This is a genomic window from Planococcus sp. TJ-307 (assembly GCF_058268435.1).
The window spans coordinates 919607-1034949 of sequence record NZ_JBZDOJ010000002.1 but is presented as its reverse complement, the minus strand read 5'-3'; the positions used below and the strand labels follow the sequence as shown (position 1 = coordinate 1034949).

Below are 115343 nucleotides of genomic sequence, written 5' to 3'. Positions count from 1 at the left end.
CAGTTTTGAGCGGTTGATGGCATTTGACGAAATTGGTTTTGCGCTAATTGAACAACCTTTTGGCGAACGGCAATGGGCATTGCATGCACAGGCAAAAAAAGAACTCCAGACGAAAATCTGTTTGGACGAAAGCATTGCTTGTCTGGAAGATGTTCAGCAAATGATCGATCAGCGAGCAGGCGACATTGTGGTATTGAAAATGAGCCGGCTTGGCGGCTGGACTGAAACCTTGAAAGTGGTTCGCTTATGCCAGGCAAATTCCATTGAGATGTGGGTCGGGGGCATGATAGAGTTTGGTGTATCAAAAGCCCATAACCTGGCATTGGCTTCTTTGCCAGGAATAGTCTATCCAGGCGATTTTTCAGCTTCCCGGCATTTCTGGGAAAAAGATATTATCGAACCGGAAATTACGGTAGAAAACGGTGAAATTCGTTTAAGCGATCAGCCAGGCTTGGGATACCAAGTAGTCTGAATCGATTACATTCAGGCTTTTATATAAAAGGAAATAAAATCAGAACAGTGGTTTTCACTGGGAATAAAGTATGGGATAATGAATAAAAATTATAATTTTTGAATAAGTATTAGTTTTATTTTGCAGGCAAAGAATAGAAGCAGCGCGCAAGGAGCTGGGCAAATGTTTTTAAATCGGATCAGTTTGATAAAAGAGAACATTGAAGATTTTGAACAATACCCGTTTGATATTCCGTCGATTAGCAGTTTGGACCAATTGGATTTGAGCAGTGCGGTTACATTTTTTGTGGGAGAAAACGGATCTGGCAAATCTACGCTTCTTGAAGGAGTCGCTGATAAATGTGGATTCCATACAGCGGGTGGAGGACGCAATAATTCATATGATGTCCATGCATCGGAATCTGTACTGGGCGATTATATCCGTCTTTCCTGGATGCCAAAAGTAACAAATGGATTTTTTATGCGGGCAGAATCCTTTTATCATTTTGCCACTCATCTTGAAGAAGTTGACGGGGGTGGATTTCAGTCTTATGGCGGCCGTTCGTTGCACGAACAATCCCACGGTGAATCGTTCCTGTCATTATTTTTAAACCGCTTTAACGGCCGTGCTTTGTACCTGTTGGATGAGCCGGAAGCAGCATTGTCTCCGCAGCGCCAGTTGACGTTTCTGCGGATTTTAAAAGACTTGACCGAAGAAGACGATTGCCAATTTATCATCGCCACTCATTCACCTATTTTGCTTGGGTATCCGGATGCTGAAATTTTCAGTTTTGACGGAGGATCGATTGAGAAGATCGAATACGAAGAGACCGATCACTATCGAATTACGAAATACTTTCTGGATCATCGAGAAAAATTTTTAAAAGAAATATTGGACGATTGATAATTTATTGCAGATAGAGAAAAGTAGATCTGATTGATAAAGGTGGGGTGGCATATGAGAGGTTTTGGGAAGGCAGTTATAACAAGCTTTGCTGTCGGATTGCCCGAAAAAATGATTTACGAAAATGGCAAGGAAGTAGAAACTGCAATTCGTAAGGAGCAAGTAGAGGAAGTATTTCTAAGCAAAGACGGTTTTCATGGTGATGGCGTAGCTGATGTGAAGCACCATGGAGGACCGGAGCGTGCTGTCTGCATTTATCCACATGAGCATTATGATCTTTGGAACAGCCATTTTGAAACGGAGTTGCCCCGCGCTGCTTTTGGAGAAAACTTGACCATAACGAATATGCTGGAGCAGGATATTTGCATCGGTGATATTTTCCAAATTGGTGAGGCGGTCATCCAAGTAACGCAAGGGCGTGTTCCCTGCAATACCATTGACAGGCGCCTTGACATGAAACCTTTGCTGAAAGAAATGGTGAGGACCGGATATACCGGTTATTTATGCCGGGTACTGGAAGAGGGCCTAATCAGAGCTGACTCGCCTGTCCGTCTAGTGGCGAAAGATCCTCAGCGAGTATCTGTCCTTTATGCCAATGAAATCAATTTCCACCGAACAAAAGATATCGATGGGATTGTCAAAGTGCTTGAAGCAGAAGAACTGGCGGATGAATGGCGTCAGTTCCTGACCAAGCGATTAATCAAGTTGACAGCGGGAAGCTGACTTAGCTATAAAGATAATAGAAAAAAGCACCGCTGCAAAATTTTGCAGCGGTGCTTTTTTTGTCTTTAATTATTTAAGAATCGTTTCAAGAACTTGCAGGTTTTTTTCCATCAATGTGAAATAAGTTTCTTCATTGTCGATGTTTTCCTGTGTCAACACACCGAGATTGTGCATTTCAATCGCTTCTGCACCTACTTCATTTTGAATGACTTCAGTCAGGTTGGACGAAACATTTTGTTCAAAGACAATGTACTCTATATTTTCTGCTTTTGCTTGATCAACAATTTCCGTCAACTCTTTTTGCGAAGGTTCATCCTGGCTATTCAAGCCGGCAATCGCCACTTGCTCAAAACCATACGGCTCTGACAAATAACTGAAAGCGGCATGAGACACGAAGAAAGTGTCTTTAGTAACGCGTTCGCCCAAAGCCTCGAACGAGCGATCCAAGGTCTCCAGTTCCACGACCAGTTCAGTGTAGTTGCTTTCATAAGTAGCTGCATTTTCTGGATCTGCTTCTGTTAATGAATTTTTAATCGATTCTGCCAGTTTTTCGCTTAGTGATGGAGACATCCACACATGCGGATCGGTCGAACCGTGGTCATGGCCGTCGTGGCTTCCAGTTTCTTCTGAGTGTGCTTCATCATCATGCGCTTCGTCACTATGAGCTTCTTCATCGTGTGCGTCTTCACTGTGAGCTTCTTCGTCATGCGCTTCGTCACTGTTAGCCTCTTCATCGTGTGCTTCTTCGTCATGAGCTTCATCACTATGGCCTAAAGCTGCTTCCAGTTCTTCGTCTGAAATAGCGTCAGCAGTCGCGACAAATTCAACATTTTCGTTCTGCAAAGTGTCTTGGGCGCTGTCAATAAATCCTTCCAGGCCAAGTCCAATAGAGAACATCAAGTCTGCATCTGCCAGCCCGATCATTTCTTGCTGTGTCGGCTCGAAGGTGTGTTCATTTGAACCTGCCGGATAAATTGATTGCACATTCACCAAGTCGCCAGCAATGCGTTCTGTAAAATAAGTGAGGGGATAGACTGTTGTATAGACTTCGAGCTTTTCAGGGTTTTCATCCACACTCTGAGCTTCTTCACTTGTATCTCCACAAGCGGCTAATAATAGTGGCAAGGTTGCCAGTAATAGGATCTTTTTCATGTTCTACCTCCAAAATGTAATCGTTACGTTTTAATGACTAGTTGAATATTACAGGATGATTCCAAAAAACACAAGAAAAACCACCAATTATTTTTTTGGTGGCCATTCTTCCGGGACAAAATCGATTCCGCCTTTGTGGAAAGGGTGACAGCTTAAGATGCGTTTGGCTGCCAAATATCCACCTTTTAAGGCGCCATGTTTTTCTACAGCCTCAATGCCATAATGCGAACACGTTGGATAGAAGCGGCAGCTTGGGGGCGACAGAGGAGAGATAAACCGCTGATAAAAGCGAAAAGTCTTCAGTAGCATTGTCTTCATAGTTCTTCAGCTCTTTTCGGATAGATTACATCGTATGTTTATTGTAGGGGGATTAGAGGTAATAATAAAGTATAAGTACTTATCAAAACTAATTGGAGTGTGATTGGAAATGTCTACAGAATTAAACCAAGAATTAAACGTACAAGTGGCGACATGGTCAGTTGCCTACACAAAATTACATAATTTTCATTGGTATGTAAAAGGGCCTTCGTTCTTTACATTGCATGTGAAATTCGAGGAATTGTATAACGAAGCAACTCTTCATATGGACGAAATCGCGGAGCGTTTGCTGGCACTGGGTGGGAAACCTGTGGCTACAATGAAAGAGCAGCTCAAGCTGTCCGTAATTGAAGAGGCTAATAGCAAAGAGTCAGCTGAAGATATGGTCGATACAGTGGTTAGTGACTACGACAAAATCATGAAATCATTGAAAAAAGGCATGGAGTTGGCAGCGGCAGATGGGGATGACATGACAGAAGACATGTTTAATGCCATCCATCAGAACCTTGAAAAACATTCATGGATGTTATCAGCATTCCTTGGCGAAAAGAAGTAAAATAGAAGTATACAAGCGTACACTGAAAGTTAGTGTACGTTTTTCTTATGGCATCGAGGTGGAAAAATGCAGTATCAGGATCTAAATGGTTATCAATGTGAACTATCATTTGAAAAAAATAGCTTTTCTTTAGAAAGCAGGCATGTACTGGTCATTTGCCAATACGAGGGCAAGTGGGTGCTGACCCAACATAACGAGCGGGGCCTGGAGTTTCCAGGAGGGAAAGTAGAAGCTGGGGAACGTTTACAAGGAGCTGCAAAACGGGAAGTATACGAAGAGACCGGCGCTCAAGTAAAAGAGCTGGAATGGTTTGCAGAGTATGTGGTGCATTCGGCGAAACCATTCTGCAAGACTGTTTTTATAGCTGAAGTTGAAAAAGTGGATAAAATTCCGCTACTTGAAACAAAAGGAATTGTTTTAATGGGAGAATTAAAGCTGGACGATGAGTTCAGTTTTCTAATGAAAGATGCTGGAATGAGGACAATTATAGAGAAGGTGAAGCAGCTTGGAAAATGGGAAGATTAAATCAAAAAAACACTTTCCTTCACCAAATCCCAATGTACGCTTAACGGAAATTGTTTATTGGTCAGAAGGATTGAAGGTCAAAGGAATGCTTGCAGAACCAAAAGAACCGGGAAACTATAGCGGCATTTTGTATTTACGAGGCGGCATCCAGTCGATTGGAATGGTTCGCCCTGCGCGTATTGCCCAGTTCGCTGCACAAGGCTTTGTGGTATTTGCTCCGTACTATAGAGGCAATCGAGGCGGCGAAGGCCGAGACGAATTTGCCGGTGCGGATCGTTGGGATGCCGTTCACGCTGTGGATGTCTTAAAAAAATACAGCAACGGGTACGTGCACTTGCTGGCATTTTCCCGCGGCGGCATTATGGCGTTATGGACCGCCGTTTTGCGTTCGGACATTACCTCGCTTGTCACATGGGCCGGAGTTACAGATACGGTGTTGACCTATAAAGAGCGGCCAGACATGCGGCGCATGATGAAACGGCTTTACGGCGGCACACCCAATACGGCGCTTGCCGCATACGAAGAACGCAATCCGTTGATGCGGATTGAAGAAAGCTGTGCGCCCATGCTCATTATCCATGGCCTTCAGGATGAAAACGTCTATCCTGCCCAAGCCTATCTGCTAGAAGAAACTCTAGCGCTCAACAATCAGCCATACGAAACTTGGTATTTCAAAGATTATACGCATTTCTTTCCACCGGCTGCCAATCGCAAAACAGTTCGGGCAATTTGCCAATGGATGAGAGATAAAGAGCAATAGGAAAGTAAAAAAAGCCCGTTCGGATTTTACTCCGAACGGGCTTTAAGGGATGCTTATTTTTGAAGTGGTCCGCCAAGTGTTGTGATTTCAGGTGCGACAGTACCGAACTTCTGGAAGTTTTCCTGGAATTTTTGTGCCAATTCCACAGCTTTTGAATCGTATGCTTCTTTATCTGCCCAAGCATGGCGTGGGTTTAACACATCGGCTGGTACGCCAGGTACTTGTACTGGAATTTCAAGGCCGAAGATAGCTTCTTTTTCAGTCGGCACATCATTCAATTCGCCTTTGATGGCAGCGCGAACCATTGTCCGAGTGTAAGAAAGCTTCATGCGGCTGCCGACTCCATAGACTCCACCCGTCCAGCCGGTGTTGACAAGAAAGACTTGAACATCGTGCTCATCAATTTTGCTGCCGAGCATTTCAGCGTATACCGTTGCGTGCAGCGGCAAGAATGGCGAACCAAAGCAAGTTGAGAACGTTGCTTCAGGTATAGTGATGCCACGCTCTGTACCAGCTAATTTTGATGTGTAGCCACTAAGGAAATGATACATAGCCTGTTCTTTTGTCAGCTTGCTGATTGGAGGCAATACGCCGAAAGCGTCTGCAGTCAAGAAAACAATCGTTTTTGGGTGACCCGCAACTGAAGGATCTACAATATTGTCAATTGCCTGCATTGGGTAGGCGGCACGTGTGTTTTCAGTTAATGAACCGTCGTCATAATCCGGGATGCGTGTATCCGGATCAACAACCACATTTTCCAAAACCGAACCGAAACGGATCGCGTCGTAGATTTGCGGTTCGTTTTCACGCGACAGGTTGATGGTTTTTGCATAGCAGCCGCCTTCGATGTTGAAGACGCCATTATCAGACCAGCCATGCTCGTCATCACCGATCAGCTTGCGGTCTCCATCTGCTGACAAGGTCGTTTTGCCGGTACCGGACAAGCCGAAAAATAAAGTTACATCGCCATCTTGTCCTACGTTTGCTGAACAGTGCATTGGAAGAATGCCTCTTTCTGGCAACAAGTAGTTCATAATAGAAAAGATCGATTTTTTCATTTCGCCGGCGTATTCAGTTCCACCGATTAAAATGATGCGCTGTTCCATGGAGACGATGATGAATGTTTCTGAAGCCGTACCGTCAACTGCAGGGTCTGCCATGAATGTAGGGGCATAAACCACCGTGAATTCAGCTTCATGCGCTTGCAGCTCTTCAGCTGACGGACGGATGAACAGTTGGTGGGCAAACAAGTTGTGCCACGCGTATTCATTGATGGTTTGAATTGGCACACGTGATTCGTGGTCCGCTCCGGCAAATCCTTTGAAAACGAAAAGAGCATCTTTTTCTTTTAAGTGCTTAATCACCTTAGCGTATAATTTTTCAAACACTTCGCTAGAAATTGGACGGTTCACATTGCCCCAGTCGACTTTGTCTTTAGAGCTTTCTTCTTCCACCATGTATTTGTCTTTCGGTGAGCGGCCCGTGTATTTTCCTGTCTCCGCTTTTACAGCGCCTTCCCGAGTCAATACGGCTTCCCCGCGAGATGTTGCTGCTTCCACTAGTTGTGGCACTGATAATTGAACATGTACATTTTGGCCAGTTAAAAGATCCTTTAAATCATTTGCAAAGTTCACTGAAGTCATATATATGTACCTTCCTTTTCTGTTATTCCCATGGCGATGGGGAGGATGTATATTCGTTCATTAGTATAACACATTAGGTTTATTAGTCTATACTAATCCCCTTCGGAAATCAAAAATTATTGGATAGACTCTATATGAGGCAGGAATCTGCAAGTAAATAAACTGTACAAGACATACAAATGGGTTTGCCTATATAACGAGTTGTAGAGAGCGGGAGGAATGAGCGGAACGAGCAGCAGGCAATTTACTATCTCATTTTAATTCGAAAAAATCATTGACATCCCAGTACTATTTCCGTATGATGAAAAATTGAACGGATACTCTTATTCCGAGCTGGTGGAGGGGACAGGCCCTATGAAACCCGGCAACCTGCTGCATACGCAGTGATGGTGCCAAACCTGAAGCAAGGCGCACAGGCCTTGGATGATAAGAGTGAAAGGTGCTTATGATGATTCTCCTTTCCTCATGATGAATGAGTGAAGGGATTTTTTTATGGAATGCCCTTAATCCTCGTGTGAAAGGCCACAAACGGCTTGAAGTTCAATCTGGATTTTGTCTGGAACGGACTTGACATGGGAAACGAGTACCGTATCAATTTCGAGAGCAATCTCGCAGGATATAAGGAGGAACATTTTTTGAAAAACCGTCGATTATTTACATCAGAATCAGTAACAGAAGGACATCCGGATAAAATTTGTGACCAAATCTCAGATGCTATTTTGGATGCAATCTTGACCGAAGATCCAAACGCACGTGTTGCATGCGAGACCACTGTAACGACAGGGCTGGTTTTAGTAGCCGGAGAAATTACCACTTCTACTTATGTGGACATTCCGAAAGTCGTTAGACAAACGGTAAGAGAAATTGGATACACACGAGCTAAATACGGTTTCGATTCAGAAACAAGTGCAGTGCTAACAGCAATCGATGAGCAATCACCGGATATCGCTGCTGGAGTCAATGTGGCGCTTGAGTCACGCGAAGGCCAAATGACTGATAAAGAATTGGATGATATCGGAGCAGGCGACCAAGGGTTGATGTTCGGGTATGCCAACAACGAAACAGAAGAATTGATGCCATTGCCGATTTCATTGGCACATAAATTGGCGCGCCGTTTGGCTGAAGTGCGCAAAGAAGAAATTCTTCCCTACTTGCGTCCCGATGGCAAAACACAGGTAACTGTTGAGTACGACGAAAATAATAAGCCGCTTCGTGTGGACACAATTGTTATCTCGACGCAGCATCACCCAGAAGTAACACTTGAGCAAATTCAACGCAACATCAAAGAGTACGTCATCAAAGAAGTCGTTCCGGCAAAATGGATTGACGAAGAGACCAAATACTTCATTAACCCAACGGGGCGCTTTGTTATTGGCGGACCTCAGGGAGATGCAGGCTTAACTGGCCGCAAAATCATCGTAGATACTTACGGTGGCTATGCTCGCCACGGCGGCGGTGCATTTTCCGGTAAAGACGCAACAAAAGTTGACCGTTCAGCAGCTTATGCTGCACGTTATGTAGCGAAAAACATTGTAGCGGCTGGTCTGGCAGATAAATGTGAAGTGCAATTGGCATATGCAATCGGTGTAGCACATCCAGTATCGATCGCTTTTGATACATTTGGCACCGGCATTGTGGACGAAGACAAATTGGATGATTTGGTACGCGCGAACTTTGATTTGCGTCCTGCTGGAATCATCAAAATGCTTGATCTTCGCCGCCCAATCTACAAGCAGACAGCAGCTTACGGACATTTTGGCCGTACAGATGTTGATCTTCCTTGGGAGCGTACGGACAAAGCAGCACTTTTGAAAGAACAAGCTGGCGTTGAAGCTGGTATCTAAAACTGTATAAAAATAAAGGACGATCCGGCATCCCTGCCGGATCGTCCTTTTTTGTGCTAGCCCTATTGAAGAGACTTGTAGTAAGCGCCTTTTTCAGCGTATTCGCGGACAATTCGTTCCATGTCCACTTTGTCGTCTTCGCGCAGTTCACGGACAACTTTTGCTGGGCGTCCGAGAGCGAGCATGCCTGGTGGAATGATTTTTCCGGGGGGCACGAGGCTGCCGGCACCAATAAATGCGCCTTCTCCAACTTCTGCTCCGTCTAAAATAATCGAACCCATCCCAACTAATGCTCTTTTTCGAATGGTGCAGCTGTGCAAGGTCACTTGATGGCCAATCGTTACCTCGTCTTCTAGCACCAATGGTTTGCCAGGACTTTGGTGCAGCATGCAAAGATCTTGGATATTCACTTTATTGCCAATAACAGTGGGGGATACGTCACCGCGAATCACAGTATTAAACCAAACTGATGAATCGGCGCCAATCGTCACATCACCAGAAATGGTGGTGTAGTCTGCGATGAAAACGGATGGATCGATTTGGGGGAATTTGTCTTTAAATGGATAAATCATGGCAAAGCTCCTTTAAAAAAGATAAGATATTCTATATCGTAACAAATCAAATCAAAACGTCAAATTGGAGCTTGGAATGGAAAGGAAGTTGGACTATGTGGAAATGGCAGGCTGAAGGAACGGCTAAGGCAACAGTTGTGCTGATCCATAGTGCATATGAGCAGCATTTGCGCTATGCATGGCAAATTGAAAAATGGCGAGCGGCAGGATTCGATGTTTATATGGCAGACTTGCCGGGTCATGGCAAAAATGCTGGAGCCGACAAGGTTCACCGCGAATCGTTTGATGTCTACGAACAGGCGGTACATGATATGCTGAAGCTATCATCGGAAAATGATCTGCCGGTGTTTGTCATTGCCCACGGCCTCGGTGCCACCATCACAATGAATGTTCTTGGCAATCGTAAATTTAACGTGGCGGGAGCTATTTTTACATCTCCTTGGCTGCAGTTAAAAAAGTTGCCGCCAAAAGCACCCAATTCATTTCCAGGTGTTGCTCAGCTGACAGGACGCAGAAAAATGGACCACGAGATTGCATTGCGTGACCTGACAAGAAGCCAATTCAGCCTCGAACAGGGAGCTGAAAACAACTTGTATCATACTGTTGTAACTGCAGCCTGGTTTAAAGAATTGCAGAGCTATATGAAAGAAACCGCAGCAGCTGTTGAGGTGTATCCACAGATTCCAACTTATCTGCACACAGCAGAACGGGACGCAATCACCGAAAAGGAAGTTGCGCGACAATGGCTATTAAAACAGCAGCTGACTGAGTTTAGCTACAAAGAATGGAAATACTGTTACCACGACATCTTTCAAGAACCGGAAAAAGAGGAAGTCTTTTTGGCGACGCAAGGATTTATTCATACCGTTTTGCGATCGGTCGGGTACTTGATCCACGAATAAAGGAGAGAATGACAATGGCATTTAGCTATAGCGTGCTGGACCAATCACCCATTTCAGAAGGCAGCTCGCCTCAGGAAGCGTTAAAACAGACAGCGATCCTGGCACAAAAAGCCGAAAAATGGGGTTACACCCGATTTTGGGTTTCCGAACATCACGATGCAGTCACATTGGCCGGCTCTTCCCCAGAAGTGTTGATTGGACACCTGGGTGCTGTGACAAAAAGCATTCGCCTCGGTTCTGGCGGTGTTATGCTGCCGCATTATGCGGCTTTTAAAGTCGCTGAAAATTTTAAACTGCTGGAAGCTTTATATCCAAATAGAATCGATGCGGGAGTTGGCAGGGCTCCAGGTGGTATGCCGCGTGCTTCTTATGCATTGAACGAAGGAAAAAAGCGGGACACCAGCCAATTTCCTGCACAAATCGATGATCTTCGCATGTACTTGACGGACTCCATTCCTGAAGAACATCCGTATTACGGGATGAAAGCCACACCGCTTACAAAGCACAGTCCGCCAATCTGGATGCTCGGCTCAAGCGAAAACTCGGCAAAGCTGGCAGCAGAAAAAGGCCTTCCCTATATGTTTGCGCATTTCATCAACGGTGAAGGCGGACAGCAGTTTGCGAAAGAATACCGTGAATACTTCAACTCTTATAAAGGCAGCACGCCGCATGTCGGATTTGCAATTTTTGTGGTCTGCCAGGAAACACCCGAGCTGGCAGAACGGGTTGCTTCTTCAATGGATCTTTCGCTGTGTATGGGCGCACAAGGGATGCCATCAAAAGGCACACCGCCGCCCGAGACAGCTTTGGCTTATCCCTATTCCAAATTCGAAAAATTGCTGGTGGCCGAAAACCGCCGGCGTATGGTTGTCGGAACCCCGGGTCAAGTCGTGGACCGGTTGGAAGTTTTGGCGGCTGAGTACGGAGCAGACGAAGTGATGTTGGTTTCCTCTGCTTATAATTTTAAGGACAAACTGAAAACCTTCGAGTTAGTAGCGGAAGAAATAAAAAAACGCCAATAGGAAATTTCCTGTTGGCTTTTTTTGCAAAGTCCTCCGTTTTGAGGTTTTGGATGCTGACTAGTAAGTTACACCAAAGGAAGATTACTAAAAGAAAATGAATGCGAAAGGGATGGATCCAAGTGAAAACCAAACCAACATTTCCGAATACAATCGAGACAGTGGAAGAACTTCGAGAAATTACCGGGAATCCAAGTGAATTGGTAAACAATAAAGTCATCTCCTACATAGATGAGCACTGCAAAGAATTTATTGCGAAATCACCGTTTCTGACAATATCAACTTCGGACGTCTCCGGATTTTGTGACGTCTCTCCTCGGGGAGACGGAGCGGGTTTTGTTTACGTGCTAAATGAAAGTCAACTAGTCATTCCTGAAAGACCTGGCAACAAACGGATGGACTCCATGCGGAATATTTTATCAAACCCCAATATCGGTTTGCTGTTTCTCATTCCAGGACTGGGCGAGACCTTGCGCATTAACGGCAAAGCCAGTGTGGTCCGAGACGAGGAATTGTTAGAAAAAATGGCAGTCAACGGGAAGCGTCCTCTTCTTGGAATTGGCGTGGACGTAGAAGAATGCTTTATCCATTGCGCCAAAGCGTTCCGGCGTTCCGGACTTTGGAGCCCTGAAGCATGGGCAAATGATGAGGATCTTCCAAAAGGCGCAAAAATCTTAGCAGCCCATGCCAAATTACCAAATGTAGATGAAGAGGCAATGGGAAAAATTCTGCAAAAGAGCTATCGGGACAATTTGTATTAAGAGTAAATAAGATGTTCTTATTTCGATTTATTTAGCTGTTTATAAATAGGTAAATAAATCAAATTCCCATATGCCAATAACCCGAAATTACTTCACAATAAATAGTTAGTTTGACAGTTATCTTGTGATGAAATATAACTATTACTGAGAGTGTTTACAAATGTTTACTTTAACTTTGCACCTGTATTTTATTCAGGAAACCAGATCTGTCTGATAACCACATTTTGTATGCTTAGAGAGCAGCTATTCAAAAAATTCAACGGATGTAACACCTTGTAAATTAAGGTGAAAGATGTCCTGCATATATAAATCACGTGTTGCAGATAAGAGGAGCTGATTGTATGTTAGGTGAGAAAGACGATGACGAGTTCATGAAAAAAACGGTAGAAAAGCGCAGACTTGGTGAACCAACGGGAGCATTTAAAGGTGCAGCTTGGGGGGCTCTACTGATTGGGGTATCGACCTATTTAATTGGTTTATACAATGCAGTAATGGAGTTAAACGAAAAAGGCTATTATATTACGTTATTAATTTTAGGGCTTTACGCCGCAGTATCGCTTCAAAAAGCAGTGCGAGACCGAGACGAAGGAATTCGCGTCACAAACTTGTATTTTGGCATCAGCTGGTTTGCGCTGATTGCAGCATTAGCACTCATGGCAATTGGCCTGTTTAACGCAGGAAGCATAACTTTGAGCGAAAAAGGCTTTTATGGCATTTCGTTTGTTCTCAGCTTGTTCGCGGTGGTCACGGTACAGAAGAATGTCCGGGACACCGAAGAAGCAAACCAAGATACGTAAAAATCAAAAAGGAACGTCTACCTGGTCTTCAGGTCAGACGTTTTTTTGTGTGATTTTGAGAAGACAGGTATAAGTTGTATGGTCATTCTTAGTAAAAAACGACAATTCATAGTGAAAGAATATTCTATTAATATTAGATTTAAATGGGTTTATTTGGTATTATTTAGACTAAGACTAAAGAGGTTTCTCGTATAAGGAGATGGACAAAGGTGAAAAAGTTCGTTTTGTTACTAATTTTGCTTGCTATCTTAAGCGGGTGCGGCGTTAGCAGTGAACGATACGACTTTTCAGGCAGCAGTGAAAACTGGGATGTGTTTTATGCTGTCAATATTTCCAATGGAGATAGAGAAGATAAAAGTGGAACCGTTAAGTTTACCGGAAGCGGAGAAGCACCCGACACAATCGATTATAAAATTGAAACGGATTTGGGAGGATCTGAAGGGACCGGAATCACAATCAGCGAGAAAACTGGAAGCATGGGGAGCAGCTTTTGTGATGGGTGCGCGGTGATGCAAGGCGATGAAGAGATAAGAGTAGAAATTACTTGGAATGGCCAGACTGAAAGTATGGCTTTAAGTGTTGGAAATTAATCTTATGGTTTTGTCACGTTAAGAAAATGAAGTACATGAACAAATATAGCTATATAAGTTGAACTACTAATCTTTCATTGTCGATATTCCGCAAAACCGCGGGCTCGCGTCCAAAGTTCGACTTATATAGTTTCATTTTAAAAGCAATCAAAACCGCTGAAAACACGTTGTCGCAACAAGTAATTATAAGTTTGAATTACTTAACATGAAAGGAGTCCTTTACGTGGAATTAGCAATTGACATTTTTCTTATCGTACTGCCTATTATGCTGGTGGGGGCGATTTCACTATTCGTGATTAAAAAATTGAAGACGAAACAAAAACAAGGTACTTTAGGCAGGAAAAAAACACAAGAGGCGCAAATTTTATTGGATAGTTCAGTTCCATTAGGTATGCTTCTGGGAACCTTGGCAGGACTTGTAGTCGGTATGATTTTTCCTATCCCCACAGGAACCGCCCTTGCTTTAGGATCAGCCGCTGGTTTATTGGGAGGCTATTTCGTTTATACAGCATCTAGCAAAAAAGAGGAACATGAACAATAAAGAAAACACAAATTTGGATTGCCTTGCTCAAATGCTCGGCAAATAAATTCATAAAAACTGCAGAAGAGCTCTTCTGCAGCCTGAAAGCTCCTTAGCTAAGGAGCTTTTTTTAATAGATATGAAATTTGAAGTTTGTTCTCTATTAATGCTGATGTTCATGCGCCACCGCATTTTTTGCAGTACACAGAATAGAGTTGCTGTGTTTATGTGCACCTGTTTCCATTTGAATGGTCACATGAGAAATCCCTTTATGTTCGAGACTGTGTTCAAGGTTGTGGAGAATTTGTTCACTTTCTGCGACCGTTAAGTGGTGATCGACTACTGCGTGACAGGATAGGGCATTCATGCCGCTGGTGATGGACCAGATGTGAAGATCATGAACACCTTGGACGCCTTGTGTTTTGCTGATGGTCTCCAAAATGTCATCGACATCAATGTTTTGGGGAGTTCCTTCCATCAAAACATGAACCGCAGCTTTAGTAACAAAATAGCCGCTTCTGAGAACAAGCACTGCAACAATTACACTTGCTGCAGGATCTGCCCATCCCCATCCAAAGAAAATCATTAGCAATGCAGCTGTTATGGCACCAACAGAACCCAGCATATCACTTAAAACATGTAGATAAGCACCACGCATGTTCAAATTGTCATGCGTATCTCCGCCCCGCATCATAATCCAGGCAACAAGAATATTCACTGCCAGACCGACCACACTAATAATGAGCATGCCGGTCGTGGCGACTTCGGGAGGATGTGCAAAACGCTTGCTGGCTTCGTAAAAAATGTAAACGGCAATCGCTATTAAGGTCACGCCATTTATGACGGAAGCCAGGATTTCGAACCGTTTGTAGCCATAAGTTTTGCTGCGATCAGCCGCTTTTTCGGCCAACTTAAAGGCAATCAGGGCGATTGCCAATGAAATGGAATCGCTCAGCATATGGCCAGCATCAGATAAAAGGGCCAAACTATTTGTTAAGAAACCGCCGATGGCTTCAATGATCATGTAACTGGTGATAATTAGAAAAGAAATCATCAATACTTTTTTGTTGGCTCCGTGAGTGTGGTCATGATTATGATCATGTGCCATCTTGAATTCTCCTTCCAATCTCTTGAAAAAAATTAAACTGCGGTGTTGAACGTTATCAAGCCATATTTAGTTATGAGCCGCGTGCTCAATGGCTTGATTCAAGAGATTCATAATGTGGTCGTCGTCTTTTGAATAGTAGAGAGTTGTTCCGGCTCTTCTGAATTTGACTAAGCGCAATTGCTTTAAAAAACGTAATTGATGGGATACGGTAGACTGTCCCAAATCTAATTTTTCAGCGAGTTCATTAACAGAGTGTTCAGCAATACAAAGCAAATTCAAAATGCGAATTCGTGTTGGGTCGCTCAGTGCTTTGAATGTTTGAGAAACGACAAACAAGGTTTCCTCATCTAACGGATGTTCATTTTCAAAAAATTCCTTATCATCTTTTAAACGCTCGTTCATGGCCATCGACCCCCAATTAGAATGCACACAATTAAAACTTATATATGAGCATATGTTCATATATTGATTATAGAACTGACTGGCTTTGAAAGTCAAGGCAGCGGCTGCAGGTTTTGTCTTTATAGATTTGAAGAGATTATCTCACCTGAATAAAATGAATCCGATAAATCTCTGCTAATAATTAATCAGCATCATATTTTTAAAAAAGCTTCTCGCTTTCTTTTTAAAAACTTTATTTTTCATTCCTATACTAAAAACATGAGCTCAAAAAAGGGGTAGGGGCTTATTGAATCTTTAGAGGAGAGTGATCGATGAGTACTTTTAAAAAAGCAAATAGGATTTTAATTTAGTTTTTCAGAAAAAATAAAAAAGAGCTATGTAATGCAGTAAATTTTAAGGAGGAAGACAAATGACGGATTCAATCATGTTTACAATCAACTCCTGGTACATCCTGGTGCCAATATATTTCGCGTTTTTTTTCGTTGCGATAGGGAAGCTGCTGAAAGGAAGATACACTTTAGGCCAATTCCTATTAGTATCATCTTTTGTGTTTTATTCTTTATGTGTAGTTCATTTAGTTTTATTCCCCATTCATGTAAATATCGGACAGTACGCCAATTTAACTCCATGGTATAATTCAATTAATTTTATACCGGTGTTAACAATCGATTTAACAACGTTTCTATTGAATGTGGCTATGCTGGTGCCCCTCGGAATGTACCTGCCATTGCTGCTGCAAAAGTGCAATTCATGGAAAAAAGCAACTTATGCAGGCTTCTTAGTGAGCCTATCATTTGAAGCGATGCAATTGTTGATTCGGGTGGCACTTGGAAGTGGAAGAAGCTCTGATATCAATGATTTGCTAGCCAATGCTTTAGGAACGGCAGTAGGGTTTTGGCTAGTCCAACTCATTACAGAAGTACCAAGCTTGAATAATATCTTAAATAAGTTCCGATTAAGAAAAGCAGTATAAAAAATTTTTATGTGTTTAGGAGGAATACCAGTGAACAGTACGGTGCTGGTTGTTGATGACGATGCGGAAATTGCTAAACTTGTGAGCGTGTACTTGAAAAACGAAGGATATGAGATCCTCCTGGCACAGGATGGAGTGGAAGCGTTAAAAGTCATCGAACAGAATTCGATAGATCTCATCGTGTTGGATGTGATGATGCCGAATATGGATGGGCTGGAATTTTGCAAAAAAATTCGCGCAAACAGCCAGGTGCCAATTCTGATGCTCAGTGCCAAAGTACAGGATATGGATAAGATTTTGGGGTTAATGACAGGTGCGGATGATTACATGATCAAACCTTTTAATCCGCTTGAGCTAACGGTCCGGGTCAAATCGTTGTTGCGAAGAGCCAATTACCAACCAAACAGCAAAGAGGACGGCATTATTCAAATCAACACGCTGTCGGTCAACAAGCAAAGCCATCAAGCTATGGCAAACGGCAAAGAAATTAAATGCACTTCGATTGAGTTTGATATTTTGTATTTGTTAGCCAAAAACCAAGGGAAGGTTTTCAGTTCAGAACAAATATTCGAGAAAGTATGGAAGGAAAGCAGCATGGGCTCAAATAAAACAGTAATGGTACACATTAAAAACCTTCGCGACAAGATTGAGTCAGTGGTGCCGGGAGAAGCCATTATTCAAACAGTATGGGGAGTTGGGTACAAAATTGAATAAAGTCATCGCGTTTGTTCCCAAATGGAAATTGCTAATGTACTTCATTCTCTCAGCTATTTTCACGAATCTGGTATTTATTGTAACAGCAACGATCATCAGCGCATTGAAAAGCCAATCTTCCAGGCTGGCTGACTTGGCAGAACTAGTAGGGTCATTTGGGATTGCTGCATTGATTATTTTCGTTGTTCTGATTTGGGGGGGCTTTCTTTATCTGTTCTATTGTTATGAACGAGGAAGATATGTTAAAAGCTCAAGAAAAGACATGCTTGAAGAAATCAAGCACATCTCAAAAGGGCATTTTGGAGAAAGGGTTGCAAACGTGGATGATCCCCAATTAAACGAGTGGGCAAGCACGATAAACACAATCATTGCCCAAGCAGAGAACGCGATCAACGATCAACAAGAGTCCGCAAAACTGAAAAACGACTTGATCACCAATGTGGCCCACGACCTTCGTTCACCTCTGACGTCCATTGTCGGTTATTTGGATCTTGTAAATGGGGACCAGTACAAAGACGAAGTCGAGATGCGCCATTACGTTCAAATTGTGCACAATAAAGCACAAGGGCTTCATCAAGTCATTAATGATTTATTTGAATACACCTTAGTCCAAAACAAAGAGTCTCTTTCTCATAGAGTGCCCATCAACCCAGTAGAAATGCTGAACCAGTTGGCTATGCAGTATCAGCAACAGGTGCAGGAAGCAGGAATGGAAATAAGGAATTTTGTATCAACAGGAGCAGATCCGTATGTTTTGGGAGATGGCAACAAACTGGTAAGGGTATTTGAAAACCTTATTCAAAATGCCATTCGGTACGGAAAAGATGGAAAATACATTGATATAAGCGTAATGGATTCAGATAGACTGATTATAATTGAAATGAGCAATTACGGTCCCAAGATTCTGGCTGCTGAGCTTCCTTATCTTTTTGATCGCTTTTACCGGGTTGAGAAATCACGGTCAAAAGAATCTGGTGGCTCTGGTCTAGGATTGGCGATTGTAAAAAGCATCGTCGAGTTGCACGGGGGACAAGTTCAAGCAGTAAGTACACATGAGAAAACAACTTTTGTCGTGACGTTTCCAACATACAACAGTAATGTGAATGAAATACTGTAATCGAAAAAAAGAAACTTCAGATGAAGTTTCTTTTTTATAGGTTCAAATGAATTGTCACTAGACCAGAAGTTTACTGAAGATCTGCCAGAAAAAATTTCATTTTTAACAAGAGAAGGTTTTAAAACAGTCTATAATGTGAGATCTTTTCGATTAAATACACTAATGCCGAGTACATAAAAAACAAATGAGATGACAGCCAGAATAAAGAACTGAACTCCGTAACTGCCGCTTTGAATAATGGCGGTGGAATCAACCAGCGTGATGAGCGTCAAATTTTCAAAAAAAGTCAAACTGTCATTCATTCCAGAAAGTATATTCGCAGCAAAGAAAAATACAGTCAGTCCGGCACCCAATGCAAGAGAGTTGCTGGAACGGTTGAATAAACAGGAGGCAAAAAAAGTTATGCTGCTGATTGCCAGGTGCAATAATAGCGAACCCAGCGTGAGCGCAAAAAAGGTTCCAATGGGCAATTCACCAGGTTGAACAAGCTCTGCCATTCCATAACCTATAACAAATACCAGTATGAAAATAGCTGTAAGGGAAGAAACGAAGTAAACAAAACTCGTAAAGGTATATTGTGTTCTCGTGATAGGCATTGAAAGGTGAAAAGCCATGCTGCCTTTATCCACTTGCTCTGCTACTAGTTTATTCCCAACAATAACGGCATAAATCATAGCGAAAATCAGGGCGAAGTTTCCAAAGTATTGATTGGCAATAAAAGCGATGAGTGTTGAAATATCTCCTAATGGATTTACGGGGCCTTCTGCGCTTGCTTGTGCAATCTCATTCATGGTTTCGGGAGTGAAAATAGCCATAATAATCCCGATCAATAAAGACAAAGCACCTGCAATGATAAAGAAAACTTTGAAGTTTGTTTTCACCAAATGGGTGAACAGGATTTTGTTAAACATGGTCATCTTCTCCTCCTTTATAGAAACGCATGAACGATTCTTCCAGTGAGCTCTTTATTTCGTGAAAAGAAGAGACTTCCCTTTCAGAAAGAGCACGCAGCAGTTGATTGATTTCTTGATTTTTCACTTCAAGGACAATGTGAAAATCTTCTTTAGAAGCTTCCCGAATTTTAAAGCTTTCTTTCTGAATGGATTGGAAGTCCTGGAAGTTCCGGAAGTTTATTTTAAATGCAGTTCTGTCAAACTGCTTAAAGTCTTGAGTAGCGATCGCTGAAAGTAATCGTCCTTCCTTAATCATGGCAATCCGGTCACAGGTCTCTTCCACTTCTTCAAAGAGGTGGGAAGACATCAGAATGCTTTTTCCTTGCTGTTTTTCCTGATGGATCAGTTTGACAAAAACCGATTGCATGAGAGGATCCAAACCTGTTGTGGGTTCATCCAAAATTAAGACTTGAGGGTCATGCATAAATGCACAGACAATCCCTACTTTTTGTTTCATTCCTTTAGACATCCGCTTTATTGGAGGGGATGGATCTAAATCAAACATTTCCACTAAACGTTGTGCTTTGGCGGTATCCGATAGGTCGCGCATTTTCGCGGTATGCTGAATAAGCTGTGTGCCGGTCATGTTTTCAGGAAATGCAATTTCTGCAGGCAAATAACCGAGATGCTGTTGTATTTTTTGGGGGTTGCTCCAGCAATCCCAATTTAAGATAGTGGACTTTCCGCTTTGAGGTCGGATAAATCCCAACAAGTGGCGAATAGTCGTCGTTTTTCCTGCTCCATTGGGACCTAAAAAGCCAACTGCTTCACCTTGTTCGATTTGAAGAGAAACATCGAAAATCCCTTTGTTATTTCCAAAGTCTTTTGTAAGATGCTGAATATTTATTGCTGTCATATGAATCCACCTCATCTTTATACGTTTATTTGTCCGACAACCTGTCGTATGATTTAAGTGTAAGTTGGGCTAGTTGCGCTAGCAACCAACAGTTTAACGGGAATGTCGGATTTTAGAACTAGAAGGTGAGGGCAAAAAGATGAAAAAAATTGGATCTGTTACTGCTCAAACAAAACAAAACTTAATCGATGCCTTTTGGGGAATTTATTGCGGAAAGCGAATAGAAAAAATAACCGTCAAAGAGATTACCACGAAAGCCGGATACAATCGATCAACATTCTACGAGTATTTTACAGATGTTTACGCTATTCTGGAGCAGATCGAAAATGCGTTGATTGTCAAATTGCAGGAACTCCCAATAAATCAATTGTCTTCAGTAGACGATCCATTCCCATTCGAAATATTGGTGAATGTCTATTCACAACACAGCAAATATCTTGGCGTGCTTTTAGGAGAGCGCGGTGATCCTGCCTTTCAAGCAAAAATCAAAGGCAGCATGAAGCCATTGATGAAACGAGCCCTGATTGGCAAAGGAGCCAAAGAGGGCTTTGAATTGGAGTATACGTTGGAATATGCATTATCAGCGATGATCGGCGTACTCAGCTATTGGTTTAATGATGAGGAAGCGCCATCGCTGGAGAAGCTGATGGAGCTGCTGGCGGGACTATCAAGTGAGGGAGTCATGAAACAATTAAATGGTTGAAATAAACTCATCAATACTTGGAATTTATTCAAAATTGAAAGGGTGGGAGAAAACGAAATGATTCGATTTGAAAATGACTATGCAGAAGGTGCACATAGGCGAATTTTGGAACGGCTGCTGGAAACCAACGAAGAACAAAGCGCTGGGTATGGAACGGATGAATACAGTGAACGAGCCAAATTGTTAATCAAGGATGCTTGCGAGACACCCTCAGCAGATGTGCATTTTCTAGTAGGGGGTACGCAAACCAATACGACCGTAATAGCTTCAGTTTTGCGGCCGCACCAAGGTGTGATTTCTGCACATTCGGGCCACATTGCTGTTCATGAAACCGGCGCCATTGAAGCGACAGGCCATAAAGTGCTCGTTTTGCCGAGTGAAGACGGAAAAATTCGTGCAGAACAGATTAGGCGAGTTCATGAAGAACATTGGAGCGACCCTACTCACGAACACATTGTCCAACCGGCTTTGGTCTACATATCGAATCCAACAGAATTGGGCACTACCTATAGCAAAACAGAGCTGGAAGAACTTCGGAAGGCATGTCTTGATTGCGAGTTGCTCTTAATGATGGATGGTGCAAGGCTGGGATACGGATTGGCTTCAGAAGGAAACGACTTGTCCTTGGCAGATGTCGCCAGACTGTGTGATGTGTTTTATATAGGTGGAACCAAGATAGGTGCTTTGTTTGGAGAAGCTGTAGTAATCATAAACCCAGCGTTGAAAAAAGATTTCCGCTATATGATCAAACAACGAGGCGGACTTTTGGCGAAAGGCCGCATACTGGGCATTCAGTTTGAGACGCTTTTTCAAGATGGTTTGTACATGGAATTGGCCAAGCACGCGGTAAATGCCGCGATGATCCTTCGATCAGCTTTTGAAAACAATGGAATTAGATTGAGGTATGATTCGACTACCAATCAGCAATTTCCACTCCTTAAAAATGAGGAAATAGAAGAGTTGAGCAAAAAATACGCATTCCATACTTGGGAAAAAATAAATGAAACCGAGAGTGTTGTCAGGTTCTGCACCAGCTGGTCGACTAAGGCGGAACATGTCAGTGCATTAGTAAAGGATATTAATTCTTTGAAGCCGCGAAAATAAGGTATATGAATCTATTGAAAAAGGGTACAGAAACTGAGGTTCAGTTTCTGTACCCTTTTTAGTATGATTTATAGGTGAGGTAAGTTTCTCCAATTAAGAAACCAGTTTCAACCCTACTGCCGACCCCAGTACCATGGCAATAAAAAGAATTCGTTTCCAGTCTTTTTCTTCATTGTAAAAAAGCATGCCAAGTATGGCTCCACCTGAGGCGCCAATCCCCGTCCAAATGGCGTAAGCTGTTCCCATTGCCAAAGTTTCCATGGCATAAGCCAAAAACACAAAGCTGGCTCCAAAACCGCTTATCAGCAGTAAAAGCGATTGCCAGTTGCGGTCTTTATGCAGCTTGTTGATCATTGCCACACCGAACATTTCAAATACGCCTGCCAAAACCAATGCAGTCCATGCCATTATGCTTCTCCTCCTTCAGAAATTGGATCTTTCGTTACTAATTTCAAGCCGATGACGCCTGCCAACAAAACGCCGACCAGCAGAAGTTTGGCTGCACTGAACGGCTCGTTGAAGATGACGATTTCAGAAAGGACTGTCCCAGCTGTTCCAAGCCCAACAAAAACCGCATAAACCGTTCCGACTGGCAGCTTACGTCCTGCCATGATCATGACCGTAAAACTGATGGCAATTGCGATGACTGTAATTGTCCAATCCCAAAAGCCATCCGCATGTTTTAAGCCAATAACCCAAATCACTTCAAAACCTGCAGCAATTATTACTTTTAGCCAATTTGAATTCATTTTAACTTCCTCCTTAATTGTTGTGATAAAAATAAAAAAGCCTGGGAGAACTGTAAAAACAGTTTCTCCCAGGCTTTTGTCCTTCCGTGACACAGCAAAGCTGTGAGTTTTCTCTCGGACCAGACCAGCGTAAATGCTGCGGAACCCTAGAAAACATTTCAGATATGCAATTACCTTGTATTGTACATGCTTGGGTAAAGTACTTCAATTAACTTGATCGATTGAACATTCAAAAGGATTACCGAAGTGTCTTGGCCATGAGCAAATCCGTTTGCTCGTCATCTCCCATGTAAAAAGAATGCGATCCTGTCTGGACAAATCCTTTTTTTCGATAAAATGCGAGCGCATTGTCGTTGTTTTCCCAGACACCAAGCCAAATGGTTTGTTTGTTTTGTTGACGCGCCATTTCAATTGCTTTGTTTAATAGTTCCTTGCCAATCCCTAACTTTTGAAATGCTTTCCTTACATAAATTCGTTCAACTTCCAGTGCATCCTCACCCATGGGTTCTGTCTGAGCGTCATAGGTGTTGAGCTTCAGGTATCCAGCAAGATGCTGGTCCGAATAAATGAAAAAGAAATACGAAAAAGGTACACGCAATTCGCGTTCGAGTTTGTCCAATGGATATGCTTGTTCCAAATAGGCAGCAAGATTTTCAGGCGTGTTGTGTTCTTTAAACGTCTCGGTATATGTTTCGATGCTAATCGTTTGAAGTTCGTACAGGTCTTCAAGTGTACATTCTTTGATCATAGTTGGCATCTGGATTGTCGCTCCTTTACAGCATTAATACTTCCTCTATAGAATATTCTTTTACCAAACTTAATTGCAAATGCAATAAAAATGAATAAAGAAAATATATTATTAATTAGTTGAACATGCAACTAAAACCGCAAATGATTGCTTAATAAATCCTAATAAGGCTAAGGGAATATTTGCTGCTGAGTATTTACAAATTGGTTTAGAAGAGTGAATTCTTTTAAAACTGATAATTCAGTATATAATAAAGGGAAATAGAATTATGCGCTAATCATACAATAAAATAAATTGGGAGGGAACAAACTTGAAGTGGCTGAAAAAAGTTTTTGTTAAACTGAAACGTGCAGCAGTACTGGCATTTTCTTTGTTGCAGCCTGTGTCCGTTTGGATTGCACAAAGAGGGGACAATCGCTTGTTTGAAGGAGAAGGCGCAAATCCTTTGATCACTCCCGCAGGTTATGCTTTTTCCATCTGGTCTGTCATTGTCCTTGGAACGATTGCCTACGCTATTTATCAGCTTCTGCCGGCTACTTATTCTCGAGTTGTCTACGATAAGATCGCTTTAAGGTCCATGGTGGTTTTTGCAGGCTTTGCATTTTGGATTTGGTGTGCTTCAAACGAGTGGCTTTGGGGAACTGTTGCTGTGTTTGCCGGAATGGGAATAGTCCTTCGCTCAATCTTTTTGGAAATCGAGGGTTCAGTATTCAATTCGGCAGAACGCGTTATCGTTTCTGGTAGCTTTGCCATGTACTATGGGTGGACAACTGTTGCAGTGTTCGCAAATCTGGCTTCTGCGCTTGCTTATTATGGATGGCCGGTCACTGGTGCAGCGGGTACGGTTTGGCAAGCAAGCATACTAGCGGCAGCCTTACTGACATCTTTGCTTTTATTGAAAGAAACTGGCTATCAGAAAGTTTATTATGCAACAATACTGTGGGCGTTTAGCGCAATCGTCGTTGGTTTAGTTTTAGTCGGCAAGGAAGCATTTCCGCTCACGATTTTGTCCTTTGCAGCGACTGGTTATATTCTTAGTAGAGGATGGTTTCCAGAGAAGAACTACAAAAACAACTGGCGTCCGGAGATCATCATGACTTGAAGTCAAAAATTAGCTGCAATAGTAAAAGAACAGATCATATAAATCTGTTCTTTTTGTATTGGGGCTTTGATTATTAAAATAATGCCCTTGAACATATAAGTATATGCTGATATGATATTGTAAGTTTCAATAACAGCAATAACAGAAATTCCAAAGCTTTAAAAATCCAATGAATGAGGTGACAGAAAAGATGGAAGTAAAAGCGAAGGAAATTGAAATCGAACAGGCGAGTACCGTGTTAAAGCTTCTGGGAGACAAAACCCGGCTTTCGATGATGAAGTTGTTGGAAAAAAATGAGTGCTGCGTGTGTGAATTTGTAGAAATTTTTAATATTACACAGCCGGCCATCAGCCAGCATTTGCGGAAATTGCGCGATGTTGGATTGGTGAAGGAAAACCGAAAAGGGCAGTGGATTTTTTATTCATTGAACGCAGACAGTGCAATGTACGAAATGGTCCTGCACATTCTGGCATTCATACCAAGTCAGGACGAACGGATCCAGGAATTAGAAAAACAAGGTTTGCGCATTAGTTGCAGATAATGGAGGGAATTATATGTTACAAGTTGTTTTAGCATCGGTGATTTTCCTCCTCACGCTTGTACTGGTCATTTGGCAGCCACGCAATCTATCGATTGGGTGGTCAGCCATTGGCGGTGCAATACTTGCCTTATTGGTTGGGGTAGTCGATTTTCAAGATGTAGGGGATGTAGTAGGAATTGTATGGAACGCAACACTTGCTTTTATTGCCATCATCATCATTTCATTAATTTTGGATGAAATCGGATTTTTCGAGTGGGCAGCTTTACATATGGCGAGAATCGCCAAAGGAAACGGATTGCGCATGTTTGTCTTTGTCAGCATTCTGGGTGCGTTTGTAGCCGCCTTGTTTGCGAATGACGGAGCCGCGTTGATTTTAACACCGATTGTCCTGGCAATGGTCCGAAACTTGAACTTCTCAGAAAAAATGATTTTTCCATTTATTATCGCCAGCGGGTTTATTGCAGATACCACGTCGCTGCCGTTGGTTGTCAGTAACTTAGTCAACATCGTGTCAGCCGACTTTTTCGGCATTGGATTTGTCGAGTATGCTTCACGCATGGTTGTTCCAAATCTTTTTGCTTTAGTATCCAGCATCTTGGTACTGTATTTGTTCTTCCGCAAAGATATTCCGAAAAACTACGATGCAACAAACTTGAAAAAACCAGTAGACGCCATCAAAGATCACAAAATGTTCCGCCTGTCATGGGTAGTTCTCGCCTTATTGCTGATCGGTTATTTCTCAAGTGAATTTATCGGTGTACCGGTTTCAATCGTGGCGGGCGTCATTGCCATTTTCTTCTTGCTGATGGCACAGAAGAGCGCAGCTGTGCGCACACGCATCATTTTGCGCGGTGCACCGTGGGCCATTGTCTTTTTCTCACTCGGCATGTACGTCGTGGTTTACGGACTTCGAAATGTCGGGTTGACCAGCATTTTAGCAGACGTTATTCAAACCGCTGCAGATCAAGGATTGTTTGTAGCGACGATGTCAATGGGCTTTATCGCAGCTATTCTGTCATCAATCATGAATAACATGCCAACTGTCATGATCAATGCGTTGGCTATTTCTGAGACCCAAACAACGGGAACTATTCGCGAAGCCTTGATTTATGCGAACATCATTGGATCAGATTTAGGGCCTAAGATTACGCCAATTGGTTCACTCGCTACGTTGCTTTGGCTTCATGTGTTATCGCAAAAAGGGGTGAAAATCTCATGGGGGACGTATTTCAAGGTCGGCATCATTTTAACGATTCCAACGCTGATTGCAACCCTTGCCGGACTTTACTTATGGCTGCTGATTATCTAATCTATTATTCGACTTGGAAAAGGAGCTTACTTTTATGACGAAAAAAACCTTGTATTTTCTGTGCACAGGCAACTCCTGCCGCAGCCAAATGGCAGAAGGCTGGGGAAAACAAATTCTTGGGGATGATTGGCAAGTCTTGAGTGCCGGCATTGAAGCACATGGACTGAACCCAAACGCCGTAAAAGCCATGAACGAAGTAGATATCGATATTTCTGACCAAACTTCCGATATCATTGACTTGGAAATTTTGAACAATGCCGATTTTGTCGTAACGCTGTGCGGCGACGCTTCCGACAAATGCCCGATGACACCGCCTCACGTGAAACGCGATCATTGGGGGTTCACCGACCCAGCGAAAGCAGAAGGCACCGATGATGAAAAATGGACGGTCTTCCAAACCGTCCGTGATGAAATTGGAGAGCGGATTCGTCAATTTGCGGAAACCGGCAAATAAACAAACGAAAGAGATTTGTAAAAAAAGCTTAGGTACTGTGTCTCGGCTAGTTTTTCATCAAGATATTCTAAAGCAGAGAAAGTAGATAGGTAACTTAGTTTGGCAGGAGGAATTCATATGACGAAAGAATATCAAGAATTGATTCAAGGCCGTATTTATATTGGTGGAGCGGCCGACGCTGCGAATGCTGCAAGAGATGAAAAAATTGATGTGGTCGTGGATTTACGCGCAGAAGCGACAGAAGGCGACTACGATTACCTAAGAGTTCATAGCCCAATTGTGGACGATTCCGATGAACAGCAGGATGAATCCGTTAAAAATGCGATTGATCAAGTAGTAGATGCTTTTAACGATGGCAAGAAAATCTACTTCCATTGTGCTGGAGGAAGCAATCGGACGGGCACTGTTGCCATTGGCACGCTGCTTGCACTTGGCCAAGCCGATACGATTGAGGAAGCAGAGGCCCAAGCGACTGCAGTTCGTTCGAAAATTAGCGTCAAACCGCAGTTGAAAGAGTCACTCGAACGAATTTTTCATAAAGACTAATCTTTTAAGTGACAATCAATGGGAATTGTAAATTTGTTGATACTCCTTGAATAGTTAATTTAATAGATAGACATAAAAAGCTCAGTTATGAGCTTTTTTTATTTTGACTTTGATTAAGTAAAGCACACGGTATTCTTTCCAAATGAGTATAATGTATCGGCTGCTATTGCCAAGTTTAGCAGGACTGACTAGCACTATAGATTTGGGGTATAAGATGGAAAAGGCTTTTCTATAAAGCAAAGCGCTAAAGGAGGGTATTAATGGAACCATCTATAAAAGCATTCGTATTTGATGTATATGGAACATTGTTCGATGTAACAGCAATCAAAAAAGAGTGCGAGGATCTTTATCCGGGATACGGCGAGAAGATCAGCCAAACGTGGAGAACCAAACAAGTTGAATATTTTATGCTGCGCCAGCTGATGGAGAACTATGCCACACTGTACACCATTACAAAGCAGGCATTAAAGTACACTCTGAAAGAAAATAGACTCCAAAGCAGTGAACAGAACGAGCAGCAGTTGCTAGAAGCCTATTTACATTTGCCGCTTTATGAGGAAGTGGAGAAAGTTCTCACTCAACTTAAAGAACAAAACCTGGTCGTTTTTTCCAACGGTTCGCACGACATGCTTGATCCTTTGGTTAAAAATGCTGGATTGAGCGAATTATTTTCACATATAATTAGCGTCGATGAAATCAAACAGTTCAAGCCCGCACCTGCAGCGTATGAGTATGCGTGGGAAAAACTTGGCGTCAAAAAAAATGAAATTCTGTTCATGTCTTCTAACGGCTGGGACATTTCAGGGGCTAAAAACTTTGGGTTTCAAACAGCTTGGATCAATCGCAAAAACTCGCCGGCAGAAGAACTCGAATTGGCTCCAGACCATGTCTTTTCAGATTTAAATGGCTTATTGGACTGGAAATAAAGGAACGTTTGATGGAAGGTTAGAGCTATTCTATTAAAGAATGAAATAATTAACAATTTCGACAAAAAATATGTATGCAAAAAAGCAAGCTTGTGCTATTCTGTTTATACAACGAAATATACTTTTGACTTCACGTCAAAGGGGAGTAGCTTTAGGGAAACCTATTTCACAATCGTCATTACATGGTTCATAGCCATCGGTTGTGATAGCAGAAATTTGCTTAGCGAGACCTTTGCCTTTAATTAGGCAAGGGTCTTTTTTGTTGGCAAAAATTAGGGGGATGATGAAAAATGGAAGCAATTTTATTGGAGTACTTGTGGGTGTTGTTAGTACTGGTGGCATTAGAAGGGTTACTCGCTGCAGACAATGCAGTAGTAATGGCGGTCATGGTGAAGCACTTGCCAAAAGAGCAGCAGAAGAAAGCTTTGTTTTATGGATTGGTTGGAGCGTTTGTTTTCCGTTTTGCCGCTTTGTTCATGATTACCCTGCTGGTTGACGTTTGGCAGATTCAGGCTTTAGGAGCCGCTTATTTATTATTCATCGCGTTCAAGCACATTTACGATCAGCGAAAAGGGAAAGAACATACATTAGAACCAGAAGAAACAAAAGGCGCAGGGTTTTGGATGACGGTATTGAAAGTCGAGTTGGCGGATATCGCTTTTGCTGTCGATTCTATGCTGGCTGCAGTTGCTCTGGCGATGACATTACCGCACCTTGGAAACATGGAAATTGGCGGAATCAATGGCGGGCAATTCGGTGTTATGCTTGCTGGTGGTTTAGTCGGTATTATCATTATGCGTTTTGCAGCTCATAGATTCGTCAAGCTGTTGGCAGATTATCCACAATTGGAAACAACTGCGTTTATTATTGTCGGATGGGTAGGCGTTAAACTGACTGTCCTGACCTTGTCACACGAAAAGCTCGGAATTTTGCCGTATGACTTTGCTCATTCAACCGAATGGAAACTGATTTTCTGGGCAGTGTTGTTAGGAATTGTGTTGGTTGGCGCTTTAGTCAGTATCAAGAAGAAAAGAGAGCTGGAAGCTTAACGGTTTGTGTAACTAATGCATTTCATAAAAAAGGAAGATCGAATGCCCGAGAGCATTCGATCTTCCTTTTTTCTTATTGATCTGTGTTGATTAATTGGCCCGTTTCTTCATCGTAAAATCGGAGCAAGTCACCATTAATCACTGTTTCTGAATAATTCAGTTCTGTTAAAGCCTGTTCAATAAACGGAGCGCATAGTTCGCGGTCAATAGGCTGGCCAGAACCATTTTCGTAACAAGTATTTCCAGCATAAACATAGTCTTCCGTCACAAAGCGACCATCGCGGAAAATCGCGAACTCTTCATGTTCTTCGGAAAATAAGTCACTGCCAAACTGCATATCAGTATTCGATTCGATGCCCATCAAATTGAGGATAGTCGGTCGCATATCTACTTGACCGCCAATCTCTTCATTTACATGGCCTTTTCCTGAACCAGGGATATGAACGAAAAATGGAACACGTTGAAGTTGTGCCGATTCATAAGGCGTTACTTCTTTTCCAAGATACTGCGCCATGGCTTCGTTATGGTTTTCTGAAATGCCATAATGATCTCCATACATAACAATGATCGAATTTTCGTAAAGTCCTTGTTCTTTCAAATCGTCAAACAATTCTTTTACAGCTTCGTCCAAGTAACGGCTTGTCTGGAAAAAGCGGTTAAGTGTACCAGAGTTTGAATCAAACTCATCAATCAGCTTGTCTTCTTCATCCAAAGTGAAGGGATGGTGATTGGTTAGGGTGATTAAGCGGCTGTAAAATGGCTGCGGCATTTCTGCCATATAGGCAACCGATTGTTCAAAGAATGGGATATCTTTCATTCCCCAATTGACTGCCTGGCCTTCTTCAACTGTAAAGCTTTGAATATCTAGGAATTCATCAATTCCTAATGATTCATACATCATATCGCGATTCCAAAAACTTTTATTGTTGGCGTGTTGGACGTTGGTCGCATATCCTTGGTTGCCAAGTTTTTCAGCCATTGAATTATAAGTGTTGCCCCCATGTGTGAAGAAAACAGCTCCACCGCTTAGCGGATAGAGGGAGTTTTCAAGCAAAAATTCAGAATCGGAAGTCTTGCCGAGCCCTGTTTGATGGTAGAAGTTCGGGAAATAAACCGTATCTTCATCTTCTGTCAGTTCGTTAAGAAATGGGGTGATGGTCTGTCCGTTCATTTGCTCATTGATTGTAAAGCTCTGCATCGATTCCAGTGTGACGACAATCAAATTTTTGCCTTCTGCAATTCCGAACATTTCTTCTGATGGCTCAACTTGATTTGCCCGAACATAGTTGTGAACTTCTGTCAGTTCGGATCCATCTGCAAATGCCCGCTGAGCTTGGGATTTGGATTGAACGTAGATATCATACAAATGATAGTTGTACATGCCTAAGTTCTTTACAAGCATTTCGCGGTCGAAACTGCGTGTCAGTAGTTGGGGGCGTTCCGCCTCAGCCAACCCAAGATTTAGAAACAACACTGCGCCAGAAAGTACAAAATATGCTCTCCGGTGGCTGCTCCGTGAATCTTTGTTTTCTTCCTTAACATTAAGGAATTTGACAGCTATCAACAATAGGATGAAATCACTGAAATAGAGGATATCCATTGGATAGATGCTTGCGGCAGCACTTGAACCGAGATCTCCAAAATTATCGGTTTGAAATAGCACTGGCAATGTAATAAAGTCGCTGAAAAATCGGTAAAAAGCCACGTTGCCGTAAAGAATAATGGAGGTTACCAGGGTCATCAACAGCAAGTAACGATTTTTGTTCTTTTGCTGCTTGAAAAACAATGATAATCCATATAAGAAGAGAAGCAGACTTAGCGGACTGAGAAAAAGAATCGCTTCCTGCATAACGTTATCAATCGTAATGGAAAAGCCTGTTTGATAGGCAATATACGTTTTTAGCCAAGTGGCGATAATAGCGATTGCCAGTATTGTGTGTTTGGGCCATTTTTTATTTAACATGTAAAATCTCCTTTTGGAGGAATGCCAAGCATTAATATTCCAAATAGCGGTATAAAGTGGATTTGCTGATGCCGGTCTTTTCCTTAATTTCAGCTAAACTATAGCGTTTGCTGTCGTACATTTCAATTGCTTTTTTTACATTTTCATCCGGTTTTCTTGGACGGCCTGAGACTGCACCTTTTTCTTTCGCAACAGACAGGCCAGCTTTGGTTTTTTCGCTGATGGCATCACGTTGAAAATCAGCGAGACAGTGAAGAATTTTAGAAAACGGATATTCCTTGCCTAAATCTGTTTCAATATTTTCATGGATGGAAAGGAACGTTATGCCTTTCGATTCGAGTTTATCCAATAGTTCAACTAGATGTCGGGTAGAGTCTGCAAATGTATACAGTTTAGAAACAACAATTTGATCGCCAGACACTGCCGTTTCCAATAGCTTATGAAGCTGCTCTCGATTTTTAGGTGAAGCATGTTCTTCGGAAAAAAAATCAGTACAACCTGCATTTTTCAATAAATTTAATTGGTTTTGACAATCTGTATCTTCAACACTCGGTCTTGCATATCCTAGTAACACTATAAAAATCCCCTTACGTAATCAATTGTAACTATCATAACACATAACGAATAAAAAAAGTTCCAAAAAGGTTCTATTTTGGGGAAGATGGTGATACACTAATGCCATTGTAAAAAAGACACGGCTTTTATGAGAGTTAAAAGCCATAAAAATATAGAGTGTGAGGAGCAAGGTACTGTGTGGAAAAAAATTAAATCTCAATGGTTCGGGAATATTAGAGGAGATGTCCTTGCAGGGATTGTCGTTGCTTTGGCATTAATTCCTGAAGCCATCGCATTTTCCATCATCGCGGGTGTAAACCCAATGGTTGGATTGTATGCATCGTTCAGCATCGCTGTAATCATCGCATTTGTGGGTGGGCGCCCGGGAATGATCTCTGCTGCAACTGGAGCTATGGCTCTATTAATGGTTCCGCTTGTACGGGATCATGGCTTGGAATATTTACTAGCAGCCACCATTTTAACAGGGATTATCCAAATTATTTTTGGCGTTTTTAAAGTCGCTAAAGTAATGAAATTTATCCCCCGAGCTGTCATGATTGGTTTTGTCAATGCACTGGCCATCTTGATTTTTATGGCTCAAGTGCCGCATTTTGTAGGAATCAATAATTTAACGTATGTTTTTGTCGCCATTACACTGGCGATTGTCTACATCGTTCCCCGATTTTTCAAAGCAATTCCAGCTCCACTGATTGCGCTAGTTGTTTTAACGGCAGCTGCTATTTACGCTGGATTCGACTTGCGGACAGTAGGGGATTTAGGGACAATCAGCCAGACATTGCCGACATTCCTGTTGCCGGATGTGCCTGCAAACTTGGAAACATTAATGATTATTTTGCCTTATTCATTGGCTTTGGCAGTAGTTGGATTGCTGGAATCGTTACTGACAGCTAATATTGTTGATGATATGACCGGTACGCCGAGTGATAAAAACAAAGAGTCTAGAGGACAAGGAATTGCCAATTTTGTTACTGGATTTTTCGGTGGCATGGCAGGTTGTGCCATGATTGGCCAGTCTATAATTAACGTTAAATCAGGTGGACGGGGAAGGTTATCTGCATTGGTTGCTGGAGCCTTTCTGATGTTCCTTATCATCGTACTAGGAAATGTCGTCATACAAATTCCGATGCCAGTTTTGGTAGGAATCATGATTATGGTCTCCATCGGTACCTTTGATTGGTCGTCATTCACGTACTTGAAAAAAGCGCCAAAAGCTGATTCGATTGTTATGCTCGTTACAGTCGCAATTGTTGTTTACACCCATGACCTTTCTATTGGTGTATTAGCAGGAGTTCTATTGAGTGCTGTATTCTTTGTTGCGAAAATATCAAAAATTAAAGTTAAGAAAAAATTACTTGAAGCAACCCATTACGAAGTAGTTGGACAGTTGTTCTTTGCATCTGTGGAAGATTTTCTCGAGAAATTCGACTATGAAGTGGAAGGACAAAAGATTGTCATTGATTTTACTGAGGCACATATATGGGATGATTCTGGCGTAGGTGCCGTTGACCGGGTTGTCTTGAAGTTCAGAGAAAATCGCAACATTGTAGAAATTATCGGCTTGGATACGGGAAGCCAAAAGCTGATTGATCAGCTGGCAATCTTCAAGAGCGATAATGCCAAATTGCCGACCCATTAAACAGGAAAAAGGAGTGTTGGAACATGTACAATCAAATATTGCTAGCAGTAGACGGCTCAGATCATTCGGAACGTGCGGCAAATGAGGCGGTAAAGTTAGCTTCAGGCTCATCACAATCCCAGGTAACAATCGTTTTTGTGGCAGACTATGACAATGCAAAAAATGAAATACTGCACAGCGGCAGTTCAATTGACCTTGATCTGAAACGCAGAAAAAAACTTCAGCCAGTTGAAGAAGCATTGGCGGCAAGTGATGTGAAGTACAAGGTAGAAATTCTTCACGGCACACCAGGTCCAGCAATTGTCGAATACGCCAACAAAGAAAAATTCGATATACTGGTCATTGGCAGCCGCGGGTTAAACGGCTTGCAGGAAATGGTTTTGGGCAGTGTCAGCCACAAAGTAGTAAAACGTGCAAATTGCCCAGTATTAATTGTAAAATAATAGCAGTGTGAAAAAAGAGCTCTAAATGAGCTCTTTTTTCTTTGGAGGAGGGCAGCAATGAATAAGGCAACTGAAAAACAAAAAATGATCAATAAAGAAGGCGTCATTCACACACCATTTTATTATGGTTGGGTGATTGTCGTACTTGCAGGTTTGTCTCACTTTTTCTCAGGACCAGGGCAAACTTATTCCAATGCAATATTTATCGATTACTATATCGAAGAATTTGGTTGGAGCCGCTCGGCGGTTTCCGGCATCTATTCTTCAGCAACGCTGTTTGCTGGATTTTTGCTGTTTATGGTGGGCAGGATGATTGATCGGATTGGTGCTCGCAAAATGGCAATCATTGTGTCAATCCTATTGGCTGCAGCCAGTATGTTTAACAGCATGGTAGTCAATTCAGTGATGTTGTTCATTGGTTTTTTTGCGATCCGGTTGTTTGGGCAAGGATCGATGTCGCTTGTTCCAAATGCGCTGGTGCCGCAATGGTTTATTGAAAAGCGCGGCCGTGCACTTAGCCTGGCTGCACTTGGCGGCATGATCGGATCTGCTGCTTTTCCACTGATCAATGTCTGGCTTATTGAAGCCTATGGCTGGAGAACCACTTGGCAAATTCTTGGTGCGTCTATTTTGATCATTTTTACACCATTGGCATTTCTATTTATCCGAAACCGTCCAGAAGATATCGGGTTGCGGCCAGATAATGGACCCGCTTTAAGCAAGCAGGAGCATCAAAAGCAATTGTCTTCAGATATCAGCTGGACAGTCAAAGAAGCGAAGAAAACCCGTTCTTTCTGGCTGCTGTTATTTTGTGTCGCGATACCGGCTTTGGTCAATACCGGCATGACCTTCCATTTAGTGTCGATTTTTTCCATTCAGTCTTTGGCTCCAGAAACAGCAGCGACAGTTTTAAGCCTGATGGCCATCATCGGGTTCCCCGTAACATTTCTGGCAGGTTATTTGCTTGATAAAATTCAGGTGCAATGGATGCTGGCAGCGGTATTTGTTGGGGAAATTGCATCCATTTTCCTGTTGATGACAGCAGACATTTGGTCAGGAGCGATTCTTTTTGCGGTCGTATGGGGCTTTATGCTGGGGATTGAACGCGTAACACTCAGCGTTATCTGGCCCAATTATTTTGGACGCCAATACCTTGGCAGCATTACAGGGATTTCCATGGCCGTGATGGTAGTGGGATCTGCACTGGGGCCGCTGCCATTTGGCTTGTTTTTCGACATTTTTGGCGGTTACGAAGAAGTACTGTGGGCAATTATGATTTTCCCGTTTCTCGGTATATTTGCCGCACTGCTGGCGAAGCCACCGAAAAAAGTGCATGCAGAGGAAGTGTAACCGATTATTGGCAGTAGAACTTAACTAAGTAAAAGAAGAAACTCAGTCTAGAGTTTCTTCTTTTCAGCTTGTTGAAAAAGGCATCACCCATTCATTTCGCTTCAGTCGGACGCGTTCCACGGGCACGGCTTCTGCCGCTTCCCTCGCTCTGCTCAGTCCAGTGGCTCCAGCTCGCGTCGCTCTGTCGCTTTGCTCCATCACTGTTCCCGTTGGAGTCGCCGCCTTCAGCTGCATTCAAAAATGTTGGCCTTCACTAAGTGGGTTGGAGAAGCGTCCGTTCGTAAACCCTTCTGCTCCCACAGCGTTTCACGCTGCGTCGCAAAGACATGGGCAGCAGGAGTCGCGACGTCCTGTCGCACCTGCTGCATGACCCACATCCTGTGGGCCCGAAAGCGAACGGTAAGCTTCGGAAACCCACGACTTGTTAGTAGTTTCTCGACAGCTTGAAAAGAAGAAACTCAGTCTAGAGTTTCTTTTTTTTATATAAACATTTCGTGATAAAAGCGTATAAAAAATGGTATTTGAAGGCTTCGAGGCAAGTGGCAAAGAAGCTTTGACAGCAATAGACTTTCGCTTATTGTTTTATTTATTCAGCAAGTAATAAAAGGGATTTTTTTAACAGTCTGGTTTATCATATGAAGTAAAAAGGAGAGATCCTATGAAAAAAACCAAAATCTGTTTTATCGGAGCCGGTTTGCACTCAACAACGAATATTTACCCAGCGGCACTTGAAGCGGGAGCTGAAATCCAAGCGATTGCGACGCGCAGTTTTGAACATTCTCGAAATGCGCTTCAGCGAATGGGGAGCGAAGGCCATGCCTATGATAATTACCGGCATATGCTGGATGTCGAGGAATGTGAAGGCATTGTCGTCGTTGCCCAGCCTGAAGACCATGCTTCACTCGTCCTCGACTGCGTTAAAGCTGGAAAAAATGTCTTTGTGGAAAAACCGCTTGGCATGTCCAAGGCAGAAGCGGAGGAAATTGCAAAAGCAGCTGAGAGGGCTGAGGTACAAGTGATGGTTGGCTTTATGAAGCGGTACGCACCTATTTATCAAAAACTTAAAGAAGTGATTGATAGCGAAAAGCTGGGTACAGCGCGTTCTTTCCAGGCACGTTTTGCTGTTGACAGCACGCTTTTTTGTGAAAATGACGAGCAGTTTCTGAAATTTGCAGCTCTTCATATGGTGGATCTGGTGCGGTTCTTATTCGGTGAGGCAGTGGAAGTGAAAGGGGTTAAAAACAGCAGTGAAGGGTTTATTTCTCACAGCCTATCGTTAAAGTTTGAAACTGGAGTGGTCGGAAGCTTGTACTTTAGCGGCATGACCGCCTGGACGCGCGAAAGTGAGAATATCACCGTAACATTTGATGAGGGATTCGCTTTTGCAGATGAAATCAACGCATTGACCATCCACAAATCTCAGCATCACGAAGAACAGCCCTGGCAATCGATCGAGGAAGCGGACATCCATTACAAGCCATCCGCAACACCAATGTCTGGAGCTTACCGAGATTTGTATCTGCGTGGCTTTGTTGGGGAAATGTCTCATTTCTTTGAATGTTGCACTACGGGGAAGAAACCTTTATCCGATGCACGAGACAACGTCCAAACCATGGCGCTATGCGAACGGATTCTAGACAGCCTTTCGTAGAATGTAGCCATAAGAACTACCTGCTTATTTTACCTATAGTTGTTTGACTGTAGAAAAGCGTACTGAGATATTAACAAGATTTTCAAATAGATTCACATATGAATGACCAATAAACAGTTTGTCATCGCAATACAAAAAACGGAAAGAAACGACTGTTTCTTTCCGTTTTATTATTTTTTCTCGATCGCCAATAGGAAAGGCGGGGAATGCTGTTGATTGATAAATTCATATTTTAAGACATCAAAGGATTTTTGGGGAAGTGCTGAAACAAATTCTAAGACGGCATCCCGTTCTTCGCTGCCACCGTCATGGCCGCTATATACGACAACAAGCAACAGACCTTTAACTTGTAGAAGCTCCAAACATTGATCAAGTGCTGCCAATGTGCTCTGTGCTTTGGTGATAATGCTGTGGTCGCCTTTTGGCAAATATCCCAAATTGAAGACTGCCGCTGAAATGGGCTGGGTCACGTATTCTTTTATTTTAACATGGCTGTCGTGGACGAGTTCGACGTGCTGAAGTGGCTGGACCCGTTCAGCTGTTGCTCGGATCGCTTCTGCCTGAATATCAAAGGCAAAAACTTTGCCGGAAGCTCCAGTCAAGTCCGCAAGAAAAAGCGTGTCATGGCCATTTCCTGCCGTCCCATCAACTACCCAGTCTCCTGGGGAAACGGCTTGTTCGAGTAACAATTTTGTATAAGGCAAAACGCGCTGCAAGGTCATCGAGCCACGCTCCCGGCCGTCAATTTCCCTTGCCAGCTTCCGCGGCGTTCCAGTTCAGCATCAATGCCATTTAGGACGTCCCATTTATTGGCGCTCCACATCGGCCCAATCATCAAGTCAATGGGACCGTCGCCAGTGATGCGCTGAACAACCATTTCGGGTGGCAGCACTTCCAGCTGGTCTGCTACCAAATTGATGTATTCCTGCTTTTCCAGAAATTCGACCATGCCTTTTTCATATTGCTTGACCATCGGTGTGCCTTTCAACAAATGAAGCAGGTGAATCTTGATGCCCTGCACATCGAGTTTGGCCACTTCACGTGCAGTTTCCATCATCATGTCCCGGTCTTCCAGCGGCAAGCCGTTGATAATATGGGTACAGACCCGAATGCCGCGCTTGCGCAATTTCGTGACGCCTTCAACATAGCTTTCAAAATCATGGGCACGGTTGACCAGCAAAGCCGTGCGCTCATGAACAGTCTGAAGCCCCAATTCTACCCACAGGTACGTCCGTTCGTTCAGTTCCGCGAGGTAATCAACCACATCGTCCGGTAGGCAGTCGGGGCGAGTGGCAATGCTCAAGCCAATGACATTGTCCTGCTCCAGTGCCGCTTCAAACTTTTCTTTAATGACCGGCAAGGGTGCATGTGTATTCGTATAAGCCTGGAAGTAAGCCATGTATTTCGCATCTTTCCATTTGCGATGCATTTTTTCTTTGATCTTGTCGAATTGTTCTGGAATTGAATCGACACGGTCCCCTGCAAAATCACCGGAACCTGCAACGCTGCAGAAGGTGCAGCCGCCATGAGCAACCGTACCATCGCGATTCGGGCAATCAAAGCCTGCATCCAGAGCGATTTTCATAACTTTAAAACCGAAATGATCGCGCAAGTGGCGATTCCATGTGTAGTAGCGTTTTCCATCAGATGAGAAAGGAAATTCTGTATTCACTTTAAAACAACTCCTCTATTAATAGTGTAGCACGCAGACAAAACTGCCCACAATCTTAGGCTATACAGACTCTATTTTTTAAGAATATTGCGTTTACATCGATAGTTTGTTTAAATTGAAATGGAAGCGTTTTATTAATCAATTTTCAGTTGATAAGGCAGAGGGGGCATAATGGAATGAAACCGATTTACAGTTCTGCAAAAGAGGCAGTTGAACAGATCCAGGACGGCGCTACGATTATGGTAGGCGGGTTCGGATTAGTGGGAATACCTGAACAATTGATTTTAGCACTAGTGGACAAAGGGGTTACCGACCTAACCGTCATTTCCAATAACTGTGGAGTCGACGAGTGGGGATTGGGCCTATTATTGAAAAATAAACAAATCAAAAAAATGATTGGTTCATACGTAGGTGAAAACAAAGAGTTCGAGCGCCAAGTATTGTCGGGCGAAATCGAAGTGGAATTGACGCCGCAAGGAACACTTGCTGAAAAAATGCGTGCAGGCGGAGCGGGAATTCCGGCATTCTTTACACCAGCCGGCGTTGGCACAACTGTAGCTGAAGGAAAAGAAATCCGTGAATTCGATGGCAAAGAGCATGTACTTGAGCATGCTTTAAAAGCTGACTTTGCGCTCGTTCGCGCGCACAAGGCTGATAAAATGGGCAACTTGGTTTACAACAAGACGGCCCAAAACTTTAATCCGCTGGCAGCCGCAGCTGGTAAAATCACCATTGCGGAAGTAGAAGAAATTGTGGAGATCGGCGCTATTGATCCGAACCATGTTCAAACGCCAAGCATCTACGTTCAAGGTTTGCTTCAGGCAACGCAGGAAAAACGCATTGAACGTCTAACGACGCGCACTGTTTAGGGAAGGGTGGAGAAAATCGTGGACAAACAATTAGTGAGAGAACGAATTGCAAAGCGAGCCGAAAAAGAAATCAAAGATGGCGATTACGTCAACCTGGGAATCGGCATGCCAACTTTGGTAGCCAATTTCATTTCTGACAACAAAAGCGTTGTGCTTCAATCAGAAAACGGACTTTTGGGAATTGGGCCCTATCCGACTGAAGACCAAGTCGATCCAGACTTGATCAATGCCGGAAAAGAAACGGTTACCACCATTCCAGGATCTGCGTTCTTTACAAGTGCAGAATCCTTCGCGATGATCCGCGGTGGACATATCGATGTGGCGATTCTTGGTGGCATGGAAGTGGCAGAAAACGGCGACTTGGCCAACTGGATGATCCCTGGAAAAATGATCAAGGGCATGGGCGGTGCGATGGATTTGGTCCATGGTGCGAAAAAAGTTATCGTTATTATGGATCATGTTTCCAAAGACGGTTCCGCCAAAATCAAAAAGCAATGCGACTTGCCGCTGACGGGCAAAGCCGTGGTCAATAAAATCATCACAGAACGTGCCGTCATCGAAGTGACTGAAGCGGGACTTGTGTTGTCAGAAGTATTTGAAGGCTTTACGGTCCAGGACATCATTGATTCGACAGATGCACCATTAAATACCGACAATGTCAAAGTCTCTTAAGCTATTGCCAAAAAACGGCGGCTCGTCTAAAATAGAGTGTATAACCAATGACAGTGAAGAGGACTAGTAGGTTGTGTGTTTTCCACAGAGAGCCGGCGTGTGGTGCAAGCCGGCAAAACACATGATTGAACTCGCCTTGGAGTCCGTGTATGTGAAACCAAGTAAGATACACCGTTTTCCGCGTTAAGGAATCAAGTTGAGCGAGCGATCGCTAATTTGGGTGGTACCGCGGGAAAAACTCCCGTCCCTTATGTATAAGGGACGGGAGTTTTTATTTTGAGGAGGAACAGGAAATGACATTCAAGCACAAGACAGTGGAGAAGAAATGGCAGAAATACTGGCAAGACAATAAAACATTCAAAATGGTGGATGATCCATCAAAACCGAAATTTTACGCATTGGATATGTTCCCGTATCCATCGGGCGCAGGACTTCATGTGGGTCACCCGGAAGGCTATACCGCAACAGACATTTTAAGCCGTGTGAAGCGTATGCAAGGCTATAATGTTCTTCATCCGATGGGCTGGGATGCATTTGGACTTCCGGCAGAGCAATACGCATTGGATACTGGAAACGATCCGGCAGAATTTACAGCTAAAAACATCGCGACGTTCAAGCGCCAAATTCAAGAACTTGGATTTTCTTATGACTGGGACCGTGAAATCAATACAACGGATCCTTCTTATTACAAATGGACGCAATGGATTTTTATCCAGTTGTACAATAAAGGCTTGGCATATGTGGACGAAGTGGCCGTTAACTGGTGTCCGGCACTGGGTACAGTTTTAGCCAATGAGGAAGTAATCGACGGCAAATCAGAACGCGGCGGCCATCCGGTCGAACGCCGTCCGATGCGCCAATGGGTGCTCCGCATCACGGAGTACGCAGACCGTTTGCTTGAAGATTTGGATGAATTGGATTGGCCGGAAAGCCTGAAAGACATGCAGCGCAACTGGATCGGCAAATCGGAAGGGGCGGAACTGGAATTCCAAGTAGCTGATACGGAACATTCCTTCCGTGCATTTACGACACGTCCGGATACAATCTTCGGTGCAACTTATGCAGTCCTTGCTCCTGAACACAAATTGGTGGCTAGCATTACAACAGCTGATCAAAAACAAGCTGTTGAAAAATACATTGATGATGTCAAGACGAAAAGTGATTTGGAACGCACCGATTTGGCAAAAGATAAGTCGGGTGTTTTCACAGGTGCTTATGCGACCAATCCAGCAAGCGGCGAAAAAATGCCGATTTGGATTGCCGACTATGTCTTGGCAACTTACGGAACAGGTGCAATTATGGCAGTTCCGGCTCATGACGAGCGCGACTACGAATTTGCCAAGCAATTTGATTTGCCAATTGTGGAAGTTGTTTCAGGCGGCAAGATTGATGAAGAAGCCTATGCAGGGGACGGCGAATTAATCAATTCCGATTTCTTGAACGGTTTGAACAAGAAAGAAGCCATTGCAAAAGCCATCGACTGGTTGGTTGAAAAACAAGTCGGTGAAAAGAAAATCACATATCGTCTACGCGACTGGTTATTTAGCCGCCAGCGCTACTGGGGTGAACCGATTCCGATTATCCACTGGGAAGATGGTACGATGACTCCGGTAGAAGACAAAGACTTGCCGTTGATGCTGCCGGTAACGACAGACATCAAACCGAGCGGCACAGGCGAATCACCGCTTGCCAATATCGACGAATGGGTTAATATCGTCCATCCGGAAACCGGCATGAAAGGGCGCCGAGAAACCAATACGATGCCGCAATGGGCAGGCAGCTGCTGGTATTACTTGCGCTTTATCGATCCGACCAATGACGAAATGCTGGCAGATCCGGAACTCTTGAAACGCTGGCTGCCGGTTGACGTCTATATCGGCGGTGCCGAACACGCTGTGCTTCATTTATTGTATGCGCGTTTCTGGCATAAAGTGCTTTACGACATCGGTGTGGTCTCGACCAAAGAACCGTTCCAGAAGTTGTTCAACCAAGGCATGATTTTAGGAGAAGGCAACGAAAAAATGTCGAAATCAAAAGGCAATGTTGTCAACCCGGACCAAATTATCGAAAGCCACGGGGCAGATACATTGCGCATGTATGAAATGTTCATGGGTCCTTTGGAAGCTTCCATTGCCTGGTCGACAAACGGCTTGGACGGCTCCCGTCGATTCCTGGACCGCGTATGGCGTTTGTTGATGGACGAAGAACAACTAAGTGCGAAAGTTACTGAAGCGAATGATGGCAAGCTGGAGAAAATTTATCACCAGACTGTTAAAAAAGTGACGGATGATTTCGAAGGATTGCGTTTCAATACAGCGATTTCGCAAATGATGGTCTTCATTAACGAAGGCTACAAAGTCGATTCGATTCCAAAAGAATATGTAGAAGGTTTTGTCAAACTCTTGTCGCCAATCGCACCTCACGTAGCAGAAGAACTGTGGGAGAAATTGGGCCATGAAGGATCAGTTTCATATGAAAACTGGCCGCTATACGACGAGTCGAAACTTGTGGACGATGTCGTAGAAGTCGTCGTGCAAGTGAACGGCAAAGTGAAAACCAAGTTGACGATCGCCAAAGACAGCACCAAAGAAGAACTGGAAACAGCAGCGCTGGCAGACGAACATGTCCAAAAAGCTGCAGACGGCAAACAAGTACGCAAAGTCATCGTCATTCCAGGGAAATTGGTCAATATAGTTGTAGGGTAAAAGAAAAGCGAAGTCTTCCGGTAGCCCCGACAGGCTTAAGGCGGATCGGCGAAGCGGCGCATTTTGCCGCACAGCCGGTCTGACTTAAGACCCCGAGGGGCTGGAAGACGGAGTCTGGACAAAGAAAAGCGAAGTCTTCCGGTAGCCCCGACAGGCTTAAGACGGACCGATGTAAATAATAAAAAAGAGTCAGACTGGAACTTCTTCAGTCTGACTCTTTTTGGGTTATCGATGTTATAGTCCTTAAACGCCGTTTTCAACCAGGCTTTCTTTCGCAAACTGCGCAGCGCTTCGGCCGGCGACATTGCCAGTCACCAGTGCTGAGGTGATGTTATAGCCGCCTGTATAACCGTGGATATCCAAAATTTCACCGCAGAAATACAATCCGGGTTTCTTTTTGGAAGCCATCGTTTTTGGTACGATTTCTTTAATGGAGACGCCGCCGCCAGTGACAAACGCTTTTTCAATCGACTGTGTGCCGTTTACGAACATTGTGAAAGCCGTCAGTTGCTGGGCAAATGTTCGCACTTTGTCGCTGGACAATTCTGTGCCGGTCATTTGTGGATCGATGCCTGCGCGTCCCAAAAGAAACAGCAGCCACCGCTCCTGAGCCAGGCTTTTCCAAACATTTTTCACCGATTTTTTCGGTTCGTCTTTCATCATCTTAACGAGCAGCTGAAAAGCAGATTCTGCATTTTCGTCAGGCATCGAGTTGATGCTCATTTCAACAGGCTCTCCGCCATTTTTTTTCATTTCCTTGACAACGTACTGGCTGCAGCGCAAAACAGCGGGACCGCTCAAGCCGAAATGCGTAAACAGCATGTCCATCTGGTGGGTCACCAGCACTTTGCCTTTTTTGTTCAAGACCGTTACAGCTGCGTCGCGCAGCGCAAGGCCTTGAAGCTCGCGGCTGACGATAAATGATTCTTTTGACAACAAAGGCACTTCGGTTGGGTATAGATCGGTTACGGTATGTCCCGCTTTTTCAGCCCATGGGTAGCCATCACCCGTAGAACCGGTTTGTGGTACAGCTTTGCCGCCAACTGCCACGACAATTGCTTTGGCTGTGTATTCTTCGCCGGTATGGAGGCGTGCGCCTGTAATTCGATCGTCCGTCATTAATAGTTTCTTGACGGGTGAGTCGAGCAGCACTGTAACGTTGAGCCGGTCCATTTCCTTAAACATGGCCTCCGCCACATCTTGTGCCCGGTTGGAGACCGGAAACATCCGGCCGTGGTCTTCTTCTTTTAACGCAACACCAAGACCTTCAAAAAAGGAAATGATGTCTTCGTTATTGAATACGGAGAACGGACTGTGCAGAAAACGCCCGTTCCCTGGAATATGTTTCACAATTTCGTCAAGCGGTAGGCGATTGGTTACGTTGCAGCGGCCGCCGCCGGAAATAATTAATTTTTTTCCAAGTTTTTTTCCTTTTTCAATCAATAAAACCTTTTGGTTGTTGGAAGCTGCGGCAATTGATGCCATTAAACCGGAGGGACCCCCGCCGATGATTATAACGTCATACATAAATAAGAACTCGCTTTCGTTTTTCTCTCAGTATACACGATGAGGCGAAACACGTTGAGTAATTTCATCTATAGGTGTAAACTATCGTGTAGATTGCTTTTATCATGAACAAGTCAGGAAGTGCAAAATGTCATCATTAATCAAAGGTACAGCCATTTTAACATTAGGTTTATTGTTATCGAAAATCCTTGGCGTTATTTATATTATCCCGTTTTACAGCATGGTGGGAGAAGACAATATCGGTCTTTATCAATACGCCTACATTCCGTATAACTTGATGCTGGCTTTGGCTATTTCAGGTGCTCCAATCGCATTTTCGAAATTTACCGCCAAATATAATTCTCTTGGGGATTATGAAACAGGTAGGCGATTATTAAAGTCAGGCTTGCTGACAATGATGATTACCGGCTTTGTTTCTTTTCTATTGCTTTATCTTTTTGCGGAACCGCTTGCTCGTCTCACGATCTCTGAAGACGAACGCATTTATTCGGTTGGAGACGTTACCGATGCGATTCGCTGGGTCAGCTTTGCGCTGATAGTCGTACCGTTTATGAGTCTTTGGAGAGGCTTTTTCCAAGGTTATAATTACATGATGCCAACCGCTGTTTCACAGCTGGTCGAGCAGATCGTCCGCATTATTTTCTTATTGGGCGGGGCTTTTGTTGTCATTTATCTATTTGACGGCACACCCAAAACAGCGATTCAGTTTGCTGTCTTGTCTGCGGCAATCGGGGCGCTTGGCGGAATTGTCACTCTGGGCTATTTCTGGAAAAAGAAAAAGCCGGAGTACAATCGTCTGCTGGCAACTTCGGTTGAATCATATGATGTTAAGTTGCGGGATATGTATAAGGAAATATTGGTTTATGCAGTCCCGGTTATTTTCCTCGGCATTGCCAATCCGCTGTTCCAGTTCGTCGACTTAATGACCTTTAACCGGGCGATGAGCTCCGGGGGCAACTTCTCGGAAATTGACTTGCTCGGAATTCTGAACTTGACTGCCCACAAATTGGTCATGATTCCGGTTATGCTGGCCACTGGTTTTTCCATGGCCTTGATTCCATTAATTACGAAACATTTTACGCGAAATGAACATCTTCAAGTGTCACGGACATTGGACCAATCGATCCAGCTTATGTTATTCCTGACGTTGCCTGCAGTTATCGGCATGACAATGCTGTCGGATGAGTTGTACCATGTGTTCTATGAAGTCAGTGACGTAGGCTCTGAAATTCTGGCACATTATTTGCCGGTTGCCATCCTGTTTTCGGCATTTCCGGTAACGGCGTCAATCTTGCAGGGAATCAATAAACAAAAATGGATTATCATCAACTTGTCTACTGGACTTCTGCTGAAAGCAATTTTGAATACACCACTGATCGAGCGTTTTGAAACAGACGGTGCAATAGCAGCAACCATCATTGGATATTTGGTAGCCATCGGCATGAACATGTTGGTTATTGTCAAAACCATGAACTACCGCTCGCAGATGGTGGGAAGACGCGTTATCCTGATCGTCATCTTAAACTTAATCATGGCGGGAGCAGTTTACCTGGCATTGTCAGGATTGGATCTGTTTATCGGCATGGATAGTAAATTGCAATCATTGCTGCGCATCATTCTGGTTGGAGGCGTTGGCGCAATCGTCTATGGTTATCTTGGATTGAAGACCGGGTTGGCGCAAAAGTTGTTGGGCTCAAAAATAACAAGAATTACCCGGAAATTCGGCTTTTAGGAGTGACACAATGCGTTTAGACAAATTCCTTTCCAATATGGGCTACGGCTCTAGAAAAGAAGTTAAGATCCTGCTGAAGACAAAAGCGGTGGAAGTAAATGGAGAAGTTGTTCGTGATCCGAAAGTGCATGTCGATGAACATGCCGACATCGTGCTAGTAGGCGGAGAGGCTGTTGTTTACACCAAGTTTATTTACTTGCTGATGAACAAGCCGCAGGACATCATATCGGCGACAGAAGATAAATACGATCAGACGGTCATCGATTTGCTGGACGAACAAGAACAGCATTTTGAGCCATTCCCGGTAGGACGTCTGGATAAGGATACCGAAGGGTTTCTGCTATTGACAAATGACGGGAAACTGGCACATGAATTATTGTCTCCTAAAAAACATGTGGACAAAACTTATTATGCGTTGATTGAAGGGCGGGTTACGGAAGAGGATGTAGAGGCATTCGAGAAGGGTGTGGCGCTTGACGATGGCTATGTAACAAAGCCAGCCACCCTGAACATTCTGGAAAGCGGTCCAATTTCCAAAATTGAATTGACCATTACGGAAGGCAAGTTCCATCAGGTGAAGCGGATGTTCGAAAGCGTTGGCAAACGTGTAGTCTACTTAAAGCGCTTATCGATGGGGCCATTGAGCCTGGATCCCGATCTGGAGCTTGGGGAATACCGCCATTTGACGGAAGAGGAAGTTACGAGTTTAAAACAAAGAAAATGACCGCATAGCTGCGGTCATTTTCTTTGTTTAGGAAATCTTTTTAGGACGTCATTTTCACTTTTCGTTGCGTCGTTGTCCATTTGCCCCGAGTTGGACTGATCACCAAGTCGTTAAAGGCTAACACATTCAAATCTCTTTGAATGGTGCGAGGAGTGATGCCGAATTCGTCGACAAGATCTTGCGTCGTTACAGTCCCATTTTCGAGAATGTACTTATACATATCTTTTATTCGAATGAGCATGCGGTCGGTTGTAGGTTTCATATTAATAGAACCACTCCTTCATCTTTTTTCCCATTGGCAAAGACAAGCGGACGATATGCTGATGCTTATACAGCAAGTTTATGATGGATGCCAAAGACAGCCCCTTTTCCTAAAAGATGTGTCAATCTTACTAATCTGACAATTTGATTATAGCGGAAAAACATTTTGGATTCTATCATTTTCCATTATTTTTACTTAAAAATTACAATTGAAAGACAGAATTTTTTGTGTAAATTACCGGCAAATTCTTTAATTTCCTGAAAAAAGGTGTACAATAGCGATAACAAAAAGGAGTGTGAAACATGGATTGGCTGTTAGAAGCAAAAAAGCGCGAGAAAATTATGCTGAGTGAATTGCAGGAGTTGATCGCGATTCCCAGTGTATTGAGTGAAGAAACAACGCCAACAGCTCCTTTTGGTAAAGAAGTCAAAGAGGCATTGGATTGGTTTTTAGAAAAAGGTAAAGCTCACGGATATTCCGTGAAAAATGTGGCGGACGTTGCCGGTCATCTTGAAATTGGGCAAGGCGAAGAGCTGCTTGGAATTTTAGGGCATGTTGACGTGGTGCCGGCAGGCGAAGGATGGACAAAAAATCCGTTTGGCGGGGAAATTCAAGGGGGCCGTCTTTACGGACGTGGAGCCATTGATGACAAAGGTCCTACGATCGCGGCATGGACGGCATTGAACATGCTGAAAGAGTTGGACGTAGAATTTACAAAGCGTGTGCGTTTAATTATCGGCACAGATGAAGAAAGCGGCTTCCGCTGTATGGACCGCTATTTTGAAACAGAGGAAATGCCTGGTTCAGCTTTTGCACCGGATGCGGATTTCCCCATCATTAATGCTGAAAAAGGCATCGCCAGTTTGAATTTTTCAACTTTCTCTATACATGAAGATGCCATTTTGAAATCATTTATTGCCGGACATCGGACCAATATGGTGCCGGATAAGGCAGTTGCGATTTTAGATGGGCAATTGGCAGAATGGCAGGAAGACTTTAAAGAATTTTGTTTAAAGCATGAAGTAACAGGCATTGTAGAGCAGCATAACGCGTCAACCGAATTGACTTTAAATGGCAAGTCGGCCCATGCGATGGAACCGGAAAATGGCATCAATGCGGGAGTTCTTCTAGCCTTGTTTTTGAAAGACCGATTGGAAGGCGACGGCCAAAAATTTGTTGAGTTTGTTGCGGATACCTTTTACAAAGATTCACGTGGCCGCAAGCTCGGCCTTGATTTTTCGGACGAACAATCTGGAGAAACGACGTTTAATGCGGGAATTATTCGGTTTGAGAAAAAGAAAACGGCCGTGATCACGGTCAGCATGCGCTATTCTGTCAGTTACCCGTTTGAAGAAAAGATGGCTGCTTACCAATTGAAGGATTTTGTATTGGACATTGCGTCTAATTCTCCTCCTCATTATGTGGACGAAAACGATCCGTTCATCAAGACGCTGCAAAGCGCATATGAAATACAGACAGGCAACAAAGCAGATCTCCTGACAATTGGAGGAGGCACCTATGCACGCGTACTGGATAAAGGTGTAGCATTCGGCATGCTGTTTCCTGGGGAACCAGATGTTGCACATCAAGCGGATGAATTTGTCGACATCGACAATTTAATTAAAGCAACTGCGATTTATGCAGAAGCGATTTATCAATTAGCTTGCAAAAAATGAGGAAAGAGGGAATGGATATGGATTTGATTTTGCACAATGGAGAGTTTATTCGTGAAGAGGAATTGGTGATTTCGAAGGAAGACCGGGGCTATCAGTTTGGAGACGGAATTTATGAAGTAATTCGCGTGTACGACGGAAATTTGTTTACAGCAGAAGAACATATTGACCGTTTCTATGAAAGTGCGGATAAAATAAAAATCGTCATTCCTCACACAAAAGATGTGTTTCACAAGATGATGTATGACTTTGTTGAAGTGAATAATATTACTAATGGCCAAGTATATGTACAAATTACGCGTGGGGCTGCAGAGCGCCAGCACCAGTTCCCGACCCAGTCAGAGCCTGTCATTACCGGCAATACTAAATCAGTAGAGCGTCCAGTTGCAAGCATGAAATCCGGTGTAAAAGCCAAGTTTATCGAAGATATCCGCTGGCTGCGCTGCGATATCAAGAGCTTGAATTTGCTCGGCAATGTATTGGCAAAACAGGAAGCTACTGAAGAAGGGTTTTTCGAAGCCATTCTGCACCGTGGTGAAACAGTAACAGAAGGCTGTTCATCAAACATGTACGGCATTAAAAACGGCACTCTTTATACGCATCCGGCTAATAACCTGATCTTAAACGGTATTACAAGAAGGGTCATTCTTGAGCTATGCAATGAATTGGATATACCGGTAGAGGAAACGGCATTCACCAAAACCCAAGCACTTGAGATGGATGAATTTTTCATGTCTTCTACGACAACTGAAGTGATGCCGGTTGTTGAAATCGGCAGCCAAAAAATCGGACAGGGCGTACCTGGAGACTTGACCCGCAAACTGCAAACCGCATTTGAAGCTCGCATTGCAGTAGGCGTAAAATCTTAAACGCAAGATATAGAGAAAAAACGTGATTGGCTCCGGCCAGTCACTATTTTTTTGTGTCTGGGCACATGGTAAACTGAAAGCAGGTGATGACAATCAAACCTCATTATTTTATTGGAATAAAAATTCCATTGGAAATCGCGGGAAAGTTGGACAAAGAACGGCATTCATGGAATTTGCAAAGCCACAAAAGGCAGACGCCTCCAGAGGATATGCACATGACCCTGTTGTTCATTGGGGAGGATGTATACGGTGACATTGATCAAATTGAGAAGTTGCTGTCTAGTATCCGACGGTCGCCGTTTCATGTGACCATTGATGGCATCAAAACCTTCGGCAATCCTTCCACTCCGCGGATCATTTATGCTTCGCTGGAGCACAGTGAAGAGCTGGAAGCCCTGCAGCGGCAAGTACTGGAGTCTCTTGAACGGCTTCAAATTCAGTTTGATCCAAAAGCGTTTGTCCCGCATATCACTTTGGCCAGCAAATGGGCTGGGGGTACTCCTGGGGAACCGCAACTTTCAATCAACAAGATGCCGTTTGAAGTAACGGAGTTTTCATTGTTTCAAATTGCGCCAAAAGGAAATCCCCGTTATCAAAAAGTAGCGAATTATCTGTTAAGGTAGGCTCTTCAAATAGAGAGTCCTTGTGAAGTAACTTTGCGAGTGGTCAAAACCGGAGTGCAATTTCAATCGTTTCTAATACGTCTAAAGGCGAGTGCTTATGAAAACAGTCTTTATTATTAATCCCGCAGCGGGCAATGGCAGAGCCTTAAAAAAATGGCAAGGTTTTGAACGGACAATTGGCTTTCCATTTGAGCAAGTCATTACGCGCTTCCCGGGGCATGCTACTGAAATAGCTGCTGGCTACCGGGGACTGCAGGAACCTGTCTTAGTGATTGGGTTTGGCGGCGACGGCACTTTGCGTGAAATCATCGTAGGCGCTGCCGGCAGCAAAAATTTGATTGTGGGTTCCGTGGCAGCAGGATCCGGCAATGATTTCACCAGAGCTTATGGTGCATTTAAGGACGCATCAGCGATTGAAAAATTTCTCGAAAAGCCTTCCTTCCGCAGAGAAGATCTTGGCCAATTCACCAATGGGGCAAGAAGTCAGTTCGTCAGCAGCTCAGGTATTGGGTTTGACGCAGAGATCAGCATTGCCGTCAATCGATCCGCTATCAAGAAAAAACTAAACCAATTGGGCATTGGAAAACTGGCGTATGTCCTTTATGTGGTCAAGACCTTTCTGAAATTCGAAAAGTTCACCTTGTCCGTAGAAGTCGATGGCCGCATGATTACCTATAAGGATGTCTGGCTGGCAACCGTCAATAATCAGCCGTATTTCGGGGGAGGGATGAAGATTTCTCCTGCATCAAAAACGGACGATGGATTGCTTGAATTGACAGTCGTCCACCACATTTCGCGTTTGAAACTATTGCTGGTTTTTGGTACGGTATTTAGCGGAGCACATACACGTTTTAAAGAGGTCAGTCAGATGAGCAGCAAGGAATTCCGGCTGTCGACTGATAAGCCCGTTTGCCGGCACGTTGATGGTGATGATGCCGGCCTGAGCCCTCCAAACGAAATGGTCATTTATTCGATCAGTCCGTATGATTGGAAATCAATAAATTAATCGAATAGAAAGAGGATGAAACATGAGATCACGTTTTAAACCATGGGCAGCAGATTTAATCGATACGCATCCGGAGATTGTCATTCCGGACCCAGAACAGCAAAAAGGAAAATGGCAAGAGGTTTTCGGCAATAAAAATCCGCTCCACATCGAAGCTGGAACCGGCAAAGGCCGCTTTATTATTGGCATGGCAAAAGCTAATCCAACTATCAATTACATTGGCATCGAACTGTTCGACAGTGTGATTGTCACAGCTTTGGAAACTGTTTTGGAAGAAGAACACGGCATCCCCAACTTGCGGCTTTTGAAAGTAAATGCCAAAAAAATCGCCGAGTATTTCGAAAAAGGGGAAGTGGACAGGCTGTACTTGAACTTCTCGGATCCTTGGCCGAAAAAACGCCACGCCAAACGCCGTTTGACGCACGAATCTTTCTTGGAACTTTATGAAGCTGTATTGCCGAAAAATGGAGAAATCCACTTTAAGACGGATAACCGGAAACTCTTTGAATATTCGCTTACGAGCATTTCTGATTATGGTATGTTATTAAAAGAGGTTTCTTTGGATCTTCACGCCAATGAACCCGAATGGAACATCATGACGGAATACGAAGAGAAGTTTTCGAAAAAAGGACAGCCGATTTACCGGATGGAAGCACAGTTCTCAGTTAGTTAATCATGACAAGGGGGAAAAGGGAATGCAGAAATTTCAATTTCACGACATGGTTTTAACGTGGCTTGATGGGGGAACGACTTTTTTGGATGGCGGCACGATGTTTGGGGTAGTGCCAAAGGTCATCTGGTCTAAACGTTATCCAGCCAACGAACAAAATCAAATTGAATTGCCGACACACCCGATACTGGTGCAGTTTGATGGCCATAATATTTTGATCGACAGCGGTTTGGGAGACGGCAAATTAACAGATCGCCAACTGCGCAATTTAGGGGTTTCCGAACAGTCACGGGTTGAAGCGGATTTGGCTGAGCTTGGTTTGGCAGTCGAAGATATTGATACTGTTTTGATGACGCATCTTCACGGAGACCACGCAGCAGGTTTGACAAAGTGGCAAGGCGACGACTTGGTATCGGTTTTTCCGAATGCCAAAATCCATGTGTCTGCAGCAGAGTGGAATGAAATGCAGCACCCGAATATCCGTTCACGCAACACATATTGGAAAGAAAATTGGGAACCAATTGTTGGACAAGTGGAGACGTTTGAAGGCGAAAAAATCTTATTTGACGCTATCACATTAATTCATACCGGCGGCCATTCGGATGGCCATAGCGTCATCAAAATGACTAGCGGCAATGAAACCATCTTGCATATGGCGGATATTATGCCAACGCATGCCCATCAAAATCCATTATGGGTATTGGCATTTGACGATTATCCAATGGACTCGATTTACGCAAAAGAAAAGCTGATGAGGGAAGCGCTGGAAAAAGGCTACTACTTCAGTTTTTACCATGATGCCTATTATCGCATCTTAAAATGGAGCGCAGACGGCAAAGAAATCGTTGAATCGCTTGTTCGCAAAGAAAAAACAGTATAACAAAAAAGGAGCCAATTGGCTCCTTTTTGTTTACACTTGTTTTACTTCGATCACTGCACCGGTGAAGGCATCAGCCAAAAATTCGAATTGTTGAAGTTCGTCTTCTTTGTGGCGAGTGATGCCGCCTTTATAGACCTCAGTACTTAACGCGTGTTGCTTATAAGGCTCGGTTTTCATGAAAATCCAAGAGCCATCGATTGGGCCTTCTTCTTTAAATGCAGATTTGACTTCTTTCAAGACGTCATCTGCCGGGTATAGTGTTTCCTTGCGATCGTACAATTCTTTGACCAAATAGGCTGCTGCTACGCCGGTAGCAAATCCAATAAGTAAATCACGATTATTCACGAAAATCCCTCCTCTGATTACTGGATAAATTGTACCATAAATATTTTGAAGGGCGAAATGAAAGCATTGAAGATCCAATTCTTTCGAAAAACGAAATATAAAACTGGAAATTATCTGATAAAAGCTCTAAACTGAATAAGAGTAGAGATGCTAACATTGAAGACAGATTTAAAGAATCACGCCAGATAGACTTTGTTTTCCAAACTATCCAAAATAACATACGATGCATGATAAAGAATCTGCTTGACTTACATAGGAGGAATTTTGATATGAATACTGAAACACGTGAAATGTTTAAAACCTTAACGGAATTGCCGGGAGCTCCAGGCAGTGAACACGCAGTTCGCAAATTTATGCGGCAAGAACTGGAGAAAGTATCCGATCGTCTGATCCAAGACAATTTGGGCAGCATCTTCGGTGTCAAAGATGGACAACAGGACGGACCTCGCATTATGGTTGCAGGCCATATGGATGAAGTAGGATTTATGGTCACGCAAATTACCGATAACGGCATGCTTCGTTTTCAGACGTTAGGCGGCTGGTGGAACCAGGTAATGCTGGCGACGCGCGTTGATATTATTGCTGGCGAAAATGTCATTCCTGGTGTGATCGGCTCGATTCCTCCGCACCTGTTAAGTGATGAACTTCGCAGCAAACCAATGGAAATAAAAAATATGCTGATCGATATTGGAGCGGATGATAAACGAGACGCGTTGTCAATGGGCATTCGTCCAGGACAGCAAATCGTACCGTTCAGCCCCTTTACACCCATGGCAAACGACAAGAAAATCATGGCTAAAGCTTGGGACAATCGCTATGGCTGCGGATTGGCAATTGAACTTTTAAAGGAATTAAAAGATGAAAAATTGCCGAACCAATTATTTTCCGGTGCAACAGTTATGGAAGAAGTCGGTTTGCGCGGAGCTCAAACCGCTGCCACAATGATCAAGCCAGATTTATTTTTCGCGCTTGATGCCAGCCCGGCGAATGATGCGACAGGCGACAAAAATGAACTCGGACAGCTTGGGCAAGGAACTTTATTGCGCATTCTCGACAAAAGTATGGTGACACACCGTGGCATGCGTGAATTTATCTTGGACACTGCTGAAACACATAATATTCCTTATCAGTACTTTGTCTCACAAGGCGGTACAGATGCAGGGCGTGTGCACACAGCGAACGAGGGAATTCCAAGTTCGGTTATCGGCATCTGTTCCCGCTATATCCATACTTCGTCGTCTATTATCCATACAGATGATTATGCTGCAGCTAAAGAGCTGTTGACAAAATTAGTCAAAGCGACTGACCGAACGACGCTAGAAACCATCAAACAAAATGTCTGAAAAGTGCCTGCGGGCTCTTTTTTTTGGAAAGGAACGGTGGAGATGAAAAAAATTCGTGCAGCAATTGCCTCAAAAAATCCGGCGAAAATCAATGCAGTATCAAGTGTATTTAAAAATTTGGAATGGACCATTGATTTATCCGCTGTAGATGCGGAATCCGCTGTTTCAGCGCAGCCTTTCTCGCAGCAGGAAACGCGCCAAGGGGCAGTAAACAGAGCAAACACGGCCTTAGGCGATTTTGATTTTGCGATTGGCTTAGAGGGTGGTGTTTACGAAATGGATGGAGTTCTTTATTTGTGCAATTGGGGAGCTCTCGCTACGCAGGAGGGGCACTTGTATACGGCGGCCGGTGCTCAACTTCCGTTGCCAGAAGAAATTGCAGCCCAACTCAAGAACGGCAAAGAACTCGGTCCAGTTATGGATGACTATGCCAATGAAAGCGGCATTCGCCACCATAAAGGCGCAATTGGAATTCTGACAGATGGGCTGGTCAATCGGGGAGAAATGTTTAGCCACGTCGTTAAACTGCTGGTTGGGCAATACCAGCGAAACAGCGATTAAGTTGCATGTCCTAGTAAACACCTTTAAAATAAGGAGCAGTAATGTTAGGGGGAATAAGTGTGCCTCGGTATGGATTGATTTTTATGCTGCTTGTGCTGACGGCTGGGTTGGCTGCATGCACTGCAACACCAGAAGAGCAGATTGTAAAGGGATTGGCTGACGCGCAAGACGCGTTTGATGCAGAGCCAGAAAACACGAATGATACAGCAGGGGCAACAAGCTTGTATGTGCCGAATGGTTACAGCGTTGAGGAACCTTCTGACGGCTTTGCCAGTTTGATTACCAAAGGCAACGATTCTTACACTTTGCTAATCAATCCAAATGAAGGAGCTGCCAGTACTTTTTTCTATGACCTTCAAAAAGCAGATACGGAACAGCTCTGGGTAGCCGACGAAACGTTTCAGCAAAACGGCCGTTTCGGATTTGCGACAGTAGAAGAAATTGCGGAAGACCAGTTGGAACTTGTGGTCAGCGCCGGCGGTGTTAAACTTACGACGGTTACCACAGAAAGCGAAATCCCACAAAATATGGACTGGATGATGAAAACAGTCCGTTCAATTGATAGTGACGAATAGGAGAGCAGCACAATGAAAAGCTTACAATCAACAGAAGAATTTCATGAATTGACAAAAGAATCTGCAGCAATTTTCATGTTTACAGCAGGCTGGTGTCCGGATTGCCGTGTCATTGATCCTATTATGCCTGAAGTCCAAAAAACGTTCCCGGATTATACTTTTGTATCCGTAGATCGCGATCAGTTTATTGATTTGTGCATCGAACAGGACGTCTATGGCATTCCAAGTTTTTTAGCTTATGCAAATGGACAGGAAACTGGACGTTTTGTTAGCAAAGACCGCAAAACACAAGCAGAAATCGAAGGATTTATTTCGAATTTGCCAAAATAATAATAAAAACGGTTCGCCTAGACTAGGCCGAACCGTTTATTTATGAAAGCGAGGCCAAAACAACGATGAAATCTACTGAACTTTTTAATATACTTAGAGAACGGATGCCAAGCCGTCAATTGGAATGGCGCTATGACCGTGAAACTGAAACAGCTCACATCCATCACCAGGAAATAGGCAAAGGCATGAGCATCTCTTTGCCTCAAGTAATCAATCGATTTGAAGCAAGAGGCGACACTGCCATCGAAGAAATTGTCTACACGATTACCGAAACCTTCGATGCAATGGAACGGGAAGCAAAAGGTGAAATGAAATCAACTGAGCATATTTTTCCCGTCATCCGCTCAACTTCGTTTCCGACCGAATCCAATGAGGGCCACAAGTTCATCACGGCTGATCATACAGCCGAAACACGCATTTATTTTGCCTTGGATGCCGGCACTACCTATCGCTTAATTGACGAAAATGTGTTAAATTCATTAAGTCTGTCAGAAGAGCAGATCAAGGAAATTGCGAAGTTTCAAGTGAAAAAACTGAAAACCGCTGTAAAAGAAGATCATGTTGCGGGCAATATCTTTTATTTTCTAAATGAAAATGACGGCTATGACGCTTCACGCATTTTAAATGAATCTTTCCTAAAAGAAATGAAAGCAAAAATTACTGGAGATATGACCGTGTCTGTGCCGCATCAGGACGTACTGATTATCGGTGATATCCAAAATGAAACGGGATATGACGTGCTCGCACAAATGGCCATGCATTTCTTTACAAATGGCAAAGTGCCGATTACTTCTTTGTCGTTCATTTATGAAAATGACGAACTTGAGCCAATCTTTATACTGGCTAAAAATAGACCGAATAAGGAGAACGATAAAAAATGAATGCATTTTATAATAAACACGGAATTGGCGACGTGCTGCTGGTTCAATTGCAAACCGAAACCCCAGAAAAAATTCATCCTGAGCAGTCGGGAGATGTAACATTAATCAAAGATGAGGCTGGCACAATTGCTGGATTTAATTTATTCAATGCGTCAAGCTATGCGGAATTTCCGGAAGGGGAGCAAGTAGAGCTGTCTGAAGGACTTGTCACAGCTTTACAAAACGCTCTGGCGAAAAATGACATCGATTTTACATTGGAAGTAGATTTTTCACCAAAACTTGTCGTGGGCTTTGTGGAAACAAAAGAAAAGCATCCAAATGCCGATAAATTGAATGTTTGCCAAGTGGCTATCGGTGGAGAGCAGCTGCAAATCGTTTGCGGCGCTCCAAATGTTGAACAAGGGCAAAAAGTGGTTGTGGCTAAAGTAGGGGCTGTTATGCCTTCAGGTATGATTATTCGAGACGCAGAACTTCGGGGAGTGGCATCGTCTGGAATGATTTGTTCAGCAAAAGAATTGGCTTTGCCGGACGCACCTCAGGAAAAAGGCATTCTGGTGCTGCCTGAAGATGCCGAAATCGGTTCAGCTTTTCAAGTAAAGGCGTGACCGCCATATGAGTTGGATTAAAAACGTATGGAATCGCATGTTTACAGACGACGCCGATGAAGCCGAAGAAGAAGTTGTCTATGAAACGCCGCCCCCGGCCGTCAAAAAAGAAAAAGCACCTTTTCGTTTTCCGTTAATCCCAGATGAGGAAAAAGATGATTTTATTCATGACGTAAAGCGCACAGAAAAGCGTCCCAAGATGCCGATCTTTGATGAACGTGAAAGAGAGATTCTTCGGAAAGAGTCTGTGCCAGTGGAAAAACCCATTATGGGACCAAAAGAGGCGCCCGTGCGCCCATCAGCTGCAGCGGCAAAACGGAAAGCCGCAGAACTGCCTGTCAATACGGCACGCCGTTTTGAACCAAGCCGCTCCGTATCATCGGTGTATGGCTATAATACGGCACGTCCTGCCCCAACTCAAAAACTGACAGAAGAAAGAGAAAGCAAATACAATCGTGAACTGCATGACGAAGCCATTCAAGAAAGAGCAAGAGCCGGCTGGCATAAACCAAGACCCGTAGTTGAGCATGAGTTTGCACCGATCTTTGATAAAGACCCAGAGACGCAGCAATCTGTTCATGACACTCCAGAAGAAATGCCAAAAACCGAAGAACCTCTTGCAATGGATAGGGTTGAAGTGAAAAATGTTGAATTGCCCTTATCCGAAGAGGACAAAAATACAGATGAAGCAACCCAGGTACATATGGAATCTCCAACAGTTGAAACTACAGAAAACCAAGAATTGGTTCCTGTGAATGAAACGGCATTGGAAGTAGGGCGAAATCTGGAACAACAGCAAGAACCAGATGTGGAAATTGATCTGGCGTCTGAGACAGAGCAAGAGCCGAAAAAACAATCCGAGCTGCCAAAACAGCCGAATCCAGAAATGCCATCACCACCTGAATTAACTGCCGAAACAAAAACGAAATCACAATATGCACCAAAGCGTGAAAAAACCGTGCCGTTCAATGTATTGATGCTTAAATCAGACAAAGAATTGCTGAAAAAAAAAGCTGAATCCCAACCGTCAGCCGCACCTATTCGCGAAACGGCTGAAGCTCCCGTGATAACCACGGAAAAAAAAACGGCAGATTCTAATGAACAGCCAGCATATGCGCTGAATGCAGTATCAGAAGCTGAAACCAAAGCGTACCAATTTCCCTTGTCTGAATACTTGATGGCGCCGGAAAATGACCGGAAAGACGAAGAATGGATGGAAGAGCAAGGGATGCGCTTGATCGAAGCTTTGTCTCATTTTCAAATCAGAGCTGAGATTTTAAGCACAGTCCAAGGGCCTGCCGTCACGCAATTCGAATTAAAAGTCGCCCAAGGAATAAAAGTCAGCAAAATACGCAATTTAGCTGACGATTTAAAACTGGCCTTGGCGGCTCGAGATATACGGATTCAAGCACCGATTCCTGGAAAAAGTTCGATCGGAATCGAAATTCCCAATCGTACAAGCCGTGCAGTGCGCATTTCAGAAATTATCGACAGCCCCGTATTCCAAGAGTCGGATTCTCCATTAGAAGCTGCACTCGGTTTGGATTTGACGGGGAAGCCGGTAACATTGGATTTGCGCAAAATGCCGCATGGCTTGATTGCCGGAGCGACTGGGTCCGGTAAATCCGTCTGCATCAATTCAATATTGGTCAGTCTATTGTATAAGTCATCGCCTAGAGATTTGAAATTGCTGCTGATCGATCCTAAAATGGTCGAGCTGGCACCATACAACCATATACCGCATCTTGTCAGTCCTGTCATCACAGATGTCAAAGCGGCTACGGCATCTCTTAAATGGGCAGTGGAAGAAATGGAACGCCGCTATCAGTTATTTGCACACAGTAGTGTTCGCGACATTAGCCGATATAACAAGCTAGTGAAAGAAAAAGGCGATTACGCACAACATCTGCCCTATATTTTAATTGTGATCGATGAATTGGCGGACTTGATGATGATGTCTCCTTCGGATGTTGAAGATTCCATTTGCCGCATTGCACAAAAAGCGCGTGCTTGCGGAATCCATTTGGTCATTGCCACGCAGCGTCCATCCGTAGATGTGATTACGGGATTGATCAAATCCAATATTCCAACGCGTATTGCATTTTCCGTTTCATCACAAGTAGACAGCAGAACCATCCTGGATTCTCAGGGGGCGGAGCGCCTTCTCGGAAGAGGGGACATGCTGTATCTTGGCAACGGGATGTCAGCACCTAGCAGATTGCAGGGCACATTCGTGACGGATGATGAAATTGAAAAAGTCATCGAACATGCCAGACAACAAGGTGAGCCTGAATACTTTTTTAAAGAAGAAGAATTGATCAAACGCAGTGAATCATCGGTTGAACAGGATGATTTGTTTGAAGAGGCTTGCCGTTTTATCATGTTGCAGGGCAGTGCGTCGACTTCTCTTTTGCAGCGGAAGTTTCATATTGGCTACAACCGTGCAGCCCGATTGATGGATTTGATCGAACAGCATGGCTTTATTTCCGAGCAGAACGGCAGCAAAGCCCGCTCGGTATTAATCACAGAAACCGACATTGAAGAAGTGTTTCATTAAAATATCAGGAACGATGATTCGAATATAAAGAATACTGACTCATTTCAAGCATTAGTAAATATGTGATATAATAATACATTATCTTCATCAGCTATAGAACTCGCTCTGCGATTTATGTAGACTAATTTTCAACTCCCACAGGAGGTTCATTTATGACAGTTTTACATTTTACCGGAATCAAAGGCTCCGGTATGAGTCCACTAGCACAAATCATGCATGATATGGGCGAACAAGTTCAAGGTTCAGATATCGAACAGCATTTTTTCACAGAAGACCGGCTTCGTGAGAGAGGCATCACCATCTTGCCTTTCGATGCCAACAATATTGAAAAAGATATGACTATAATTGCAGGCAATGCATTTGGTGATGACCATCCTGAATTGATACAAGCGCGTGATTTAGGTGCAACCATTATTCGTTACCATCAGTTTTTGGGTGACTTGATGAAGCAGTATGTATCTGTTGCTATTACGGGGGCACATGGAAAAACGTCGACTACAGGATTGATGGCCCACGTATTGGCCGGCTACAAACCTGTATCGTATTTAATTGGAGACGGAACTGGCGTTGGACAGGCAGATTCTCATTTCTTTGTGGCTGAAGCTTGTGAATACCGCCGCCACTTTCTTGCTTATCATCCGGATTACGCGATTATGACCAATATCGATTACGATCATCCGGATTACTTTACTGGAATCGATGATGTATTCAAAGCATTCGAAGAAATGGCTCAACAAGTAAAAAAATGCATCATTGCTTGCGGGGACGATGAATACCTTCAACAAATTCAGGCACCTATTCCAGTTGTTTACTATGGCTTTGGAGAAGAAAACGACTTCCAAGCAAGAAATATAGTGAAAACGACTGCAGGAACGACTTTTGATGTAGTGATCCGCAATGAATTTTTCCATACCTTTACAATTCCAATGTTTGGCGACCACGCGACCTTAAATGCGTTGGCTGTTATTTCGCTCTGCCATTATGAAAGTATCCCTGCTGATATTATTCAACAGCAATTTGAAGACTTTGAAGGCGTCAAGCGTCGCTTTACCCAGACATCAATTGGGGACCGTATTTTAATTGACGACTATGCCCATCATCCAACAGAAATCCGTGCAACCTTGCAATCAGCAAGCCAAAAGTATCCGGATCGGGAACTCATTGCGATTTTCCAGCCCCACACCTTTACACGGACGCAAACATTTTTGCAGGAGTTTGCCGATTGCCTCAACGAAGCAGATCATGTATATTTGTGCGACATTTTTGGATCTGCCCGCGAGAAAGCCGGCACATTGAAAATACAAGACCTGTCAGAAAAAATTGACGGCAGTCGTTTGCTGGAACTGAATGAAGTCGATCGATTGAAAGAGCATGGCAATGCCGTTTTCTTGTTTATGGGAGCTGGAGACGTCACCAAATTCCAAGAAGCTTTTGAAAATGAATTAAATACAGAAAAAACAGTTTAACTTTTGAGTTAAACTGTTTTTTTATGCAGGAATGTAATTATTTTTGTTGAATAATAATAGAGACCGTGTTTAATCCAAACTCATCAAGGGTAGAAATAGGATATAACATAATTCGTTAAGAGGAGGAAACAGGATGGATTGGCAAATCTTGCTTTACATTGCCGCGATCGTAGCCGCTATTGGATTCTTAGTTCTATGCGTAGCGTTGGCAATGACATTAAATTCGTTGAAAAACACATTAAAAGAAGTTTCAGGCACCGTAGCCGGTCTTGAAAATCAATTGCAGGGGGTTACGTTGGAAACAACAAATCTATTGCATAAAACAAATGAACTTGCTGAAGACATTCAAGTAAAGTCAGAGAAATTGAATGGTGTCGTCGATGCAGTGAAAGGCGTCGGCAACTCAGTTACTGATCTGAACTCTACTGTTCGCCACATCACTTCAAAAGTTGGCGTGCAAGTCGAACAAAACGAAGACAAAATTGCTCAAGTTGTTCAATGGGGCAATGTGGTCATGGGAATTCGCGACAAATGGAACGAGCGTAAAATTTATGAAACTCGTGCCAACGAAGCTTATGCACCAGTACCTGAACAAAAGAAATTGCCACATAACGAGCAATACTAAATCCAGCTCTACTAAAAAAATTAATGGAGGTAATATCAATGAGCAAAAACAAAGATTACTATACTCAATCCAATTTTAATGATTCACAGTATAACAAAGATTCTTATACACAGGGCAGCCAGAATTATCAGCAAAGCGATTACGTTCCACAATCATACGGTGCTTCAAACCGTTATGACGATCTTTATGATTACGAAGAGTCGGGCGGCGGTTCAAACTTTTTAATCGGTATTTTAGTTGGAGGAATCGTTGGAGCTGCAGCTGCTTTGTTCCTGGCACCTAAATCGGGCAAGGAGTTTCAAGCTGACTTGAAAACGCAAGCTACTACCTTGAAAGAAAAAGCGTCTCAACAAACGGATTCGTCAAATGATGATTCAACTGGCTTTGCACAGCAATTGAAAGATCAATCCACTAAAGTGGTTGATAAAGTGAAAAACATGAAAGGCGGAAACTCGCCTATGGACGACGGCACTGCTTCTTCCGAAGGCGAAGAGTCCATCGACATTCACTCAACTGTTCAAAACTCTGCAAACAAATCTGACAACAAAGGTTCTGATGCGTTCACGTCTACTGCCAATGCTTTGAAAGAAGCAGTTGAAGAAGTGAAGGAAGAAAAAAAATCAGATTCAGGTTCGTCAACAGCTGGCAATACAGGCAGCAGCACAAACAGCAACACAGCAAACGCAAGCAAAGGTCCAAACACGACCAGCAGCAACAACAACAGCAATAAATCATCAAACACAAGCAATAACAACAGCAACAAATCGTCAAACACAAGCAACAACACAAGCAATAAATCATCGTCAAATGCATCAAGCAACAGCGCATCAACAAGCAATAACTTCAACAAAAAGAATTAATCTGGGAGCGGTTAGATGAAAAACTTAGTGCAAGTAAACAGTCTGGATAGCTTAAAACAGGCAGTAGGACACAATCAGCATTATTGGTTGTTTAAGCATAGCAGTACGTGCCCAGTATCGGCTGAAGCATGGAATGAGTATAACGAGTATTGCTCGCTGCATCCAAACCAGATCTTTTTATATCTCGTAGTTCAAGAAGATCGGGAATTCTCTCAAGCAATTGAAGAGATTACGGGCATCAAGCATGAATCGCCTCAAGCATTCCATTTTACGAGCCAAAAAGTAGACTGGCACGCTTCCCACAACAAAATCAAAAGAGAATCGATGCAAGAATTTCTAGCCTGAAAAAAAGCCGAAGCCTTGATGCTTCGGCTTTTTTGATGCAGAAAATACTTTAGCGCGTTGAAGCGCTAAAATGTTTTTCGTGACTTTCCCGAATTGTTTGCTTATAATAGTCCTATCATGATAATATGAGTCACCTGATAAAGGTAATTCGCGAAAGGGGAAGTTAAAGAATGAGTAATTTAGAATTAGAGCAACTAAGAGAAAAAGTGGATGCAGTCAACCTGCAGATTCTGTCTCTGATCAATGAGAGAGCTTCCGTTATCCAAGACATCGGAAAATTGAAAGAAAAGCAAGGGGTTGACCGTTACGATCCGTTACGGGAACGCCATATGCTGAATTTGTTGAAAGATAATAATGACGGTCCATTAGAACAGAAGACCGTTGATCATATTTTCAAAGAAATCTTCAAATCGGCCTTAAATATGCAAGAAGAAGATACACGTAAAGCATTATTGGTTTCGCGTAAAAAGAAAGCCGAAGATACTGTTATCACGATTAACGGTGAACAAGTCGGTGCCGGTGATCCTTCCTTCATCTTCGGTCCTTGTGCAGTAGAATCACAAGAGCAAGTTTCAAAAGTTGCAGAAGCCATTGGAGCAAAAGGGTTGAAAATGATCCGTGGTGGAGCTTACAAACCGCGCACATCACCTTACGATTTCCAAGGTCTTGGATTAGATGGGTTGAAGATGCTGAAAAAAGCTGCTGACCAGTTTAATCTAGCTGTTGTTTCAGAAATCGTGACACCAGGACATCTTGAAGCTGCTCTTGATTATGTGGATGTGGTTCAAGTTGGTGCCCGCAACATGCAAAACTTTGAATTGCTGAAAGCAGTTGGTTCAATTAACAAACCAGTTCTATTGAAGCGCGGAATGTCGGCAACGATTGAAGAATTCATCAATGCTGCTGAATACATCATCGCTTCAGGAAACGAAAACATTATTCTATGTGAACGCGGTATCCGCACATATGAAAAAGCGACACGCAACACATTAGATATTTCAGCTGTTCCAATCTTAAAACAAGAAACGCATCTACCGGTATTTGTTGACGTAACTCACTCTACAGGGCGCCGTGACCTATTGTTGCCAGCTGCGAAAGCAGCTATTGCGATCGGGGCAGATGGCGTTATGGCTGAAGTTCATCCAGATCCAGCAGTAGCATTGTCTGATGCTCAACAGCAAATGGATTTAGGCCAATTCGATGAATACTACGATTCATTGATGAAATTCATGAAACAGTACGAAATGAAAATATAGTCTTGAAAAGCCGGACAAACTCCGGCTTTTCTTTTTTTAGTTGATATTATTGAAGAAATTGTCGTATGATTAGAGAAAGACTGGAAAAGGAGGGCGCACAATGACCGTTACGATATACGATGTGGCAAGAGAGGCAAACGTTTCCATGGCTACTGTGTCACGTGTAGTGAATGCCAATCAAAACGTAAAACCTGCCACAAGAAAGAAAGTACTGAAAGTAATAGAAGAATTGGGCTATCGTCCAAATGCTGTTGCTCGTGGGCTTGCAAGCAAGAAGACAACGACGGTCGGCGTCATCATACCCGATATTTCCAATAGCATGTATGCTGAATTGGCCCGTGGAATTGAAGATATCGCTACAATGTACCGCTACAACATCATTTTATCCAACTCGGATCAGAACCAAAATAAGGAACTTCAGTTATTGGAGACCATGCTCGGGAAGCAAGTGGATGGAATCGTCTTTATGAGTGATGTGATTTCAACCGAACTTTTATACGAAATGGAACGTTCACCGACTCCGATCGTTCTGGCTGGTTCGATTGACGAATCCGCAGCAATTGCTTCGGTTAATATTGATTATTATGGCGCTGCTTATGAAGCTGTTAAGAAGTTTATCGATAATGGCCATAAGAAAATTGCTTTTGTATCAGGTCCATTAACTTCAATGATCAACAAAGAATACAAACTGAAAGCTTACCGCGAAGCCTTGGCGGATGCAGGCATCGATTACGATGATGATTTGGTCGTTGAATGCAATAATTCTTATGACGAAGGCATCGAGTCTGTGCAAACCTTGGCACCATTTGAGCCGACTGCTTATTTTGTCAGCAACGATGAAATGTCCATCGGCGTCATTCACGGTTTAGAAGAACAGGGCAAAAAAATACCGACTGATGCAGAAGTCATCAGCTATGAAAATTCAAAACTGGCGCGTATGGCCCGTCCTATGCTGACTTCAGTTGCTTTCCCGCTTTACGATATCGGTGCCGTCTCGATGCGCTTGTTGACGAAGTATATGAACAATGAGGAAATTGAAGAAAACCAAGTGATTCTTCCATACCGCATTGAAGAAAGACAATCGACTAAAAACGATTGATGGTGGATCCTCTAAAAAAATTGCAAAAGCTGACTGGATGAAAATCCAGTCAGCTTTTATCATTTATCCACTCTGTTGTTCGATAAAGATGATTTTTTAAAAATTCTATAAGTAAAGTTGAAGAACCAACGGAATTATTTCCGTTGGCTCTCAGCTTGTTGAAAAAGGCATCACACTTTCATTTCGCTTCAGGCGGACACGTTCCACGGGCACGGCTTCTGCCGCTTCCCTCACTGCGCTCAGTCCAGTGGCTCCAGCTCGAGTCGCTCTGTCGCTTTGCTCCATCACTGTTCCCGTAGGAGTCGCCGCCTTCCGCTACAGTTAAAAAAGAGAACATTTACTAAGTGGTTTGGAGAAGCGTCCGTTCGACTCCAGCGGGAAAGCGAGACGGCCGAGACCCCGCAGGGAACGGAGTGACCGAGGAGGCTTGGACGCGAGCCCGGGCAGCAGGTGGGACGCGACGTCCTGTCGCACCTGCTGCATGACCCACATCCTGTGGGCCCGAAAGCGAACGGTAAGCTTCGGAAATCCACGACTTGTTAGAAGTTTCTCTCAGGCTGCGTGTATTCTTTTTAATTATTACGAATCATATAAAGAGCTTTGTTCAGCATTTGAAGATTTTTATCGGTAATTTCAGATTTTCGCGGGATCGCCTGGTACATATTTGGTGGGTCTTCCCACGTATCAATCAACTTGACTGGAAATTCTGGCTGCCACTGGGCTATCCAGGATTCAGGCAATTTACCGGAAGGAATGGGGAAATTGTTCATTTCCATCCAAATTAAGGACCAGGCACGGGGAACTACCCGCCAAATATCGTAACCTCCGCCGCCGACAGCTATCCAGCGGCCCTCACAATACTCGTGAGCGAGTTCGTGAGCAATCTTGGGTATTTCCTTGTAAATATTCATCGTCCCGTATAAATGGGTCAGAGGGTCCAAATAATGGGCATCTGCACCATTCTGCGTTAAGATAACATCCGGCTTAAAGAATTCAATGATTTCTTTCATAGAAGTGCGGTAAATTTCGAGAAAAGATTCATCTTCTGTAAACGCATCGATTGGAAAATTAAAAGAAGTTCCGTATCCTTGGCCGTTGCCACGTTCGTTGATATTGCCTGTCCCAGGGAAGAGATAGCGTCCTGTTTCATGAATTGAGACCGTGCAGACATCCGGATCATCGTAAAAGCTCCATTGTACACCGTCTCCATGATGCGCATCAGTATCAATGTACAGCACACGGGAGTTGTATTTGGTTTTCAGGTAATTTATCGCTACTGAGCTATCGTTGTAAATACAAAAACCGGATGCTTTGCCTCTGAAACCGTGATGCAAACCGCCGCCTAAGTTTAACGCGTGCTGGGCTTTTCCTTCCATGACATAGTCGACAGCTGTTAATGTTCCGCCGACCAGCCGAGCACTGGCTTCATGCATATTTTCAAAGATAGGCGTATCCTCAGTGCCAATTCCGTAACTTTCACCGGCTTCGGGTGTTACCTCGCCGCGGCTTGCCTTTTTAACAATATCGATATAGCGCTCGTCGTGGGCTAACAGCAATTCTTCATCCGTTGCAATTCGAGCCGGTACAATTAAATCGTCTGGAAGCGCATTCATTTTTTTTAACAAGTCAATCGTCAATACAAGCCTTTTCTGGTTAAAAGGATGAGTTTCAGAAAATTTATACCCCAGTTGATCTTCTGAAAAGATGAATACCGCATGCTTCATTCGTTCACTTGCGGCATGCTTGGCCATAGGACATCAAATCCTTCTTTACGCAAATCATTGATGATGGCGAGTGGGTTCATCGTCTGAACGCGGAAAACAAGCACTTTATTGCTGCTATTTTCTCTGTCGGGGTAAACGAGGACACTCAACACATTAACATTTTGCTGATGGAACACTTTTGAAACTTCATACAGAATGCCGGATCGGTTTTTTACCCGTACTTCGATTTGTGAGCCGGGCTGGTGTGCACCAGTCAATTCAATAAAGGTATACAAAAGGTCTGTTTCTGTTAGGAAGCCGACCAGCTTATTATTGCTGACTACCGGAATACAGCCGATTTTTTGTTCATAAAAAATCATGGCTACTTCTTCCACAAAGTCAAGAGGATGGGCCGTAATTGGATTAGGAGTCATAATTTCAGAAACGTTCTTTTTATAAGGCTCACCCTTTGGTGCTACAGTAAATCTTGAAGGGACAGCATCTTTTAAATCACGATCTGTGACGATCCCAACTACTTTGCCATCATCAACGACGGGGGCATGGCGAATCCGTTTTTCTTTAAATAAATGCATAACGTCTTGTACTGTCTGGTCTGATCTCAGCGTATGGACATCGGTTCTCATAATTTCTTCTACTAACATACGGACACCCCTTTTGTGTTAACTCAATACATATAACGATTCATAAACCGCAGTTGATCAAATTTTTGGATGGATTCAGTGTCAACACGGCTGCCGATTTTGGCCATCAGGCAGTTTGCTGGATGCGAGCTGATTTCTGGATCATCCGTAGCGTAGTATTCCAATCCGCCTGCTTGCATCATTTTTTCCATAATTTTACGGTACTCCCACACATTTAACCCTGTTCCTTTTAAATCCCAATGCCAGTAATACTCGGTCGTAATGACGATAAAATCCTCAAAAGCCTCATCTAGCATCGAAACTTTTAATAGCGACTTGCCGACGCCGCTGCCCCTGTATTTCGGAATGACTTCAATCGCCCCAAGCTCAATCAAGTTATCCATTTTTCCTTCCGACCAGCGTTCAAGGGGGTCGGGGTAAAGAAACGTGACATAACCAACGATCATATTATCTTCTCGGGCTATGAGAATTCGGCCTTCCGGCAGGTCTGCAATTTCAGAAATTGCTTTGTGCTGTTGAGCGGGTGGCCTAAATGCAACGAGGTCTTCATGAAAATCAAGTTCGCTCAAGTTTTTTCCTGGAAGAGGACCCTCAATGATAAGAGTGCCATGTTGAGTTTCCAACTCCACAGAGTGGTACGTTTTCTGATGTTCCATCATTTCACCGCCTAGGATACAATTAGCTACATTATACATGAATGATAATGACATTTGGAGGAAAGCTGGTGAAATAAGCACTATTTTCTAAAAAGTTAAAATAGTTCGCATTCAATTGTCACAATGTTGTAGAATATAAAGTAATCAATGTGAAAGGGTGATCAGGATGAAAGTGGAAGCGTTACCAGCACGACAAGGAAATCATCAATTACATAATTACGAAGAGACAGCTGCCAACTTTGATTGGGCAGAAGTCGAGAAGGAATTTAGTTGGTATGAAAGCGGCAAAGTCAACATGGCTCATGAAGCAATCGATCGCCATGCAGACTCTCATCGAAAAAATAAAGTAGCGCTTTATTACAAAGATCAAAATAGACACGAAGCATATACATTTTACGAAATGAAGCGCATGACAAATCGAGCTGCAAACTTGCTTCAATCAACTTCAAATCTGGAAAAAGGAGACCGGATTTTTATTTTCATGCCGCGCTCTCCAGAATTGTATTTCTTGATGTTCGGAGCATTAAAAATGGGCTTGATTGTTGGGCCGCTGTTTGAAGCATTTATGGAAGGCGCCATCTATGACCGTCTTGATGACAGCGAAGCAAAGTCCATCATCACGACACCTGAACTGTTGGAGCGAGTGCCCTTTGACCGTTTGCCAAAATTGGAAACAATCTATCTAGTGGGAGAAAACATCGAAGAGCAGGATGGCCATATCGATGTCATGAAACATTTGCCGACAAATTCCGATAAATTTGAGCTTGAATGGCTTGATAAAGAAGATGGATTAGTGCTGCATTACACATCGGGTTCTACAGGCAAGCCTAAGGGCGTGCTCCATGCCCAATATGCAATGGTGCAGCAATACCAAACGGGTAAATGGGTTTTGGATTTTAATGAAACCGACATATATTGGTGTACGGCAGACCCAGGCTGGGTAACCGGGACTGCATACGGGGTATTCTCACCTTGGTTGAACGGTGTTACGACCGTCATACTGGGTGGACGCTTCTCGCCAGACGGCTGGTATCAAGCCATCGAAGATTTTGGGGTAACGGTTTGGTACAGCGCTCCGACTGCATTCCGCATGCTAATGGGAGCGGGAGATGCCTTAGTAAAAGAATACGATTTATCAACTCTTCGCCACGTATTGTCTGTCGGAGAACCATTAAATCCTGAAGTGGTCAGATGGGGAGCAGAAGTATTCGATAAGCGGATCCATGATACGTGGTGGATGACAGAAACAGGTGCCCAGACCATTTGCAACTATCCCTCAATGGATATTAAGCCAGGCTCAATGGGCAAACCGGTGCCAGGCATCAAAGTCGCAATTGTTGATGACCAAGGAAATGAACTGCCGCCTAACCAAATGGGCAACTTGGCGATTGAAAAGGGCTGGCCTTCGATGATGCGCCAGATCTGGAACAATCCAGCAAAATACGATTCTTACTTTTTGAAGGATAAATGGTATGTTTCAGGAGATTCAGCTTATATGGATGAAGAAGGTTACTTCTGGTTCCAAGGGCGTGTGGATGATGTCATCATGACCTCGGGAGAACGTGTCGGCCCATTTGAAGTGGAAAGTAAACTGCTGGAACATCCTGCGGTTGCAGAAGCCGGTGTCATCGGCAAACCGGATCCTGTTCGAGGCGAAATCATTAAAGCATTTGTTGCTTTGGTTGATGGGTACGAGCCATCAGAAGAATTGGTCCAAGAGATTCAACAATTTGTGAAAAAAGGGCTGGCTGCCCACGCAGCTCCGCGTGAAATTGAATTTAAAGACAAGCTTCCAAAAACTCGGAGCGGGAAAATTATGCGCCGGGTATTGAAAGCTTGGGAACTGGATTTGCCAACCGGGGATTTATCCACAATGGAAGACTAATAGGGAAAAGCAGCAGGAAGAATTCTCTTCCTGCTGCTTTTTTGGTTAATAGATAAAGCCCGAATCGCCTACTTGGCGACTCGGGCTTTATCTGTGTTAAGCTGCATCTTCTTCAGCAGGCTCTTCAGGTTCTGCGGGTTCTTCCGGAGCCGGTTCTTCTTCAACGGGCTCTTCCGGTTCAGCTTCAGGCTCTTCCTCTGGTGGAGCTTCCTCTTCTTCTGCAGCAGGAGGAGTTTCAACTTCCTCTTCAGCAGGTGGAGCTTCTTCCTGTTCTTCTGGAGCAGCTTCCGGTGTTGGCGCCGGTGTCGGTGTCGGTTCAGGACGCGGTGCAGCAATGCTGACCGTGTTCGAAGCAGCAGATTGTCTGCCTGTAATGTCCACTGCTACTACTGTGTAGCTTCCTGCGCCAGAAGCAGTATATGAATTGCCTCTCGCTTCTGAGATAGAAGCTACTCGTGAACCGCCTCTGTAAACTCGATAGCCAACGACATCATTAGATCCGGAGTTGGTCCAAGTAATCGTTCTGCCGCTAATGGCTGCTCGGACTCCGCTTGGAGCAGAGCCATCTGCATTGAACGCAGCTCCTGAAACAACCGAAGAAAATCTCGAGTTGCCCGGGAACAGTTTGCCAGCGTCTCCGCCAACAGGTGCCATAATGCGATCGATGTATTTTTGTGAAACACCGATGCCTCCGCCCGAGGTAAACTCTCTTGGCGTAGTTGACAAAGCCGCATAGCGCGTTCCGTTAATTGTTGTAAACGAACCGCTTGTTAAGCTATCGTCTGCTTCCGTTGGAATCATTGCTTCAGCATTAAATAAATCTGAACGTACTAGTCCAGCGCTTTGGCAGGCACTGCCAGGAGCCAATCCAGAAATTCCACAAAATGCTTTAGTAACAACACCTTCTGGTTGCTTGAACTCTTCTGAAGTTCCGACAAGGTCAGGACTGGCATCATAACTGGCATTCATCAAACGCGCCCATAACTGATTGACACGAAGAGACGCAGGCAAATCACGATTTTCAAAGCGTGACAGGGTGAATTCTTCTGAATCATAGCCCAGCCATACGCTCATGGTGACATTTGGGTTATAGCCTACCAGCCAAACATCAGTTGTACTGTTGGTTGTACCTGTTTTACCGGCAAAGTCGGCATTAAATTTCAATAAATTATTGGCACGATTTGCCGTTCCGCGCTCGGTTTTAAAGACATCACGCAGCATGTCTGTCAGAACATAGGCTGTTGGCGGGGTAAATACTTCTTTTGCCTGGGCTTCATGCTCATAAATGACATTGCCGTCTGCATCTTCAATTTTGTCGATCATTGTGGTTTCTACATATTGGCCATTGTTTCCAATCATTGCGTAGCCATTAGTGATTTCTTCAACTGAAGCCTCAATTCCTCCGCCTAAAGCAGAAGAAAGATTATTATTCTCCGCTTCTTCCACGCGTGTAAATCCGGCATTTAGCATGTACTGGACCGGCATTTGCTGTTGAATTTGAGCAAACAGTCGAATGGTTGGCAAGTTTAAAGATTGTGCCAATGAATCACGTGCAGGTATAAGACCCTGCTCGCTTGAAGCAATAAAGTTAGAGGGGCTCCAGATTTCGTTACCATCCATGTATTCGAACTTTACATCTACAAGTGGAGATCCTGCGCCAATTTGTCCGAGTTCGATTGCAGGTCCGTAAACCAATAGAGGTTTAACGGTGGACCCCATTGACCGGTATGCAGAAGTGGCATGGTTTAAGTTTTCAATTTCATGATCACGGCCGCCAACAAAACTGATAATGCGTCCGGTTCCATTTTCAATCATGATGCTGCCGACTTGAACAGGGAACTGCTTGTCGACTGCTTCACCGACATCGTTCAATCCTCTGCCATTTACAGTCGTACCATAGGATTCATAAGTTCTTTGCGCTTCTTCTTGTGCTTGATAAACTTCCTTGTCGATAGTTGAATGAATTCGATAGCCGTTTGAGCGTACTGCTCGATCAGCTAGAATGGCATATTCTTCATACAATTTATCATTTTCTTCCAGTGTGGCAGGATCGATGCCATTTTGTTCCGCCAACACATCCATAATGATTCGGGATGCGCGTTTTTCTATTTCGACAGTAACAAAGGGGAAGTCGGAATAAGAACGTGATTCGTTCTGGCGGAAATCAGTCACCAGGTCATATGCGATGGCTTCATCGTATTCTTGTTGCGTAATATATTCCGTTTCTCTCATTCGGAAAAGGACTGTTTTCATCCGATCAAGACCTGGCTGCAATCCCGCTTCATCTTTAAGTTCGCCACCCTCTGAATAAGGGGTGTAACTGTATGGCGCTTTTGGAATGCCGGCAATAAATGCTGCCTGGGCCAAATTTAGCTCACTGGCCGAGACATTGAATATTCCTTTTGAAGCAGTTTCAATTCCTGCAATATGTGCGCCGGAAGAAATTCTGCCGTAAGGAACAATGTTCAAGTAAGCTTGCATGATTTCATCCTTTGTCATGAACTTTTCTAAACGCATGGCCAAAAGGATTTCTTTTGCTTTCCGTTCATAGGAAACTTCATTTGTCAGAATCTGATTTTTGATCAATTGCTGTGTTAAGGTAGAGCCGCCAGTTTGGCTGTCTGAATTCGAAACATCCTGGAACAGGCCACGAAGAATTGCTTTCGGCACGATTCCTTCGTGTTCAAGGAAATACTCATCTTCAGTAGCGAGAACAGCATCTTTTGCGTAGTTCGCCACATTATCCAAAGTTGTAACTTCACGCTCCAAATCGGTCTGCAACTTGCCGAGATACACTTCATTGTCAAAATACAGTTCCGATGTTTCTTGGAAGCTATAAATTTCACTGAGCATTTCATCTTCGGTGCGGAGTTCTTGTTCATCCACCAGTGAGGCAAAATATCCAGCTCCGACAGATGCAGCAAAAACGCCGCCCGTAACAAGAACAATCGCGAGGATCAAAGCCAAATTCCAAATAACCCCTGTCGTTATGCTCATTCGTTTGAACCATTTTGTTGAAGTCCATCTATCGGTTGTTTCTTCAGTCTTGCTTATCCAATTTTTAATTTTTTCAAGCACATTATCATCCTCCTAAAATCCTTTATAGTATAACATATTCTTATAATTCCATCTAAACTTATTGACAATGTTAAATAATAAAGTAAACTACTAGTATATTTCATATTCAAACGTTGAAGGATCCGAAGTAGATCATGCAATTTTGTCAAGAGAGCCGGTGGTTGGTGCAAACCGGTCAAGATGCGTGGATTGAATTACAGGTCTGGAGTTTACGGAAGTGCCCCGTTTGGCACATGATGAGAGGGAGAGTTATTCTCCAAGCTAGGTGGTACCGCGCAATTGCGTCCTTGCATGAATTTCATGCAGGGACTTTTTTTATGCGGTTTTCCCTGGATTTCGTGCTTTATAACTTTAAGGAGGAATTGGAATGGCTAACGAATTGATTCAGGATTTACAATGGCGTGGTCTGCTGTACCAGCAGACAGACGAAGAGGGAATGGAGAAACTGCTCGACGAACAGAAAATTTCCTTGTACTGCGGAGTGGATCCGACAGCAGACAGCATGCATATCGGACACATTGTTCCGCTATTGACGCTGCGCCGCTTTCAGATGCATGGCCACCAGCCGATTTTATTAGTCGGTGGAGCTACGGGCATGATCGGCGATCCGTCTGGCAGAAATGAAGAACGCCAGCTGCAGACGACCGAGCAAATTGACCGCAACGTGGAAGGCATCAAAGTGCAGATGGAACAAATCTTTGATTTTCAATCCGAGAACGGAGCAAAAATGGTCAACAACCGCGACTGGATTGGCAAAATGAGTATCATTGAATTCTTGCGCGACTACGGCAAACTGATTTCGGTCAACTACATGCTGGCAAAAGATTCAGTGGCCTCCCGTTTAGAGACGGGCATTTCATTCACGGAGTTTTCCTATACCTTGATTCAGGCAATCGACTTTAACCATTTGTACAATGAGCACAATTGCCGCATCCAGATTGGTGGATCCGATCAATGGGGCAATATTACCTCAGGCCTTGAAATGATTCGCAAAACCCATGACGAGGAATCCAAAGCATTCGGCATTACGATTCCGCTTGTAACAAAAGCGGATGGAACGAAATTCGGCAAATCGGCAGGCGGTGCAGTATGGCTGGATCCGAAAAAGACAAGTCCTTACGAGTTCTACCAGTTTTGGATCAATGCGGCGGATGCCGACGTGATCAAATATTTGAAGATTTTTACTTTTATTAGCCGCGAAGAAATTGAAGCGTTGGAAGCGGCAGTAGAAACAGAAGCGCATTTGCGCAAAGCCCAAAAAACACTGGCAGAAGAAATGACCAAACTGATCCATGGGGAAGAAGCGCTTGCCGATGCACAGCGCATTACAAAAGCTTTGTTCAGCGGGGACTTGAAAGCTTTGTCTGCAGAAGAGATGAAAGCAGCCTTTAAGGATGTACCTTCAGTTCAAATGGCCAAAGAAAATAAATCCATTGTTGATTTGATTGTCGAAGCAGGAATTTCTTCATCTAAGCGACAGGCGCGGGAAGATGTTGCCAATGGTGCAATTTCTGTGAATGGTGAAAAAGTGACAGACTTGGAATACACTGTCGATGAAAAAGATCGCTTGGAAGATGCCTTTGCTATTATCCGCCGCGGCAAAAAGAAATACCATATGGTGCAATTTCAATAATTAGTAGAGTAAAAGCCGTCCAAAAAATTGGACGGCTTTTACTCGCTCTAAAGGATTTTCTTGCATCATTGCTTGTCTCGAATAAAACGCGGCAATTCCATGTCTTCGAATTGTTCGGGATGAATCAGTTTGCCGAGCCGGATCGCTCCTTCAATCAGTCGGGGAGAAGGGCGGCAATACAATTCTTCTTCCATTACATGGACATGGTCAATGGCTTTCATTTCGGTCCAACCGGGTCGTTTTTTGACAAGTTCAGGTTTTACTTTGGCAGTTAAAACACCAACCCAGGCTAAGAGAATATAATCAGGCTGTCGTTTGAGCACATCAGCCCAATCGGTTTGGACATTGGCTGAATCTGTATCGTCAAAAGAGTTGCGGGCGCCAGTTATGTGGCTGATTTCTGTTAGCCAATTGATGTTACCGGGAGTGAAAACAGGCTTTGGCCACCATTCCCAGTATAAAGAAGGGCGCGTTGCAGCTTGCTGGCCCCGATCTTTAATATCTTCAATAGCGTTCGTATACTCAGCATGAATCGTAGCAGCATTTATTCCGCAAGCATCAGCCACCTTTAAAAGGTCCTGGCCAATCTCATCAAGTGTCTGGGGATCCAGCACAAGATGTGGAATTTTTCTTCGGACCAGTTCATCCACATTTCTTTCCATTCCAGGCACACTCAATGAGGCCAAGACCAAATCAGGCTTCAAAGCTTCCAGTTCGTCCATTCGAATCGATAAATCAGGCCCCAGCCGCGGCAATGCCGTAACATTTTGGGGCCAGTCAGAATAATCATCAACACCAACCAATAAATGTTCAGCGTTTAAAAAAGCCAGCAACTCCGTATTGCTCGGACAAATTGAAACGATTCGCATCGATTTCCACCTCCGTTTTTTTCAGTTTACCACGCTTGAAGAAAAACATTATTGCCGATTGAAGAAATAGTTTAAACAAAGTATGATAAAGATGGAAATATTAAAAGAAATATCCGTATGTTTCTATCTGTTTTTTATGAAAATGAGATCTTCAATATAAAGGATAGAGTTTATGTTGTATAAAATTGGGTAAGCATGGTTATAAGAGAAAATGCAACTTCATGCACTCCGGTAAATACTAGAGTGAAATTATAAGCGAGAGCGGGGTGAAGCTGTTGCAGAGTGAATCGGAAAAACTTGCAATGCATTAGCAATGCAAGGTATTTTCACTCGATGCAATGGCTGTTAAATGTTGAAAGACCAAGATTTATTTGATCACTTAAGCGCACGGACCTGGAAAATGACAGAGGACTGGTACCTTTCATTAGATAAAAGTAAAGCAGGCGTTTACGGCTTGACCGATCCGGATAAAGTAGCTACTTTAAAAAATCAAAACCACGAATTCCATCTTCGCTTTTGTGCGATGTTCCAAAAAGACCAGCGTGAGTTTCTATCGGGCTTTCAGGATTGGATTGAGACGATCGCAATGGATGATGCGCATTTGGATACGCCAATTGTGCAAGTCATTGAAGAATTTTTCCGGACGCAGCAGCAATACTTGGATGAAATCGGAGAGTACGTCCTGAACCACAAAGAGCAGATTAGCCATGAAAAATTTGCAGAGTGGTCAAAAGCAGTAGTCCAGACCATCAGCAAAGTCATTGTTGAGTTTACAGATAAAAACTCGAAAGCTGCAGAAGAGCGGATGAATTCGCAGCAGCAAATGATTATCGAGATGAGCGCTCCGGTTATTTTATTGGCTGAGAAAATAGGTGTGCTGCCATTAATTGGTGAAATCACACCGCACCGCGCAGAAATCATGTTTGAAAAAGCATTGGCGCAAAGCTCCAAACACGATTTAGAAAAGCTGTTTATCGATCTTTCCGGTGTGCCGTTGATTGATACAATGGTGGCTCAGCAAGTGTTTCAATTGATCAAAGGTTTGGAAATTATCGGCGTTCGCGTCGCATTATCCGGCATCAGCCCGGTCATCGCGCAAACTGCTGTACAATTGGGCATCAAGTTTGTCGACATAGAAGTTTATAACACAATCGCTCAAGCATTAAAGCAAAATCGAATCCACTTGGTTTAACCAACAAAATCCCTGGAGCCTAATCGGGCTCCAGGGATTTTTTTATTGCATGCAGCAAATTTTTGAGTGTTTATTAAGAAGAGATCATCAATTGTGCTTGTTATTTGCGGGAAAGCTTGAGTTGCTTGCGGAATACAGGTTTTATTTGCGGAACAACCCAGTTTGTTTGCAGGATAAAACAACTTGTTTGCGCTATCCGCCAGTTTGTTTGCAAAATCGAAAAATGGCGCAAACAAAAACCCCCAAAACCATTGAATAAACAAGGTTTTGAGGGTTACCGAAACTACTATTTCCGAAAATTTAAAATTAACGTGAGTAGTACTCAACGATCAATTGTTCGTTGATTTCAGCAGACAATTCGCTGCGCTCTGGAAGGCGTACGAATGTTCCTGTTTTGCTATCAGTATCGATAGTTACGTATTCAGGAACAAAGTTGCTTACTTCGATTGCTTCGTTTACTACATCAAGGTTGTTTGATTTTTCACGGAAAGCAATTGTTTGTCCTGGTTTCACGCTGAATGACGGAATGTCAACGCGTTTGCCATCAACAAGGATGTGGCCGTGGTTTACGATTTGGCGAGCTTGGCGACGAGTGCGCGCAAGACCTAAACGATAAACAACGTTATCAAGGCGAGCTTCAAGAAGGATCATGAAGTTTTCACCGTGCTTACCAGGCATTTTGCCGGCTTTGTTGAACAAAGTTTTGAACTGACGTTCGTTAACTCCGTACATGAACCGTAGTTTTTGTTTTTCTTGTAGTTGCAAACCGTATTCAGAAACTTTTCTGCGTTGGTTAGCACCGTGTTGACCTGGTGCGTAAGGGCGTTTTTCTAATTCTTTACCTGTGCCTGTAAGAGAAATTCCCAAACGGCGTGACAGTTTCCATGATGGACCTGTATAACGAGACATAGTAGTCTCCTCCTCTGTTTTTGGTTTTTAGAGTAAAATAAAAACCAGATGCATTCATGCTGCAAGCCATTTTATATTCTTGTACCTTCGCTCAGCAGCCAAAGAGTTACACGATACACCTGCTATGAGGAATAAAATGGACGAACACGCACATACAACTGCTGCGATTATTTTACACAAAGCATAGTATAACCGATTTCGAACTCTGAAGTCAATAGAAATCCAAAGATGCCACTGAAAATGCCGACTTCCTTTTTCAGATGCTTCAGGGTAGAATGGACTTAAGATATAATGTAAGCGCTTTCTATTCCGGGTAAGGGGTGAACTTTATGACAGGGAAACAAATGAATCTAGAAACAGCGGTTATCCACAAAGGCTATGATGGTGCCAGTCATCACGATAGTTTGGTGACGCCGCTGTATCAAACTTCGACGTATTCTTTTGCCAATGCAGAACAAGGGGAAGATCGGTTTGCGGGAATCTGTGAAGGCAATATTTATTCACGGCTCGGCAATCCGACAGTTCGCGTGCTGGAGGAACGGATGGCAGAGATCGAAGGCGGCAAAGGGGCATTGGCTTTCGGGTCGGGGATGGCTGCGGTCAGTGCTATTTTGATTTATTTAACCAAAGCCGGTGACCACGTACTGTGCTCGAGAGGGATTTACGGCTGTACGTATGGCTTGCTGGAAATTATGGAAGAAAAGTATGGGATCACGCATGATCTCGTTTCCATGACTACCGAGCAGGAAGTCGAGCAGGCACTCACGCCAGAAACGGTTTGTATCTATGTGGAAACGCCGATCAATCCAACAATGGAACTGGTTAATTTGCAGGCAGTGATGGCAGTAGCGAAAAAGCACAAGCTCCAAGTGGTCGTAGACAACACCTTCTGTTCGCCGTATCTGCAGAATCCGTTGCAGATGGGAGCGGATTTTGTTTTGCACAGCGCAACCAAATACTTGAATGGCCATGGGGATGTGGTCGGCGGGATTTTGGTGGGGCGCGACGCGGAAGAAATGCAGCACATTCGGATGACGGTGCAAAAGGACGTAGGTGGCATCATGTCGCCATTTGATGCATGGCTATTGCTGAGAGGACTGAAAACTTTGCACGTGCGGATGGATCGCCATGTTGACAATGCTAAAACCGTTTTAAACTTTCTGAAACAACAGGATCTGGTAAAGAAAATTTATTATCCGTATGACAATGGGCATCCGCAAGTAGAAATTGCAAAGCGGCAAATGCGCCAAGGCGGGGGATTGATTTCCTTTGAAATCGCAGGAGGTAAAAAAGAAGCTCAGGCTTTCCTAAATGCCTTATCGTTGATCAAGATTGCAGTGAGTCTCGGAGATGCGGAAACATTGATTCAGCATCCAGCAACAATGACTCACGCGGTCGTCCCTGAGGAAAAACGAAAGGCAATGGGGATCAGCGACTCTTTGGTGCGGCTGTCGGTCGGACTTGAGCATACAGACGACTTGATTGAGGATTTGAACAAAGCGTTTGAAAGAGTAAAACCAAAACTTCAGGAAATATAGTCAAAAAAGACCCGAAGCTCGAATTTCGAGTTTCGGGTCTTGCTGTTTTTATAGATGTTTCATTAATACTTCAGTGAAAAGTTCCAAACCCTTTTGGTCTTCTTCAGTAAATCGACTCAGTTCTGGGCTGTCGATATCGAGAACACCGATCACCTGATCTTCTTTCATCAATGGAATGACAATTTCCGAACGAGATGCCGCATCGCAGGCGATATGTCCGGGGAATGCATGAACATCTTCTACCAACATGGTTTTTTTATCTGCAACGGCTGTGCCGCAAACACCCTTGCCAACTGGAATTCGGACACAGGCAGGAAGGCCTTGGAACGGACCAAGTACAAGCTCTCCTTCTTCCATTAAATAAAAACCGACCCAATTGGTGCGTTCAAGAAATTGATTGAGCAAAGAAGAAGCGTTGCTCAAATTGGCGATGCTATTTTTCTCACCCTCTAGCAATGCATCCAATTGCTTTGAAAGCATTTGGTACTGTTCTAAACTATTGCCGCTGTAATCTGTTTGTGTAAACAAAAAATAACCTCATTTCATTTTTTAGTTTGGAATACTTTCCAGAAGAAACCGTTCAACTTAGTTTAGTATAAATTTTCTCGTAATGCTTATGCAAGTCATCGACATTATGGGCGTCTGATCCGAAAACGAGTGGGATACCGAGCGATTCCGCATATTCAATGAAAGGAAGCGGTGGATAAACTTCCAGACAGTCGGGTTTCGACAAGCCTGCGCTGTTGACATCCAGTTCGAATCCAGCTGACTTCATTGATTGCAAAATGTTCTGGATTTGCGCAGTGTCATCAATTTTTTGGCCGTGTGCCAATTGGAATTTATGGATCAAGGTCGGGTGCCCGATTCGTTTTGGCTTGAATGGTCCAAGGTCTTCCTGGATAGAGGCTTCCAGCGTTTTGTAATAAAGTCCGTAGGCCGCTTCGACAGAACCGCTTGCAGCCGCTAGCTCCAGAAAAACTTCCTTGCTGTAATCCGCACAGTAATACTGATCATTCACTTTTAGAAAATGAACGGACAAAATAGAATCATCCAGGGCTGGTCCAATTTCATTTAAAAAAGAGGTGATTTCTTTTTCATACCCTGCGATAAAGTCGACTTCCAATCCTGCACGGATGCGAATGTCTTGTTGATAGACCGCTTTTAACCGATTGATTTCATGCATATAAGGAGTCAGCTGGTCCATGCTGATGCTGCTGTCTTTCAAAGGAGTAGGGTCCGTAAAATTAAGTGGAAGCGGGGCATGCTCGGTAAACGAAATATCCGTAAAACCCGAGTTTATTGCTTTTTCAATATAGCGTTCTGTAGAGTCTTTTGTCCCGTGAGGACAAAAATGCGTATGAATGTGACCATCTCGTTTCATAAAATCATCCTCTTTTCTTTCTATAAAAAAATATAATCGCTTTTCTTCTAATTTGGCAAACATAAGAGTAGAATACATGTTAAAATAAAAGAATCATGAATACATTTACGTATAACTGGTAATGTGATTTTGGAACAGGGGGCTATATGACTTATGATGGAGTATATCATCATTGCGGTCATCATTCTAATAGCGATAATGATCATCGGCTTTATGTTTCGCAAAAAACATCTGGCTGAAATTGAGCGCTTGGAACAGTTAAAACTGCAAATACAAAATAAACCGATACTAGAAGAATTGACAAAAGTGAAGCAATTAAACATGAACGGCCAGACGGAAGAAATGTTTGAACGCTGGCGCAACGTATGGACAGAAATTATGGATGTGCATATTCCAAAAATAGATGCTTCCCTATATGACGCTGAGGAGGCAATCAACCGCTTCCGTTTTGGCAAAGCGACAAAGCTTGAACAGGAAACCGAAGTGAAGATCGACAGCGTGGATCAACAAATGAACACCATCCTGGTCGAACTGGAAGAATTGATTGGCAGCGAAGAAAAGAATCGCAGCGAAATTGATTTGATTCAAGAAAAATACCGACGTGCCCGCAAAAATTTGCTGGCGCACCAGCATTCTTACGGGGCTGCTGCCGGACCGCTCGAGAAACGAATTGAATCGTTCATTCCGATGTTTGATGAATACGAGAAATTGACGAATGAAGGCAATTACTTAAAAGCCCGCGAAATTGTCATCAGCTTATCTACTGAGGGCGAACAAGCATTTTTGTTAGTCGATGACATTCCACCGTTATTGGCGGACGTCCAGACGAAAATTCCTTCTTATATTGCTGAATTGCGTCAAGGCAAAAGCGAAATGGAAGAGCAATCTTATTATTTGGGGCATTTAGAGCTAACGCTTCAATTGGATGAGATCGAAGAAGAGTTGGACGTGCTGAAAGAGAAAATTGCGCAATTGGAAATCGAACAAACGAAAATTGCCGTTGAAAAAATAAAAGATCAGATCGACTCGTTTTACGAACTGTTGGAAAAAGAAGTCGAGGCTAAGCATTATATTGACGATTTCCGTATCGATACCGAACGCCATTTAGAAGTAGTGGCTCGTGATACTCAAGAGATGGAAGAGGAATGCAGATACGTTCAGCACAGCTACAAAATCAGCGAAAGCGAAGCGGCCATTCCAAAGTCTTGCATGGAGAAGATGGAGCAGTTAGCAAAACGCTATGACTTATTGCGTTCACGCTTGGAAGAAGATCAATCCGCATATTCAAGCCTTCAAGAAGAGTTGCTTCATATCCGTGAAGATCTGTCGATTGTGGATTCAACACAAAACGATTTTATGACTTCATTGAAGAGCCTGCGCATTGAAGAAAACAAAGCTCGTACTAAAGTCGAGCAGTTAAAACGCAAATTGCAAGAAACAGACCGCGTGCTGCATAAAGCGAACATTCCCGGGATTCCAGAAGACATGGATGTCCGGTTGGAAGAAGCAGAAGAACATCTTTTTGTTACCATGCAAACTTTGCGTGAAGTGCCACTGAATATTAAGTTGGTTCATAATTATTTGGAGCAAGCTGAGAAAAGCATTGATGACGTCCATGCAAAAGCGGTTGAAATGGTTGAAAATGTGCTGTTGATTGAACGAATCATTCAGTACGGCAACCGTTACCGTAAATCCAACTTAGAGTTGGATGCCAAGCTGGAAGGAGCGGAAGAGTCGTTCCGTCAGCTTCGGTATACAAAAGCATTGGAAGAAGCGGCAACTGCAGTTGAAAACTTTGAACCCGGTTCGATGAAACGCATCGAAGTGCTGGTCAAAGAAGATGCTTGGCGCATTTAAAAAATAAAATGTAAACCACCAGCGAATGAGCTGGTGGTTTTCTTTTCGGAGGCGGAACATGATTTATTTAGACAACAGTGCGACGACTCGGCCAAGAAAAGAAGTGCTCGATGCCTTTGTAGCAGCAAATGAGCGTTTTTATGCCAATCCAGCCTCGCTGCATGCATTAGGAAACCAGGCAGAAGATTTGCTGGAAACCGCACGCAGCCAGCTGAAAGAACACTTGCATATGGAAAAAATTGTTTTCACTTCCGGTGGAACAGAAGCAAATAATTTGGCTTTAATTGGAACTGCCAGAAGCTACCAGCACCGGGGCAAACATATTGTCACTTCTGCAACGGAACATCCTTCCGTACTAAATAGCTTGGCTGCGTTGGAGCAGGAAGGCTTTATCGTTACGCGTCTGGCTGTCAACCGTTCGGGAGCGATCGATGTTGATGAGTTGATGAATGCGCTGAGAAAGGATACGATTTTAGTGTCTCTTATGCACGTCAACAATGAAATTGGCACCATCCATCCAATAGCGGAGATTGCGGCATTGCTGAAAGAGCAACGGATCTTGTTTCACGTGGATGCCGTTCAAAGCATGGGCAAGCTGGAACTCAATCCCAAAGCCATGCCTGATTTATTGTCCGTGTCGGGCCATAAGATCCATGGATTAAAAGGCACTGGGCTGCTGGCTTATTCTGGAGTAGAGTTGGAGGCTATTCAGTACGGTGGCGGTCAGGAAGCGGGAGTCCGAAGCGGCACTGTGTCCGTTCCAAATGCTATTGCTTTGGCGAAAGCATTGAGGTTGGCGCAACCCAATCCGCTGCATCGTGAGTGGAACGACAAGCTGCGTGAGTTTTTTTCAGCGTTTAAAGGCGTGAGGGTGGTCAGTCCGGAACGGGCAGCTCCGCATATACTGTCGGTGGCGGTAAAAGGCATCAAAGGTGAAGTCCTGGTATCCGGTTTGCAAAAAGACTCGGTCATCGTCTCTACTTCCAGTGCATGCTCATCAAAAAGCAGCAATACAAGCCATGTGATCGAAGCAATCGGTCTGCCGCGCGAGTTTAAAGATGGCGTCATCCGCATCAGTTTTGGAGCATTTACCGAAGAACAAGACATTCTCGCGCTGCAAAGCGCATTTCAGCGGGTTTACCGCACCATAAAAGGAGTTTAATCTACTATGAAAACCAATCAAATTCTCGTTCGTTACGGCGAGTTATCAACAAAAGGTAAAAACCGGAGTTCGTTCATTGGGCGGCTCCGCGACAATGTACGGCAAACGTTTTCTGATTTGGAACACATCCAAATTAAAGCTGAACGCGATCGAATGTTCATTACATCGTACAGTGAACTGGAATTGGCACAAGTGATTGAACGGTTGCCGCAAGTGTTCGGCATCCAATCGTTCAGCCCGGTAACTGCCTGTGAATTGGATCTTGAGGCAATGAAACAAACGGCAGAAGCAGTCATTGCTAAAATCCAAGATACCGACAAAAGTTTCAAAGTTTCTGTCAAACGGCCATATAAAGAGTTTCCACACGAAAAACCAGAAATCATGAAAGAATTAAGCTCGCACGTGTTGAGAATTTTTCCGAATTTGAAAGTCCAAATGAAAGATCCGGAAATCGATTTAAAAGTGGAAGTGCGTGAAGAAGCAGTTTATATGATGGCAGAAGTAATTCAAGGAGCTGGTGGCTTGCCTGTAGGAGCTGGAGGGAAAGCGCTATTGATGCTGTCTGGCGGCTTGGACAGTCCCGTTGCCGGATACCACATGCTCAAACGCGGCGTCCGTTTGGAACTGATCCATTTCTTTAGTCCACCGTTCACTAACGACCGTGCGAAGGAAAAAGTATTTGACCTTGCTGAAAAATTATCGCAGTTCGGTTCATCCGTCAATCTGCACATCATTCCGTTTACCAAGCTGCAGCAAGAAGTTCACAAACAAGTACCAGACAATATCACGATGACCTCTACACGCCGAATGATGATGCGCGTTGCAGACCTTGTCATGGCCGAAACCAATTGCCGCGCCATTATCACAGGCGAAAGTTTGGGTCAGGTGGCAAGCCAAACCCTAGAAAGCCTGCAAGCAATCAATGCTGTGACAAACACACCGATTCTTCGTCCACTAATTGCAATTGATAAGCTGGAAATTATCGATACAGCTCAGCAAATCGGAACGTATGATATTTCGATTCGCCCGTTTGAAGATTGCTGCACCATTTTCACGCCGGCAAATCCCAAAACCAAGCCAAAACTTGAAAAAGTGGAGTACTATGAGAACTTTGTTTCATTTGATGGGCTAATCGAAGAAGCAGTGGCAGAGCGGGAAATCATCAAGTTCCCACGCGTCAAAGTTGATCAATTTGCCGATCTATTATAAGCGTTGAGCCGCCTCTTTAGGGCGGCTCTTTTTGAATCATAGTTTCGATTTGCCCAATGCTTGTCTTCCGGTAAGTTTCTTCTTTTGGAAAATGGTCGCTGTAGGATGGTTAGCCATATCCAAACCCTTGCATGAAGCATACCAATCCTGACCGCTGCGACGCATGGAGTGGGAGTTTCTCTTTATTTACTTTACAGATAAGATGAGCCTATAATTAGACTGTTATTTCGAAATACAAAATATATAAAGATTGGTGCGCGATGCAGGATGACAGATTCTAAAAAAGGTATTTTGGTCATTATTTTAACGTATACTTTATGGGGGTTCATGCCAATTTTTTGGAAGCAAATTGATCATGTTCCAGCAGACGAAGTTTTAGCAGGGAGAATCATATGGTCTTTCTTATTTACACTAGGATTCATTCTTTTAATAAATGGAGGCCGCCAGCTGTGGCTTGACCTGAAAATGCTGTGGGCTTCCAAGAGGAAATTCTTCTTGTTGATGCTGGCATCGTTTCTGATTTCTGCGAACTGGTTTTTTTATGTTTATGCCGTTTCACATGACCGAATTGTTGAAACTAGCCTGGGCTACTACATCAATCCGTTAATCTCAATGCTCCTCGGCGCTATTTTCCTAAAGGAAAAACTATCGCCAGCGATAAAAGTTGCCTTTCTTTTGGCTGCCACAGGTGTCTTGATTTTAACCCTTTCTTTTGGCTCTTTGCCGTGGCTTGCTCTAGGCATGGCTTTCAGTTTTGCTTTTTATGGCCTAATCAAGAAAACCATTCGTTTGGATGCGCTGCGTGGGTTGGCAATTGAAACCTTGTTTGTTTTTCCTATTGCGATTGCGTACTATGTCTATTTGATGTCGGTTGACCGCGTGTCTTTTTTGCATACCGGACTGACCACAGATATTCTGCTAATTGCCAGTGGTGTAGTCACTGCTTTGCCGCTGTTGTTTTTTGCTATCGGAGCCCCATTAATCCCGCTTTATATGGTTGGGTTTCTGCAGTATATTGCACCTTCGCTCATGCTGTTGATCGGAGTCTTCATTTATGGAGAAGCCTTCACTACAATAGACATCATTTCTTTCTCCTTGATTTGGAGTGCTTTGATCTTGTTTACTTCCTCGAAGTTTATAGAAGCACGGGGAATTCGAAAGGCCAACCGAAAAATTTCGGTATGAATTTGCTTTTCTGGTGAAACATTTGCCTTTGTTTCCCGTATAGTAAAGAGTAGAAACCAAGGAGGGAATTGCACAAATGAATACAAAAAGATGGATCGCTTTAGTAGCAGCTGCAGTCGTATTGGGAATTTCATTGGTCATCAACTCAGCTTTCGCTTTTCTTCAAAGCGGGTTTGGCGAAGGCGTCGATGAGTTAATGGCGACCACACAATCAAGTATGTCGGAAGTTGTCATTGAGGATGGCGATTTTGACAACCGTGTGGCAGTTTTGAATGTTGACGGGGTAATCCAAGACACGGGAGAGGCATCGCCTTTGTTTGGAGCAGCCGGCTATAACCATTCGTTCTTTATGGAACAATTGGAAAATGTTAAAGAGGATGACTCAGTTAAAGCTGTCGTGCTTACGGTAAATTCACCGGGTGGCGGAGTAGTGGAATCAGCTGAAATTTACGACAAAATCACTGAAATCCAGGAAGAAACCCAAAAACCGTTTTACGTTTCTATGGGAGCAACAGCGGCTTCAGGCGGGTATTACATTGCTGCACCCGCAGATAAAATCTTTGTCAACGAAGAAACCTTGACCGGTTCTATCGGGGTTATCATGCAAAGCGTCAATTATGGCGAACTGGCAGAGCGTTACGGTGTAGACTTCGTTACCATCAAGTCGGGTCCGTACAAGGATATTATGAGTGCAACCCGCGACATGACAGATGATGAACGTGCACTTCTTCAAGAGATGCTGGATGATTCATATGAATCGTTTGTTGATGTCATTGAAGAAGGCCGGGGCATGACTGAAGACGAAGTTAGAGCTGTTGCAGATGGTCGTGTCATGAATGGCCGCCAAGCTGTTGAAGTCAACTTAGCCGATGATTTCGGATTTGAAGAAGACGTTATTGATCAAGTCAAAGCTGATTTTGATCTGGGCAATGCAGAAGTATTCCAATATGGGGCTTCAGAAGGATGGGGCTCATTATTGTCGATGAAAGTGGGTTCATTCTTTGGCAATGATGTAGAAACACAGATGATTACAAAAATGCTTACCGAATACAGTTCTCCGCGTATGATGTATTTATACGGTGATAAATAAGGAGGGACCATGATGACAGACCACGAAACGAATGAAACAGCAGAAAAAGTGCAAGTCCAATCACAGCGTCCCGACACGCCGAGCTACGAAGAAGTTCTTTTCTATGAACGGAAGCCTGCCGGTTTTTGGGTGCGTTTTTGGGCATATTTAATCGACCTTTTGGTTATCGCAGGGCTGACATCCATTTTGGTCAAGCCGGTCTTTGCGCTTCTCGGTCTTGAAACAAGCGGCATCCCTTGGTATGCACCGTATGCCATTTTATCAGCTGTCGTTTTCTATGGCTATTTTGTGCTAATGACTAAGTTTTTCAGACAAACTGTTGGGAAAATGATCATGGGCATCCGGGTAGTATCGTTGAAATCGGATGATTTGTCTTGGACAACTCTGTTTTTCCGGGAATGGATCGGCCGATTTATTTCAGTGACGATCCTGCCGCTTTACTGGATTGTCGGATTTACGCCGTTAAAGCAAGGGGTTCATGACTATATTGCAGATACGACAGTGGTGCACGAGGACTCTTTCAGAAAAAACAAGTTGGTTCAGAAAAAACGCCAAGATGGGTCTGGGTTGCAAGAAACCCGCGCCTTTTAGTATGATGAAGAGACAATGAAAGGGAGGCGTTTTGATTGGTACAAATTACATTCAAGAAAAACCCTGTTACTTTACCCAATAAAGAAGTAAAAGTGGGAGATCAGGCTCCAGATTTTTCGGTCTTATGGACGGACTTGAATCCGGTGACATTGCAGGATACTGCTGGAAAAATTCGGCTGATCAGTGTGGTTCCATCATTGGATACCGGCGTCTGCTCAGATCAGACAAAGCGCTTCAGCGATGAAGCAGCGGCGTTAGGCGATCATGTAGCGGTCCTGACCGTTTCAGCCGATTTGCCATTTGCGCAAAAACGCTGGACGGAAATCAACAAAGTTGATGCACTTACGACGTTATCGGATCACCGGGATCTTTCATTTGGTGAAGCATACGGAGTGACGATGAAGGAACTTCGGCTTCTGGCCCGCTCGATTTTCGTCATTGATCAACATGACAAAGTCGCCTATGTGGAATATGTCCCTGAAGGAACGGATCATCCCGATTACGACAAAGCGTTAGACGCAGTAAGAAAGTTAACAAACTAATACAAAGGAAACCCACTCAAAAGAGTGGGTTTCCTTATTGAGGACGGCGAACGCATGAATTCAACCATGGAAAAAACGTTTTATTTTATTGATAACCACACGACAAAAATCCAGCAAGAGCAGGAAAATGCTTACTTGGAAAGCTTGTTGACAACAACGGAAAATTGGCTGGATGGAGTCATTAAGCCAGAAGAGGGATCCAGCAAAGAAGATATTCGCAAAGCGCTTCAACTGGCGGTATTGAAAGGCATGAAAGAGCATGTCCAGCCGCATCACCAAATGACGCCGGATGCGCTTGGCTTATTAGTGGGGTATCTGGTAGAGCTGTTTGTCAAAAAAGAACAAGCCGTCATCTTGGATCCGGCTGTCGGAACCGGCAACTTGCTATTGACGGTCATGAACTATTTGGATGGTCGATTAACGGGAGCGGGCGTGGAGCTGGATGATTTGTTGATTCGCCTGGCTTCAAACGCTGGCAACCTGGTGGAACAGCCGATTACGTTCTATCTGCAGGACGCTCTGCAGCCCTTATTGATCGATCCGGTTGATGTTGTTGTTTCAGATTTGCCGGTAGGGTACTACCCGGACGAAGAAACAGCAGCCACCTACGAATTGAAAGCGGATGAAGGAATGTCTTTTGCCCACCATTTGTTTATCGAGCAATCGTTAAAACACACGGCTGAAGGCGGTTATTTGTTTTTTATTGTCCCTAAAGCGTTGTTTGAATCTGCACAAGCGAGCCAATTGCACAGTTTTCTAAAGAAACATGCCCATATCCAATCGGTAATGGAATTGCCGGAGAGCCTGTTTAAAAATTCGGCTCATGCGAAGGGAATCTTGGTCTTGCAGAAAAAACAAGAAGGTGTCAAAGCGCCGAAAGAAGTGTTATTGGCACGTGTGCCGAATATGTCAAAGCCGGAATCAATGTCAAAATTCTTTTCACAAGTTACCGGATGGTTTAAAGAAAACAAAGAATAAAGCAGCGGATTTATGCTATACTGAAGTTATAAAAACATCCAGATGCACCATTTTTTGATGAAAAGAGGTATGCGCAATGACCGAGTCAAACGAAGCACCAAAAAAAGTCAGTTTGCAGGAAGCCGTAAAACGCCAACTGGAAGCTAAGAAAAATCAAGCTGGAGACAAGCAGTCAGGCGGCAATGCTTCACTGTCGACCAAAAAGATGAAGAGCCAGCAATCAAAGAAAGTCAGCAATAACCGCCGCAAAATGGGTACGTAAAAAAGTATCGACATACGGAAGAATGTTGAAAAGGCAGGGAGATCGATTCCCTGCCTTTTTTCTTTGTGCAAAAAAAAAGTATACTGATTTAAATCGCTTTCTCAACTAATTTAAAAGGAGAAGGAATGCTATGCAGACAAATTTTCAAGATGCCTATGGTGCTGATGTCTTTCGAGCGGATTGCGAAAATTGTTTTGCTCTTTGCTGTGTCGCACTGGGTTTTACTGCTTCTGCAGATTTTCCAGTTGACAAGGCAGGAGGTGTACCATGCCGAAACTTAACATCAGACTTCAAATGTGGAATTCACCGGAACTTAAAACTCTCGGGCTATAGCGGATGTACAGTATTCGACTGTCTGGGTGCGGGACAAAAAGTTTCTCAGCAGACTTTTGGTGGAGTGAGCTGGAAAGACGATCCAGATTCAGCTCACCAAATGTTTCAAGTATTGCCGGTCATGCAGCAGCTTCAGGAAATGATCTTTTACTTAACGCAAGCTATTGAGCGCTGCGGCAGAGGGGAATTAGAAGAGGATCTGCACCAAAGCAGACAAGTGATTGAGCAACTTACTCTAGCCCCTGCTGAAAGTCTTTTATCGACAGATTTGCCTCATCATCGCCGGCATGTTAAAAATATGCTGGTACAGGTTAGTGATAGCGTTAGACTTGAATCAGGCCGATACAATAAAGAGATGAACCGGAAAAAAGGACGCAATTACCAGGGAGCAGATTTAATTGAGGCAAAACTGCAAGAAAGAGACATGAGAGGCTCGTTGTTTAGAGGCGCCTACTTGATTGGGGCGGATTTGGGCAATACAGATTTAAGAAACTCGGATTTTATCGGAGCAGATCTGCGAAATGCAGATTTGTCGGGAGCAAATTTAAAGGGCAGTCTTTATTTGACGCAAATGCAGTTGAACTCTGCAAGAGGAAACGCCTGCACGAAAATACCGAGTTTATTGTCTGTGCCCGCTCACTGGAGTGAAATGCGATGATTTGAAGAGAAGAGGAGGAGTTGGATGTATGCCGGCTTTTGGCTTCGTTTAAAAGCTTTTGCAATCGACTACCTGTTGATTTTTGCTTATCTGGCAGTGCTGCTAGTTTTTTCCCTATTTGTGATGCCTTCAATACAAGACTGGTTTCAGGCTTCTCGGATGACGGCTCAGCTTGCTGGCTTTCTCATGTTGACGCTGCCCGTTTCCCTTTACTTCATCATTTTGGATTCAACAATGGGCAGGCAAACGGTCGGCAAACGGAAAATGCAGCTTTGCGTTGTGGATAAGCAGGAGCAGCCTATTTCCATTTATCGTTCGACTTTTCGGACGGCATTGAAGTTTTTGCCTTGGGAGCTGTCCCATTTTATGGCTTACCGGATGATTTACTTGGGAGATGGCGAAGTGTTGCTGGGAGATTATTTGATAGGGGGATTGGTCTATGTTTTGATCTTACTTTATATTCTGATGGCTATTTTTACAAAGGACAAGCAGTCCCTTTATGACCGCTTAGCAAAAACCTATGTAGTAAAATCAAATTTTCTTTGAAAACTATTGACTTGCCGAGAAGAACTGGTAGAATCTATTTCAATATACTTTTAAAAAGAGTTAGATCTTGAACTAAAGAAACAAATATAGTTTGTCCATTTATTTAATAAATATCTCGATCGATGGTTTAGTAACCAATTTGTGCGCAGCAGCAAGAGACTGGATGGCAGGTGTGAATTCAGGCAGCAAATTGGATGAAATACGCCATCAGCTTTGATCGTTTCGAAAAAGAGTGAATGCTTTGTATAGACAAAGCATTAAATTGGGTGGTAACGCGGAGAAAACCTTCGTCCCTTTATGGGGACAGGAGGTTTTCTCTTTTTTTATAGAGAAAAGGAGAGTTTGCTATGCACAATATTAAGTCAGTCATCACACCCAGATTCCTGGAAGCCCTAATTTTAACTGCTCTTATTTTTCTGGTAATCAGTGTCAGCATCATCAGCTTTGAATCGGTTCCGCATATTCCTATCTTGTTTTCGATTTTGCTCTTGTTCGTTTACGGAGCCATAAAAAAAGTCTCTTACCGGAAGATGGAAAAGGGGCTGGTGGAAGGAGCAGGTGCGGGCATGAGTGCTGTCTTCCTGTTTTTCTTCATCGGCATACTCATCAGCAGTTGGATGATCAGCGGGACCATTCCGACACTTATTTACACAGGATTTACGCTCATTTCCATGACCTTTTTCTACGCCATTGTTTTTATCGTGACATCATTAATTGGTTTATCAATTGGCAGTTCCCTAACGACTGTTGCGACCATCGGCGTTGCTTTTATCGGCATGGCGACCGCAATGGACCTGTCTTTGGCTATAACGGCCGGAGCGATTGTGTCGGGAGCATTTTTTGGCGATAAAATGTCGCCATTGTCGGACACCACAAACTTGTCTTCTACCATTGTCGGTGTGGATCTTTTTGAACATATCCGCAACATGGGATGGACAACGATTCCTGCATTTGGGATAACCTTGATTTTGTTCGCGCTGCTTTCTCCAGAGTCAGCTGGTACAAGCATTCAAGATGTTGCAGCTTTTAAAGAGGGGTTGTTAGCCACGGGAATGATCCATTGGTATACGCTCATTCCGCTGGTTGTGCTCATTCTGCTGACGATTAGGAGAATGCCGGCTTTGGTTACGCTGGCAGTAAGTTCAGTGACTGCAATACTCATTTCATTTTTGCATCAAAGTTCAACAGCTTCTGAGCTATTTTCAGTCTTGTTCAGCGGCTATGTCTCCTCGACGGGGATAGAGGAAATCGATTCTTTGCTGTCGCGTGGGGGAATGGAGAGCATGATGTTCACGGTTGCTTTGGTGCTGCTTGCGCTTAGCATGGGCGGATTGCTGTTCACGTTAGGAATTGTGCAATGCCTGCTGGCAAAAGTGGAAAGCCTGCTGAAGAAAGTCTCTTCTGTCATTGCCGCTTCTGCATTAACGGCGATCGGCATCAACATCTTGATAGGGGAGCAATATCTGTCAATTCTGCTGACAGGACAAGCTTTTAAAGAACCATACGATAAAGTGGGGCTTGCCGGCAAAAACTTGAGCCGTGTGATGGAAGACGCAGGAACTGTGGTCAACCCGCTTGTCCCATGGAGTGTTTGCGGCATCTTTATTACGGGCGTCATCGGCGTTTCAACGCTCGATTACTTGCCATTCGCATTCTTCTGCCTGTTATCGCCATTATTGACTGTCTTGTTCGGCTTTACTGGAAAGACCTTGACGTATAAAGAAGCAAAATAAAAATGCTGGGAGAAGCAGGTGATGCAGTTAATCACCTGCTTTTTTGAAGGAATGGAGGAAATCGATCGGATGAGTCGAATAGTATTGCATATAGACTCTTATCCTGCTGCGACTTGGAAAAAAACAGTCGAGGAGTAGATATTATGTACAAATCAATTTTATTGGCTGCAGACGGTTCGGAAACTTCGATACGAGCTGGCACGCAAGCTGCGCAATTGGCCTCGTTGGTCAAAGGAGCTGAAGTAACGATTGTCTACGTTTCGGATTTTAATGAAGACAGCAATGAAGAAGTTCATGATGGCGGCCCGATAGAATTTGAACTGTCGCGCAAGAAAAAAACCCAGCCTATCCGAGAGGCCTTTGAACGCGAAAAAATCTATTACAAAACTGAAATTTTGCATGGCCGACCGGCACCGGCGATTATTGAACTGGCAAACGAAAGAAATTTTGACCTGGTTGTCATTGGCAGCAGAGGATTAAATGCGTTATCCGAAATGGTGTTGGGCAGCGTTAGCCGCAAAGTCGTGAATGGAGTGAATTGCCCTGTACTGATCGTAAAATAACGTGGACTTCTTTATAACGGAGTCTGGTATACTAATAAAAAAGATTGGTCTTATTTGCATATATGCCGTCGAAAGGCCGCTTGGAGGAAAACAACAAATGAAAACTTTACCTAATTGCCCTAAATGCAATTCTGAATATATTTACGAAGACGGCAGTTTGCTGGTATGCCCTGAATGCGCACATGAATGGAGTCCGCTTGCAGAAGCTGACAGCTCAGAACAAGAAAAGATTGTGAAAGATGCAAACGGCACGCCATTGCAAGATGGAGACGCTGTTACCGTCATCAAAGACCTGAAAGTCAAAGGCAGTTCATCGACTTTGAAAATTGGTACGAAAGTAAAAAGCATCCGGCTGGTCGAAGGCGACCACGACATCGACTGCAAAATAGATGGCTTTGGCGCTATGAAATTGAAATCGGAATTTGTCAAAAAAGCATAAAATGAAAAGCCCCTGCCCAAACTTAATAAAAAGTTTAGGCAGGGGCTTTATATTTTTAGGATATAGAGAGTGAACCGCAAAAGGATTAAACGCCGCGTTTATTTCCCCACACCAAGGTATGCAATTGCGGCAATACTTTGGCGTCATTCATGATAGGTGAACGAACGTGGTAATCGATTAATTGCTCATAACGATGCAGCAAGTCGGAAACCAGCTGGGCATCATCCGTTGTAACTGTATCTTCGTTGCCGGTCTGCAAGAAAAATGGAACCGCTGGATACCGCTGATGAAGCTCTTCTGCATAGGCAAAATCGTGCTGGTCAAACACCACAACCTTCAAACTGACGTTGGCATGCTGCAGCTTTTCCATAAACAAATCGAGTTTCACAAAATCCGTCTTCATTCCAGAGCTGGGCGGCTTTGGCGACAAGGTGATGTCGTCGATGTTAGTCAGCCAGTCTTGCCAAATTGACCCTTGGGTTTCAACGGCCACTTTCCAACCTTGTTGATGGCACAGCTCGACCAATTCACCAATGCCTTTATGAAGAGCGGGATTGCCACCTGAAATAGTGACGTGTGAAAATGCTGCGCCTCCGGTTTGGATAAGCTCTTCGACAATCTCAGCAGGCTGTTTGGAAACACTGGTTCCCGTACCGTCCCATGTGAATTTTGAATCACACCAGGAACAGGAATAGTCGCATCCGGCGGTTCGCACAAACATGGTTTTTTGTCCCATGACCATGCCTTCGCCTTGTATCGTTGGACCGAAGATTTCCATGACAGGGATTTTCATAACAGTTCCTCCTTGCGCGGACGGAACACCACATAGCTCGTTGGCGTTTCGCGAACAATCACTTGCAGGCAATTCGGCTGGTTGCTTTTTGTCTTCAATACTTGTTGAATCGATTGCCACACCTGCTGAGCAAGAAGTTCAGTGGTTGGAAATTTGTTCGTAAATTCCGGATGGTCGTTCAAGACGCTGTGGTCGTATTTTTTGTGAATCAGTTGTTTCACTAATTTAAAATCAATCAAAAAGCCAGTCGCATCAAGCTCATTGCCAGCAATGGTAATGTTGAGGTGATACGTATGGCCATGCATGACTTGGCATTTTCCTGCATCTTCACTTGGAATAAAATGCGCGGCAGAAAAATGCAGGTCTTTGTTGAGTTCGAATTGAAAGTCGTGTGCAGTGGTTGGGTAAAATTGCTGCATCATTCGACAGCACCTGCCGATTTTTTCGCCTGGTAGCGGGCAAGGCCTTCGTTGCGCAATATGCAGGATGGACATTCGCCGCACCCAGTGCTCGGAATGCCGTTGTAGCAAGTCAAAGTTTTTTCTTGGACAAAATCAAGAGCATCCAGCGTATCGGAAAGTTCCCACACATCGGCTTTATCCAGCCACATTAACGGGGTATGGATGATAAACTGCTTGTCCATTGCCAAATTCAATGTAACGTTTAAGGAACGGATAAAAGTGTCACGGCAGTCTGGGTAGCCGCTGAAATCGGTTTGGCTGACGCCGGTGATCAAATGCCGGGAACCGATCGCATCTGCATAAACTGCTGCAAAAGATAAGAACAGCAAGTTTCTGCCCGGTACGAAAGTGGAAGGCAATTCGCCTTCCTCGGCGGTCACTTCAATGTCGTCCCGTGTCAGCGCATTCGCAGACAGTTGATTGATCAAAGTCATATCCAGCACTTTGAACGAGACGCCAAGTTCTTCAGCGATTTTTCGGGCACATTCGATTTCGGCTGAATGGCGCTGGCCGTAATCAAATGTGACCGTTGCAACTTCTTTAAAATTTTTCATAGCCCAAAACAGGCAAGTGGTGCTGTCTTGGCCGCCGCTGAAAACGACGACCGCTTTTTCATTTTTCATCTAAAACACTCCTTAGTTTTTTAGAGAGGGAGTTTGCGAACCTCTTTAAGCGAACAGCATTAATAATACCATAATGTGCGTCAATCAGCTTTGGAATCGAACTATCCGAAAGCACAAGTGCTGCAAAGCGCTCTTCTGCTTTTAGTAAGGTATACTGATTTTGTAAAGAATCTCGTTGAACATATTGGAAGGGGAGATGTGACATGAAAGCAATCGTCATCGACAATTACGGAGGCAAGGAACAACTGAAAGAAAGAGAGCTGGAGAAACCGGCTATCAATGAAAACCAAGTACTTGTGGAAATCCATGCCACGTCCATCAATCCGATTGACTGGAAATTGCGTGAAGGATATTTGCAGGAAATGCTGCCATGGGAATTTCCGATTATTTTAGGTTGGGACGCAGCAGGGGTAATTGCTGAGGTTGGCAAAAACGTTAAGCATTACAGTGTGGGAGATCGGGTATTCGCTAGACCTGCCACCACACGCCAGGGAACATATGCAGAGTTTGTTCCGGTTGAAATGGAGCTTTTGGCACATATGCCAGAAAGCATGAGCTTTGAAGAAGGAGCAGCTATTCCGTTGACTGGATTGACTGCCTACCAATGCCTTGTAGGCTTTGCAGAAGTAAAAAAAGGGGACAAAGTGCTGATTCATGCAGGAGCAGGCGGAGTCGGCAGCATGGCCATCCAAATTGCCAATAGCATTGGTGCTTACGTAGCAACAACAGCAAGCGACAAAAATGATGAGTTGGTCAAGTCGCTTGGAGCAAACCGGGTAATCAATTACAGTGAAGAAGACTTCAGCGAACTGCTGGAAGATTTCGATGCGGTACTGGATACGATGGGTGGAGATGTTTTAGACAAAAGTTTTAAAGTGCTGAAAAAAGGCGGGAAACTGATTTCAATTGCCGGACAGCCTTCTGCTGAAAAAGCTGAAGAATACGGTGTGAAAGCCAGTAATTTTTGGTTGGAACCGAGCGGTGAACAATTGCAAAAGCTGGCAAACTTATACGTTTCGGGAGAACTGAAACCGACAATTGGCCATGTTTTTGATTTTACGGAGCAGGGATTGAAAGATGCGCATGAACTAAGTGAATCTCATCATGCCCGCGGAAAAATTGTCATTAAAATTAAATCTTAATCGAGCAAAGAAGAGGTTTTGGAATGTACTCATTCCAAAACCTCTTCTTTCAAAATTGGCTTTTAAACACTACTTGAATTTATTTTTCCATGACGGCAAAGTAATTGTTTTCACTGTCGGCAAAATTAAACACTTTGCCTGATGGCATGTCCACTATATCTCCAACGGTGATGCTTTGATCTGAAAACTTTTGGTGCAGCTCTTCAGCATTTTCAGTGAAAAACATTAAGGAGGGAGTGTCTAGATTTACTCCAGGCGACATCCTGGCAACGGCTTCTTTGTTATGTAGAATAATATTTGTTTCGGCACCTTCTGACGGTGCAATTTCAATCCATCTCATTCCGTGGGTATTTTCTTCAGCCACTATAGAAAATCCTAGTTTTTTTGTCCAAAAATTTAAGGCTTCGTCTTGGTCGTTGACATACAGCATAACTTGCCCAACTTTGCTGATCATGATCTTCAGCTCCTTTGTAATATTTGAATTAGTGCTTAATCGAAATCAAGTCCCAAAAGACCATCAAGCAAGAGCCCTGATGGTCTTTCGGTGTGAGTGAGATTGTTTGTAGCTTATGATGCCAAACCCATTTTATTTATCAGTTTAAAAGTTTTCAGGCTTGCCAGATTTGTCTTCAGAATAATATTCATCCGGTGCATCGTCCTGAGCTTCTTCTGTACGTACAACCAAAACATCGCATTTTGCCGAACGGACAATGTGTTCAGAGACACTGCCGATTAAGAAGCGTTCTACAGCATTTAATCCGGTTGCACCGCAAATAATAAGGTCAGCTTCTACTTTTTGAGCCAAGTCACGCGAAATCATGGTTTTCGGAGAACCGTAATCGACTACGATGTTCACTTTTTCAACACCGGCAGCTAAAGCTTCTTTTTTGTAGTCGTCCAATAAATCTTCCGCAAATTTTTGAGCGCGGTCAGCAATTGATCGATCGTACGCTTCGATGGCTGCGAATGACCGGGTATCGATGACGTTCACCAAATTTAATGTAGCGTGGTTCCGCTTGGCGATGCCAACTGACTTTTTAAATGCCCATTCTGCTTCTTTGGAACCGTCGACTGCAACTAGAATTTGACTGTACTTTAATGTCATCCTAAATTCCTCCTTTTGTCTCTCACTATAAACAATTCGCTATAAGTTTTAAGGTTCCTGCTAAATTGAACTTAATTTAGTGAATTTTTTGTCTAATTAATGGCGACTATTGCCCCCTGTATATAGAGTGTTTACAAGTATAAAAGTAGCAATTTGGAGCAGAAATCTTTAATTTCTGCTAAAATATAAGTGATTTCAGAAAATTCTTATAGATAATTAACGGATCCTACTAACGATAAAATGGAGGGTTTCGAGATGCGAATTGGCGTACCGACAGAAGTAAAAAACAATGAAAACCGAATTGCGATGACTCCGGCGGGTGTAGTCCATTTAAAACAGTATAATCACACCGTATATATTCAGGCGGGAGCTGGACTTGGTTCAGGATTTACTGACGAACATTACCGAGTTGCTGGAGCAAAAATCGCTGCCACGGCCGAAGAGGCATGGGCGCAGGAAATGGTCATGAAAGTAAAAGAACCGGAACCGGAAGAATACCGCTATTTTCGTGAAGGGCTGATCTTATTCACTTATTTGCATTTGGCTCCAGAAAAACAATTGACGCAAGCGCTGCTGCGTGCAAAAGTGACCGGCATTGCTTATGAGACCGTTCAGTTGCCGAACGGTTCCCTGCCTTTGCTGACGCCGATGAGCGAAGTAGCAGGCCGGATGTCTACGCAGATCGGAGCTCAATTTCTTGAAAAGATACACGGCGGTGCAGGAATTTTGCTTGGCGGAATTCCGGGTGTTGGGCGCGGCAAAGTGTGTGTGATTGGTGCGGGAGTTGCGGGGACCAATGCTGCCAAAATAGCAGTTGGAATGGGTGCAAATGTTACGATACTGGATTTAAATCCGGACCGCCTGCGCCAACTGGACGATCAGTTTGGCCAGGATGTCCAAACATTGATATCCAATCCATTGAATATTGCCGAATCTGTAAAAAAAGCAGATCTTGTTATTGGTGCGGTGCTAATTCCTGGAGCAAAGGCACCCAAACTGGTGACGGTAGACATGATCAAGTCCATGAAGCCTGGATCCGTTGTAGTAGATATTGCTATTGACCAAGGCGGGATTTTTGAGACCAGCGACCGTGTCACGACTCATGATGCACCGACATATGTAAAGCACGGAGTTGTCCACTATGCAGTAGCAAATATGCCAGGAGCCGTTCCAAGAACTTCTACGATTGGCTTAACGAATGTCACGGTGCCATATGCAGTTCAAATTGCCAATAAAGGGTTGGTCCAGGCGGTACGTGACAATGATGCCTTAAAAAAAGGCATCAATACGCTGGCTGGCTATGTAACATATGAGGCTGTAGCTTTAGACCAAGGACTGGAGTACAAATCAGTCGAAGATGTTTTAGGGGAATAAAACGGCGCCGGAAAGATTCCGGCGCCGTTTTTGATGTTAGTTTGTAATGATTTGAAGTTCCTTTGGAAATTTTGTCAAGACTTCGTAGCCGTCTTCTGTAACGACCACATCATCTTCGATGCGGACACCAACTTTGCCGGGAACATAAATGCCGGGTTCCAGTGTAAAGACCATTCCTTTATCCATTTTCATTGGATTGGCTCCGTGAATAGAAGGGAATTCGTGAACGGATATGCCAAGGCCATGGCCGAGGCGGTGTGTGAAATACTCACCATATCCTGCATCTGTAATGACTTTGCGGGAAATCTGGTCCAGCTCAGCTGCCGTGACACCCGGTTTGACCGCTTTCAGTGCAGCCAGTTCAGCCTGCAGAACGATATCATAAACGGCTTTTTGTTCTTCACCAGGTTCACCGAGCGCCAATGTGCGGGTGATATCTGAGCAATAGCCTTTGTGGACAACCCCAAGATCGAACAGCACCAAGTCACCATTTTGCAGTTTTCGGTCGCCGGTTTTTCCGTGAGGCGAAGCGGCTTTGTCGCCTGTCAACACGGTCGTATCGAACGACATATGAGTCACTCCGCGTTTTTTTAATGACAATTCAATTTCTGTCATCACTTCAATTTCAGTGATGCCTTCTTTAATTGTTTTAGCAGCGACTTCGATGGCATAATCGGCCAGTGCAGCTGCTTCACGCAAAATCTGAAGTTCTGTTTCGTCTTTGATGACGCGCATGGCATTCAACTGATCGTCCAGCTTCATAATTTCGAGTGAACCAAAAAACGAAAGGATGGCATCATAGCGGTCAACTGTCATATGGTTTTTTTCTATGGCCATGGTTTTCAACTCGATTCCACGAGATTGCGCGGTGTTGTATAAAATTTCCATCGAATTTTGCGTGTCTTCGTGGCCTACAATTTCGCCGGTCCATCCGGCGTTTTTTGCATCCGGCATTTCCATCTTCGGACAAATCAGGAAAGGTTCTGCTTCAGCGAATACCATCACCCCCAATAGGCGTTCGTGTGGGTTGCTTTGGAAGCCGCTGACATAAAAGACGTTAAAGGGATCGGTAATAAACGCAACGTCAATTGACTGTTCTTTTAAATAATTTTGTAATTGCTTGATTTTGGTCATATGTACTCCTCCTCTACATGTGTAGCATATCAAAAATCAGGGGATAAATCAGCTGCGAATCAAACTACTAGCTGCCATTTGCAAGTATTTCATGAAATCCTGCCGTGTTCCTGCATGTCGGAAACAGAGCAAGATTGTGGAATATCCATAATAAAATCGGTATCATTACAAATGAACATTTTTACATTTCCAACAATCAATAACAAACTCATTGGAGGGATAGTATGCACATTTCATATCACGGACATTCAGTTGTAAAAATTAAAACAGGCGACTTCACGATCCTAATTGATCCATTCATTAACGGAAACGAATTGACGGATTTGAAAGTGGCCGATGAAAAGCCAAATGCCATTCTTTTGACGCATGCCCACAACGATCATGTGGGGGATACGATTGAACTGGCAAAAAGCAATAACGCACAAGTAGTTGCACCAGTCGAACTGGCTAACTACTTAGGAAGCCAAGGAGTCAATGCAGTTGGCATGAACTTAGGCGGTGCACATGAATTTGATTTTGGTACAGTAAAATTTACAAAAGCATTCCATAGTTCTTCATATACAACCGAAGATGGCGAAGCAATTTATGGCGGCATGCCAGCCGGGATTCTCTTTAAAGCAGAAGGCAAAACAATTTATCATGCCGGAGATACCGAAGTGTTTGGCGATATGGAAATTCTCGGCAAACTTAACGACATTGATGTAGCCTTCGTGCCAATCGGTGACTTTTTCACAATGGGGCCGGAAGATGCAGCTTACGCAGTTGAGCTGTTAAACCCTAAAGTTGTAGTTCCCGTACACTATGATACTTTCCCACCCATCAAACAGGATCCCGAACACTTCAAGTCCTTGGTCAAAAATGCAGAAGTCAACATCCTGCAGCCAGGCGGCGGCATTGAATTATAATTACGGACAACACCCAGAGAGCCTTGGCTTTTTGGGTGTTTTTGTTTTCTATCCAACTGTTTCACTCGATTGCCAAATGCACAGGAGGTCCACAGGAAGTGAATATGGTAACCTTTGCGACAGGAAGTCGCGCTCATAGGTTACCTTCCATCAGGCCACCTCCACTTTTCTAATTGTCCAGTTGCGGTGGCCAATTCCTCGGGACATAAGTCAATCCAGCAGTGTGGCATAGAGCACCACTCTGCTGGATCGCCTTATGCCTGTCGGAACTGAGCGGCCACCTCCACATTTCATTGAATTATGCTACACTATTAGGTACATGAACGCAGAAAGAATGGGTGAAATCATGGCGACTAAACATGAACAGATATTGGATTATATAGAGACCTTGGCCGTCGGCGAAAAAATTTCGGTGCGGCGCATTGCCAAAGAGCTTCAGGTGAGTGAAGGGACTGCTTACCGGGCTATCAAAGAAGCGGAAACGAAACGGTTGGTGTCGACCATTGAACGTGTCGGAACCATTCGGATTGAACGCAAAAAGAAAGAAAATATTGAGCGGCTGACCTATGCAGAAATCGTCAACATCGTTGACGGGCAAGTGCTCGGGGGAAGAGCTGGATTGCATAAATCTTTAAACAAATTCGTGATTGGCGCGATGCAGCTTGAAGACATGATGCGCTATACAGAAGCAGGCAATTTGCTGATTGTCGGCAATCGCTACAAAGCACATGAATATGCGCTTCGTGCAGGTGCAGCCGTGTTGGTAACAGGGGGATTTGAAGCATCCGAAGGAGTGAAGAAGCTGGCAGATGAGTTTGAACTGCCGGTTATTTCAACTAGCTACGATACTTTTACCGTGGCAACGATGATTAATCGGGCCATTTACGACCAATTAATCAAAAAAGAAATTCTTCTAATAGAAGATATTTTGATCCCACTTGAAGTGACAGCGTATTTAAAAGTAAAAGAACCAATCAGAAGATATCATGAATTGAATGAAGAAACGACACACGGCGGTTTTCCGGTGGTCGATCAGTCGAATAAATTGGTCGGCATCATTACTTCTCGTGACGTGATTGGGCATCCGCCTACTGAGATCGTCGAAAAAGTGATGACCAAAGATCCCATCACGGTCTCTATGCAAACTAGCGTCGCCGCGGCAGGACATCGTATGATTTGGGAAGGCATTGATTTGATGCCAGTTGCAGATGATCATGGCAAGTTGAAAGGCGTCATCAGCAGACAGGATGTATTGAAAGCAATCCAAACTGCTCAACGTCAGCCGCAGCAGGGTGAAACCATCGACGACATCATCAAAAGCCAGCTGCATCAACAGTCCAATGATAAACTAGTATTGGAATTTCGAGTCACACCACAAATGACCAATGCCTATGGTTCAATTTCTCACGGCGCGTATACAATGATTCTCACGGAAGCTGCAGGAGCGGCTCTAAAAACAAAAAATCGAAAAGATAGTGTACTGGAAAACATTTCAATCTACTTCTTAAAACCGGTTCAGCTGGATGCCGTAGTGTTTGTCCATCCGAATATTTTGGACATCAGCCGGAAGTCTGCAAAAGTTGAAGTTGATGTGTCTCTTGATCACGAAATCGTGGGCAAGGCTATGTTAACATTCCAGTTACTGGATCGATAAACTGAGATTCCTCTCCAACAGTAAAAAAGGCAGCAGAATCACTCATGACTGAGTGTTTCTGCTGCCTAAAATATTCTATCCTGGATAAGTGGCTTACGGGTTTAAATCTGCTTCTTCTTCAAGAAATGTCTGATAATGCCGGGACGCTTTGTAATTGTAATAAACGAGAGCCACTCCAAGTACGATGAAAACGGCTGAAACAATGTACGTGATCGCACTTTGAAATACGAACAGCTGGTTGATGCCGAAAAGGGCCAAAAAGCTTCCCAACGCCATTGATGCACGAGCAGCATACCATTTTTTTCGAATGGGCAAAACAGTGCGTGTACGGAATTGCTTTGTTTTGTTATAAAAATAAATAACAAATGATACAATGATTAAAACAACGAATATTAACATAGGGACCTCCTGAATTCCAAAACTCATTATCATTGTACTGAGAACTGAGCAAAATTGCGAATGGATTTCCTTATAAAATGGAGGAACTCGGAAATGAACAGTCAAATCATCGACACAATTAAGCAATACAGCACCATTATTATTCATCGCCACGTGCGTCCGGATCCGGATGCATACGGGTCGCAGCTTGGATTGAAATACTTATTGGAACAAAATTTTCCAGACAAACGTATTTTGGCTGCAGGCACACACGACTATACGATGGACTTTCTGGATTTTCCTGATCAGGTAGAAGATCAGGATTTTGAAGGAGCATTGGTTATCGTGACCGATACCGCCAATACAGAGCGCGTGGATGATCAGCGCTACAAAATGGGCGCTAAGCTCATTAAAATTGATCATCATCCGAATGATGATGCCTACGGCGATATTATCTCCGTTGACACAACTGCCAGCTCAGCATCTGAACTGGTCTATGAGTTATTCGCTTATGGACGCGAACACGAAGGTTGGACCTTATCTTCAAAAGGAGCACGTTTGCTGTATGCAGGAATTATCGGAGACACCGGCCGCTTTCTTTTTCCAAGCACCACACAAAAAACTTTTGCAATCGCAGGTGAACTGATCAAATACGATTTTGACCGCAATGCCTTGCACAACGGCATGTACGAGATGGATCGCAAATTATTGCATTTGCAAGGCTATATGTACCAAAATTTTAAAATGGATGAAAATGGAGCGGCTCATGTCAAAATCACCAAAGATATCCTAAAAGAATTTGATGTTACAGCAACGGATACTTCTTTGCTGGTCGGTTCACTTGGCAATGTCAAAGGCATGAAAGCTTGGGTTATTTTAATTGAAGAAGATACTGAAATTCGGGTGCGTTTGCGTTCTAAAGGTCCAGTCATCAATACCTTAGCAAAAGAGTTTGGTGGCGGTGGCCATCCAATGGCTTCCGGCGCAACGGCTTATTCTTGGGAAGAGGCGGACCGGGTAATTCAGCGTCTTGCTGAAATCTGTGCTGCCGCAAAATAAAGAGGAGGAGTGTGTCAATGGTTTATCCGCATATAAGCACATCGGCTGATTTGCTGAAAAGTACGGTGCGCCTTGACCAACTTTTCCCGTATTTGAAGGAACAAGGAGCCGTTTCCGCTGCAATCGTTAATACGAAACTGTATGGCATTCTTCCGTTTTGGGAAGCCTGCCAACGTGCCGGCATCCATGGGGTAGTCGGCCTTTCGGCATTTATCGAGTATGAAGAACAGTCTTATCCGGTTGTATTGTACGCCCAGTCGAATAAAGGCTACAGCAATCTCTTAAAGATCTCGAGTGCGTTGGCGACAAGAGACAAAGAATCCATTCCGGAACAATGGCTGAAAGCTTACCGGGAAGGGTTGATTTGCGTTGTTCCGAATAAGATCGAGTGGCTGTTGACAGACCGCACGCCGGTGTTTGAATACATAAAAAAGCTTTTTGGTTCAAAAGCGTTTGGCAGTATTGAACGGCCGGGTGGAATCCTGTCAGATCAGGAATCGGCATTTGCTGAAGTCTGCAAAAGCATAGCACTGCCGATTATGGCAACACACGAAAGCCGCTATTTGACAGAGCATGATGCCTTTGCTTATGAGGTAGCTTCTGCAATCGGCCAAGGCTTAAAATTAAATGATCCCCAAAGGCAGAAGCCAGAGCATCTCAGTGCTTACGTCCCTAGCCTTACAGAATTTGCTTCTTGGTTCGCAGACCGTCCAGAATGGCTCGAGTGCACAGCCAATCTGCTGAAAAGCTGTCAGGTAACAATTCCGATGAATCGCCAACTGCTCCCGGTGTTTCCGCTGCCCCAGGAAACCGACAAAGCTGCTTACATTGCCGAGCTGTGCAAAAGGGGATTGTCAGAGCGGGTACCCGGCTTTTCAACGTCTTACCAGGATCGACTGGATTATGAGCTATCGGTAATCGCAACAATGGGTTTTATTGATTATTTCCTGATTGTTGCGGATTTCATGAAGTACGCCAGAGACCAGGATATTATGACAGGTCCAGGCCGTGGATCTTCGGCCAGTTCGCTTGTGGCCTACTCGTTGAAGATTACCGACGTAGACCCTCTTGAACATGGTTTGCTTTTTGAGCGTTTTTTAAATCCAGAACGAGTTACATTGCCGGATATTGACATTGATTTTGCTGACCATAGACGCCAAGAAGTTGTAGACTATGTCGCGAAAAAATACGGTACGGTTCGAACGGCGCAGATTATTACATTTGGCACTTTGTCCGCCAAGGCTGTTGCCCGGGACACCGCACGGGTGTTTGGTTTTGAAGCGGAAGAACTCGAAGCCATCTCTAAAATGATTCCAAACCGCCTGGGAACGACACTTCGCTCGGCCTTAAAGGATTCACCTGCATTGAACAGTTGGATTGTAGAGCGGGAAGAGCGCAAATCCTGGTTCAAGACTGCTTTAAAATTGGAAGGCTTGCCGCGCCATGCCTCTACGCATGCAGCGGGTGTGATTTTGAGTCCAACCCCGTTAGTTGAGCATGTCCCGATTGAAAAAGGAAACGAAGGCATATACTTGACGCAATGGCCCATGCAGGAACTGGAAGCGATAGGCTTGTTGAAAATGGATTTTCTCGGTCTGCGCAATTTAACAATTCTTGAACAGATCAGAGGGCTCGTGTATTGGGATACAAAAAAACGGATAGACTACCGGAACATCCCACTCCAAGATGAAGAAACGTATAAATTATTGGCAGCAGGGGATACAACTGGCGTCTTTCAGCTAGAGTCTGATGGCATGCGGCGTGCTCTCCAGCAAATCAAACCAACGGCTTTTGGCGATATTGTCGCTGTCAATGCGTTGTTCCGTCCAGGTCCGATGGAGTTTATTCCGTTATATGCCAGACGGAAACACAAACAGGAGGCCGTGAAATACGTCCATCCCATTTTAGAGCCAATTTTAAGCGAAACTTACGGAGTTATCGTATACCAGGAACAGATTATGCACATTGCAGCGAAAATGGCGGGCTTTTCACTGGGAGAAGCCGATTTGCTACGCCGAGCCGTCAGTAAAAAGAAACGAGAAATTCTCGACGAAGAACGACAGCATTTTGTCCGTGGAGCAAAGGCAAAAGGATTTACTGAAGCGGAAGCAGCGGAAGTTTATGATTTGATTGTCCGTTTTGCCGACTATGGCTTTCCAAAAAGCCATGCGGTAGCTTATAGCATTATTTCCTATCAATTGAGCTACATGAAAACCCATTATCCGGTTTATTTCTATACCGGCTTATTGACCAACAGTGCCGGCAATGCAGAAAAAACCAAACAGCTGCTGCAGGAAATTAAAGAAAAGAAAATTCCGCTGCTGCCGCCATCGGTCCAGCAAAGCCGCCATTCGTTTTCTGTAGAACAAGGACAAGTGCGAATTGGGTTGAATGTGGTAAAAGGCGTCCCAGGAACGACCATTAGGGCATTGCTTGCTGCCAGAGAAGACGGACCATTCAGCAGTTTGTTCAATATTGCTGAACGCATTTCTGCTTTGCATTTTAACCGAAAATCCTTCGAACCGCTGATCAAGGCAGGTGCTCTTGATGAGTTCGGCCACGACCGCAGTGTTTTGCTGGCATCGCTTGACAGCGCCATTAAACACGCTGAACTCGTCAAGCCGACTGAAGATCCCGGTTTGTTTGATGACATGGGATCCAGCTTTATGAAGCCAAAATACACAAAGGCCACTGCGATGCCAGAAACCTTGAAACTTGATTACGAGAAAGAAGTTCTTGGGTTTTACTTGTCCAAGCATCCGATTGAACGCGAGAAAGAACAGCGCCAGAAAAAATTTCAAGAATTGAAATCGCTGAAAACCAAACGTGACCGAGAATCGGTTACTGTCTTAGGTATGGTGGATGAGGTGAAGCGGATCCGAACAAAAAAAGGTGATGCTATGGCATTCCTGACGTTAATGGATGAGACAGGGCCCGTTTCTGTGACTCTATTTCCGGTGGAGTATGCAAAATATAATCTGCTTTTGGAACCGCAGGCAATTCTTGAAATTCATGGAGTAGTTGAAAATCGCAATCAAAAAACGGCCATTATATGCAAAACAATAGAAACTTGACTGCTTTTCTCAAAGAAAAGCAGTTTTTTCTTTACGTAGCCCTATTTTTTTTGTAAGGTAAAGGTTATGAGTGGCCAGACCACTTTCAAAAAAATGGGAACTGAGGAACTGCCATGAATCAATCGAAACGATATTTGGACATAGTACGAGACATTCGTGACATGATTCGGCAAGAAAAAATCAAGCCAGGCGACCGCATTCCATCTGAGAGGGAATTGGCCGAAACAATGCAAGTTGGTCGATCAACATTGAGAGAAGCACTGCGCAGCCTGGAATTGTTGGGATTGATCGAAACACGCCGAGGAGAAGGGACTTTTTTGTCAGATTACAGAAACCATAAATTGGTTGAAGTACTGTCAACATTTGTTCTTCAAGACAATCAATCACATGAGGATGTTTGGCGGACACGTCAGCTTCATGAAATGGCGGCTATCCAAGAGATTTGCCAAAACGAAGCAGTCAGCCAAATGAAAATTTGGGACAGTTTTCGGCTGCGTCTTAAAGGCGAAAGTTTTCAACGAGAAGACTTTGTCCGGGAATTGATGGTGCTATCGGGTAACAGGTTGTCTTTAAAAATCTGGTTTTTGCTAAAACAATACAGTGGCAACCCATATGATGGACCTGTTTCTTCTGAAGAAATAGACCGCATGAACAATATACTGACCGCAATCGAGCAACAAGATGCCGATACGGCCATTCGCGAGTTTAAAGCATGGAGTGAATGGCTACAAAAGGAGAGAGTACGCAATGGCAATGATTCGTGATATTTTTAAGCGCAACAAAGACAGCAAAGAAGCAACCATTCCTTCAAAATCTGCAAAAGATGTACCAGAAGGGCTAATGACCAAATGCCCTGACTGCAAAGAAATTACGTTGACAAAAGATCTCGAAAAAAACAATAAGGTTTGCCCAAAATGCGACCATCATTTCAAGATGACCGCGCATGAACGGATAAATAGTTTGTTGGATAAAGGCAGCTTTGAATCAATGGACGACCACTTAAAATCTGAAAATCCACTTGGCTTTCCAGGGTATGCGGAGAAGGTCCAGGCAGACAGTGAAAAAACCGGTTTAAATGAAGCCGTACTGACGGGATCCGGTAAGCTCTTGGGACAAGATATTGTATTGGCAGTGATGGACTCCCACTTCCGAATGGGTTCAATGGGTTCAGTTGTAGGTGAGAAAATTACACGTGCCATTGAGGCAGCTACGGACCGCAAATTGCCATTCATTATCTTCACGGCGAGCGGGGGAGCGCGCATGCAAGAAGGCGTGCTGTCTTTAATGCAGATGGCTAAAACCAGTGTTGCGTTAAAGCGCCACAGCAATGAAGGCTTGTTGTTTGTATCGGTTTTAACGCATCCAACAACTGGCGGCGTATCTGCAAGTTTTGCTTCAGTAGGAGACATTAATATTGCAGAACCGAAAGCTTTGATTGGTTTCGCCGGCCGCCGCGTTATTGAACAGACGGTTCGAGAAAAACTGCCTGAAGATTTCCAGACAGCTGAGTTCTTGCTGGATCACGGACAATTAGATGCAGTTGTTCATCGTACAGACATGCAAAGTACTTTGTCGACCATCGTGCGGCTGCATACGAAAGGGGCTGTGGCAAATGGCTAAGAAAAACGGAAAAAAATCAATGCCTTTTGAAGAGCCGCTAATTCAGCTTCGCGCAAAAATTTTGGAACTGAAAGAGTATACGGCAACCGCTGAAGTGGACTTGAGTGCGGAAATTAAATCATTGGAAGACCGATTTTCAAAACTCGAAGAAGAAATATACGAGAACATGAAACCTTGGGACCGGGTTCAAGTAGCACGACATCCCGAACGGCCGACCACTCTTGACTATATTCCGTTGATTTTTAACGATTTTATTGAAATGCACGGAGATCGCTTGTATGGAGACGATGCTGCAATTGTCAGTGGGATTGCATCTTTCCATGGACAGCCCGTAACCATTATTGGACATCAGCGAGGCAAAGACACAAAAGAAAATGTCAGACGAAATTTCGGCATGCCGCATCCGGAAGGCTACCGGAAAGCATTGCGTTTAATGAAGCAAGCAGAAAAGTTCAAACGGCCGATTATTTGTCTGATTGATACCAAAGGTGCGTATCCTGGCAAGGCAGCAGAAGAACGCGGACAAAGCGAAGCGATTGCTCGTAATCTTGTGGAAATGGCTGGGCTCCAAGTGCCGGTATTGTCTATTGTGATTGGTGAAGGCGGCAGCGGTGGCGCACTGGCACTGGGTGTTGGCAATCAAATTTTAATGCTGGAAAACTCAACATTCTCAGTCATTTCTCCAGAAGGAGCAGCTTCCATTTTGTGGAAAGATTCTGCTTTGGCGCAAACAGCTGCCGAAGCGATGAAAATCACTGCCCCAGATTTGCTGGACATGAAAATAATTGAACACATGATTCCGGAAGTGCGCGGCGGTGCGCATCACGATCCGAAGAAACAAGCCTCAATCATTTCAGAAGCGATCAGACGCTCACTGGAAGAATTGAATGGCTTGTCCGGCGAAGAGCTGATTGATCAGCGTTACCGGAAATTTAAATCAATCGGTGTTTTCAGTGAATGATGGAGAACCGCTCAGGCGGTTCTTTTTCGTTCCAAAGGTTATTGGGCGCATTTTTTTCTGCAAAACGACATGAGTTGAACTTGAGAAACCGGATTTTACTCTCTGAATCGCTTTTCCTTTGACAATGGACGGACGTTGATGCTATTGCTCCAATAGCATTACTTTCATCCTGTGGGTCCAAAGACAGAGCCGATTTATATAAAATCAAGAGGCGAAATTTAAGAGTTCAACTTATAGAGTCAGGAAAATGAAACAAAATCTTAACATGCAGCATGGTTTTTAAGGACTGACAGTAACGTCTTGGCGTGGTAAGGTAAACAGAGTAAATGGAACTGCAGGAGGGGTATTATGAAGAAAATTGGAGTATTAACAAGCGGAGGAGATTCGCCGGGCATGAACGCTGCTGTCCGTGCAGTTGTCCGTAAAGGGATTTACCATGGCATCGAAGTAGCTGGTGTTTATTCCGGGTACCAAGGACTGATCGAAGGCAATATTAAAAACCTGGAAGCAGGCGATGTTGGCGATATTATTCAGCGCGGAGGCACAAAGTTGTATTCCGCAAGATGCGAAGAATTCCGCACCGAAGCTGGCCAATTAAAAGCAATCGAGCAAATGAAAAAACAAGGTCTTGAAGGATTGGTGGTTATCGGGGGAGACGGTTCTTACCGTGGCGCGATGGCTTTGACCAAAAGAGGATTTCCGTGTGTCGGCGTTCCAGGAACGATCGACAACGACATTCCGGGAACCGATTACACAATCGGATTTGATACAGCGTTGAATACGGTTATCGAAGCAATCGATAAGATTCGTGATACGGCGACAAGCCATGAGCGGACCTTTATTGTGGAGGTAATGGGGCGTGACGCGGGCGATTTGGCTCTATGGGCAGGTCTTGCCGGTGGAGCAGAAACCATTCTAATTCCTGAAGAAAGTTATGATATTGATGAGATGATCGATCGGTTGCAAAAAGGCCGCGACCGTGGCAAACGCCACAGCATCATCATCGTAGCTGAAGGGGTTATGGGCGGCAACGAATTGGCCGACATTATCAAAGACAAAGCAGATATCGAAACGCGTGTTTCCGTTCTTGGACATATCCAACGAGGCGGTTCACCGACAGCACGTGACCGTGTCCTGGGCAGTTTGTTTGGCGCACGTGCAGTTGAAGTTTTGCTGAATGGTGATGGAGGACGAGCTATTGGCATGAAAAATCATCAGGTGGTAGACTATGATATGACAGAGGCATTCACTGCTGCGCATAATGCCGACATGAGTTTGTATACATTATCAAAAGAATTAGCAATTTAAAATGGTAAATGGAGTGAGTTTATTGAGAAAAACGAAAATTGTCTGCACAATCGGACCTGCAAGTGAATCACCGGAACTGCTTGAACGCTTAATTGAAGCGGGAATGAACGTTGCCCGTTTAAACTTTTCACACGGCAACCACGAAGAACATGCCTTGCGCATCAAACGCATCCGTGAAGCTGCGGACAAAGCTGGCAAAATCGTCGGAATTCTTTTAGATACAAAAGGTCCGGAAATCCGTACTCATCAAATGGAAAATAACTCCATTGAATTGGTGACAGGTCAAAAAATTGAAGTTTCCATGACGGAAGTTTTGGGAACTGCTGAGCGATTTTCTATCACTTACGAGCAGTTAATTGAAGACGTTGATACGGGATCAATTATTTTGCTTGACGATGGCTTGATTGAATTGCGTGTTGAAAGCTTAGACAAAGAACAAGGCATCATTCATACCATCGTTGAAAATGCCGGGACGTTAAAAAGTAAAAAAGGCGTTAATGTACCAGGTGTTTCGGTTCAATTGCCAGGTATTACAGAAAAAGATGCACAAGATATTTTATTTGGTATCGAACAAAATGTTGATTTTGTAGCTGCTTCATTTGTCAGAAGAAGTTCAGATGTTATGGAAATCCGCGGATTGCTTGAAAAAAATAACGGCGCACATATCCAGATCATTCCAAAAATCGAAAACCAAGAAGGTGTCGACAATATAGACGATATCTTGATGGTTTCCGATGGCCTAATGGTTGCGCGTGGGGACCTGGGTGTCGAAATTCCGCCCGAAGAAGTACCTTTGGTGCAAAAATCGCTAATTGAAAAATGCAACAGTGCTGGCAAGCCTGTAATCACAGCTACTCAAATGCTCGATTCGATGCAGCGTAATCCGCGTCCGACACGTGCAGAAGCAAGTGACGTCGCCAATGCGATTTTTGATGGCACGGATGCCATCATGTTATCGGGTGAAACAGCAGCCGGCATTTATCCGGTCGAATCTGTTGAAACAATGCATCGCATCGCCGAAACGACTGAAGCTGCTTTAAACTACAAGCAAATTGTTTCGACAAGAAGAAAAGAAAAAGAGTCGAATATGACAGAAGCAATCGGCCAAGCAGTTGCCTATACCGCTTTAAACTTAAAAGTTCAAGCGATTATCGCACCAACTGAAAGCGGCACAACTGCTAAAATGATTTCAAAATATCGTCCTGGTGCACCCATTATCGCGGTAACTTCTTCAGATCGGCCAGCACGTAAGCTGTCTCTAGTTTGGGGTGTTCAACCAATTGTCGGATCTTCAGTCGAGTCGACAGACGAATTGCTTGAAAAAGCAGTGGATGAAAGCTTGAAACATGGCTATGTCAAACATGGCGATCTTGTCGTCATCACAGCGGGCGTTCCAGTTGGGCAAGCGGGCACAACGAACTTAATGAAAGTTCATGTTATTGGGGATATCCTGGCAAAAGGCCAAGGAATCGGCAAAACAGTTGCTTTCGGTGAAACCGTTGTTGTCAGAAATGCAGAAGAAGCATTGGCTTTAGATGTAGAAGGGAAAATCATCGTGACGATCGGAACAGACCGTGATATGATGCCGGCCATTAACAAATGTGCTGGAATTATAACAGAAGAAGGCGGATTGACCAGCCATGCTGCAGTAGTCGGTTTAAGTCTTGGCATCCCTGTGATCGTTGGCGTTAAAGAAGCAACTTCGCTTATCAAAACCAATTACGATATTACAATGGACGCTGAATCGGGCATCGTTTATCACGGCCATGCCAGTGTTCTGTAAAATCTACCAAGGAGGCTGGTCAAAATGATGAAATGGATTTTCCTAGCATTAATTATTGTACCGTCTCTAGAGTTGGCACTGCTCATTTGGGCAGGAAGCAAGCTAGGATTTTTTGCTACGATGGCAATCATTGTTTCAACAGGCTTGATTGGTGCTTTTCTTGCAAAAAAACAAGGTTTAAAAGCACTTAAAGATATTCAAGATGGAATGAATAACTTTCAAGCTCCAGGAGATCAATTAATGAATGCGGCATTCATTCTAGTGGGTGGCGTTTTGCTGCTGACACCGGGGTTCATCTCTGATGCAGTAGGATTCACTCTGCTTTTTGCTCCAACTCAGAAAATGTATAAACCATTCATTTACCGAGTGATCCATAAAAAGATGAAAAATACCCGGGTTATCGTTGGATAATGCCGGGTATTTCCATCAATTTGTTGAGGAAATTTAAATTCTATAAGCGTTTCCATTCACAAATTCTGCAAAGTTGATTATAATGGCTAAGTAAGGGAATAAAAACAGAAGTTCATAAACGCAGATGAGACATCATTCTGCATTTTTTTTTGGAATGATGAATTAGACTGAAGAAGGAGCGATTTATATGACATCATCAAAAGGTTTAGAAGGTGTAGTAGCAACCCAATCCGCCATCAGCTCAATTATTGATGACACACTTACATACGTCGGCTACGATATTGACGACCTGGCTGTCAACGCCAGCTTTGAAGAAGTGATTTACTTGTTGTGGCACCAGCGGTTGCCAAAAGCAGACGAATTGGCGGAACTCAAGCAGCAATTGGCTGACAACATGGCCGTTCCCCAAGCCGTGCTGGATCATTTCAAAACATACGACATCAAGCATGTCCACCCAATGACCGCGCTTCGCACCGCCGTGTCGATGCTCGGCTTGTTCGACGAAGAAGCGGAAGTAATGGAACCGGAAGCGAACTACCGCAAAGCCATCAAGATCCAAGCAAAAATCTCGACGCTGGTGACGGCATTCGGTCGCATCCGCAACGGGCAGGAGCCAGTCGCACCGAAAACCGACTTGAGCTTCGCGGCGAACTTCTTGTACATGCTGTCAGGCGAATTGCCGGAAGCGATTGAAGAAGAAGCGTTTAACAAAGCCTTGGTGCTGCACGCAGACCACGAATTGAACGCTTCGACGTTCACGGCGCGTGTTGCTGTCGCGACCTTGTCGGATGTCTATTCTGGCGTGACCGCAGCCATCGGTGCGCTAAAAGGCCCGCTTCACGGCGGTGCCAACGAGCAAGTGATGAAGATGCTGACGGAAATCGGTTCGGTCGATAACGTGGAACGCGTCATCACGGAAAAATTAGCCAACAAAGAAAAAATCATGGGCTTTGGCCATCGCGTCTACCGCAAAGGCGACCCGCGTGCGAAGCATTTGCGCGACATGTCCCAGAAACTGACGAAGATCCGCGGCGAAGAAAAATGGTACGACATGTCGGTGAAGATCGACGAGATCGTCACAGGCCAGAAAAACTTGCCGCCGAACGTGGATTTCTACTCGGCATCGGTCTACCACAGCCTGAACATCGAACACGACTTGTTCA

At 43.9% G+C, this 115343-nt stretch carries 120 protein-coding genes, 3 riboswitches and 2 other annotated features (2 of these 125 running past the window's edge); of the genes, 84 read left to right on the top strand and 36 right to left on the bottom strand.

All coding sequences use genetic code 11. From position 1 onward, the window contains the following. The 3 genes from menC to AC4EHK_RS11520 all read left to right on the top strand — a co-directional run. Positions 1-472, top strand: the 3' end of a protein-coding gene (gene menC / locus AC4EHK_RS11530; RefSeq protein ID WP_490978926.1) for an o-succinylbenzoate synthase. Its footprint begins 590 nt before the window's first position; only the last 472 of its 1062 coding nucleotides appear in the window; its start codon lies beyond the left edge, outside the window; its stop codon occupies positions 470-472. Positions 473-634: 162 nt separating this feature from the next. Beyond that, positions 635-1354, top strand: coding sequence for an AAA family ATPase (locus AC4EHK_RS11525; RefSeq protein WP_490978925.1), 720 nt, complete (start codon positions 635-637; stop codon positions 1352-1354). Positions 1355-1408: 54 nt separating this feature from the next. Further along, entirely contained in the window at positions 1409-2077 is a 669-nt protein-coding gene (locus AC4EHK_RS11520) for an MOSC domain-containing protein (protein ID WP_490978924.1), read from the top strand. A 69-nt stretch (positions 2078-2146) separates the two neighbouring features. Here AC4EHK_RS11520 and AC4EHK_RS11515 read toward each other — a convergent pair whose 3' ends face one another. Together AC4EHK_RS11515 and yidD are read right to left on the bottom strand one after the other, a co-directional pair. After that, positions 2147-3229, bottom strand: coding sequence for a metal ABC transporter solute-binding protein, Zn/Mn family (locus AC4EHK_RS11515; RefSeq protein WP_490978923.1), 1083 nt, complete (start codon positions 3227-3229; stop codon positions 2147-2149). An 87-nt stretch (positions 3230-3316) separates the two neighbouring features. Then, a complete protein-coding gene (gene yidD, locus AC4EHK_RS11510) occupies positions 3317-3547 on the bottom strand; it encodes a membrane protein insertion efficiency factor YidD (RefSeq protein WP_490978922.1) in 231 nt (76 codons plus the stop codon). 109 nt (positions 3548-3656) lie between these two features. On the opposite strand from yidD, the gene AC4EHK_RS11505 reads away from it, so the two are divergent. From AC4EHK_RS11505 to AC4EHK_RS11495, 3 genes are all read left to right on the top strand, one after another. Further along, positions 3657-4103, top strand: a complete 447-nt coding sequence (locus AC4EHK_RS11505) for a Dps family protein (RefSeq protein WP_490978921.1) — start codon at positions 3657-3659, stop codon at positions 4101-4103. A 66-nt stretch (positions 4104-4169) separates the two neighbouring features. After that, positions 4170-4628 carry an RNA deprotection pyrophosphohydrolase gene (ytkD, locus tag AC4EHK_RS11500; protein ID WP_490978920.1) on the top strand — a complete coding sequence of 153 codons (459 nt, stop codon included), beginning with the start codon at positions 4170-4172 and terminating at the stop codon, positions 4626-4628. Next, positions 4609-5388: an alpha/beta hydrolase family protein gene (locus AC4EHK_RS11495; protein ID WP_490978919.1), complete on the top strand. Its 780-nt coding sequence runs from the start codon at positions 4609-4611 to the stop codon at positions 5386-5388. The genes ytkD and AC4EHK_RS11495 overlap by 20 nt, the downstream gene beginning before the upstream one ends. Before the next feature lie 53 nt (positions 5389-5441). On the opposite strand, the gene pckA is transcribed toward AC4EHK_RS11495, so the two are convergent. Further along, a complete protein-coding gene (gene pckA / locus AC4EHK_RS11490; protein WP_490978918.1) occupies positions 5442-7031 on the bottom strand; it encodes a phosphoenolpyruvate carboxykinase (ATP) in 1590 nt (529 codons plus the stop codon). A gap of 320 nt (positions 7032-7351) precedes the next feature. Next, positions 7352-7464, top strand: a riboswitch (SAM riboswitch). Positions 7465-7666: 202 nt separating this feature from the next. Here pckA and metK point away from each other — a divergent pair. Beyond that, positions 7667-8875 (top strand): methionine adenosyltransferase, encoded by a 1209-nt coding sequence (metK, locus tag AC4EHK_RS11485; protein ID WP_490978917.1) that lies wholly within the window; start codon positions 7667-7669, stop codon positions 8873-8875. Between the two features lie 62 nt (positions 8876-8937). Here metK and AC4EHK_RS11480 read toward each other — a convergent pair whose 3' ends face one another. Next, entirely contained in the window at positions 8938-9447 is a 510-nt protein-coding gene (locus AC4EHK_RS11480; protein ID WP_490978916.1) for a gamma carbonic anhydrase, read from the bottom strand. Between the two features lie 95 nt (positions 9448-9542). On the opposite strand from AC4EHK_RS11480, the gene AC4EHK_RS11475 reads away from it, so the two are divergent. From AC4EHK_RS11475 to AC4EHK_RS11450, 6 genes are all read left to right on the top strand, one after another. After that, complete coding sequence (locus tag AC4EHK_RS11475) at positions 9543-10349, top strand: alpha/beta hydrolase (protein WP_490978915.1); 807 nt, start codon at positions 9543-9545, stop codon at positions 10347-10349. Between the two features lie 14 nt (positions 10350-10363). Continuing rightward, on the top strand, positions 10364-11371 hold the full coding sequence (locus AC4EHK_RS11470; RefSeq protein WP_490978914.1) for an LLM class flavin-dependent oxidoreductase: 1008 nt from the start codon (positions 10364-10366) through the stop codon (positions 11369-11371). Positions 11372-11490: 119 nt separating this feature from the next. Further along, the gene (locus AC4EHK_RS11465) at positions 11491-12129 is read left to right on the top strand and encodes a pyridoxamine 5'-phosphate oxidase family protein (protein ID WP_490978913.1); all 639 of its coding nucleotides are present in this window, start codon (positions 11491-11493) and stop codon (positions 12127-12129) included. Positions 12130-12470: 341 nt separating this feature from the next. Continuing rightward, the gene (gene yiaA, locus AC4EHK_RS11460; RefSeq protein WP_490978912.1) at positions 12471-12926 is read left to right on the top strand and encodes an inner membrane protein YiaA; all 456 of its coding nucleotides are present in this window, start codon (positions 12471-12473) and stop codon (positions 12924-12926) included. Between the two features lie 209 nt (positions 12927-13135). After that, entirely contained in the window at positions 13136-13516 is a 381-nt protein-coding gene (locus tag AC4EHK_RS11455) for a hypothetical protein (RefSeq protein WP_490978911.1), read from the top strand. Between the two features lie 223 nt (positions 13517-13739). After that, positions 13740-14057: a hypothetical protein gene (locus AC4EHK_RS11450; RefSeq protein ID WP_490978910.1), complete on the top strand. Its 318-nt coding sequence runs from the start codon at positions 13740-13742 to the stop codon at positions 14055-14057. 142 nt (positions 14058-14199) lie between these two features. Here the strand turns inward: AC4EHK_RS11450 and AC4EHK_RS11445 are convergent, their stop codons facing one another. Beyond that, the gene (locus tag AC4EHK_RS11445; protein ID WP_490978909.1) at positions 14200-15144 is read right to left on the bottom strand and encodes a cation diffusion facilitator family transporter; all 945 of its coding nucleotides are present in this window, start codon (positions 15142-15144) and stop codon (positions 14200-14202) included. Positions 15145-15210: 66 nt separating this feature from the next. Then, positions 15211-15546 carry an ArsR/SmtB family transcription factor gene (locus tag AC4EHK_RS11440; protein WP_490978908.1) on the bottom strand — a complete coding sequence of 112 codons (336 nt, stop codon included), beginning with the start codon at positions 15544-15546 and terminating at the stop codon, positions 15211-15213. A 409-nt stretch (positions 15547-15955) separates the two neighbouring features. Here AC4EHK_RS11440 and AC4EHK_RS11435 point away from each other — a divergent pair, with 409 nt between their 5' ends. From AC4EHK_RS11435 to AC4EHK_RS11425, 3 genes are read left to right on the top strand one after another with little or no spacing between them, the layout of a single operon-like run. After that, positions 15956-16519 (top strand): VanZ family protein, encoded by a 564-nt coding sequence (locus tag AC4EHK_RS11435; RefSeq protein WP_490978907.1) that lies wholly within the window; start codon positions 15956-15958, stop codon positions 16517-16519. Positions 16520-16549: 30 nt separating this feature from the next. Then, a complete protein-coding gene (locus tag AC4EHK_RS11430; RefSeq protein ID WP_490978906.1) occupies positions 16550-17233 on the top strand; it encodes a response regulator transcription factor in 684 nt (227 codons plus the stop codon). Beyond that, complete coding sequence (locus AC4EHK_RS11425; protein WP_490978905.1) at positions 17226-18350, top strand: sensor histidine kinase; 1125 nt, start codon at positions 17226-17228, stop codon at positions 18348-18350. Before AC4EHK_RS11430 ends, AC4EHK_RS11425 begins: the two co-directional genes overlap by 8 nt. 128 nt (positions 18351-18478) lie before the next feature. Here the strand turns inward: AC4EHK_RS11425 and AC4EHK_RS11420 are convergent, their stop codons facing one another. After that, positions 18479-19267, bottom strand: a complete 789-nt coding sequence (locus tag AC4EHK_RS11420; RefSeq protein ID WP_490978904.1) for an ABC transporter permease subunit — start codon at positions 19265-19267, stop codon at positions 18479-18481. Next, the gene (locus tag AC4EHK_RS11415) at positions 19254-20159 is read right to left on the bottom strand and encodes an ABC transporter ATP-binding protein (protein WP_490978903.1); all 906 of its coding nucleotides are present in this window, start codon (positions 20157-20159) and stop codon (positions 19254-19256) included. Before AC4EHK_RS11415 ends, AC4EHK_RS11420 begins: the two co-directional genes overlap by 14 nt. A 139-nt stretch (positions 20160-20298) precedes the next feature. Between AC4EHK_RS11415 and AC4EHK_RS11410 the strand changes: the two genes are divergently transcribed. Further along, a complete protein-coding gene (locus AC4EHK_RS11410; RefSeq protein ID WP_490978902.1) occupies positions 20299-20862 on the top strand; it encodes a TetR/AcrR family transcriptional regulator in 564 nt (187 codons plus the stop codon). Positions 20863-20919: 57 nt separating this feature from the next. Continuing rightward, entirely contained in the window at positions 20920-21966 is a 1047-nt protein-coding gene (locus AC4EHK_RS11405) for a threonine aldolase family protein (protein WP_490978901.1), read from the top strand. 93 nt (positions 21967-22059) lie between these two features. Here the strand turns inward: AC4EHK_RS11405 and AC4EHK_RS11400 are convergent, their stop codons facing one another. The 3 genes from AC4EHK_RS11400 to paiA form a co-directional block, all read right to left on the bottom strand. Further along, on the bottom strand, positions 22060-22374 hold the full coding sequence (locus AC4EHK_RS11400; protein ID WP_490978900.1) for a DMT family transporter: 315 nt from the start codon (positions 22372-22374) through the stop codon (positions 22060-22062). Then, positions 22374-22715 carry a DMT family transporter gene (locus tag AC4EHK_RS11395; protein WP_490978899.1) on the bottom strand — a complete coding sequence of 114 codons (342 nt, stop codon included), beginning with the start codon at positions 22713-22715 and terminating at the stop codon, positions 22374-22376. The genes AC4EHK_RS11400 and AC4EHK_RS11395 overlap by 1 nt, the downstream gene beginning before the upstream one ends. Positions 22716-22778: 63 nt before the next feature. Continuing rightward, positions 22779-22876, bottom strand: a riboswitch (guanidine-I (ykkC/yxkD leader). Positions 22877-22953: 77 nt separating this feature from the next. Further along, positions 22954-23472: a spermidine/spermine N(1)-acetyltransferase gene (gene paiA, locus AC4EHK_RS11390; RefSeq protein ID WP_490978898.1), complete on the bottom strand. Its 519-nt coding sequence runs from the start codon at positions 23470-23472 to the stop codon at positions 22954-22956. A gap of 301 nt (positions 23473-23773) precedes the next feature. Here paiA and AC4EHK_RS11385 point away from each other — a divergent pair, with 301 nt between their 5' ends. From AC4EHK_RS11385 to AC4EHK_RS11355, 7 genes are all read left to right on the top strand, one after another. Further along, the gene (locus tag AC4EHK_RS11385) at positions 23774-24565 is read left to right on the top strand and encodes a TspO-related membrane protein (RefSeq protein WP_490978897.1); all 792 of its coding nucleotides are present in this window, start codon (positions 23774-23776) and stop codon (positions 24563-24565) included. 190 nt (positions 24566-24755) lie between these two features. Next, positions 24756-25106 carry an ArsR/SmtB family transcription factor gene (locus tag AC4EHK_RS11380; protein ID WP_490978896.1) on the top strand — a complete coding sequence of 117 codons (351 nt, stop codon included), beginning with the start codon at positions 24756-24758 and terminating at the stop codon, positions 25104-25106. Between the two features lie 13 nt (positions 25107-25119). Next, complete coding sequence (locus AC4EHK_RS11375; protein WP_490978895.1) at positions 25120-26415, top strand: arsenic transporter; 1296 nt, start codon at positions 25120-25122, stop codon at positions 26413-26415. A 34-nt stretch (positions 26416-26449) separates the two neighbouring features. After that, positions 26450-26869 (top strand): arsenate reductase (thioredoxin), encoded by a 420-nt coding sequence (gene arsC, locus AC4EHK_RS11370; RefSeq protein WP_490978894.1) that lies wholly within the window; start codon positions 26450-26452, stop codon positions 26867-26869. Positions 26870-26986: 117 nt separating this feature from the next. Further along, a complete protein-coding gene (locus tag AC4EHK_RS11365; RefSeq protein WP_490978893.1) occupies positions 26987-27415 on the top strand; it encodes a protein-tyrosine phosphatase family protein in 429 nt (142 codons plus the stop codon). A 260-nt stretch (positions 27416-27675) separates the two neighbouring features. Next, entirely contained in the window at positions 27676-28341 is a 666-nt protein-coding gene (locus AC4EHK_RS11360; RefSeq protein WP_490978892.1) for a haloacid dehalogenase type II, read from the top strand. Positions 28342-28631: 290 nt separating this feature from the next. After that, positions 28632-29390 (top strand): TerC family protein, encoded by a 759-nt coding sequence (locus AC4EHK_RS11355; protein ID WP_490978891.1) that lies wholly within the window; start codon positions 28632-28634, stop codon positions 29388-29390. Between the two features lie 73 nt (positions 29391-29463). Here the strand turns inward: AC4EHK_RS11355 and AC4EHK_RS11350 are convergent, their stop codons facing one another. Both AC4EHK_RS11350 and AC4EHK_RS11345 read right to left on the bottom strand, forming a co-directional pair. Then, positions 29464-31353: an LTA synthase family protein gene (locus tag AC4EHK_RS11350; protein ID WP_490978890.1), complete on the bottom strand. Its 1890-nt coding sequence runs from the start codon at positions 31351-31353 to the stop codon at positions 29464-29466. Positions 31354-31384: 31 nt separating this feature from the next. Continuing rightward, positions 31385-31927: a recombinase family protein gene (locus AC4EHK_RS11345; protein WP_490978889.1), complete on the bottom strand. Its 543-nt coding sequence runs from the start codon at positions 31925-31927 to the stop codon at positions 31385-31387. 177 nt (positions 31928-32104) lie between these two features. On the opposite strand from AC4EHK_RS11345, the gene AC4EHK_RS11340 reads away from it, so the two are divergent. The 3 genes from AC4EHK_RS11340 to AC4EHK_RS11330 are packed head-to-tail and all read left to right on the top strand — an operon-like array spanning position 32105 to position 35358. Next, positions 32105-33565: a SulP family inorganic anion transporter gene (locus AC4EHK_RS11340; RefSeq protein WP_490978888.1), complete on the top strand. Its 1461-nt coding sequence runs from the start codon at positions 32105-32107 to the stop codon at positions 33563-33565. Between the two features lie 23 nt (positions 33566-33588). Further along, positions 33589-34008 carry a universal stress protein gene (locus AC4EHK_RS11335; protein WP_490978887.1) on the top strand — a complete coding sequence of 140 codons (420 nt, stop codon included), beginning with the start codon at positions 33589-33591 and terminating at the stop codon, positions 34006-34008. A 57-nt stretch (positions 34009-34065) separates the two neighbouring features. Then, the gene (locus AC4EHK_RS11330) at positions 34066-35358 is read left to right on the top strand and encodes an MFS transporter (RefSeq protein WP_490978886.1); all 1293 of its coding nucleotides are present in this window, start codon (positions 34066-34068) and stop codon (positions 35356-35358) included. A 91-nt stretch (positions 35359-35449) separates the two neighbouring features. Here the strand turns inward: AC4EHK_RS11330 and AC4EHK_RS11325 are convergent, their stop codons facing one another. Further along, positions 35450-35596, bottom strand: coding sequence for a hypothetical protein (locus tag AC4EHK_RS11325; RefSeq protein WP_490978885.1), 147 nt, complete (start codon positions 35594-35596; stop codon positions 35450-35452). Positions 35597-36016: 420 nt separating this feature from the next. Between AC4EHK_RS11325 and AC4EHK_RS11320 the strand changes: the two genes are divergently transcribed. Further along, positions 36017-37009 (top strand): Gfo/Idh/MocA family protein, encoded by a 993-nt coding sequence (locus tag AC4EHK_RS11320; protein WP_490978884.1) that lies wholly within the window; start codon positions 36017-36019, stop codon positions 37007-37009. Positions 37010-37179: 170 nt separating this feature from the next. On the opposite strand, the gene mnmM is transcribed toward AC4EHK_RS11320, so the two are convergent. Together mnmM and mnmL are read right to left on the bottom strand one after the other, a co-directional pair. After that, on the bottom strand, positions 37180-37731 hold the full coding sequence (mnmM, locus tag AC4EHK_RS11315) for a tRNA 5-(aminomethyl)-2-thiouridylate-methyltransferase MnmM (protein ID WP_490978883.1): 552 nt from the start codon (positions 37729-37731) through the stop codon (positions 37180-37182). Continuing rightward, complete coding sequence (gene mnmL / locus AC4EHK_RS11310) at positions 37728-38681, bottom strand: tRNA modification radical SAM protein MnmL/YtqA (RefSeq protein ID WP_490978882.1); 954 nt, start codon at positions 38679-38681, stop codon at positions 37728-37730. Before mnmL ends, mnmM begins: the two co-directional genes overlap by 4 nt. A 176-nt stretch (positions 38682-38857) precedes the next feature. Here mnmL and AC4EHK_RS11305 point away from each other — a divergent pair, with 176 nt between their 5' ends. The 3 genes from AC4EHK_RS11305 (at position 38858) to leuS (ending at position 42927) form a co-directional block, all read left to right on the top strand. Continuing rightward, entirely contained in the window at positions 38858-39550 is a 693-nt protein-coding gene (locus tag AC4EHK_RS11305; RefSeq protein ID WP_490978881.1) for a CoA transferase subunit A, read from the top strand. Positions 39551-39568: 18 nt separating this feature from the next. Then, positions 39569-40222 (top strand): 3-oxoacid CoA-transferase subunit B, encoded by a 654-nt coding sequence (locus AC4EHK_RS11300; RefSeq protein ID WP_490978880.1) that lies wholly within the window; start codon positions 39569-39571, stop codon positions 40220-40222. 44 nt (positions 40223-40266) lie between these two features. Beyond that, positions 40267-40474 (top strand) — a binding site (T-box leader). Positions 40475-40515: 41 nt separating this feature from the next. Continuing rightward, the gene (leuS, locus tag AC4EHK_RS11295) at positions 40516-42927 is read left to right on the top strand and encodes a leucine--tRNA ligase (protein ID WP_490978879.1); all 2412 of its coding nucleotides are present in this window, start codon (positions 40516-40518) and stop codon (positions 42925-42927) included. 243 nt (positions 42928-43170) lie between these two features. On the opposite strand, the gene AC4EHK_RS11290 is transcribed toward leuS, so the two are convergent. Further along, positions 43171-44454 carry a BaiN/RdsA family NAD(P)/FAD-dependent oxidoreductase gene (locus AC4EHK_RS11290; protein ID WP_490978878.1) on the bottom strand — a complete coding sequence of 428 codons (1284 nt, stop codon included), beginning with the start codon at positions 44452-44454 and terminating at the stop codon, positions 43171-43173. A 127-nt stretch (positions 44455-44581) separates the two neighbouring features. Between AC4EHK_RS11290 and AC4EHK_RS11285 the strand changes: the two genes are divergently transcribed. Together AC4EHK_RS11285 and AC4EHK_RS11280 are read left to right on the top strand one after the other, a co-directional pair. After that, entirely contained in the window at positions 44582-46186 is a 1605-nt protein-coding gene (locus AC4EHK_RS11285) for a putative polysaccharide biosynthesis protein (protein ID WP_490978877.1), read from the top strand. Positions 46187-46196: 10 nt separating this feature from the next. Then, positions 46197-46910 carry a pseudouridine synthase gene (locus tag AC4EHK_RS11280; RefSeq protein WP_490978876.1) on the top strand — a complete coding sequence of 238 codons (714 nt, stop codon included), beginning with the start codon at positions 46197-46199 and terminating at the stop codon, positions 46908-46910. A gap of 40 nt (positions 46911-46950) precedes the next feature. On the opposite strand, the gene AC4EHK_RS11275 is transcribed toward AC4EHK_RS11280, so the two are convergent. Next, complete coding sequence (locus tag AC4EHK_RS11275; protein ID WP_146557686.1) at positions 46951-47172, bottom strand: DeoR family transcriptional regulator; 222 nt, start codon at positions 47170-47172, stop codon at positions 46951-46953. A gap of 302 nt (positions 47173-47474) precedes the next feature. Between AC4EHK_RS11275 and pepV the strand changes: the two genes are divergently transcribed. From pepV to AC4EHK_RS11245, 6 genes are all read left to right on the top strand, one after another. Beyond that, positions 47475-48848 carry a dipeptidase PepV gene (gene pepV, locus AC4EHK_RS11270; protein WP_490978875.1) on the top strand — a complete coding sequence of 458 codons (1374 nt, stop codon included), beginning with the start codon at positions 47475-47477 and terminating at the stop codon, positions 48846-48848. Positions 48849-48865: 17 nt separating this feature from the next. Further along, the gene (gene dat / locus AC4EHK_RS11265; RefSeq protein ID WP_490978874.1) at positions 48866-49714 is read left to right on the top strand and encodes a D-amino-acid transaminase; all 849 of its coding nucleotides are present in this window, start codon (positions 48866-48868) and stop codon (positions 49712-49714) included. Between the two features lie 86 nt (positions 49715-49800). Beyond that, the gene (gene thpR, locus AC4EHK_RS11260) at positions 49801-50337 is read left to right on the top strand and encodes an RNA 2',3'-cyclic phosphodiesterase (protein WP_490978873.1); all 537 of its coding nucleotides are present in this window, start codon (positions 49801-49803) and stop codon (positions 50335-50337) included. 97 nt (positions 50338-50434) lie between these two features. Continuing rightward, positions 50435-51343, top strand: a complete 909-nt coding sequence (locus AC4EHK_RS11255; protein WP_490978872.1) for a diacylglycerol/lipid kinase family protein — start codon at positions 50435-50437, stop codon at positions 51341-51343. A gap of 22 nt (positions 51344-51365) precedes the next feature. Beyond that, positions 51366-52016, top strand: coding sequence for a tRNA (guanosine(46)-N7)-methyltransferase TrmB (gene trmB, locus AC4EHK_RS11250; protein WP_490978871.1), 651 nt, complete (start codon positions 51366-51368; stop codon positions 52014-52016). Between the two features lie 22 nt (positions 52017-52038). Then, on the top strand, positions 52039-52893 hold the full coding sequence (locus tag AC4EHK_RS11245; protein WP_490978870.1) for a YtnP family quorum-quenching lactonase: 855 nt from the start codon (positions 52039-52041) through the stop codon (positions 52891-52893). Between the two features lie 30 nt (positions 52894-52923). Here AC4EHK_RS11245 and AC4EHK_RS11240 read toward each other — a convergent pair whose 3' ends face one another. Beyond that, entirely contained in the window at positions 52924-53238 is a 315-nt protein-coding gene (locus AC4EHK_RS11240; RefSeq protein ID WP_490978869.1) for a PepSY domain-containing protein, read from the bottom strand. 269 nt (positions 53239-53507) lie between these two features. Here AC4EHK_RS11240 and AC4EHK_RS11235 point away from each other — a divergent pair, with 269 nt between their 5' ends. The 13 genes from AC4EHK_RS11235 to ccpA all read left to right on the top strand — a co-directional run bounded on the left by AC4EHK_RS11235 (position 53508) and on the right by ccpA (position 65741). Beyond that, positions 53508-54581, top strand: coding sequence for a M42 family metallopeptidase (locus AC4EHK_RS11235; protein ID WP_490978868.1), 1074 nt, complete (start codon positions 53508-53510; stop codon positions 54579-54581). Positions 54582-54623: 42 nt separating this feature from the next. After that, a complete protein-coding gene (locus tag AC4EHK_RS11230) occupies positions 54624-55142 on the top strand; it encodes a DUF84 family protein (RefSeq protein WP_490978867.1) in 519 nt (172 codons plus the stop codon). Between the two features lie 59 nt (positions 55143-55201). Further along, the gene (locus AC4EHK_RS11225) at positions 55202-55717 is read left to right on the top strand and encodes a hypothetical protein (protein WP_490978866.1); all 516 of its coding nucleotides are present in this window, start codon (positions 55202-55204) and stop codon (positions 55715-55717) included. 12 nt (positions 55718-55729) lie between these two features. Further along, a complete protein-coding gene (locus AC4EHK_RS11220) occupies positions 55730-56047 on the top strand; it encodes a thioredoxin family protein (RefSeq protein WP_490978865.1) in 318 nt (105 codons plus the stop codon). Positions 56048-56112: 65 nt separating this feature from the next. Further along, positions 56113-56928: a DUF1444 family protein gene (locus tag AC4EHK_RS11215; RefSeq protein ID WP_490978864.1), complete on the top strand. Its 816-nt coding sequence runs from the start codon at positions 56113-56115 to the stop codon at positions 56926-56928. Then, positions 56925-57533, top strand: coding sequence for a YtpR family tRNA-binding protein (gene ytpR, locus AC4EHK_RS11210; protein ID WP_490978863.1), 609 nt, complete (start codon positions 56925-56927; stop codon positions 57531-57533). The genes AC4EHK_RS11215 and ytpR overlap by 4 nt, the downstream gene beginning before the upstream one ends. Before the next feature lie 7 nt (positions 57534-57540). Further along, complete coding sequence (locus tag AC4EHK_RS11205) at positions 57541-60090, top strand: DNA translocase FtsK (RefSeq protein WP_490978862.1); 2550 nt, start codon at positions 57541-57543, stop codon at positions 60088-60090. A 152-nt stretch (positions 60091-60242) separates the two neighbouring features. After that, a complete protein-coding gene (gene murC / locus AC4EHK_RS11200) occupies positions 60243-61556 on the top strand; it encodes a UDP-N-acetylmuramate--L-alanine ligase (protein ID WP_490978861.1) in 1314 nt (437 codons plus the stop codon). 133 nt (positions 61557-61689) lie between these two features. Further along, the gene (locus tag AC4EHK_RS11195) at positions 61690-62181 is read left to right on the top strand and encodes a DUF948 domain-containing protein (protein WP_490978860.1); all 492 of its coding nucleotides are present in this window, start codon (positions 61690-61692) and stop codon (positions 62179-62181) included. Between the two features lie 38 nt (positions 62182-62219). After that, entirely contained in the window at positions 62220-63041 is an 822-nt protein-coding gene (locus tag AC4EHK_RS11190) for a YtxH domain-containing protein (RefSeq protein WP_490978859.1), read from the top strand. 15 nt (positions 63042-63056) lie between these two features. Then, the gene (ytxJ, locus tag AC4EHK_RS11185; RefSeq protein ID WP_490978858.1) at positions 63057-63386 is read left to right on the top strand and encodes a bacillithiol system redox-active protein YtxJ; all 330 of its coding nucleotides are present in this window, start codon (positions 63057-63059) and stop codon (positions 63384-63386) included. 170 nt (positions 63387-63556) lie between these two features. After that, entirely contained in the window at positions 63557-64642 is a 1086-nt protein-coding gene (locus tag AC4EHK_RS11180; RefSeq protein WP_490978857.1) for a bifunctional 3-deoxy-7-phosphoheptulonate synthase/chorismate mutase, read from the top strand. Between the two features lie 100 nt (positions 64643-64742). Continuing rightward, the gene (ccpA, locus tag AC4EHK_RS11175) at positions 64743-65741 is read left to right on the top strand and encodes a catabolite control protein A (RefSeq protein WP_490978856.1); all 999 of its coding nucleotides are present in this window, start codon (positions 64743-64745) and stop codon (positions 65739-65741) included. A gap of 150 nt (positions 65742-65891) precedes the next feature. Here the strand turns inward: ccpA and AC4EHK_RS11170 are convergent, their stop codons facing one another. From AC4EHK_RS11170 to AC4EHK_RS11155, 4 genes are all read right to left on the bottom strand, one after another. Further along, the gene (locus tag AC4EHK_RS11170) at positions 65892-66026 is read right to left on the bottom strand and encodes a hypothetical protein (RefSeq protein WP_490978855.1); all 135 of its coding nucleotides are present in this window, start codon (positions 66024-66026) and stop codon (positions 65892-65894) included. Positions 66027-66313: 287 nt separating this feature from the next. Beyond that, a complete protein-coding gene (locus AC4EHK_RS11165; RefSeq protein WP_490978961.1) occupies positions 66314-67465 on the bottom strand; it encodes an acetoin utilization protein AcuC in 1152 nt (383 codons plus the stop codon). Further along, positions 67462-68106: an acetoin utilization AcuB family protein gene (locus AC4EHK_RS11160; RefSeq protein ID WP_490978854.1), complete on the bottom strand. Its 645-nt coding sequence runs from the start codon at positions 68104-68106 to the stop codon at positions 67462-67464. The genes AC4EHK_RS11165 and AC4EHK_RS11160 overlap by 4 nt, the downstream gene beginning before the upstream one ends. Positions 68107-68129: 23 nt before the next feature. Then, entirely contained in the window at positions 68130-68762 is a 633-nt protein-coding gene (locus AC4EHK_RS11155; RefSeq protein ID WP_490978853.1) for a GNAT family N-acetyltransferase, read from the bottom strand. Between the two features lie 166 nt (positions 68763-68928). Here AC4EHK_RS11155 and acsA point away from each other — a divergent pair, with 166 nt between their 5' ends. Beyond that, complete coding sequence (acsA, locus tag AC4EHK_RS11150) at positions 68929-70647, top strand: acetate--CoA ligase (protein ID WP_490978852.1); 1719 nt, start codon at positions 68929-68931, stop codon at positions 70645-70647. A 96-nt stretch (positions 70648-70743) separates the two neighbouring features. Here the strand turns inward: acsA and AC4EHK_RS11145 are convergent, their stop codons facing one another. Continuing rightward, positions 70744-73725, bottom strand: a complete 2982-nt coding sequence (locus AC4EHK_RS11145; protein ID WP_490978851.1) for a transglycosylase domain-containing protein — start codon at positions 73723-73725, stop codon at positions 70744-70746. Positions 73726-73829: 104 nt separating this feature from the next. Next, positions 73830-74017: a binding site (T-box leader), on the top strand. 75 nt (positions 74018-74092) lie between these two features. On the opposite strand from AC4EHK_RS11145, the gene tyrS reads away from it, so the two are divergent. Next, positions 74093-75358 carry a tyrosine--tRNA ligase gene (gene tyrS, locus AC4EHK_RS11140; RefSeq protein ID WP_490978850.1) on the top strand — a complete coding sequence of 422 codons (1266 nt, stop codon included), beginning with the start codon at positions 74093-74095 and terminating at the stop codon, positions 75356-75358. 65 nt (positions 75359-75423) lie between these two features. Here the strand turns inward: tyrS and AC4EHK_RS11135 are convergent, their stop codons facing one another. Continuing rightward, complete coding sequence (locus AC4EHK_RS11135) at positions 75424-76227, bottom strand: cobalamin-binding protein (RefSeq protein WP_490978849.1); 804 nt, start codon at positions 76225-76227, stop codon at positions 75424-75426. A 349-nt stretch (positions 76228-76576) separates the two neighbouring features. Here AC4EHK_RS11135 and AC4EHK_RS11130 point away from each other — a divergent pair, with 349 nt between their 5' ends. After that, positions 76577-77419: an STAS domain-containing protein gene (locus AC4EHK_RS11130; RefSeq protein WP_490978848.1), complete on the top strand. Its 843-nt coding sequence runs from the start codon at positions 76577-76579 to the stop codon at positions 77417-77419. On the opposite strand, the gene AC4EHK_RS11125 is transcribed toward AC4EHK_RS11130, so the two are convergent. Both AC4EHK_RS11125 and rpsD read right to left on the bottom strand, forming a co-directional pair. Further along, positions 77416-77745 carry a hypothetical protein gene (locus AC4EHK_RS11125; protein ID WP_490978847.1) on the bottom strand — a complete coding sequence of 110 codons (330 nt, stop codon included), beginning with the start codon at positions 77743-77745 and terminating at the stop codon, positions 77416-77418. The genes AC4EHK_RS11130 and AC4EHK_RS11125 overlap by 4 nt on opposite strands. Beyond that, positions 77726-78328: a 30S ribosomal protein S4 gene (rpsD, locus tag AC4EHK_RS11120; RefSeq protein ID WP_142829379.1), complete on the bottom strand. Its 603-nt coding sequence runs from the start codon at positions 78326-78328 to the stop codon at positions 77726-77728. The genes AC4EHK_RS11125 and rpsD overlap by 20 nt, the downstream gene beginning before the upstream one ends. Before the next feature lie 329 nt (positions 78329-78657). On the opposite strand from rpsD, the gene megL reads away from it, so the two are divergent. Continuing rightward, positions 78658-79866 carry a methionine gamma-lyase gene (gene megL, locus AC4EHK_RS11115; protein ID WP_490978846.1) on the top strand — a complete coding sequence of 403 codons (1209 nt, stop codon included), beginning with the start codon at positions 78658-78660 and terminating at the stop codon, positions 79864-79866. A gap of 48 nt (positions 79867-79914) precedes the next feature. Here the strand turns inward: megL and AC4EHK_RS11110 are convergent, their stop codons facing one another. Together AC4EHK_RS11110 and hisJ are read right to left on the bottom strand one after the other, a co-directional pair. After that, positions 79915-80394: a GAF domain-containing protein gene (locus AC4EHK_RS11110; RefSeq protein ID WP_490978845.1), complete on the bottom strand. Its 480-nt coding sequence runs from the start codon at positions 80392-80394 to the stop codon at positions 79915-79917. Between the two features lie 52 nt (positions 80395-80446). Continuing rightward, entirely contained in the window at positions 80447-81247 is an 801-nt protein-coding gene (gene hisJ, locus AC4EHK_RS11105) for a histidinol-phosphatase HisJ (RefSeq protein WP_490978844.1), read from the bottom strand. Between the two features lie 153 nt (positions 81248-81400). On the opposite strand from hisJ, the gene ezrA reads away from it, so the two are divergent. The 14 genes from ezrA (at position 81401) to AC4EHK_RS11035 (ending at position 94395) form a co-directional block, all read left to right on the top strand. Next, the gene (ezrA, locus tag AC4EHK_RS11100; RefSeq protein WP_490978843.1) at positions 81401-83104 is read left to right on the top strand and encodes a septation ring formation regulator EzrA; all 1704 of its coding nucleotides are present in this window, start codon (positions 81401-81403) and stop codon (positions 83102-83104) included. A gap of 58 nt (positions 83105-83162) precedes the next feature. Continuing rightward, entirely contained in the window at positions 83163-84266 is a 1104-nt protein-coding gene (locus AC4EHK_RS11095) for a cysteine desulfurase family protein (RefSeq protein WP_490978842.1), read from the top strand. A 6-nt stretch (positions 84267-84272) separates the two neighbouring features. Further along, on the top strand, positions 84273-85475 hold the full coding sequence (gene thiI, locus AC4EHK_RS11090; RefSeq protein WP_490978841.1) for a tRNA uracil 4-sulfurtransferase ThiI: 1203 nt from the start codon (positions 84273-84275) through the stop codon (positions 85473-85475). Between the two features lie 267 nt (positions 85476-85742). Beyond that, positions 85743-86660: an EamA family transporter RarD gene (gene rarD, locus AC4EHK_RS11085; protein ID WP_490978840.1), complete on the top strand. Its 918-nt coding sequence runs from the start codon at positions 85743-85745 to the stop codon at positions 86658-86660. Positions 86661-86736: 76 nt separating this feature from the next. Beyond that, on the top strand, positions 86737-87750 hold the full coding sequence (gene sppA / locus AC4EHK_RS11080) for a signal peptide peptidase SppA (protein WP_490978839.1): 1014 nt from the start codon (positions 86737-86739) through the stop codon (positions 87748-87750). Positions 87751-87762: 12 nt separating this feature from the next. Continuing rightward, positions 87763-88341, top strand: coding sequence for an RDD family protein (locus tag AC4EHK_RS11075; protein WP_490978838.1), 579 nt, complete (start codon positions 87763-87765; stop codon positions 88339-88341). Positions 88342-88376: 35 nt separating this feature from the next. Further along, complete coding sequence (gene tpx, locus AC4EHK_RS11070) at positions 88377-88883, top strand: thiol peroxidase (RefSeq protein WP_490978837.1); 507 nt, start codon at positions 88377-88379, stop codon at positions 88881-88883. Between the two features lie 54 nt (positions 88884-88937). After that, positions 88938-89861 carry a class I SAM-dependent methyltransferase gene (locus tag AC4EHK_RS11065; RefSeq protein ID WP_490978836.1) on the top strand — a complete coding sequence of 308 codons (924 nt, stop codon included), beginning with the start codon at positions 88938-88940 and terminating at the stop codon, positions 89859-89861. Between the two features lie 76 nt (positions 89862-89937). Next, positions 89938-90123, top strand: a complete 186-nt coding sequence (locus AC4EHK_RS11060; protein WP_480335036.1) for a hypothetical protein — start codon at positions 89938-89940, stop codon at positions 90121-90123. 130 nt (positions 90124-90253) lie between these two features. Continuing rightward, positions 90254-91114, top strand: a complete 861-nt coding sequence (locus AC4EHK_RS11055) for a pentapeptide repeat-containing protein (protein ID WP_490978835.1) — start codon at positions 90254-90256, stop codon at positions 91112-91114. A 24-nt stretch (positions 91115-91138) separates the two neighbouring features. Then, positions 91139-91660 carry an RDD family protein gene (locus tag AC4EHK_RS11050; RefSeq protein ID WP_490978834.1) on the top strand — a complete coding sequence of 174 codons (522 nt, stop codon included), beginning with the start codon at positions 91139-91141 and terminating at the stop codon, positions 91658-91660. Between the two features lie 347 nt (positions 91661-92007). Continuing rightward, positions 92008-93393, top strand: coding sequence for a Na+/H+ antiporter NhaC (gene nhaC, locus AC4EHK_RS11045; RefSeq protein WP_490978833.1), 1386 nt, complete (start codon positions 92008-92010; stop codon positions 93391-93393). Between the two features lie 143 nt (positions 93394-93536). Then, positions 93537-93956, top strand: a complete 420-nt coding sequence (locus AC4EHK_RS11040; RefSeq protein WP_490978832.1) for a universal stress protein — start codon at positions 93537-93539, stop codon at positions 93954-93956. 97 nt (positions 93957-94053) lie between these two features. Continuing rightward, on the top strand, positions 94054-94395 hold the full coding sequence (locus tag AC4EHK_RS11035; RefSeq protein WP_490978831.1) for a zinc ribbon domain-containing protein YjdM: 342 nt from the start codon (positions 94054-94056) through the stop codon (positions 94393-94395). Between the two features lie 85 nt (positions 94396-94480). On the opposite strand, the gene queE is transcribed toward AC4EHK_RS11035, so the two are convergent. The 3 genes from queE to queC are packed head-to-tail and all read right to left on the bottom strand — an operon-like array spanning position 94481 to position 96272. Continuing rightward, a complete protein-coding gene (gene queE, locus AC4EHK_RS11030; RefSeq protein ID WP_490978830.1) occupies positions 94481-95188 on the bottom strand; it encodes a 7-carboxy-7-deazaguanine synthase QueE in 708 nt (235 codons plus the stop codon). After that, positions 95185-95610 carry a 6-carboxytetrahydropterin synthase QueD gene (gene queD, locus AC4EHK_RS11025; RefSeq protein ID WP_490978829.1) on the bottom strand — a complete coding sequence of 142 codons (426 nt, stop codon included), beginning with the start codon at positions 95608-95610 and terminating at the stop codon, positions 95185-95187. Before queD ends, queE begins: the two co-directional genes overlap by 4 nt. Further along, positions 95607-96272 carry a 7-cyano-7-deazaguanine synthase QueC gene (gene queC / locus AC4EHK_RS11020; RefSeq protein WP_490978828.1) on the bottom strand — a complete coding sequence of 222 codons (666 nt, stop codon included), beginning with the start codon at positions 96270-96272 and terminating at the stop codon, positions 95607-95609. Before queC ends, queD begins: the two co-directional genes overlap by 4 nt. A 6-nt stretch (positions 96273-96278) precedes the next feature. After that, positions 96279-96322: riboswitch (PreQ1 riboswitch) on the bottom strand. Positions 96323-96475: 153 nt separating this feature from the next. On the opposite strand from queC, the gene AC4EHK_RS11015 reads away from it, so the two are divergent. Next, positions 96476-97414, top strand: a complete 939-nt coding sequence (locus AC4EHK_RS11015; RefSeq protein ID WP_490978827.1) for an NADP-dependent oxidoreductase — start codon at positions 96476-96478, stop codon at positions 97412-97414. A 79-nt stretch (positions 97415-97493) separates the two neighbouring features. Here the strand turns inward: AC4EHK_RS11015 and AC4EHK_RS11010 are convergent, their stop codons facing one another. Both AC4EHK_RS11010 and AC4EHK_RS11005 read right to left on the bottom strand, forming a co-directional pair. Beyond that, entirely contained in the window at positions 97494-97868 is a 375-nt protein-coding gene (locus AC4EHK_RS11010; protein WP_490978826.1) for a VOC family protein, read from the bottom strand. 144 nt (positions 97869-98012) lie between these two features. Further along, positions 98013-98519, bottom strand: coding sequence for a universal stress protein (locus AC4EHK_RS11005; protein WP_490978825.1), 507 nt, complete (start codon positions 98517-98519; stop codon positions 98013-98015). Between the two features lie 255 nt (positions 98520-98774). Between AC4EHK_RS11005 and ald the strand changes: the two genes are divergently transcribed. Beyond that, on the top strand, positions 98775-99893 hold the full coding sequence (gene ald, locus AC4EHK_RS11000) for an alanine dehydrogenase (protein WP_490978824.1): 1119 nt from the start codon (positions 98775-98777) through the stop codon (positions 99891-99893). A 36-nt stretch (positions 99894-99929) separates the two neighbouring features. Here the strand turns inward: ald and AC4EHK_RS10995 are convergent, their stop codons facing one another. Next, positions 99930-101027, bottom strand: a complete 1098-nt coding sequence (locus AC4EHK_RS10995) for a M24 family metallopeptidase (protein WP_490978823.1) — start codon at positions 101025-101027, stop codon at positions 99930-99932. Positions 101028-101251: 224 nt separating this feature from the next. Between AC4EHK_RS10995 and AC4EHK_RS10990 the strand changes: the two genes are divergently transcribed. Both AC4EHK_RS10990 and AC4EHK_RS10985 read left to right on the top strand, forming a co-directional pair. After that, entirely contained in the window at positions 101252-101932 is a 681-nt protein-coding gene (locus AC4EHK_RS10990) for a metal-dependent hydrolase (RefSeq protein WP_490978822.1), read from the top strand. Positions 101933-102278: 346 nt separating this feature from the next. Beyond that, positions 102279-103586: a DRTGG domain-containing protein gene (locus AC4EHK_RS10985; RefSeq protein WP_490978821.1), complete on the top strand. Its 1308-nt coding sequence runs from the start codon at positions 102279-102281 to the stop codon at positions 103584-103586. A 93-nt stretch (positions 103587-103679) separates the two neighbouring features. Here AC4EHK_RS10985 and AC4EHK_RS10980 read toward each other — a convergent pair whose 3' ends face one another. Further along, the gene (locus AC4EHK_RS10980) at positions 103680-103985 is read right to left on the bottom strand and encodes a YtpI family protein (RefSeq protein WP_490978820.1); all 306 of its coding nucleotides are present in this window, start codon (positions 103983-103985) and stop codon (positions 103680-103682) included. 93 nt (positions 103986-104078) lie between these two features. Between AC4EHK_RS10980 and AC4EHK_RS10975 the strand changes: the two genes are divergently transcribed. The 9 genes from AC4EHK_RS10975 to citZ all read left to right on the top strand — a co-directional run. Further along, complete coding sequence (locus tag AC4EHK_RS10975) at positions 104079-105023, top strand: DHH family phosphoesterase (RefSeq protein ID WP_490978819.1); 945 nt, start codon at positions 104079-104081, stop codon at positions 105021-105023. A gap of 17 nt (positions 105024-105040) precedes the next feature. Further along, the gene (dnaE, locus tag AC4EHK_RS10970) at positions 105041-108097 is read left to right on the top strand and encodes a DNA polymerase III subunit alpha (protein WP_490978818.1); all 3057 of its coding nucleotides are present in this window, start codon (positions 105041-105043) and stop codon (positions 108095-108097) included. A gap of 113 nt (positions 108098-108210) precedes the next feature. Beyond that, entirely contained in the window at positions 108211-108861 is a 651-nt protein-coding gene (locus tag AC4EHK_RS10965; RefSeq protein WP_490978817.1) for a FadR/GntR family transcriptional regulator, read from the top strand. Next, positions 108845-109717 carry an acetyl-CoA carboxylase, carboxyltransferase subunit beta gene (accD, locus tag AC4EHK_RS10960; RefSeq protein WP_490978816.1) on the top strand — a complete coding sequence of 291 codons (873 nt, stop codon included), beginning with the start codon at positions 108845-108847 and terminating at the stop codon, positions 109715-109717. The genes AC4EHK_RS10965 and accD overlap by 17 nt, the downstream gene beginning before the upstream one ends. Further along, positions 109710-110678, top strand: a complete 969-nt coding sequence (accA, locus tag AC4EHK_RS10955) for an acetyl-CoA carboxylase carboxyl transferase subunit alpha (protein WP_490978815.1) — start codon at positions 109710-109712, stop codon at positions 110676-110678. The genes accD and accA overlap by 8 nt, the downstream gene beginning before the upstream one ends. A 348-nt stretch (positions 110679-111026) precedes the next feature. Continuing rightward, positions 111027-111986, top strand: coding sequence for a 6-phosphofructokinase (gene pfkA, locus AC4EHK_RS10950; protein ID WP_490978814.1), 960 nt, complete (start codon positions 111027-111029; stop codon positions 111984-111986). Between the two features lie 22 nt (positions 111987-112008). After that, complete coding sequence (gene pyk / locus AC4EHK_RS10945; protein WP_490978813.1) at positions 112009-113769, top strand: pyruvate kinase; 1761 nt, start codon at positions 112009-112011, stop codon at positions 113767-113769. Positions 113770-113793: 24 nt separating this feature from the next. Then, complete coding sequence (locus tag AC4EHK_RS10940; RefSeq protein WP_490978812.1) at positions 113794-114180, top strand: FxsA family protein; 387 nt, start codon at positions 113794-113796, stop codon at positions 114178-114180. A 187-nt stretch (positions 114181-114367) separates the two neighbouring features. Further along, positions 114368-115343, top strand: the 5' portion of a protein-coding gene (gene citZ / locus AC4EHK_RS10935) for a citrate synthase (protein ID WP_490978811.1). The gene runs 140 nt beyond the window's last position; only the first 976 of its 1116 coding nucleotides appear in the window; its start codon is at positions 114368-114370; its stop codon lies beyond the right edge, outside the window.

Excerpts from the sequence above, each read along its gene's own strand:
- AC4EHK_RS11420 (WP_490978904.1), bottom strand. The coding sequence starts at position 19,267 with ATGACCATGTTTAACAAAATCCTGTTCACCCATTTGGTGAAAACAAAC.
- queC (WP_490978828.1), bottom strand. The coding sequence starts at position 96,272 with ATGAAAAATGAAAAAGCGGTCGTCGTTTTCAGCGGCGGCCAAGACAGC.
- AC4EHK_RS11065 (WP_490978836.1), top strand. The coding sequence starts at position 88,938 with ATGAATTCAACCATGGAAAAAACGTTTTATTTTATTGATAACCACACG.
- AC4EHK_RS11355 (WP_490978891.1), top strand. The coding sequence starts at position 28,632 with ATGGAAGCAATTTTATTGGAGTACTTGTGGGTGTTGTTAGTACTGGTG.
- ald (WP_490978824.1), top strand. The coding sequence starts at position 98,775 with ATGCGAATTGGCGTACCGACAGAAGTAAAAAACAATGAAAACCGAATT.
- AC4EHK_RS10990 (WP_490978822.1), top strand. The coding sequence starts at position 101,252 with ATGCACATTTCATATCACGGACATTCAGTTGTAAAAATTAAAACAGGC.
- AC4EHK_RS11405 (WP_490978901.1), top strand. The coding sequence starts at position 20,920 with ATGATTCGATTTGAAAATGACTATGCAGAAGGTGCACATAGGCGAATT.
- AC4EHK_RS11400 (WP_490978900.1), bottom strand. The coding sequence starts at position 22,374 with ATGGCATGGACTGCATTGGTTTTGGCAGGCGTATTTGAAATGTTCGGT.
- AC4EHK_RS11055 (WP_490978835.1), top strand. The coding sequence starts at position 90,254 with ATGCAGACAAATTTTCAAGATGCCTATGGTGCTGATGTCTTTCGAGCG.
- AC4EHK_RS11095 (WP_490978842.1), top strand. The coding sequence starts at position 83,163 with ATGATTTATTTAGACAACAGTGCGACGACTCGGCCAAGAAAAGAAGTG.
- AC4EHK_RS11440 (WP_490978908.1), bottom strand. The coding sequence starts at position 15,546 with ATGAACGAGCGTTTAAAAGATGATAAGGAATTTTTTGAAAATGAACAT.
- AC4EHK_RS11330 (WP_490978886.1), top strand. The coding sequence starts at position 34,066 with ATGAATAAGGCAACTGAAAAACAAAAAATGATCAATAAAGAAGGCGTC.
- AC4EHK_RS11395 (WP_490978899.1), bottom strand. The coding sequence starts at position 22,715 with ATGAATTCAAATTGGCTAAAAGTAATAATTGCTGCAGGTTTTGAAGTG.
- thiI (WP_490978841.1), top strand. The coding sequence starts at position 84,273 with ATGAAAACCAATCAAATTCTCGTTCGTTACGGCGAGTTATCAACAAAA.
- rarD (WP_490978840.1), top strand. The coding sequence starts at position 85,743 with ATGACAGATTCTAAAAAAGGTATTTTGGTCATTATTTTAACGTATACT.
- paiA (WP_490978898.1), bottom strand. The coding sequence starts at position 23,472 with ATGCCAACTATGATCAAAGAATGTACACTTGAAGACCTGTACGAACTT.
- AC4EHK_RS11160 (WP_490978854.1), bottom strand. The coding sequence starts at position 68,106 with ATGTTAGTAGAAGAAATTATGAGAACCGATGTCCATACGCTGAGATCA.
- AC4EHK_RS11235 (WP_490978868.1), top strand. The coding sequence starts at position 53,508 with ATGAATACTGAAACACGTGAAATGTTTAAAACCTTAACGGAATTGCCG.
- AC4EHK_RS11050 (WP_490978834.1), top strand. The coding sequence starts at position 91,139 with ATGTATGCCGGCTTTTGGCTTCGTTTAAAAGCTTTTGCAATCGACTAC.
- thpR (WP_490978873.1), top strand. The coding sequence starts at position 49,801 with ATGACAATCAAACCTCATTATTTTATTGGAATAAAAATTCCATTGGAA.
- AC4EHK_RS11015 (WP_490978827.1), top strand. The coding sequence starts at position 96,476 with ATGAAAGCAATCGTCATCGACAATTACGGAGGCAAGGAACAACTGAAA.
- AC4EHK_RS10995 (WP_490978823.1), bottom strand. The coding sequence starts at position 101,027 with ATGACCAAAATCAAGCAATTACAAAATTATTTAAAAGAACAGTCAATT.
- AC4EHK_RS11290 (WP_490978878.1), bottom strand. The coding sequence starts at position 44,454 with ATGTATGACGTTATAATCATCGGCGGGGGTCCCTCCGGTTTAATGGCA.
- AC4EHK_RS11365 (WP_490978893.1), top strand. The coding sequence starts at position 26,987 with ATGACGAAAGAATATCAAGAATTGATTCAAGGCCGTATTTATATTGGT.
- AC4EHK_RS11415 (WP_490978903.1), bottom strand. The coding sequence starts at position 20,159 with ATGACAGCAATAAATATTCAGCATCTTACAAAAGACTTTGGAAATAAC.
- AC4EHK_RS11410 (WP_490978902.1), top strand. The coding sequence starts at position 20,299 with ATGAAAAAAATTGGATCTGTTACTGCTCAAACAAAACAAAACTTAATC.
- AC4EHK_RS10940 (WP_490978812.1), top strand. The coding sequence starts at position 113,794 with ATGATGAAATGGATTTTCCTAGCATTAATTATTGTACCGTCTCTAGAG.
- AC4EHK_RS11475 (WP_490978915.1), top strand. The coding sequence starts at position 9,543 with ATGTGGAAATGGCAGGCTGAAGGAACGGCTAAGGCAACAGTTGTGCTG.
- pckA (WP_490978918.1), bottom strand. The coding sequence starts at position 7,031 with ATGACTTCAGTGAACTTTGCAAATGATTTAAAGGATCTTTTAACTGGC.
- AC4EHK_RS11350 (WP_490978890.1), bottom strand. The coding sequence starts at position 31,353 with ATGTTAAATAAAAAATGGCCCAAACACACAATACTGGCAATCGCTATT.
- AC4EHK_RS11230 (WP_490978867.1), top strand. The coding sequence starts at position 54,624 with ATGAAAAAAATTCGTGCAGCAATTGCCTCAAAAAATCCGGCGAAAATC.
- leuS (WP_490978879.1), top strand. The coding sequence starts at position 40,516 with ATGACATTCAAGCACAAGACAGTGGAGAAGAAATGGCAGAAATACTGG.
- dat (WP_490978874.1), top strand. The coding sequence starts at position 48,866 with ATGGATTTGATTTTGCACAATGGAGAGTTTATTCGTGAAGAGGAATTG.
- arsC (WP_490978894.1), top strand. The coding sequence starts at position 26,450 with ATGACGAAAAAAACCTTGTATTTTCTGTGCACAGGCAACTCCTGCCGC.
- AC4EHK_RS10975 (WP_490978819.1), top strand. The coding sequence starts at position 104,079 with ATGAACAGTCAAATCATCGACACAATTAAGCAATACAGCACCATTATT.
- AC4EHK_RS11195 (WP_490978860.1), top strand. The coding sequence starts at position 61,690 with ATGGATTGGCAAATCTTGCTTTACATTGCCGCGATCGTAGCCGCTATT.
- AC4EHK_RS11255 (WP_490978872.1), top strand. The coding sequence starts at position 50,435 with ATGAAAACAGTCTTTATTATTAATCCCGCAGCGGGCAATGGCAGAGCC.
- pfkA (WP_490978814.1), top strand. The coding sequence starts at position 111,027 with ATGAAGAAAATTGGAGTATTAACAAGCGGAGGAGATTCGCCGGGCATG.
- AC4EHK_RS11060 (WP_480335036.1), top strand. The coding sequence starts at position 89,938 with ATGACCGAGTCAAACGAAGCACCAAAAAAAGTCAGTTTGCAGGAAGCC.
- mnmM (WP_490978883.1), bottom strand. The coding sequence starts at position 37,731 with ATGACCTTGCAGCGCGTTTTGCCTTATACAAAATTGTTACTCGAACAA.
- AC4EHK_RS11280 (WP_490978876.1), top strand. The coding sequence starts at position 46,197 with ATGCGTTTAGACAAATTCCTTTCCAATATGGGCTACGGCTCTAGAAAA.
- AC4EHK_RS11480 (WP_490978916.1), bottom strand. The coding sequence starts at position 9,447 with ATGATTTATCCATTTAAAGACAAATTCCCCCAAATCGATCCATCCGTT.
- AC4EHK_RS11190 (WP_490978859.1), top strand. The coding sequence starts at position 62,220 with ATGAGCAAAAACAAAGATTACTATACTCAATCCAATTTTAATGATTCA.
- hisJ (WP_490978844.1), bottom strand. The coding sequence starts at position 81,247 with ATGAAACGAGATGGTCACATTCATACGCATTTTTGTCCTCACGGGACA.
- dnaE (WP_490978818.1), top strand. The coding sequence starts at position 105,041 with ATGGTTTATCCGCATATAAGCACATCGGCTGATTTGCTGAAAAGTACG.
- ccpA (WP_490978856.1), top strand. The coding sequence starts at position 64,743 with ATGACCGTTACGATATACGATGTGGCAAGAGAGGCAAACGTTTCCATG.
- AC4EHK_RS11010 (WP_490978826.1), bottom strand. The coding sequence starts at position 97,868 with ATGATCAGCAAAGTTGGGCAAGTTATGCTGTATGTCAACGACCAAGAC.
- AC4EHK_RS11435 (WP_490978907.1), top strand. The coding sequence starts at position 15,956 with ATGACGGATTCAATCATGTTTACAATCAACTCCTGGTACATCCTGGTG.
- AC4EHK_RS11305 (WP_490978881.1), top strand. The coding sequence starts at position 38,858 with ATGAAACCGATTTACAGTTCTGCAAAAGAGGCAGTTGAACAGATCCAG.
- pepV (WP_490978875.1), top strand. The coding sequence starts at position 47,475 with ATGGATTGGCTGTTAGAAGCAAAAAAGCGCGAGAAAATTATGCTGAGT.
- AC4EHK_RS11180 (WP_490978857.1), top strand. The coding sequence starts at position 63,557 with ATGAGTAATTTAGAATTAGAGCAACTAAGAGAAAAAGTGGATGCAGTC.
- rpsD (WP_142829379.1), bottom strand. The coding sequence starts at position 78,328 with ATGTCTCGTTATACAGGTCCATCATGGAAACTGTCACGCCGTTTGGGA.
- AC4EHK_RS11220 (WP_490978865.1), top strand. The coding sequence starts at position 55,730 with ATGAAAAGCTTACAATCAACAGAAGAATTTCATGAATTGACAAAAGAA.
- ytkD (WP_490978920.1), top strand. The coding sequence starts at position 4,170 with ATGCAGTATCAGGATCTAAATGGTTATCAATGTGAACTATCATTTGAA.
- accD (WP_490978816.1), top strand. The coding sequence starts at position 108,845 with ATGGCAATGATTCGTGATATTTTTAAGCGCAACAAAGACAGCAAAGAA.
- ezrA (WP_490978843.1), top strand. The coding sequence starts at position 81,401 with ATGATGGAGTATATCATCATTGCGGTCATCATTCTAATAGCGATAATG.
- megL (WP_490978846.1), top strand. The coding sequence starts at position 78,658 with ATGACAGGGAAACAAATGAATCTAGAAACAGCGGTTATCCACAAAGGC.
- acsA (WP_490978852.1), top strand. The coding sequence starts at position 68,929 with ATGAAAGTGGAAGCGTTACCAGCACGACAAGGAAATCATCAATTACAT.
- AC4EHK_RS11445 (WP_490978909.1), bottom strand. The coding sequence starts at position 15,144 with ATGGCACATGATCATAATCATGACCACACTCACGGAGCCAACAAAAAA.
- AC4EHK_RS11275 (WP_146557686.1), bottom strand. The coding sequence starts at position 47,172 with ATGAAACCTACAACCGACCGCATGCTCATTCGAATAAAAGATATGTAT.
- AC4EHK_RS11040 (WP_490978832.1), top strand. The coding sequence starts at position 93,537 with ATGTACAAATCAATTTTATTGGCTGCAGACGGTTCGGAAACTTCGATA.
- AC4EHK_RS11215 (WP_490978864.1), top strand. The coding sequence starts at position 56,113 with ATGAAATCTACTGAACTTTTTAATATACTTAGAGAACGGATGCCAAGC.
- tyrS (WP_490978850.1), top strand. The coding sequence starts at position 74,093 with ATGGCTAACGAATTGATTCAGGATTTACAATGGCGTGGTCTGCTGTAC.
- AC4EHK_RS11320 (WP_490978884.1), top strand. The coding sequence starts at position 36,017 with ATGAAAAAAACCAAAATCTGTTTTATCGGAGCCGGTTTGCACTCAACA.
- AC4EHK_RS11005 (WP_490978825.1), bottom strand. The coding sequence starts at position 98,519 with ATGACATTAAAGTACAGTCAAATTCTAGTTGCAGTCGACGGTTCCAAA.
- AC4EHK_RS10985 (WP_490978821.1), top strand. The coding sequence starts at position 102,279 with ATGGCGACTAAACATGAACAGATATTGGATTATATAGAGACCTTGGCC.
- trmB (WP_490978871.1), top strand. The coding sequence starts at position 51,366 with ATGAGATCACGTTTTAAACCATGGGCAGCAGATTTAATCGATACGCAT.
- AC4EHK_RS11335 (WP_490978887.1), top strand. The coding sequence starts at position 33,589 with ATGTACAATCAAATATTGCTAGCAGTAGACGGCTCAGATCATTCGGAA.
- AC4EHK_RS11360 (WP_490978892.1), top strand. The coding sequence starts at position 27,676 with ATGGAACCATCTATAAAAGCATTCGTATTTGATGTATATGGAACATTG.
- yiaA (WP_490978912.1), top strand. The coding sequence starts at position 12,471 with ATGTTAGGTGAGAAAGACGATGACGAGTTCATGAAAAAAACGGTAGAA.
- AC4EHK_RS11165 (WP_490978961.1), bottom strand. The coding sequence starts at position 67,465 with ATGAAGCATGCGGTATTCATCTTTTCAGAAGATCAACTGGGGTATAAA.
- AC4EHK_RS10980 (WP_490978820.1), bottom strand. The coding sequence starts at position 103,985 with ATGTTAATATTCGTTGTTTTAATCATTGTATCATTTGTTATTTATTTT.
- AC4EHK_RS11130 (WP_490978848.1), top strand. The coding sequence starts at position 76,577 with ATGTTGAAAGACCAAGATTTATTTGATCACTTAAGCGCACGGACCTGG.
- ytxJ (WP_490978858.1), top strand. The coding sequence starts at position 63,057 with ATGAAAAACTTAGTGCAAGTAAACAGTCTGGATAGCTTAAAACAGGCA.
- queE (WP_490978830.1), bottom strand. The coding sequence starts at position 95,188 with ATGAAAATCCCTGTCATGGAAATCTTCGGTCCAACGATACAAGGCGAA.
- AC4EHK_RS11525 (WP_490978925.1), top strand. The coding sequence starts at position 635 with ATGTTTTTAAATCGGATCAGTTTGATAAAAGAGAACATTGAAGATTTT.
- AC4EHK_RS11470 (WP_490978914.1), top strand. The coding sequence starts at position 10,364 with ATGGCATTTAGCTATAGCGTGCTGGACCAATCACCCATTTCAGAAGGC.
- AC4EHK_RS11205 (WP_490978862.1), top strand. The coding sequence starts at position 57,541 with ATGAGTTGGATTAAAAACGTATGGAATCGCATGTTTACAGACGACGCC.
- AC4EHK_RS11245 (WP_490978870.1), top strand. The coding sequence starts at position 52,039 with ATGCAGAAATTTCAATTTCACGACATGGTTTTAACGTGGCTTGATGGG.
- accA (WP_490978815.1), top strand. The coding sequence starts at position 109,710 with ATGGCTAAGAAAAACGGAAAAAAATCAATGCCTTTTGAAGAGCCGCTA.
- AC4EHK_RS11135 (WP_490978849.1), bottom strand. The coding sequence starts at position 76,227 with ATGCGAATCGTTTCAATTTGTCCGAGCAATACGGAGTTGCTGGCTTTT.
- queD (WP_490978829.1), bottom strand. The coding sequence starts at position 95,610 with ATGATGCAGCAATTTTACCCAACCACTGCACACGACTTTCAATTCGAA.
- AC4EHK_RS11505 (WP_490978921.1), top strand. The coding sequence starts at position 3,657 with ATGTCTACAGAATTAAACCAAGAATTAAACGTACAAGTGGCGACATGG.
- AC4EHK_RS11075 (WP_490978838.1), top strand. The coding sequence starts at position 87,763 with ATGACAGACCACGAAACGAATGAAACAGCAGAAAAAGTGCAAGTCCAA.
- AC4EHK_RS11515 (WP_490978923.1), bottom strand. The coding sequence starts at position 3,229 with ATGAAAAAGATCCTATTACTGGCAACCTTGCCACTATTATTAGCCGCT.
- AC4EHK_RS11375 (WP_490978895.1), top strand. The coding sequence starts at position 25,120 with ATGTTACAAGTTGTTTTAGCATCGGTGATTTTCCTCCTCACGCTTGTA.
- sppA (WP_490978839.1), top strand. The coding sequence starts at position 86,737 with ATGAATACAAAAAGATGGATCGCTTTAGTAGCAGCTGCAGTCGTATTG.
- AC4EHK_RS10965 (WP_490978817.1), top strand. The coding sequence starts at position 108,211 with ATGAATCAATCGAAACGATATTTGGACATAGTACGAGACATTCGTGAC.
- ytpR (WP_490978863.1), top strand. The coding sequence starts at position 56,925 with ATGAATGCATTTTATAATAAACACGGAATTGGCGACGTGCTGCTGGTT.
- yidD (WP_490978922.1), bottom strand. The coding sequence starts at position 3,547 with ATGAAGACAATGCTACTGAAGACTTTTCGCTTTTATCAGCGGTTTATC.
- AC4EHK_RS11380 (WP_490978896.1), top strand. The coding sequence starts at position 24,756 with ATGGAAGTAAAAGCGAAGGAAATTGAAATCGAACAGGCGAGTACCGTG.
- nhaC (WP_490978833.1), top strand. The coding sequence starts at position 92,008 with ATGCACAATATTAAGTCAGTCATCACACCCAGATTCCTGGAAGCCCTA.
- AC4EHK_RS11520 (WP_490978924.1), top strand. The coding sequence starts at position 1,409 with ATGAGAGGTTTTGGGAAGGCAGTTATAACAAGCTTTGCTGTCGGATTG.
- murC (WP_490978861.1), top strand. The coding sequence starts at position 60,243 with ATGACAGTTTTACATTTTACCGGAATCAAAGGCTCCGGTATGAGTCCA.
- AC4EHK_RS11035 (WP_490978831.1), top strand. The coding sequence starts at position 94,054 with ATGAAAACTTTACCTAATTGCCCTAAATGCAATTCTGAATATATTTAC.
- AC4EHK_RS11155 (WP_490978853.1), bottom strand. The coding sequence starts at position 68,762 with ATGGAACATCAGAAAACGTACCACTCTGTGGAGTTGGAAACTCAACAT.
- AC4EHK_RS11170 (WP_490978855.1), bottom strand. The coding sequence starts at position 66,026 with ATGGAGCAAAGCGACAGAGCGACTCGAGCTGGAGCCACTGGACTGAGC.
- AC4EHK_RS11285 (WP_490978877.1), top strand. The coding sequence starts at position 44,582 with ATGTCATCATTAATCAAAGGTACAGCCATTTTAACATTAGGTTTATTG.